This window comes from Mesorhizobium erdmanii USDA 3471 (assembly GCF_000472705.1).
Lineage (GTDB): Bacteria > Pseudomonadota > Alphaproteobacteria > Rhizobiales > Rhizobiaceae > Mesorhizobium > Mesorhizobium erdmanii.
The window spans coordinates 339,307-454,649 of record NZ_KI421453.1 but is presented as its reverse complement, the minus strand read 5'-3'; the positions used below and the strand labels follow the sequence as shown (position 1 = coordinate 454,649).

Below are 115,343 nucleotides of genomic sequence, written 5' to 3'. Positions count from 1 at the left end.
CACCGCGCCTTCGATATGGTCAGGCCCGAAGGCCCGGAGTTCGATCTCACCCTGCTGCATGGAGCATCCTTCCATCTGCACGCAAGTCTCGGGCATCGGCGCGCCGCAGATCGTCTGAAGGCTTCGGTCGCGGCGGTATCTTTCGCCTTTGCGCGGGGCGCGCGCCGCATCTTCTGCTGATCCCCTCCTCGGTGGGGGCAGTTCAGGTCGCGGGCGGGCGCTCCGATCGACGGCCAGATGCTACAGCGTGCCAAACCCGATGGCGGATACGGAACTTTCTGCTTTCGAGAGGGCGATTTCGGTCAGGTGGGTCGCTGCCTGCCGTCCTATGATGAGATACATGCCAACGCGGGTGTGCTTCCACCGGAGATCGACGGACATGGCTTCTTTCAGGCCCAAATACATCACCTTCGACTGCTACGGCACGCTGACCTTCTTCCAGATGGCGGAAGCGGCGCGCGACCTATACGGCAGCCGGCTTGATGAGGCGCGCATGCAGGAGTTCATCAAGAACTTCGCCGCCTATCGGCTCGATGAGATTCTCGGCGACTGGAAGCCCTATGCCGACGTCATCCACAATGCGCTTGAGCGCTCCTGCAAGCGCAATGGTGTCGCCTTCAGCCCCGATGACGCCAAAATGGTCTATGAGCGTGTCCCGACCTGGGGGCCGCACGCCGATGTTCCGGCGGGTCTGGCGAAGGTTGCCAAGGAAATCCCGCTGGTCATCCTGTCCAACGCTATGAACGCGCAGATCATGTCCAACGTCGAGAAGCTCGGCGCGCCGTTCCATGCCGTCTACACGGCCGAGCAGGCTCAGGCCTACAAGCCGCGCTTCAAAGCCTTTGAATATATGCTCGACATGCTGGGCTGCGGTCCGGAAGACGTCCTTCACTGTTCGTCGTCGTTCCGCTACGACCTGATGTCGGCGCATGATCTCGGTATCAAGAACAAGGTATGGGTCAACCGCGGCCACGAACCGGCCAACCCTTACTATGGCTATATCGAGATACCGGACATTTCGGGTCTTCCGGGCGTGGTCGGGCTTTGAAACGGGCGGATTCCCGATGAAGCTGGTTTCCTACTGGCACGACACCGCCCCGGTCTTTTCCGGCGGCGCGCAAGGCCCGGTCGAGGGGCACTACGATGCCGCGATCATCGGTGGCGGCTTCACCGGTCTTGCCGCCGCGCGCCAACTGGCCAAGGCCGGCTCCAAGGTGGCTGTGCTGGAAGCGGAGCGGGTGGGCTGGGGAGCATCCGGCCGCAATGGTGGGCACCTGAACAACGGCCTCGCCCACAGTTATCTCTCGGCCAAGGCGGAGCTCGGCAAGGAACGCGCGATCGCGCTCTACCGGGCGTTGGACGATTCTGTCGACACCATCGAGGCGCTGGTCGCCGAGGAAGGCATCGATTGCAATTTCCGCCGCGCCGGCAAGCTGAAGCTTGCCTCCAAGCCGCAGCATTTCGCGGCGATCGCGCGCAACTTCGAAGCCGTCCATGCCGAGGTGGATCAGGAGACGGCGCTGCTTTCGACGGCCGATCTCAAATCCGAGATCGGCTCACCCTTCCACGGCGCGATGCTGTCGAAGAAGAGCGCCATGATGCATATGGGCCGCTATGTGGCGGGTCTCGCCACGGCCGCCGCCCGCCATGGCGCCGTCATCCATGAGAACACCAGGGTGACGGACCGCAAGCAGGCCGGAAGCAGGCATGAGCTGGCCACTTCGCGAGGCCGGATCAGCGCCGACAACGTGCTGGTGGCGACCGGCGCCTACACGACGCCTGACTTCGGCTATTTCCGCCGCAGGCTCATCTCCGTCGGCAGCTTCATCATCGCCACGCGGCCCTTAAGCGACGCCGAGATCACTGCCACCATGCCGGGCAACCGGACATGCGTGACCTCGATGAACATCGGCAACTACTTCCGGCTTTCGCCCGACAGGCGTCTGATCTTCGGCGGTCGCGCACGTTTCTCGGCCACGTCCGACCAGCGCTCCGACGCCAAGAGCGGGCAAATCTTGCAGGCCGGCCTCGCGGCGATCTTCCCGCAGCTCGCCAAGGTCGAAATCGACTATTGCTGGGGCGGGCTGGTCGACATGACCAAGGACCGCTTCCCACGCGCCGGCTACCATGACGGTGTCTGGTACGCGATGGGCTATTCCGGCCATGGCGCGCAGCTTTCCACCCATCTCGGCATGATCATGGCCGATGCCATGCTCGGCCGCGAGGACCGCAATCCCGTGAAGGGTCTCGAGTGGCCTTCCATTCCCGGTTATTCGGGCAAGCCGTGGTTCCTGCCGATGGTCGGCCTCTACTACAAGGCGCTCGATCGGATCCAGTGATTGGGGGCGGCCTCAGCCCAGCCCGCCCATGTGAAAGCTCTTCATCTCGAGATATTCCTCGATACCGGCCTGGGCCCCTTCGCGCCCGAGGCCGGACTGCTTGACGCCGCCGAAGGGAGCCACTTCCATCGAGACGGAGCCGGTGTTGAGCCCCACCATGCCGAACTCCAGGGCCTCGCCGACGCGCCAGGCGCGCTTCAGATTCTCGGTATAGAAGTAGGAGGCAAGCCCGTAGGGCGTGCCGTTTGCCAGCGTGATCGCTTGCTCCTCCGTCTCGAACCGGAAAAGCGGCGCGACGGGACCAAACGTTTCCTCGCCGGCGAGCTGCATCTGCGCCGTGGCGCCGGTCAGCACCAGCGGCGCAACGTATTGAGGACCGTCGGGCAAGGCCGGCCTGTCGGTGATGATCTCGGCACCTTTGGCGAGCGCGTCCTCGACGTGGCGGTTGATCTTCTCGACCGCCGCCATGTTGATCATCGGCCCGATGGCGACGCCGGGCTGCGTGCCTGGCCCAACCGTCATGGCGTTGACTCGAGCCGTGAGCTTCGCTGCGAACGCGTCATAGACGCCGGCCTGGACGAGGATGCGGTTGGCGCAGACGCAGGTCTGGCCGCCATTGCGGAACTTAGAGACGAGCGCGCCCTCGATGGCGAGATCGAGATCGGCGTCGTCGAAGACGATGAAAGGCGCGTTGCCGCCGAGTTCGAGGCTGAGCCGCTTCACACTGTCGGCCGCGCCGCGCATCAGCAGCGAGCCGATCCGTGTCGAGCCGGTGAAGGAGATCTTGCGCACAGTTTCGTTGGCCATGATCTCGTTGCCGATCTCGGCCGGCATGCCGGTGACGATGTTGATGACGCCGGCGGGGATGCCCGCCCGCTCGGCAAGCACGCCCAGCGCCAGCGCCGAATAGGGCGTGAACTCGGATGGCTTGATCACCACCGTGCAGCCGGCGGCCAGAGCCGGCGCGACCTTGCGAGTGATCATCGCATTGGGAAAATTCCACGGCGTGATGATGCCGCAGACACCGACGGGTTCCTTCAGCACGATGATGCGGCGGTCGGATGTGGGCGAGGGGATGGTGTGACCGTTGATGCGCCGCGCTTCCTCGGCGAACCATTTGACGAAGGACGCGCCATAACGGATCTCGCCTCTGGCCTCGTCCAGCGGCTTGCCCTGTTCCGTGGTCAGGATCAGCGCTAGATCGTCCAGATGGGCGAGCATCAGGCCATGCCAGGTTTCCAGGAGGCTGGCACGCTCGGCGTTGGTCTTCTTCCTCCAATCCCCATAGGCGGACGCCGCGGCCTCTATGGCCGCACGGGTTTCCGGACCGGCCATATCAGGCACCGTGCCGATGGCGGCCTGGGTCGCCGGATCGATGACCTCGACCGTCTTGCCGGAGTCGGACACAACCCATTTGCCGCCGGTCAGGCCGGCCTCGCGGAACAGACTTTTGTCTTTCAGGTTTTTCATCGAAGACGACCTTGCAATCAGATGAGCGCCGCGACGACGGCGGCCGTGATGGCTTCCGTGCGATCCTTGCCGGCAATGGTTCCAATGCCGCGCGCGGTTGTCGCTTCGACGGCTTTCATGATGCGGTCGGCGACGGCTGTTTCGCCGAGATGATCGAGCATCATGGCGCCGGACCAGATGGTGGCGATCGGATTGGCGATGCCGAGATGAGCAATGTCCGGCGCGGAGCCGTGCACTGGCTCGAACATCGACGGCGCCGAGCGGTCCGGGTTGATGTTGGCGGAGGCGGCGTAGCCCAGTCCGCCCTGGATCGCCGCGCCGATGTCGGTCAGGATATCGCCGAAAAGGTTGGAGGCTACGACCACGTCGAGGCTTTCCGGCGCCATGATCATGCGCGCGGCGAGCGCGTCGACGTGATAGCTGGTCACGGCGACGTCGGGATAGTCCGCCGCCAGCTTGCCGGTGATCTCGTCCCAGAACACCATCGAGTATTTCTGCGCATTGGACTTGGTGACGGAGGCGAGCTTGCCCCGGCGCGCCCGCGCCTGCTCGAAACCGAAGCGCAGGATGCGCTCGACGCCGGCGCGGGTGAAGATCGAGGTCTCGACTGCGACCTCGTCCTGCGTGCCTTGGTGCACGCGCCCGCCGGCGCCCGAATACTCGCCCTCGGTGTTCTCGCGAATGCACAGGATGTCGAAGTTCTCCGCCCGCAGCGGCCCTGTCACGCCCGGCAGCAAGCGATGCGGCCGGATGTTGGCGTATTGCACGAACGCCTTGCGGATCGGCAGCAGCAGGCCGTGGAGCGAGACGGAATCCGGTACCTCTGTCGGCCAGCCGACCGCGCCGAGAAGGATGGCGTCGAAGGCGCGCAAGGTGTCGATGCCGTCCTGCGGCATCATGCGGCCGGTTTCCTTGAAGAACGTGCAGGACCAGGGGAACTCGGTTCCCGTCAGGACAAAGCCTGCGTGTTTGGCCGCCGTTTCCAGCACGGACCAGCCGGCGGCGGTCACATCGCGGCCGATGCCGTCACCGGGGATCAGGGCAATCGAGTAGGATCTCATCGGCATCTCTTCACAGGCTGATCAGGACGCTCTTGGTCCTGCGATTGGCGAGATAGGCTTCGCGGCCAAGGTCCTTGCCGATGCCGGAGCGCTTGTAGCCGCCGGTAGGCAGGATGTGGTCGCGAGAGCGACTGTAACGGTTGACCCAGACCGTGCCCGCCTCGAGCTTGCGCGCGAGACGGATGGTGCGGGAGAGATCTGATGTGAACAGGCCGGAGGCCAGCCCGTAGGTCGGATGGCTGGACAGCGCCAGCGCCTCTTCCTCGGTCTCGAAGGTCTGGACGGTCAGGACCGGGCCGAAGATCTCCTCGATGATCGCCGGATTGGACTGGTCGACATTGGCAATCAGCGTCGGCTGGTAGAAATAGCCCGGACTGTCCATGGCCGACCCGCCGGTCAGGCATTCGCCGCCGGCCTCGACCGCGGCCCGCACGATGCTGTCGATGCGCGATCGCTGTCGTTCCGAGATAACAGGCGAATACTGCGTGGTCTCGTCCCAGGTCGGGCCCGGCCGAGCCGCCTTCATCCGTTCGAGGATGGCGGACGTCAGCCTGTCGGCGACACCCCTCTCGACGATCAGACGCGTGCCGGCCACGCAGGCCTGGCCGGCATTGAAAGTGACGCTGCCAGCGATCGCCATTGCCGCCTTGTCGAGATCGGCATCGGCAAAGACGATTTGCGGGCTCTTGCCGCCGAGTTCCAGCGTCATCGGCTTGACGCCAGTGCGGGCGACATTCTCCATGATCGCTGAACCGGCGCGGGTCGAGCCGGTGAAGGAGACCTTGGCGATCTCGGGATGGCCGGTCAGCGCCGTGCCGGTCGTCGGACCGTCGCCGAGCACCACATTGATCAGCCCGGCCGGCAGGCCGGCCCTGACGGCGAGCTCTGCCATATAGACAGCCGAGAAGGGTGTCATTTCCGACGGCTTCAGCACGACAGCGTTGCCTGCGGCCAGCGCTGGACCGAGCTTCCAGCCGGCCATCGAGATTGGAAAATTCCAGGGCGTGATCGCGCCGACCACGCCATAGGGCTCGCTCATGATCATGCCAAGGGTGGCATCGTCCGTGGGCACAAGCTCGCTGCCCTCCTTGTCGGCGAACTCGGCAAAAAAGCGGATCTGCTCGGCGGTTATGGCAATGTCGCCGGCGACAAGCTGGCCGACGGGCCGCGTCGAGCACAGCGCCTCGATTTTCGCCAGCGTATCGGCTTCCGCGTCGATCAGGTCGGCCCAGGCCTGGAGCGCCCTGGTGCGTTCGCGCGGCCGAACCCCGCCCCAGTTGCTGGCCTTGAGCGCCGCCCTGGCGCTCGCTACCGCTCGGTCGACCATATCGGCGCCAGCCACCGGGCAGCCGGCATATGCCTTGCCATCCGAGGGGCGGCGCATCTCGATCGCGCCCTCGGCCACGATCACCTCACCGCCGATAAACTGGCCGATGGGGAGAGTGACCTTGTCTGGATTGAAGCTCAGGCTCATGGGTGACCACTCAGCAGCATTGACCATGACCCTAGCGTGGGCGGGCAAGCAGCATGCATCGTTCGGCGAACCGCCGCGGACGAATGTTGCGCGCCCGCCGCGCGGGACGGCAAAATCTGTTGCGGTGGCTGAAAAACTTCGAGCGGGCCGGTCAGCCGACGGTCACGTAGATCTTGCGCACCGTTTCGATGGTCTTCCAGACTCCGGTGAAGCCGGGCTTCATGACAAAACTGTCGCCGGCGCGGTAGGTCACCGGCTTGCCGCCGTCGGGCGTGATTTCGATCACGCCGGTGAGGATGTGGCAGAATTCGAAAGTCTCGCCCTTGATCGAGCGCGTCTCGCCCGGCGTCGCCTCCCAGACGCCGGTATGGACGAGGTCGTCCTTGGCCACGTCCTGCGCCCAGGTCTTGAAGGCGGGGTCGCCGGCTATCAGCCTTTCGGGCAGTGCCTTGGATTCGCGAGGCGAGAAGATTGGGTCGGTATCGACGGTCTTGAGCAGGGACAAGGGGATGGCCTTTCAGGTTGGACTTCAATAGCCGCGCGACCGGTCGACGAGCCCGATGGGGTCGAGCCCGGCGCGGTGGCGTCGGATGTCTTCGATGATCGCCCGCGCGGCGGTGGCGGGCTGGGTGACGCTGGCGACATGCGGGGTCAGGATGATCTTCGGATGCGACCAGAAAGGATGGCCCGCGGGAAGCGGTTCGGGATCGGTCACGTCAATGCTTGCGGCCGACAGATGGCCGCTATCGAGGGCGGCGATGAGGGCTTCATGAGCGAGCTGTGGCCCTCGGCCGGTGTGGACGAGCGCTGCGCCCTTGGGCAGTTTCGCAAACAGATCGGCATCGAGGAAACCGCGCGTCGCCTCGGTCAGCGGCAGCAGGCAGACCAGTATGTCGCTGGCCGCGAGTATCTTCTCCAGCCCGAACTCGCCGTGATGGCAAGTCACGCCGTCGATCTGCCGCGGCGAGCGGCTCCAGCCGGCGAGCGGAAAGCCGAAGGGCTTCAGCCGGTCGAGGACGGCCTGGCCGAGTTGCCCGAGGCCGAGCACGCCAATCCGGCACGACCTGGCCTGGAGCTGCGGGATATCACGCCATTCACCGGCGCGCTGCTGTGCCAGATAGGCGGGCAGGTTGCGATGCAGCGCAAGCACGGCCAGCGTCACATATTCCTGCATCATGCGCACGATGCCTTCCTCGACGGTGCGCACGATCTTCACTTGTTCCGGTAATGTATCGAGGCGGAACTGGTCGACGCCGGCGCCAATCGAAAACAGGATCTCCAGGTTTCTGTAACGCGCGACGTCTTCTGGCGAGGTCCAGGTGATGAGATAGCGTACGGCGTCGGGATCGACGGTCGTGGCGTCCATGGCGAAGGGGAGGTCGGGCAATTCCTTGGCGAAGGCCTCGGCGAAGACCGCGCCGCGCCGCGCATCGGAATTGAAAAGGAACGTCATTGCGGTTCCCTTCAGGCCGCGCAACGGGCGCCAAGCGCCTCGATCATCCGCTGGCAGGCGGTGAGCTCGCTGGCGAGAATGTATTCGTCCGGCTTGTGGGCGCGGCCGATGTCGCCGGGCCCGCAAATGATCGCGTCTAACCCGGCGGCCTGGTAAAGTCCGGCCTCGGTGCCGTAGCTGACGGCGGCAAGCGGCGCTTTGCCGGTCAACTCGCGCAGCAATGCCGCCAGTGCCGCGTCTTGTGGCAGCGACAGCGCCGGATAGGCGCTCATCGGCGTCCACTCGACCCGAAAACCTTCGGCTGCAAGCGCGTCGGCTCGCGCCTTTACCGGCGTGAGCAGGTTGGCCGGGTCGACGCCTGGAATGGCGCGAGCCTCCAGGTCCAGAGTGCAGGTGTCGGGAATTATGTTGACCGACTGTCCGCCCGCCACCACGCCGGCTTGCAGCGAGGAGTAGGATGGCTCGAACGAAAGGTCGAACGGACCGCGCGTCAGCCGCCCGGCTTCACCGACGGCCGTGCTCAGCACATCAGCCATGCCGTGGATGGCGTTCAGGCCGAGATCGGGCCGTGAGGAATGCCCGGTACGCCCGTGGACGGTCACGCGGGCGGCCGCCTTGCCCTTGTGGCCGCGCACCGCGCGCATGACGCTCGGCTCGCCGACGATGACGCCGAGCGGCTTGGCGCAAAGTTCGGGAAGGCGGGCGATCAGATGCGGCACCCCTCGGCATCCCACCTCCTCGTCATAAGAGAAGGCGAGGTGGATTGGCCTGGCAAGGCGAAGTCCCGCCAGCGCAGGCACGGCGGCGAGCGCTGCGGCCAGAAATCCCTTCATGTCGGTGGTGCCGCGTCCATAGAGCCGCTCGCCCTCCAGGTGCAGCGCGAAAGGAGCCGAACTCCATTGCGGCTCGCCGGCGGGAACGACGTCCATGTGGCCGGACAGGATGTAGCCGGGGACATCGGCGGGCCCGACCGTCGCGAAAAGATTGAAACGGTCGCCTTCCGGCCCTGGAAGCAGGGTGACCTTTATTCCGTGTCCCGCGAGGTAGGCCTCGATCCACCCTGCGATGTCGCCGTTCGGCTTGCCGGCAACCGATGGAAAGGCGACGAGACGGTCGAGAATGTCGAAGACGTCCATTCCAGCTCTCAAAACGTTTCGGGTTCGCCGGGGTTGGGTGCCGTCGACCATAGTTGCAACATTGCCGGGAAGGATGTGCGCGGTCTGACGCGATTGCGTGCCGAAAGCGGAAATGTTTCAGTTGAATCTTGCGTTGGCACGCGGCTTTCGAGCAAATCGTACGGGGCCAGTTTGTTTAGCGTTGGTGAGCAGAGGCGACTGTAGCGTGTCGTCCGTCAAGTTGCGGTAATCTTTCAGAGGCATGGAATTGAAGCCGTCCGAAAGCTTGAAAGTCGACACCTTCTCGATGCGCATCGGCGACATCGGAGGGGTCGAACTGGACCGGTTGCACGCTCTCTCGCTCTCCGTGGGATGGCCGCATCGGGCCGAGGACTGGCAGTTCCTGCGAGAATCCGGACAGGGGTTCGTGGCGCTTGATGAGATCGGCCGGGTTCTCGGTTCGGCTATGTGGTTCGCGCATGGCGCCGATTTCTCGACGGTCGGCATGGTCATTACCTCGCCGCGACTTCAGACGCTGGGGGCCGGCCAATGGCTGATGAAGCGGGTCTTTGAGAACGTCGTCGGCTGCGATCTGCGGCTCAATGCAACCCGGGCGGCAAGGCGGCTCTATCTCTCGCTCGACTTTCAACCGGAGAAGACCGTTTATCAATGTCAGGGCATTGCCCGCACACTGACGACGGGTAGGGTGACAAATACTCCAGGTGACGTTCGGACTTTGGGGGCAAACGATATTGCCGCGGCGATCGCCCTCGACGCGGCAGGATTTGGCGTGAGGCGGGCGGCCCTGATCGAAAAGCTTTTCGCGCACTCTGCGGGTTACGGTCTTTTCAAGGGCGACACATTGAACGCGTTTGCGCTCTGTCGGCCGTTCGGGCGGGGTCATGTTGTAGGGCCGGTCGTGGCGGAACGCGACGCGGACGCCATCGCGGTCGTCAAGCCGCACGTGACCGACCATTCGGGGTCTTTCCTGCGGATCGACACCCACATGCACAATGGCGAGTTCGCCGCCTTTCTGTCGCACAGCGGAATGCCGGTTTTCGACACTGTGCTCACCATGTCGATGGGCAAAAGCCTGACCGATTTTGCCGCCGGCGGTGCAATCACGCCGATGACTTATGCCCTTGCCAGTCAAACGCTCGGGTAGTTCAGCCAGGATGTCCGTCTTGCGGCTGTACCTGCCTTCGCAGGCAGTCCTCCGGCACCAACTGGCAGACCAGCGTCGACGTAAGCACGCTCGCGAAAACGATACGGGAAGAGTGCTGAACCCGGCCCCGCAATTTGCCGGCCGTTGCGGAGGCAGGCTCGAAAGGCCGTGCGTTTCGCAGGCAACCGCGATGACCCGAAGGCTCAGTTGATGGGGCGTATCGAGCAGAGATAGGCAAAGAGCCAGCAAATCAAGATGATCGGAATCGAACTCGCGGCGTCGAGGACAGAGCGCAACGTTGCGGTGTCGGTTCAGGCAGCGCACGACGCCTGAACTCAACGGAACCGCCAGCGAGATCTCCGCCGATCGCAGCATCGATAAGCGAAGTGGCGCTGGCTTCTAAACCGTGGGCGTCGTCTTGCCGCCCGGAACTCAGGCTCATTTCGCGGCGGCGTAGATGCCATAGGTGAGAACGCCGAGGTTCGAGACCCGCGCGATCGTCGAGGCCACGCCGAAATCGGACATCACCTTTGACGCTGCACCGCTCCAAGCACACGAAGTTCTGGTCGAGACGCGCTGGTGGTCCATACGCCAGCTGGTTCTGCTAGCGCTTTGCGCTGCGCCACTCTTCGTATTCTGCCCGGGCATCGTCATGCAGCGGATAGTAGCGTTGCAACGGCGCGCCTTGCATGAGCTTCTCTCGCGAAAAATCTTCCCAATCGTGATGCTTCTTCGATTCTTCAATCACTTTTGAGGCCATTGCGACTGGAACCACCACCACTCCGTCGTCGTCGGCCACGATAATGTCGCCGGGGATGACCGTGACGCCGCCGCAGGCAATCGGAACGTTGACGGCGTTTGGATAGATGCTGGTCTGCACATGGTAGTTGGGCGTCCAGCCGCGCAGCCACAACGGCAGATCGAGCTTCTCGACATTGGGCCGGTCGCGCATGCATCCGTCGATGACGATACCCGCGCCGCCCCTGCCTTTGAAATAGGTCGACATCATATCGCCGAAGACGCCCGAGCTCATGTCGCCGCGCGCGTCGACCACAACCACGTCGCCCTCCTGCGCATGATAGAGCACGTGCCGATGCAGTTGGGTCTCTGGATCGGCGTATTCTCCCTCGTTGAAAAGATCCGGCCGCTGCGGCAGGAACTGTAGCGTCAGCGCCGGCCCGACGATCGACTTCCCGTGGTTCTGCGCCACCGGTCCGACCATATGCGGATTGCGGAAGCCCATGTGGCCAAGCGTGCCGGCAACCGTTGCGGCGCCGATCTCCCTTAGCGCGTCGATCAGGTCTCTAGGTGGCCGCGTGATGTCGGGGGTATGCGTCATGATGGACTCCGGTTGAAATTGAACTACCAGTTGGTGACAGAACCATCGCGGCGCTTGAGGTGGGGCGCTTCCCAGAAACGGAAACTCCGCGCTCGGATCGCCTCTTCGTTGACCTCGACGCCGAGCCCCGGCAGGTCGCTAACCGGATAGTCCGGGCCGTCCAGCCGTGGTTGCACGGGAAAGAACTCGGAATTGTCGAAGCCCAGCTTCCTTTCCGGCGCTCTGGTCTCGAGCCACGCGAAATTCGGCACCGCGGCGCCGAGATGGATAGTCGCGGCGGTGCACACCGGACCAAGGGGGTTGTGCGGCATCAGGTCCACATAGTGCGCCTCGCTCCAGCCAGCGACTTTCATCGCCTCGGTGAATCCGCCGACATTGCATATGTCGAGCCGGTTGAACTGATGGATGCCGCGTTCGATGTAGGGCAGGAACTGCCACTTGCTGGCAAATTCCTCACCGATGGCGAACGGAATGTCAGTCATCTTGCGCAGCGATTCGTAGGCCTCCGGCGTCTCGTCGCGTATCGGCTCCTCGAGGAAATCCAGCACGCCGCGGCTGAGCTTGTTGCAAAAGCTCGCCGCCTCGGCCACCGACAGCCGATGATGATAATCGATGCCCAGCACGGCGTCGTCGCCCAGCGCCTCGCGGGCCTTGTTCATCGTCCTCGCGGTAGCGCCAATCGACTCGCGCGGCTCGAAGACGTCTCTGCTGCTTTGCCCGACGGGGAAGAAGCGGATCGCCTGCCAGCCCTGCGCGCGCAATTCGCGGGCGCGCTCGATGGCAGCATCGCCCTCGGCCTCGTCTCCGGTCGATGCAAAGGTAGGAATACGGTCTCGCTGCTTGCCGCCGAGCAACTCGTAGACCGGCACCCCCAGCGCCTTGCCCTTGATGTCGTGCAGGGCGATGTCGATGGCGGAAATCGCTGCCTGCAAAACGCGCCCGCCTTCGAAATACTGGCTGCGATAGACCTCCTGCCATATCCGCCCGATCTGCATAGGGTCGCGGCCGATAAGAAACTCACGATAGTGCTCGACAGCGCCGGTCACCGCCCTCTCGCGGCCGCTCAAGCCGCTCTCCCCCCAGCCGAAGATGCCTTGGTCGGTCTCGATCTTGACGAGCATTTGGTTGCGCGTTCCTACCCACACTGGGTAGGGCTTGATCGCGCTAATCTTAAGCTTCTCGGTCATCCGCCCCCACTCCAAATGCACCTGTCCTGTCTCAGTCAGCCTCGAGGGCCATTTCAGTTTCGCCGTCGAACAGGTGCATCCGCTCCTGGTCGAACTCGAGCCAGATCTGCTCGTCTGGCGCGACGGCAATCGCCGGCGGTACGCTGACATTGACGATAGCTCCGGACACGAACGCCTGCACGAAGGTGATGTCTCCGGTAGGCTCCACTGTGTAGGCCTTGGCAGGGACGCTGCCCGGCACCGCGCTCTTGTGGAGCTTGATCGTCGAGTGACGTGCGCCGAGCACGACTTTCCTGGTCGCTGCCCGAGCGACTTTCCGGGCGTTGCGCGGCGAGAGCTCGAGGCTCCAGCGCTCCGCGCCCGTCAGCACGATGTTGCCGTTTGTCGTCGATGCTTCCAGCGGAACAAGGCTCATCGCCGGGCTGCCGATGAAGCTGGCGACGAACATGTTCACAGGATGGGCAAAGACCTGCGCGGGTGAATCGTATTGTTGCAGGTAGCCGCCGTTCATCACGGCCATCCTGTCTGCCATGGTAACGGCTTCGAGCTGGTCGTGCGTCACATAGATGATCGTGGCCTTGAGGTCCTGGTGGAAGCGCTTTATCTCCGACCGCATTTGCACGCGCAGTTTTGCATCGAGATTGGAAAGCGGCTCGTCCATGAGGAACACAGCGGGATCGCGTACGAGGGCGCGGCCCAGCGCCACACGCTGCTGCTGCCCGCCCGAAAGCTCGCGCGGCTTACGCTCGAGCAACTCCGTCATATCGAGCACGCGCGCCGCTTCCTTGACCTTCCTTTCGATCTCGTCCTTGGGCAGTTTGCGCATCTGCAAGGGGAAGGCGAGATTCTTGTAGACCGACTTTTGCGGATAGAGTGCGTAGTTCTGGAACACCATTGCTATGTCCCGGTCCTTCGGGTCGAGGTCGTTGACCACCCGGTCTCCGATGACGATGTCGCCTGACGTGATCGGAATCAGACCAGCGACGAGATTGAGGGTTGTTGTCTTGCCGCAGCCTGACGGACCGACGAGCGCAACGAACTCGCCGTCATTGACGGTCAACGAAACCTCGTTGACGGCCTTGAAGCTGCCGTAGGTCTTGACGAGATCTTTGAGGACCACATGGGCCATCGGCAACTCCCTAGTGCTTGACCGCGCCTTCCGTGAGGGCGCGTACGAAGTATCGTTGCAGGACGAGGAAGAGGACCACGACGGGCACGCTCATGATGAAGCTGGCTGCCATCAGGCCTGGAAAGTCCGTCGTGTTTTCCGAGAAGAAGCGTTGGATGCCGACCGGCAACGTCAGCTGCTCGTTCTTGGAGAGGAAGGTGTAGGCGTAGATGTACTCGTTCCACGCACCGATAAAGGAATAGATCGCCGTGGCGATGATTCCTGGCGCCGAGAGCGGCATCACGATCAGGATAAAGGCCTGGAACCGCGTCGCACCGTCGATTCGCGCTGCCTGCTCGAGCTGCACCGGGATGTTGTCGTAGAAGCCCTTCAGCAGCCAGATCGCCAGCGGCAGGCCGAAAGTGAGATAGGTCAGGATCAACGAGCCATGCGTGTTCACCAGCCCGATCGCGCGCATCAGGATGAAGAGCGGCACGAGAAAGATCACCGCCGGGAACATGTTTCGAAGCAGAACCGCGAAGAACAGGAAGTTCCGGCCCGGGAAGGTGAAGCGCGAAAACGCATAAGCCGCGGGAACCGCCACGATGACGGAAAGCATGGTCGTGGCAGTGGAAACGAAGAGGCTGTTCCAGAAGAAGCGGAGAAAGTCCTGGCCGACGCTGTTCTGCGGATCGAGCAGCTTCTGGTAGCTGGCAAGTGTCGGTTGGTCAGGCCACCATTGCGGCGGGAATTGCATGGCCGCGAAGCCGGACTTGATCGAGGTGAGCAGCATCCAGATCATCGGCAACGCGGTGTAAAGCACCATGAAGACGAGGAAGATGCGCCCGCCCCACCGCCATCCATCGACGCGCATGCGGCGGCGGGGCTGGCCTCGAGCGGCGGTTTCAGCGGTCGTGCTCATGCGCTGCCATCCTTTCGCTCGTTGCCGCTTAGCGCACGGACATAGAAGTAACCGAACATCATCAGGATGAGGAACAGCAGCACCGAATAAGCCGACGCCACTCCCCAGCGCTGGCGGCCGAAGGCGAGCTCATAGATGTGGGTGATCCAGATATGCGAAGCGTTCGACGGGCCACCGCCCGTCATGATCCAGGGGATGATGAAGGAATTGAAGTTGGCGACTGCCAGCAGCAGGATCGTCACCGTCGAGACGTTTCTCAAATGCGGGAAGGTGACATGCCAAAAGCGCTGCCATGCATTGGCTCCGTCGACCTTTGCGGCGCGTAGCAACTGGTCGGGAACGGTCTGCAGGCCGGCCATCATCATGATCATGGCGAACGGGAACTCGCGCCAGATATTGACGACAATCAGCGATGGCAGCACCGTTGAGACGCTGTCGATGAAATTCGGCGGCCGGTCGGCCAATCCGAACTGGACCAGCACCGCGCCGATGATGCCAAAGTCCGAATGGTAGATCCACTTCCAGATATAGGAGGCGGCGACGGCGCTGATGACCCAGGGAATGATCAGGATGGCACGCAGGACACCACGGCCGACAAAGTCGCGATGGAGCGCCAGCGCGCAGGCAAACCCCAGGACAAAGGCGATGAAGGTGGATGCCAGCGTCCAGATCAGGGTGTTGGAGGTGACCTTCCAGAAAATCTCGCTGCTGAGGATCGCCGTATAATTGTCGACGCCGACGAAGATCTTGTCGCGAAGCTGCAGGCCAGGCGGTGTGTTGAAGAACGACAGCTCGACCGTGTAGTAGATCGGATAGGCGATCACGATCAGCATCACGGCGATCGCGGGAAGCACATACGCATAGTCGGCGCGATGTTCCCAGATCTTCCGCAACAGGGGTCGCAATCCTCCCCGAGTCCCGGTCTTGCCGGTCAGGATCGTCACTTTGGCGTGCCCTTATTTTTCGGAACGGGCCGGTTGCGCTCCAGGCGCAACCGGTAAGATCTCAAGTCAGGCTTCGGCTAGAGCCCGCCGCCCATCAGCTCTTTCACCCTCTTGGCCGCATCGTCCGCTGCCTGGTCGACAGTCATCGCTCCGGTCAGGGCATTCTGCAGCATGTCGGGGACGATGATGTTCATGATCTCAGGCGACTGGGGCAGCGCCGGAAACGGGATGCCATATGGCAGCATCGAAGTCGTGACATCGAGGAACTTGATGCTGTCCAGACGTTCCTTCATCCATTTGGTCTTGAAGCCGTTGAGATTGCCCGGATTCGAGCCGGCGTAAGCCATCTTCAGCGACCATTCCGGGCTGGTCCACATGCATATGATGGCCTTCGCGGCCGGCTCGTCCACCTTGCCGCCCTCGACATATTCGGGCTTCAGGATGTGAATGTTCGAACCGCCGAAAACGACGGCACGCTTGCCGTCGGGGCCGGTCGGAATCAGGCCATAGCGCATGTTGTTGATAACGGTCTGCGCCTTGTCCTTGTCGGTGCCCGTCGCCCTATTCTGCAGGTCAAGCATGACATTGTAGTCGGACGGATGCGAGATCATCATGCCGAGCTGGCCGGCGAGGAACAGCGGCTGGTTGTCGGCCTGCTGGTTGGTGAGTGCCGAAACCGGAACCGACTTGTCGCGAACATACATGTCGTAAGAGGCTTGCAGCGCGGCCTTGCTCTGCGGACTGTCGAGCTCGATCTGCTTGTAGGTCGGGTTCGCCGTGGCTTCGTCGAACACGCCGCCGCCATAGGCCCACAACTGAGGCATGAAGCGGTACGGGGTATTGCCGGCATTCTTACGGGCCACGAGGCCGTAGCCGGCAATGCCGAGCTTGTCGTGGATCTGCTTGGAATACTTGACGACATCGTCCCAGGTTGCCGGAGCCTTGTCCGGATCGAGGCCTGCGCGTTTGAAGATGTCGGCGTTCCAGATGAAGGCCATCGTTTCGTTGTTGGTCGGCACGCCGTAGGTGACGCCGTCCCAGGTCACGGCCTTCATGGCGCCGGGCCAGAAATCCTCGGTCGAATATCCCACGTCCTCGGGTTTGAGCGGCTGCAGATAGCCCTTTGAGGCGAACTCCGTACCGCCCAGGATTTGCAGGCGCACCGCCATCGGCGCGGCATTGCCAAGCAGCGCCGTGCGGAACTTGTCCAGGAGATCGTTGTAGGTGAGGGCTTGGTCCTCGAGCTGGATGTTCGGGTAGGTCTTGCGGAAGGTTTCGAAGAAGTCCTTGTAGTACTGGCGCAGCAGGTCGGGGTCGCCCTCGAACACGCCCTGGTACCAGAACGTCAGTCGCCCCTTGTAGTCCAGCGGGGTGACCTTGGCGCAATCGGCGGCCGTGTCAAAATCCTGTGTGCCTGCAATGGAGCGCACATATTCGGGCGACCATTTGCTCAAGTCGACCGGAGCCGCACCCAGCGCCGGTGCGGACATCAACGATGCCACTAACGCAGTGGAGACAGTGCCGCGCAGGACGGCACCGCCGAGTGTAATCCTCGTCATAGGTATCCTCCAGGTTTCTCTCCCATGCCGCTCTGCATCGAGGCGAGCGGCCTTACTCGTCGGCTGCGGGACATCTCCTCAAATGTATCCCTTCGAGCACTTTATACGTTTTCAGATCGAAGTTTGGCTGTCAACGCAACAAATCGTACATTGTTTATGGAAATCGTGCGTGATATCGAGAAAGATGTGTACTCATGGAAGGGGAGCCGGCCTTGGCCGAAACGCGGGAATTCAAAGCAGAGCCACCGGCGGGGATCGATCCTCTTGGGGCCTCGAGCGAGGGCGCCTCGCTTTATGAACTGATCCGGGATGACATCATCGAGGGGCGGCTCGCCGCCAACGAACGGCTGGTGGTCACTGATCTGGCCCGGCGTCACGGCACCTCGACCAATCCCGTGCGCGAGGCCCTGCAACTGTTACGCGGCGAAGGCTTTGTCACCTTTCTCCCCAATCGCGGGGCACGCGTGCGGCCCATAGATCAGGATTTTGTCCGGGATATCTACGAGATCGGTGTGCTGATCGAGCCAGCCTTGACGCGATGGTTTGTAAACATGGCTACCGACGAGGACATTGCAGAGCTCGAACGTCTTCAAGGTCTGATCGAAGAGAACAACTTCGCCGACACTTTCAGGCATAGCGAGCTGGATACGGCTTTCCACACCGTGATGTACCAGCGGCACTATAACCGCCATGCCGCCGAGCTTTGGTGGAAGCATCGCGAAGTGCTGCGCGCCGTAAGCCGGCGTTTCAATTTCACGCTCGCCCGCCGTGCGGCGATCATTCGCGAGCACCGCGAACTCATCGCTCATGTGAAAGCTGGAAATGCGAACGAGGCAGCCGAACTCATTGCGCGCCATGTCGAGGGCTCCGGCCGGCATGTCCTCGAACACATGCGCGCGCGCAGCGCGGCCCGGGCTGGATAACCGGCCCGGCGATCGTTTGCCCGGCCATTTCAGACAAAGGTTAGTGAAGATGAAAATCACAGGCATCCGGCCATGGCTGATCAAGTCCCCAGCCTCATACTGGGGAGAATACCTGTTCGTCGAAGTGACGACCGACGAGGGGGTGAGCGGCTGGGGCGAGATCACCACCACCACAAAGCTGGCCAACCGCGTGCTCTGCACGATCCTGCGGCAGATCGGCATCGCCGTGACTGGCGAGGATCCGGCGCGCATCGAGCATCTATGGCACAAGGTTTTCCGCAGCTTCACCTACATGGGCAGCCGCGGCGCCGCCGTTGAATGCGTGAGCGCCATCGACATAGCGCTGTGGGATATACGCGGCAAAGTTCTCGGCAAGCCGATCTACGAGTTGCTGGGCGGGCCGGTGCGCGATGAAATCGCCCTTTACACCCACCCCAACCAGGCCAAATTCACCAGCAAGGAGGCCGTGGTCCGCGAAATTCGCGACATCGTCGAGTCAGGACACACCGGGCTCAAATTCGATCCGTTCCCCCACCAGGGGCCCAGTGTCGATGGCGAGGCCCGCGAAAGGAGGGACGGCTATCTCGATGGCAGCATGACCCGCAAGGATGAACGCGAAGCGGCCGAACTCACGGCGCTGATCCGCGAAACGGCAGGCCCCGACGTCGACATCCTCATCGATGCGCATGGCCGCTTCGACGTTCCCACCGCCATTCGCCTCTGCCGGAGCCTCGAGGAAGCCGGCCAGATTGACTGGTTCGAGGAGCCCTGTCCTCCCGAAAGCCTTAACGCGCTCAAGCAGGTGCGTGAAAAGGTCAGTGCCGCCATCTCGTGGGGCGAGCGCGGCCACACGAAGTGGGATTTCGTGCCAGTGCTGGAGAACAAGCTCGCTGACTACATCATGCCGGACGTTACCTGGACCGGCGGCATTACCGAACTCAAGAAGATCTCAGCTCTGTGCGAAGCCTACTACATCCCGGTCTCGCCTCACGACGCCGCGGGGCCGATCAACGTGGTCGCCGGAGCGCAGGTGATGATGACCGTCCCGAACTTCTACAAGCTCGAAACGTCGGAATGGAACCTTGGCAAATATGATCACCTCATCGACAGGCCGCTCGACGTTTCGAACGGCAACCTCAAGCTGACGTCAAGGCCTGGCCTCGGGGTCGAGATGAACCGCGACTACCTGCAAGCCCACGAGATCGAGCTCGGCTAAAGGCGCCCTGGACCTCAAGGACAAGCCCCGCCGATCAGAACGAGGACAAGTCATGCCAGAGACGGGTGGAGCCGGCGAGGCTCTCAATCGGGTCAACACGAACTCCAAACCATCCGACCTTCGCATCACCGACATGCGGGTGGCCGAAATCGTCGGCGCCCCGTTCACCTCGGCGTTGCTCAAGATTTACACGAACCAGGGCGTCGTCGGGCTCGGCGAGGTGCGCGACGGCGCCAGCGCCACCTATGCGCTGATGCTCAAAAGCCGGCTGCTTGGCGAGAACCCTTGCGACATCGACCGCCTGTTTCGCCGCATCAAGCAGTTCGGTGGGCATGGCCGGCAAGGCGGTGGCGTCTCGGCGGTAGAGATCGCGCTCTGGGATCTCGCCGGCAAGGCCTATGGCGTCCCAATCTACCAGATGCTCGGCGGCAGGTTTCGCGATCATGTGCGCGTCTATTGCGATACCGATGCCGAAAAACCGAGCGGCACCGAAACCGGCAAACGTCTCAAGCAGCGCATGGACCGCGGTTTCACCTTCCTCAAGATGGACCTCGGTTTGATGCAGATCGCCCATGTCCCTGGCGCCGTGACGGCGCCCGCCGGCGTGCTCGAAGGGCTTTACGGCAATCCGCGCGGCCGCGGTGGTGCGCTCGATGAGCGCAAGGCCCGCAATCGTGCCTATGACGCGCAGAACGTGCGGCACCCTTTCACGGGCCTGCACTTCACCGAAAAGGGTATCGACCTGCTCGAGCAGTATATCCACGAGGTCCGCGAGGTGATCGGATACGAGATCCCGCTCGCCATTGACCATGTCGGTCACATCTCGCTGCAGGATGGCATACGACTGTCGCGCCGTATCGAGAAATACGTTCCCGCCTGGCTGGAGGACGTGATTCCCTGGCAATACACCGAACAGTACCGGCAGCTCCAGCAGGCTACCACGGTGCCGATTTGCACTGGCGAGGATATCTATCTCAAGGAGGCGTTCGAACCTCTGCTCAAGAGCGGCGGCCTCTCCGTTATCCACCCGGATCTGCTCACCAGCGGCGGCATCCTCGAGACCAAGAAGATCGGCGATATGGCGCAGGATCACGGCGTCGCCATGGCGATCCATATGGCCGAAAGTCCGATCGCCGCTATGGCCGCCGCACATGTCGCCATGGCGACCGAAAACTTCATGGCTCTCGAGTACCACTCCGCCGATGTCGACTGGTGGGACGACATCGTCACCGGCCTGCCCAAGCCGCTCGTCAAGGACGGCTGCATCACCGTGCCCGACAAGCCGGGGCTGGGCATAGACGATGTGGTCGACGAGGTGATCAGCCAGCATCTGCAGCCCGGTGTCACGGCAATATGGCAATCCACCGAGCAGTGGGACAATGAATATAGCTGGGACAGGACCTGGAGTTAGCCTAGAGCAATTCCAGGAAAAGTGTGTAACGGTTTTCCGTCCGGAATTGCGTAAAAACAAAGAGTTAGAGTGGTTCGGCGATTCTACCGATCGCTGAGCCGCTCTAGCCGCCCTGCCTTCGTTCCCCAGGGCTCACAGGGCCAACGACCGACCATTCGTGCCGACCTCTCCCAAGGCAGAGGCAAGGAAAGAAACGGACGAAACCATGATCTACGAACTGCGTATCTACGACTGCCTGCCGGGCAGGCTGCCGGCTTTGCTCAAGCGCTTTTCCGAGCGAACGCTGGCCATCTGGGAGAGGCATGGCATCCGCCAGGCCGGGTTTTTCACCACGGCGATCGGCGAAAACAACAATCGCCTCACCTATTTCCTCGCCTGGGAATCGCTGGCCGAGCGTGAGGCGAAATGGGCGGCTTTCGTCACCGATCCGGTATGGCACAAGGCCCGGGACGAGTCTGAACGCGACGGGCAGATCGTTGCCAATATCAGCAGCCAACTGCTCACGCCGACAGCTTTCTCGTCTGTGAAATAGGACTGCGCCATGAAGATCACCGACCTGCGCTGCGCCGTTATCGGCAAGCATCCGATCGTTCGCGTCGTCACCGATGAGGGCCTCTATGGCCTGGGCGAAGTCGAGTATACCAAAAGCTATCTCAAGCCCTTTGTGCTGCATTTCCGCGAGGCGCTGATCGGCGAGGATCCGACCGACGTCGAGCGGGTGATGCTGAAGATCCGGCAGCGTGGCTCCTTCAAGCCCTATGGCGCCGCAGTGAGCGCTATCGAGCATGCGCTGTGGGACATTGCCGGCAAGGCGGCGGGCGTGCCGGCCTATAAGCTGCTCGGCGGCAAGGTGCGTGACAAGGTGCGCGTCTACAATGGCTCGATCCGCCGGAAGCGCTCGGGCGATCGGCCGGAGGATTATGCCGCTGATGTCAGATGGATGATGGAACAGCCGCAGAACTTCTTCATGATCAAGCAGGGAATCTCATTCCACTCCAACATGAAGGACAGCATCGAGGACTTCCATTACGGCGTGACACAGAAGAAGGCCGGCTATCACGGTGCCATGGACCAGGGCGTGATCAGCGAGCGTGGTTTCAATCACATGCTGGACTGCGTGATCGCGATGAAGGAAGTGCTGGGCGACAAGGTCAGCCTGGCACTCGACTGCGGCCCGGGCTGGATGCTGCCAGACGCGATCAAGTTCGCTCGCGCGGTCGAGAAGTACAATTTGATGTGGCTCGAGGACATGCTGACCGGCGACTATGTGCCGTGGGTCAATCCGCAGGCCTATCGGGAGTTGACGACCTCTACCTCGACGCCGATTCATACTGGCGAGCAGATCTATCTCAGGCATAACTTCAAGGAGCTGATCGAGACGCAGGCGGTGCGCGTCATCGGTCCGGACCCGGCCGATATCGGCGGCATCGCCGAGCTCAAATGGGTCGCCGAGCACGCCTACATGCACTCGATCCTGATGGCGCCGCACGGCACCGCGAACGGCCTGCTCGGTCTCGGCGCGCTGATCAATGTATGCGCCACCTTGCCCGCCAACTACATCGCCTTCGAATATCCGAGCGCCTCGGACCCGTGGTGGGAGGATCTGGTGATCGGCTTGCCATCACAGATCGTGAAGGACAGCATGGTTGACCTGCTGGAAGCGCCGGGGCTGGGTCTCGATATCGACGCAGAAGCGGCCGGCAAATATCTCGGGGAAGAGGATGCGGGCTTCTTCGATCGCTGAAGTTCCCGTCGGGGCATCAACCGGGTCGTGGTGTGCGCCAGTCATACTCTTGCCGGAAGCCAAGGACGTCGCGCAGGATAGACAGGCGTCTCTGACGCACCCGCGCTGGATTGGAACCTGGCGGATGCATCGGATCCAGACAGCCACCCCGGGACAGGTCGACACTCATTGCGGATGGTTCGGCTCTGAGGTAGTTTACACATCGGGATGAGGAAGGTGCCTGCGGCCGGGGCGGTTTTTCAGTCTTTTTCTGTTGCTGTTTCGGCGGATTGTGAGTTCTTCAACAGACCTTGATACCGCAATCTGGGGAGCTTGTGGTCGTCAGGTCGCGGCGGTTGAGGCGGTTGCCATGCTCCGACTTTGCGGATTGATCGCGGTTTTCCTCGTGGCCGCCTTCACGACCTTCGAGGCGTCGGCCGATCGAAGGGTCGCCCTGGTGATCGGCAATTCCGAGTACCGGGAGATTCCCGTTCTCAAGAATCCCGACAAGGATGCCGAGGACGTGTCGAAGACGTTTCGGCTGGCCGGCTTCGAGGTATTCGTTGCCAAGGATCTCACCAAGCTGCAGTTCGAGGAGCAATTCCGCAACTATCTGGCGGCGGCGGACGGTGCCGATCTGTCCGTCGTCTACTATTCCGGCCATGGCTTTCAGATCGGCGGCGAGAATTTCCTGATCCCCGTGGATGCCTCGCTGAAGAATGCCGCGGACATAGAGGTGCAGGCGGTCAAGCTGGACGATGTCCTGCAGCAATTGCGCGCGAAATCGAAGATCCAGGTGATCATCCTCGATGCCTGTCGCAACAATCCCTTTCCGCGCAAGGATTATTGGTTGAGGGACCAACTGATCACGGCGGGCAACACCGGCCTCGCGCAGGTCAAAAGCTCGCTGAACACGCTGATTGCCTTTGCCACCGAGCCAGGGGCGGTCGCCTACGACGGGGCGGGAGACCTCAGCCCGTTTTCATCCGCATTCTCTCGTCGGGCGCTGGCGCCGAACCAGGAGATACGCACGGTCATGGCCGCGGTGCGCCGCGATGTGGTCGAGGCCACCGAAGGCAAGCAGGTTCCCTGGGAAAACTCCTCACTCATCGACGAAGTTGTCCTGATGCGCCGCGCCAACCGGCCCTCGTTGCCGCCGGTTCTTGAGAAGGTCGTGCCGTCAGGTGTGGGGCCGGTTGCCCTCGACTTGCCGGAACCGGTCGATGTCGATGGCGGATCGATCACCGTCAGCATCGAAAGGCCGCCGGCACTTGGGCGCCTGCTGCTGGACGGCAAGGCTGTGGCGGTTGGCGAACAGATCGACGGCAAGGACCTGCCGCGCCTGAAGATGGATGTGCCCAAGGGCGTCGCTGCGGCCGAGGAGGTCGACATGCTGGCCTACGCCACCCATGACAATTGGGGCGGCGAAGCCCAGGGCATCATGGTGTTCCGTGTCAAGAACGGCGAGGGCGCCCAGGGCGAGCAGATCGTCGCCTCGCTCGAGACCGAACAGAAACAGCAGGTGCTGGAGAGGGGCATCCATATCACCGGCGCCGCCGAGGCGATCGAAGACCGCGAGATCAGCGTTCCGGTCGGGGTCGGCCCGGTTCCGCTCAAGCTGGATTTCCCGACCAGGGACCCCGCGGTCAGCCTGAAACTCGCGAGCTATCCGGCAACGGGTACACTGTCCCTGCCGGATCGTGCCTTGTCGCCGGAATCGAGCCTGATGGCGGATGAGGTCGACCAACTGCGCTACGAACCCCAGATCGGTGCGGCCGCGCCGGTCGAGGTCGGCTTCGAGATCCGGGCCGACAGCAATTCGTCCAAGCCCGCCACCATGAAGCTGTCACCAAGCGTCGATCCCTGCGACCAGGCCGCCGGTGAGCCTCTCGACCTGCAAGGCGTCGTCCCCGGCCTGCTGCCGAATGAAATCGGCGCTGAAGCCGTGAAGGCCTGCGAGGCGGCGGTCACTGCCTATCCCGATGTCGCCCGCTTCCGCTACGAACTGGGCCGGGCGCTGCTTGCCGCCGGCAAGATCGAGGAAGCAAAAAAAGCCATCCAGGCGGCAGCCGACAAGGGCCACGTCCGCGCCGTGTTCGAACTCGGCTACCTAAACGCGACAGGAACGGGAATGGCTGTCGACCGCAAGCGGGGCAATGGCTTCTATGCGGCGGCGTCCGACAAGGGCGATCCCTATGGGATGACGTCGTGGGGACGTGCCTTGTTCAACGGCTATGGCGTCGAGCGCGACACCGGCAAAGGGCTTGACCTCCTGCTCAAGGCGGCGGCCATGGGCCATACCTACGCCATGAACGATCTTGCCGCGATCTTCACGGAAGGTCGCAATGGCGTGCCCGCCGATCCGGCTCGAGCCGTGGCCTTTCTGAAGGCAGGTGTCGAGCGGCAGGACATGTACTCAATGAACCTGCTCGGTCGCAACTATCTGGCCGGCGTGGGTATCGAGAAAGATCCTCGGCAGGCTCAAGCGCTTTTCCAGAAGGCCATGGATCTCGGCCAGCCTTACGCTCCGGCTAGCCTCGCCCGCATGTATCGCGACGGTGTCGGCATGGGACAAAACCTCGATGAAGCGCAAAGACTGTTCGAGCTGGCCACCGCACGCGGCGATCAGTCCGCCGCATATGATCGCGCGGCTCTGGAAATGCAGAAGGGCGACAAGGCCGACCAGGCGATAGCGGTGCGGTTCCTGGCCTTCGCGGTTGCTCTCGATCTTCGCAACGAGTTGCCGGGCGCCGAGGCGACGCTGACAAAATTCGGAGTCAAGGCGAAAACGGCGGCGCTGAAGCAGTTGCGCGGCGAACTCAAGTCGAAGATCGCGGCGAACGGCTCGCTCGACGACCAACTGGTCAAGACGGCCAGGGCGGTCTGGGAGCAAGCCAATCCCCGTCGGGACTTGTTTTGATCACAAGGAGGCAACAGTGGGCAGGGCAGTGAAACAGGCATTGATTGCGACAGTTCTATCCGGTGGCCTGGCGGCGCTGACGGGTTGCATATCCGTCGCACCCAAGCCCGAACCGATGGTGACGACGACGAAGCACAAGGCGAAGCTCGTTCGCACGACGTCCACGCCAAAGATCGACCAGCAGAAGAAGGTCACCGCCAAGAAGGTGATCAAGCCGGTTGAGGAAGCACCTGTCGTCGTTCCAGCTTTGGGTGGTGGTGGCGGCGGTGGCGGTGGCTGGGGATGAGCCCTTCAACAGACGGTCAATCCCCGATCCTGCCATTTGGGACCAATTCCGCGGCGCAGACCCTGACCGGAGACCGGCCGCAACTGCTCGCCAAGAGCATGCAAGTGCTTTATACTTCGCTCGCGTTCGCGCGGTGTCGGTGTCGATACGGTGGTCCTGGGCAGGGGCGTTCCATGTTCGAAGTCGTCGCATTCTGGTGGAAGACAATGTCGAGAGGCCATGCTGCAAGAGCTCTCGGCCTGATCGTTGCGTTGTTGCTGCTGCTCGGATCGCAAGCCGCCAGCGCCGCGCCGAGCTGGACGCTCGATCCCGCCGCTTCGGTGATCACCTATCAGTCGGTCAAGAAGAACACGATCGTCGAGACCAACAAGATCAGGAACATCACGGGCACGCTTAGCGCGGCGGGGGATGCCAAGGTCACGTTCGATCTCAATTCGGTCGATACCGGCGTCGACCTACGCAACGTTCGCATGCGGTTCCTGTTCTTCGAAACATTCAAGTACCCGACCGCCGAGCTGACGGCGAAAGTGGATCCCGCCGCATTCGCCGATCTCGCGACAAAGCGCAGGGTGAAGGCGACGCTGCCGTTCCGCCTCAATCTGCATGGTGTCGACAAGGATCTTGAGGCCAGCGTCGTCGTCACCATGATCAGCGACACAATGGTGTCGGTTGCTTCGGAGGCTCCGGTCGCTGTCCACGTCGAGGACTTCGGCCTGTTGCCGAACGTCGACAAGCTGCAGCAGGCCGCCAACGTCACCAACATCGTGCCCACCGCGTCGGTCTCGTTCGATTTCGTCTTCACCGCCGATGGCAGCAAGCCGGCCGCCACCCAGGCCGCCGCGGCGAGTTCGGCCGGTGTCGGCCCGGTTGCCACAGATGCGGCCAAGGCGAACTTCAGCGACGAGGAATGCCTGAACAGGTTCGCCGTGCTCTCGCGCACCGGCGCTATCTATTTCCGGCCCGCCAGCGCGCGGCTCGATGCGAAAAGCCGCCCCTTGCTGACCGAGGTCGAAGGTGTCGTCGGAAAATGCCCGAGCCTGAAAGTCGAAGTCTCCGGTTATACCGATTCAGACGGCTCGCCGGAGGCGAACAAGCAGTTGTCCGAGCGCCGGGCCCAGGCCGTTGCTGACGCTATTGTTGCCGCGGGCATCCCTCGCACGCAGATCACGGCAACCGGCTATGGCGAGGAGCGGCCGGTTGCCGCCAACGATACACCCAAGAACAAGGCGCTCAATCGGCGGATCGAGTTTTCCGCTACAAAGCTCTGAGGTTGCGGTGAGGCACGATCTGATCGCCCGTGGCAGTGGCCTGTTTCGCGCCGCTGGTCTGGCGGTGCTCGCCTTGTTGCTGACTTTGACCGCCGCCAGCGCCGAGCGCCGCGTCGCGCTGGTCCTCGGCAACGCCCAGTACCAGCACGCGGCGCCGCTGGCCAATCCGGTGCGCGACGCCCAGGCCATGGCTGAACGCCTGAAAAAACTCGACTTCGAGGTGGTTTCCGGTTTCGACCTGACCAAGCCGCAGACACAGGCAACGATCGCCCTGTTCGCAAAACAAGTACGCGGTGCCGATATCGCGCTGTTCTTCTACGCCGGCCACGGTCTGCAGGTTGCGGGCAAGAACTACCTGCTGCCGGTCGACGCCGCGCTGGAGGACGAGACCTCCCTCGACTTCGAGGCGGTGTCGGTCGATTTCATTTTGCGCCAGATGTCGCGCGAGACCAGTATCAGGCTGGTGTTTCTCGATGCTTGCCGCGACAATCCCCTTGCCAAGGCGCTGGCCAAGTCCTCTGGCGGCAACGGCGCGAGCAGCGGCCTGGCCGAAATCCCGATCGAGAATGGCGGCGCCGGCACGCTCGTCGCTTTTGCCGCCAGTCCCAATCAACTCGCCTATGACGGGTCGGGCGAATATTCGCCGTTCACCGCCGCACTGCTTCAGCACATCGGCGCCTCCAACGTCTCGATCACCGAGGCAATGAACAGGGTGACCGGTGACGTCTTCAAGGCAACCTCCGGCAAGCAACGCCCCTGGATCAACGTTTCGCTGACCACGGAGGTCGTCTTGCACAAGGTCGATCTCAATGCGCCATTGATCGTCGGCGAAGCGAGCGAACCTCAAGCCGAAGGCGGCTCGGACGCGCGCAACACCGCCGCGGCAAGTGCGACAGCCCAAAACGGCGACCAGCTTGCACTCGATGTGCTGCGCCAGAAAATCCCCAAACTGGCCTCGGATGCACCGATCCTTTTCGACCATCCGATCGAGTTCGGCGATGCGGCAATCGACGGCAAGAGCATCGCCGAACTGATCAAGAGTAAGCCCCTGTTCAGTCCCGTGGAGGGATTGGACAAGTCGGTCTGGGAGGGCAAGCACTGCGACGGCTGCCATGAATGGAACGAGGCCCGTCTGTGCGATCAGGCGAAAAATTTCGCCGCCAACGATGTCTCTGTCTTGCGCCTGCAACATCCGCTGGGAACACGCTTCAAGGTGGCGCTTGCGAAATGGGCGCAGGGCGGCTGCAAGTAGGGAGCCCGAATAGCGGCTCTAGAGCAATTCCAGGAAAAGTGTGTAATGGTTTTCCGTCCAGAATTGCGTAAAAACAAAGAGTTAGAGCGGTTCGGCAATTCCATCAAACGCTGAACCGCTCTAATATGCATCCGCGGATTGCTGCAGCGCTTCGATCTCGGCCATCTGGATGCCCATTTCGACAAATGCCGAAAGAACGGCAAACCGGTCAACCAGAGCGACACGGGCCAGTCCGGCCAGAATCCCGGCATTGACGGCATGCGCAGCAGGAAAGGGTTGCAAAGCCGGTGCCTTCGTCGTGGCCATGGCCGAACCGTTGTCGCGCCATCCGGCGGCCAGCGCAATCCAACCGACCGGCGTTGTCGGCGGTGTCGCCGCGGCTGTGCTGACCGCAGCCCGATGGCGAGGATTGTCCGGTTCGCCGACCCAGTCGCGAACATGCGCAAGCAGTTCCTGATCGCTCCCGTCGAACAGGTCGGTCAGATGGCTCAGGCATTCATGCGCCCACCAGACCGCGGCCCGCTCGGGCAGCAAATACGCACAGAAGGTGACGGCTTCTTCGGGAACGCGCCCGGCGAGGAGGTCGCGGCAGAACGCGATCGCGTTTTGTTCGGTAGGAAGGGTTCTCATGTCCCGGGCAATAGCGGGACAAGTCGCGAAAAGATCCCGTGCCGTTTTGAATCGGAGCCCATTGGCCATGACCGCCACGCCTTCATCGAGAAGCCTTAGGCCACTCAAGCCTCAGGCGCGGCTCGGGTCAAGTGACGTCGCACCACTCATCGCGCCTCCAGCGTTTATCGACAGACAATCGCCTTGGAGTTTGGTATGATGGCGATCATCGAAACGGATGCTCAAACAGGAGTAACCGCTATGCAGTGGGGCAGTTCAGCCTTTGTGTTGGCGGTCGTGTTTTTCTCGACCCACGCTTCCGCCGACCCCGTTCAGAAATCGGAAGACATCGTGAAGTTCTTTGCCGGCGCGGCCGATCTCGGCAAATCGCGCGGAATTTGTGTCGGCACCGAGGAGGAGTGCAAGAGCAAGACCAAGGCTAAGGACGCGCCGGCCGGAAAATCCAGCCTCGATATGCTGATCAATTTCGGCTTGGATTCGGCCGCCCTCGATACCACCGCGCGGGCTGAACTCGACGAGTTCGCCAAGGCGCTCAAGGACAGCCGGCTCAGCACCTTCAGCTTCGTCGTCGAAGGCTACACCGATGCCACCGGCACGGTGCACTACAATGAAGGCCTGTCGCAACGGCGGGCGCAATCGGTTGCAGCCTTCCTGACGGCCAACGGTATCGAGGCAGCCCGCATCGACGCGGTCGGCATGGGCGAAAAGAACCCGCGCAGCGCCAACCCGTACGATCCGCTCAACCGCCGCGTGGAAATGCGGATAAAGACGCAGTAGCGCGCGGCCGTCAGTGCTTGAGTATGCCTCCGACGGCCACACCGGCGCCGAAAATCAGCGCGCTTGTCAGGAAGTCGTTGCCGCGCCGGCTTGGCGGAGGATCATCCTGCCACGCCACCGTCTCGCGTGTGCGACGTTTCTGGACGATCTGCTGCTGTTTGCGAGGGTTTTGTGCAACGGGCCTCATTGCGCGGACCTTCTGCACCACCTGCTTCTTGGGTTGCGACGCATGGGCTTGATCGGCCGCGTACCTAGCACGCACGGCCTCCATCATCGGATCCGTCTGGATCACCAGCAACGCCAGCTGTTCGCGGGTCAGATAGGTGGTTTGCGGCAGACCGTTCCCGGCTTGCCAGACGCCGATCGCCTGACGGGTCTGCGAGCCCAGGTTTCCGTCGATACGCCCAAGTTCGTTGCCCAGCGCCTCGATGCGCAATTGAAGGTCGATGCGACCCTGGCGATCGAGGCCGATCGCATTTTCCGTCAACTGGCTGCCCGGCGTGTGCTTCACCTCATCCGGAATGCTGACCGAGGCCGGAATGGCAGAGCCCGAACTGGCATTCGCCTGGTTCGCATCGAGGGCCGCTACCTGCCGGTTTCGAGCCGTCGGGTCGTTCAATTCGTCGATGTTCAGCCGCGCCACGGTGGCGAAGCGGCCGTCCGGAAACTGGTCGAGATAGGCTTGGTAGAACGGGCCGGAATTGTGCTTTGAAGCCTCATCCCAAAGCCGTTGCTCGACTTCCCACGACGCAGGATCGCTGGTGACAGGGATAGGAGCGGATGTCGCTGCCACGTTCGATCCGCCCGCCGCCGAGGGTGCGGTCGGCGTCGCTGCGGCTACCGGCTTTCCGAGGAAGACCTCGCGTCCCAGCGATGCGTTATGCCATGGCCGCTGGCGACCTTGCGTGGTTTCGGTCACTTCGCCGCGCACGCGCGTCAGCGCGCTCTGGATTTCGACGCCGGGTTCGGTCAGGTGCCTGGCGAGCGCCGTCGAGTAAGGACTGTCGGCCCCTGTGCCGTCGAAAGCGATGGCGCCCGGATCCGTTGCATAAGCAATCAGCAGGCCGCCGGTACCGACGCCGTCCGATCTCGCTTCGACCGGCGCCAGGCCAGTACCCAATGCGGTGGAGCGGCTTTTCGGCAGTGAGGCCGCCAGCGTCCTCGCCAGCGGATTGTCGCCGCAGGCATCGAGGATGATGACGCCGATCGCCGGGTCGGGCGGCAGCGCAGCCATGAAATCGTCGATCTGAATGGTCCGGGTCTTGAGATAATGCATGTCGCCCAGAAGTGTGCAGCGGTCTTGGGATAACGACATGCATCAAAACAAAGACTTAAAGTGCGTCGCCTGAATCCGTTTCAGAGCGACGCGCTTTAGGCCGGCGACGTCAAATCGGCGTCGACCGGGATCAGGTAATTCTTGCCGTCGACCTGCATGCCGTGACCGGCATAGAAGATGACCGCGAGATCGGCGTCATAGGCTTGCTCGGTAAATCGGCTGATGAGGCCGTGCATGCCTGCATTGTCCTGATCGACGCCTTCGATCACTTCGAAGCCGGCATTGCGCAGCGTCGATGCGATGAGGCGGGCATCGTTGGCGGGGTTCGGCAAGGTAACCGCATGGACATAGTTGCTGTTGCCGATCACCAGAGCGACGCGTTTGGCGTCGGGCTCGGCGGCTTCGGCGCCGAAGCCGACAAGGAAAACCAGGACAACTCCGCTCAGAAAGACCGCGACCGCTTTCATGGACCAGCCCTCTACCATCAGATTGCACTGTCGATGTCTGCGGATGCCATGTTTCGTCGGCGACTGGGTCGCTTGTGCCAAAAACGGCTCCTGGGCATATGTGGTCCCGATCGCGGTTTTGGTTCACAAAGGCCTGAAAAATGGTGACGCCAAATGCCCGGGCGACGGATGCCGTGCCGGGCAGGGTCAAAGCGTATTCTGAATCGAGCTGACGAGGGCGGTAACGGCCTGCTTGTATTTTTCGAACTCCGGCGATGTCTGGCGGATCTCCGTGGTCGTCACCGGTGGGCTGGCGTCGGTGGCCACACGGCTCAGCTTCTGGCCCATCTTCCTTTCGGCCCAGTCTACCACGTAGCTGGCTGTCTTGCCGGTGAGAAACGGGTTGGCCTGGATGACGGCCGACCCCAGCACGGCGCTCAGTTGCGCCGACCCTGGCGCCGCCAGCACCTGATGCGCGCCTTCCATTCCCAGGAAATGACAGAGATAGAGCCGGCCGGCTGTGATCTGGTGACCGCGCGCCCGCAGATAGGCCTCGCCTTCGCGCGCCAGATTGCGCACCATCTCACGCGAAATGGTGGCGTCGTAGCGCAGAGCCAGCAGGTCGGCGGTCGACAGTGATCGTGCAAGGTCCGGGCGATAGGTATTCATCATCCGGATCCAGGTCTTGGTTATGAACTGGCCGGCGCCGGTCGCCGAAGAATTCGGGTTCTTGGCGCGAGCACTGCCACCGCTTTCGACATGAACGATACGTTCGGTGAGCGTTTCGACGGCAACATCGCCGGAATTACCGGAATTGCCGGTATCATAGGTGGCGACCGTGGTGACGGTCCCCAACGGATCGATCGCCTCGCCGTTCTGGTAGAGTTCGAAATGCAGGTGCGGGCCGGTCGAAAGCCCGGTGGTGCCGATATAGCCGATGACGTCGCCGGCCTTCACCTTGGTGCCGACGCCGCTCGCAATGGCGAATTTTTGCATATGCGCGTAGCGCGTCTCGCGCCCGTTCGCATGCGAAATCTTCACCAGATTGCCATAGCTGCCGCCATCGCCCTGGAAGCTGATTTCGCCGTCGAAAGCCGCCATGATCGGCGTGCCGACAGGGGCTGCCCAATCGACGCCCTTGTGGATACGGACGACGCCGAGGATCGGGTGCTTGCGCGGGCCGAAGGTCGAGGTCATGACCCCGTTCACCGGCGTGACCATGCCGTTGGCTGCTGTCAGCGAGTGCACCTCGTCATTGCCGGTGACGCAGGCGAACTGGCCGTCGCTCTGCTGGAAGACGAAACAGTCGATGGTCTTTTCACCGCCCTGGACGCCGACATAAAGCACCCGCCCGGATGTCTCGTCCTTGCCGCGCGGCGTCTGTGAGTAGATCAGCACCAGGCGCTGGTCCTCGCTGGCGAAAGCGTCGAGGTCCTGTCCTCGCGACAGGTACATGATCGCCTCGCCAATGACGCCGGTCGGAACCTTGTTACGCGCAGCCGTCGAATAAATCGCGTCGAGCAGCCGGTATTGCCGTTTGAGCCCTCCTTGATCGGCACCGGAATAGTTGAACAGATCCTCGCGCACCCAAGGGTCGACGCCTGACACGAAGGCGCCCGCTGTATTGCGCGTCAGCGTGCCGACAAAGACATTCTTGGCGTAAATCGAAACCTGCATGAGCGACATCGTCGTCGTCTCGCGGTTCGGCCGGAATCCGCGCATGGCAACGACATAACCCGGCTCCAGGCCGTCGAGGTTGAACAGGCTCTTGAGCGCCTCGCTCGCAAGCTTGGCGTCATCGGCCGAGAAATGCGCGTCGACGGCGACGCTCTCCAGGCTGCGGTCGTTGAGGATCTTGACGAAAGTGTCCCCGGTCGCCTCGAAGCGCTGGTACTCGCTGGTCACGGTTGCGACGGTCGTATTGTTCTCGATCTGGGTTTTCTTGAAGGTGGGCAGCGCTGCCTCGCCCTGATCGATGGTCTCCCCCCAGCCGGCCTCCGGGTCGTCGGCATCCGGCTTCGGCGCCGAACCGGCCGGACCCTCGCTCGCATCGGGCGCCGCCTGAAGGTCATTATTCAAGTCGCCCTGCTGGTCGTCCGGTGCCGCCGCCGGGGCAGGCGGAGAGGCCTGCTCGTTGGGTACGGCAGCCGCGGAAGTCGGAGCGGTCCGCCGCTGTGCCTGGAAGAACGCGAAGTCCTCCTGCGTCGACGGGATCGTCGTCATGAACTTTTCGCTGGCACTCAGCATTACGTCGGAGAGAATCTCGATCTGCGGCGAGGCGCCGGAACTGTCGAGCTCGGCCGGGCGCGCTACCGAATGGCCCTTGCTTGCCGTGTCCGCATCGGGGGCAAGCGTGATCCACATCGGATCCCCCGCCAGGTCGATAATGGCAGGCACATAGACGGATGCATCGGCCGGCATATCGTCCGCGCCTTCGACCGCGTGCAAGTCCTGGTCTTCGTCACCGAACGACCAATAGTCCGCGGTGAGGTAGAAGCCCGCGGCGATGGAAAGCAGGACCATGAAAGCGAAACCGGCAATGAGCCTGCGCCAAAGCGTTCGCCGGCGCAGCGCGGCGCGCGCCTGCTTCTTCTGCTTGAAGCTCGTGTCGATGCTGTGCGTCACGGGTTGCTTCCGGTCAGGAAGAAGGTCCACCGCACCTGTTCAAGCGTATCGACTTCGAGGAATTGCGCCGCGATATGGCCACGCTGCCAGCACTCGTCGATGCCGCGGATCGAAAAACGCCGCCGCTCGATGCACATCTCGGTCGCGCCTGTCAGGATCGCATGGCCAAACACGTCCGTCGCATAGATGTAGATGTAGCGGTTCGTCAGTTCCTCGCGGATGACGTTCACGCATTGATTTGCGCCGATTGTCCACCAGCCATCGGTCTGGTCCGCATTGTCGACCTTCTGGCCGACGGCCAGGTTGACGACGTCGAGCGTCTGGTTGCAGACCGTGAATTCGGCGCGCGCTTGGCCGCACGACAGTACGGACAGCACTGCCGCTCCCGCCATGACCGCAAGCTTCATACGGCCCGTCAGGGTAAGCAGGGCTCGAGCCGGACCACGCTGCTCGATAGGCAGGTCTGCGGACGAGTGGGGCAAACATGCACAGCGGAGTTCCATCGGGCGCCCATGCTATCCGCCGAGCCGGAAATACTTGGCGGTGGCTGAAAATTGAGAGCCGTCGGTCTCGATTTCTTCGAGAATTTTGGGCAGCAGCACTGAGGCAGGCGTTGGCGTCGAGAAGGCGGCCGACTGAATATCCTGAGGACCCGTGATCACCATGATGAGCTGCGGCACCGCCTTTCCGGCGGCCTTGTCGGCGGCGCCGAGGCCAATCGGAATGCTGAAGGTGGCCTTGTTGGGTTGTACGACGATGCGGTCGTCGAGATTGAACACCATGCCTTTGTGATCGATCAGCAGCACGCTGGACATGAGCCCGCCACGCGTCACCAGCGTGCCGCTGATCGGCGTGCCGTTCGGCACCGATGTCCGGTCGAGAACAAGCTGTGGCTTGTCGGCCGCGCTCTGCCCCAGAAAGCGCAGGAAGTTGGTGACTTCGCATTGGCTCGGCTCGATGAGGCGGACGCTGATGTCCGGCTCGACATGGAATTTTGCCTGGAAATCGCCGAGCATCCGTTCGAATGGCTGGACCGCTGTGCCAAACCCTTCGATCGCGGCGGCCGTGTCGGTCGCCGACGTCATGGTCGCATAGAAACAATCGCCGCCGCCGAAGTCGCGAACCCAGGAGACACGTTGCGCGACGTCGTCGACGACCGGTGGGATCGCTGGTTTGGGCACGTTCAAGGCTACGACGGGTTGGTCCGGCTGCTTCGCCGGCGCTGACGAGGCGTTTTGGCCCTCGGCACTGGCGGCATTCGTCGGGCTGGCAGTGGGTTTGGGCGCCGGCGGGGTCGCCTTGGGCGCCGCCGGCGGGCTGATCCGAGGCTCGGGCTTTTGGCTCTCCACAGTCTTCGGCTGGGCCGGCGGCGTCGAGACCTTCTCGGCTGGCGTGGTCGGAGCGCCCGCGTCGGGCGGCGAAGCCGACATTTGACTGTTGCTGGCCATCGCATTCGGCTGGGGTGCCGGCGATGTTTTTTCAGACGACTGAGTGGCCGTTGTCGATGGCTTCAGCGGTTCCACGGTTTGCGGTGGAAGGATGGGTTTCGCCGGCTCCGGTGTCTGCACGGTCTTGACATCCGGCTGGCTTCTGGCCGGTGGCGCGCTCGCCTCTGTTTGCGGCTGCGCTGCCGTTGCTGGCGGCTTCGGCGGTTCCTCGGCCTGCGGTTCGGCAGGCTTGGCCGCCGGCGGCTTTTGAACCGCCGTGGCATCTGGCTGTTCTTCAGCCGGCGGGACGCTGGGCTCCGGCTGCACGGGCGGAACTGGTTTTGCCGGCTCGGAGGCGCTCGCGACTTTGTCCGTTGAGACCGGATTTGATTTCTCCACTACCGGCTTCGATGGCTCGGGCGCGGAAAGCGATGTCTTGCCGGCAGTCGGCGTCGCAGGCGTCATCAAGCCGCTCAAATACAGGCCCGCGCCCGAGGCGACAGCCAGCGTCGCCAAGGCAGCAATCGCGATGGTTCGGGTCTTTGCGGGTTTTCCGGGGACATTACGGGTGGCCGTGGGCGGCGGGCCGGGGCGGGCCTGAGGCAGCGGTTCGGACAGATGCGCGGGTCGGACATGCGGGACGAAGCGTTGTTCGCCGGGGCCGGTTGCCGGCGGCGCGCCGTGTCCCGCGACATTGGAGGGCTGGGGCTGGGCCCTGGGATCCGGGACAAGGGTGTGCCCGGCTCGCGGCAAACCCGGCCGGTCGCGGGGGGTGATCGACGTCGGCGGCGTTGTTCCTTCCTCTTCGTCGCGCGTCATCCTGGCGATATCCGCCATGCTGGCTGGCCGGTCTCGCGGATCCGGTTGCAGCATGGCTTCGACAATGTCACGAAAATCGTCGTCGATGTCGGACAGATCAGGCACCGTCCGGCGCTTTTCGATGATCTCGAACTGTGATCCGCTCATGTCGATCGGCTTGCCGCGCAGGGCGGCGGCCAACACCAGCCCAAGGCTGTAGATATCGGACTGTTCACTGACGTCGCCGCTGTACAGTCCGAGCTGTTCGGGTGAAACGTAGTTGTATTTGCCCGCGAACTTTCCGCCGATCAGCGTCTCCCCGCCCACGGTCGCCGATCGTGCGATGCCGAAATCGATGATCTTTGCGCGGTCGACCCGGCCTCCCGGCAGGATGATGTTGTCGGGCGAGAGGTCGCGATGGATCGCGCCCGCCTGATGCACGGCACTCAGGCCGGATGCCAGGCGATGGCAGAGCCTGCGCACCGCTTCCGCCGGCATCGGGCCACGTCGCATGATGTCGAACAGCGACTCGCCGTCGACGAATTCCATGGCGAGATAGGGACGGCCGATCCCGGGATCGATGGTGAACACGTGGTAGCGCACGACCGCGTCATGGGACAAATGGTTGAGGATCGAGGCTTCCTTGCGGAACAGGGACAGGATCGTCTGGTCGCGGGCAAATTCGGGCAGCACGATCTTGATCGCGACATGGTCTCCGGTCTGGATGTTGTGGCCACGGTAGACCTCACCCATGCCGCCGAACGCGATCCGCTCGTCGAGCTCGTAGATGCCGCTGAGCTGCGTGCCGACCGCGGTGTTGGCCACTTGCGGCGATATTCGCGTCTTGTCGTCGGCGCTCATCAGCCTCGGCCCTCCGCCCTGGACAGATCAGGGTGGGGCGATTGTCCATTGCGCCCGTTTCCGATCTTCACCAGCACGATGGTGACATTGTCCGTTCCGCCTCGTGCCAGCACCGTCTCCAAAAGATTTTCACAGGCCGCCTGAGGCGTTGCCGACATCACCGCCGCCTCGATTTCGGCATCGGTGACATGCGCAGTCAGCCCATCGGTGCTCAAGACGAAAATGTCACCCGGCATCAGCTCGCCTTGCTGGAAGTCGATGACGAATTCGTCGCTGACGCCGACCGCATGCGTGATGACATTGCGGCGTGGCCAGGTGAGCGCCTCGGCCGCGCTGATCATGCCTCGATCCAGCAGTTCCTGCACTTCGGTGTGGTCTTTCGAAATCTGCGAGATCGAGGCATTCCGGATCAGGTAGACCCGGCTGTCGCCAGCCCACAGGCAGGCAAATCGCCCATCCATCGCCAACAGTGCGGCGACCGTGGAGCCGATGGTGATGCCGCGAGATTCCGATATCCTGCGGATTTCGGCATTGGCCCGGCTCAGCCTGTCCTCGAAGCGCGCCCGCAGATCCGGAGCAGAGCTTGCGATGCCGATCGTGGCCAGATGGTCGACAATGCTGGCAGAGGCGACCTCTCCGGCATCATGCCCCCCCATTCCGTCGGCCACCACCCAAAGCCCGGTTCGTGGCTCGAGCAGGTAATTGTCTTCGTTGACCTCGCGGACACAGCCTCTGTGGCTCACGCCGAAGCTGTCAAAGGGAAGGGCGACATCGTTCAATTTGCCACCAAACGCTTCTCAAGCGTCCTCTGCGGCGCACTCCCGGGCGCCGGCTCACGGCAGTCTGCCACAGGCTCGACCATTAGAGTATCGAAATTAAGGTCCGGGCGGCTGAGGCCCACGCCTGGCGCCACCGCTAGGGGAAGCTCGAAGCCCATCTCAAAACGCCTTCGGACAACTGAAACCGGACAATGCCGGAAGCAGGAAGGGGCTGGGACCGGAACCCGTCTGGATCGTATAGGCGACGTCGCGCCCACCGATCACGAAGCGCGCTTCGACATTGCCGTCGGTGCCGGTGATGGCAGCCTTGTCCATGAGCCGCTTCAGCGCCCACGGCCCTTCGAACTTGATGGTGGATTCGCGGCCTGGCATCTCCGGCGTCAGGCTCAGACTGGCGGATCCGGAGGTCGCTCCGCTCGGCCAGGTCACGATGCTTGGTGCGTTGCCTGCCTGGTTGCTCTGGACGGTCTGGCCATCCACATCGAGTATCGCCGCATCGGCATCGCCATGCAATGAGAACGGCGTGAAGGTAATGCTCACCGAAGGCGTCGAACCGCCCTGGGGAAAAAAGGCGCTGCGGATTTCGGCCGCGAGCTGGAAGTCTTTCAGTGTCGATTTCGACAGGTCGCGCCCGAAGCGCGCATCCTGCTTCCAGCTCCAGTCCTGGCCGGTCATGTCGATCAGCGACGCGAGGTTCTGCGCGAAGAACCGATCCATCAGTCCGCCCGGTGCGAACAGTCTCGCGAAATCCGCCATCGCCATGTCCTCGGCACTAGTGCCGGCGAAAGGATAACGGCCGTTGACCGCCGCTTCGCAAGGAGCCGTGACCGCCTGGTCGAGCATCTGGTTCAAATTCGCCACCGAGGTTTCCGTGACGTTGCCTTCGAACTCGTCCGCCGTCGCATTGACCATTCTGGCGAGCTGCTTCGGCAGACGCGAGACGTTGGCCCGAAGGGTGGCTATCTGCAGCTGCAGATTGGCATTGACCCGTTCCGTCTGCGAAGGCACGTCGGTCGCCATTTGCAGGCTCTGGTAGATATCGCGAAAATTCTGGGTCAAGGCATCGATCGGGCGATGTCCGGCAGGACCGCCCACCAAGGCCCGGAATGATCTGAACTGCGCTTCGATGTTGGCCCCGGGATTCTGGTTTTGCGCTGCTGCTGTCCCTGTGCCCGCACGGCTTTGCGATTTCCCGGTGGCGATTTGAATGCCGATGCGAGCCAGGCCCTTGGCCATGCTCGCGGCGTCGGGTGACTGGCCTTGAGCCGGGCCTCCTTCAACCCCGGTGCCTGAGTCCTTGCTGGACGCAGCGTTTTGCGTCAGGGCTGTTTCGTCGGCGATCGCGCTAAACAGCTGTTCGATCGGAGAGGTCGGCGAGGCGACGGCGGAAAGCGCGATATAGTGCGGCTTGTCCTTCAGCATCGGCTTGAATTTCAACGCGTCGAGAACGCTGTTCCAAGCCGGAGCGAATTCTTTCCCATAGCGGTCGAGAAGTTCGGGGCCGAGCTTCGGCAACTCCTGATCGATGCCGCCCTGCTCGCCGCCGCCGCCAACTACCCACTGGTCGTCGACGAGCGTCTGCGCAATGCGAGACAGCTGTCCGAGATAGAAATGGTTGAAGCCGGCCCAGGTATAAAGGCCGGGAACACGAAGGCCCGACAGGTCGCCACCATCGACACGCTCGAACAACAGTTGCGCTTCCGGTCCGCCTTTCACGGACACGGAAAAATCCTCCAGCGCTGCCGCATAGACCGCCGACTTGATCGATGCGGAGGCGCGATCGGCAAGGCTCATCCGCCCAAGCGTCCGCTGGGCGGCTTGGATCAGCGGCTGGTTCAGTTCGAAAACCGGATCATAGGCATCGTCCAGGGCAAGCATGGCGCGCAGGTGCTTTTCGAGCTGCTCGCGTCCTGCGCGGTTGTTTTCGCCTGGATAGCGGTTTTGTTCCCAATCCTGCTTCATCCAGGAAACGATCAACGCGTCGTCGACCTTCGGCGCCTTGCCGCCGAGCATCAGGTAGATTTTCAACGGCTCGTAGAGCGCGCCGGGATCGGCCATCTTGGCCTGGATGGTCCGCTCGGCCTGGATCAGCAGGCGCGATCGCAACATCCGTTCCAGCGCCTGCCGGTAAGCCGCCTTGGACGCCGAAAGCAGTCTCTCCCGCTGGCTGAGGCCGAACGTCTCCTCGATTGGTGTCGGCACGCCGCCGGTCTCGAATCCGGCCGGCAGATCGCGCAACTGGTCAAGTGGGCCAATGACGTTTTCGAGGTCGACATCGGTGACCTCGGTACTCCCGAGCAGCGCGTCCGCCGTCGTTCGATACTGGCCCATGGCCTGCGTGGTGGAGGCTATCAGCGACCTGTTGGCCGTGAAGCTCAGGGCCAGGGTGCCAAGGGCCGCCGCCGCGATCAACGCGATGGCGCAAAGTCCTGCAAATCTGGCGATCGCCGCACGTCTTACAGCCGATTTGTCGTAGGAGACCCATCCGGATTCGGCAAAAATGACGCCCGTCAGCAGATCATGCAAGAAGAAGCTTTTGCCGGTTCGGGACATATGGGCCCGGGAATTGCCGCCGAAGCTTCGGCCGATCGCACCCAACACCTGATCTATTGGGGTTCCCTCTTGCGTGCCTGAGGAGAAATAGAGTCCGCGCAGGCTGACATTCACCTGGCTGCGGGCTGGATCGAACAGGCCGGCGATAAAATGCGCAACGCGGCCCCTCAACGCGCTAAACTGCGCCGGAAAGCCAAAGACGGATATGCGCGCGGCCGGGTCGGCCTCTTCCTGAAGCCGGTCGGGCAACTCCTCGACCAGGCGTCTTGCCAGCGCATCGAATTCGGCCGGAGCCTCGGCCGCCATGTTCTTGGTGCGATCGCTGGTCTGGAATGTCGCGCCCCAGACCTTGCGCCGGCGCGGCTCGTCGAAAGCGCCGAAATAGTCCATGAACCCGGAAACAAGATCGGCCTTGGTGAAGAGCAGATACACCGGAAACTGGATTTTCAGCGTCTCGTGGATTTCCCGCAGGCGACTGCGGATATCGACGACATGAGCGTCAAGCTGCTGATCGTCGAGCCCGATGAGATCGGCAAGGCTGATGGCCAGGATGACGCCGTTTATCGGTTGGCGTGTGCGGTATGTCTTGAGCAGCGACAGGAAGGCGAGCCAGCTCTTCTTGTCGCTCTCGGCATTGGAATCCTGCGTCGTGTAGCGTCCGGCGGTGTCGATCATCACGGCCTGGTCGGTAAACCACCAGTCGCAGGCGCGCGTTCCGCCGACGCCGGCGACTGGCTGGGCATCGCCCGAACCGGCCAGCGGAAAATTCAGGCCCGAATTGACCAGTGCTGTCGTCTTACCCGCGCCGGGCGGACCGATGATGATGTACCAGGGAATCTCATAGAGGAAGTTGCGTTTGCCGCTCGACCGTTTGAGCGCGGCGATCGCCTCGTTCATGCGCGCCTCGAGCACCTGCGAGTCCTCATTCCTGTCGTCGTTGCGGGCGACGGCGGTCTCCAGCGCCTGCTGCGCCTTGTGCATCCGCCAGAAACGCAATCCGTAGAAGAGCGCCACGGCGGCCACGATCACGCAGATGATTGCGGCACGCAGCCAGGCAGGCCCGAGCGGACGGCTATCGGCGAAACGGATCAGAGGTCCGGCAAACCACACTGCCGCCGAAAAACCGGCCAGCGCGATCATGCTGAATATCCGCAGCAGCCAACGCGTCATCGGCGCTTCCACTCGGCCCTGCTCACAATGTTTCCTCCCGGGCGATCATCACATCGACACGGCGGTTCTTGGCGCGGCCTTCCGCCGTCGCATTGTCGGCGATCGGCTCGTCCTCGCCCTTGCCGTCCACCGTCAGCCGCGAAGGATCGCTGAACTTCGCCGCCATCATTGTTTCGACGGCCTTCGCCCGGGCGACGGAAAGATCGAAGTTGGACTTGAACGGGCTCGATTTTCGCGGCTTCACATTGTCCGTATGCCCCACGATCCTGATTGGTCCGCGCTCGGCTTCCAGCGCCGCTGCGATGTCAGCGGCAATGGGCTGGAATTCTGGTTTGGCGTCGGCTTTGCCGGACTGGAACAGCAGAAGATTGTTGATTTCCACGACGATGAAGTTGCCCTTCGTGCTGATGGCCAGCCCGCCGCCTTCGACGTCCTTGGCCAACGCCGAACGGATGCGATCGATCTGCGTGGTTGTAGCTTGGGGTGGGGCAACTTTCACCGGCTCCGCCAACGGCGCCACGCTGGCGCGCTCGATGGCGATCGGCGTCGAAGGGTTGAGTGCCAGCAATTCACCAGCGGCGGCGTCGCCTTCATTGGTGATGAAGATCCGCAACGCGAAGAACGCCGCTGTCAGCAGTGCCGACGCCGCTGCCGCAACGACCCAGAGCGGAAGCCGTGTCGACGATTGAGCCACCGTCGCCGCCAGGCCCTGCCAGCGGGGCGAGATGTCTTCGGCCGCGCGGGGTCTGAAATAGCGAAGCGTTTCATAGACGTCTCGTCGAACGCGCTCGAGACTGGTGTCGTCGCGTATCAGGCCTCGATACTGGCCCTCATACCCGAGCGACAGGCAGACATGCATGAGTTCGAGCAGGTCGTAATGCGCCTCCGGGCTGGCCAGGATTTTGTTCAGCGCTTCGAAAAAGCCCGTGCCGTTGGGCTCGACGTGGAAGAACTGCGACAGCATGCTGTGCTGCGCCCAGGCGTCTTTGCGCGGCCAGGGCAGGTTGCCGATGAGATCGTCGGCGGTTTCGCAAAGGACAAATTTCGCGATCCGCGCATCCTCCTCGGCAGCGCATGATTTCTCCAGTACCCTGTCGAATTTATCGATCGCCTCGGCGACATGTTCGGCCAATGGGTCCGCCTGTCTCTCGACGGGGACAAGCCTGAACTGGCCGAACAGCATCAGCAACGGTGCCGCCGCCGCAAGGATCGGGTTTTCCGCGCAATAGCGGACATTGTCGGTGAGATTGAACAGGGCCTCCTGCCGCAGGGCCGGCGTGGGTGTTGTCGCGGAAGCGCCGCCTCCTGCCGGCACGGAAGCCTGATAAATCACCGTCCCGGATGTCCAGCCCGGCGGTGTATGCCGACCGATGCCGGGATCGAACACGGTCCGCGAGCCGCCATCCGCGACGGGTACCTCAGGGGCCGGCGCTGGTTTTCGCTCACGTCGTGGCGTGGCGCGAATAACGGTCTTGCCCGCCGGAGTGGAAGGATCGTCCTTCGAGCTCATCGCCGATCGTCCGTTTTCTGCTTGTCGGCCTTGGCATAGGCTTCGCTGAAATAGGCCAGGAATATGTCCAGCATGCCGTTCTCGTGCGCTTCCTCCATGGTTCGCCACGTCGCGACGGAAGCGTCCCAGGCCTGGCTCTTCTTCGACGAGAATGACGTCGGCGGGAGCTTTCTTCCGATCGCTTCGGGGGACAGGTCGTCGAGCAGCCGCGACAGCGCCGCCTGCATGGCGGCATAGGTGGCGAATTCGTGCGTCTTGAGATCGCGGAACGCATCCTCGATGCTGCGCCTGGCATCGAGATAGCCGGCCCGGCGCCGTGCGAACATGATTTCGAGGATGTCGTCGGTTCCCGGAACGAACTTCAGCGGATTGTTGTCGGCGGCGCTGATCATCGTTCGCTGCGTGCTCTTGGCCAGCATTTTGGCGGCCGCGCGCGCCTTCAGCAGCACGGCGAGTTCCTCCACGACCGTCCTCAGCACAGCGCCGATTTCGGCGGCAACTTCATGCGGGTCGCGCGATTGCAGCAATTCCGGCGAGATGCCGGCTCCGATCGCGATTTCCCGCAGCACTTCGTCCCTGGTCGAGGGCAAAGGCGGTTGCGATGGGAACGTCGATGGTGGAACCCGCTGCCCGGACCGTTGCTCCGTGGCATCGAAGAATGGCCCCTGTCCGAATTCCAGCGGCCGACCTTCCGCGACCGGCATTTCGCGCTGCGTCGAACCGTGGCTGGGATGACCGGTCGCGGCGCGCTCCTCGTCGATCGACACGAAGATGACATAGCGGCCAATCAGCATCCGGTCGCCGTTGGCCATCCGATGCGGGCCGATCATGCGCTGGTTTGATCCGTTGATGTAGGTTCCGTTGCGCGAGACGTCATGCAGCCAGAACGCGCCTGCCTCGTAGCGGACCTCGCAATGCCGGCCGGAGATGAACTTGTCGGGGTCCGACAAGGTCCAGTCGCAAGCATCGCGCCCGATTTCGAAGCTGCGATCCCGCGCCGCGTAGCCGGTCGGGATGCCCGCAGGCAAGGCGTCGACATTGTTGATTTGCAAACTGATGTACATCCAGGGTCGCCGTCGAGCACTGACCGATACTCCACATTCTAGCAGTTTGCACATCCAACAGGACAGCAGCGTTTCGAGGCGATGCGTCGACATGGTAAGGTTTTTCCGCCGTGCCTCCTCTTTGGCCGGCGCGACAACATGTGGTAGGCTCAACATGGCCTGATGCGGCGGGCCTGAAAAGTTCCTGGGTAGATGGCGGGAACTTCAAACCCACCGCGTCGGCGGCCGCGTCCAGGAGGGGCACGACCCATGCCGAACGAACGTGCCACGGTTGTGCAGACACCGGTCGGCGCCGAGCTGACCTTCACGCATCTTGTCGGCCGCGACGAGATCAGCCGTTGCTTTGCCTATACCGTCGGGTTTGTCGGCCCCAGCTCCGACATCGATCCGCTGAAGATGCTGGGGGGTATGGTTTCGGTCGAAGGTGAATCCGACCCGAAACGGTGGTTCAGCGGCCTGGTGTCGGAATTTCGCCTGACCCGCATCGAAGACCGCCTGGCCTACTACGAAGCGGTCGTCAGGCCGTGGCTCTGGTTCCTCGGCAACACCACTGATTGCCGCATCTTTCAGAACATGACCGCTGTCGAGATCGTCGAGAAGATCTTCTCGAAATACGGTACGGCGAAATTCGAGAAGCGACTGCAAGGGTCGTACCCTTCGCGCGAATACTGCGTGCAGTTCGACGAGAGCGATCTGGATTTCGTACAGCGCCTGCTCGAGCACGAAGGCATCTTCTATTTCTTCGAGCATGACGAGGGCAAGCACACGCTCGTGCTGTGCGATGCGATGAGCAAGCTGAAGCCGGCGCCGGGTTACGAGAAGATACCTTATAACTTCGAGGGACACGCTTCGCGGCGCGATGTTGAATACATCACCGAATGGATTCCAGGGAGTTCGGTACGGCCGGGGGCCTATGCCCATACCGACTATGATTTCAAGAAGCCCGGCGCCGACCTGATGGCGAAGTCCGCCCAGCCGTTCAGCCACAAGGAAGCCTCCGGCGAGAATTATCGCCAGCCCGGCGCCCATCTCGATGTGGGGCGCGGCGACACCCTGGCCGGCATCCGGCGCGAGGAACTCCAGGCCGTGCACCAGCGCATCACGGCCGTCGGCACCGTTCGCGGCCTCCATTCGGGCTGTACTTTCAAGCTGGAAAGCTTTCCGCGCGACGACCAGAACCAGGAGTACCTGGTTGTTAGCGCCGAATACAGGCTGTTCGATCCGGGCTACAGAACCCAGAACGAAGCCCACAGCGAGAATTTCAAGGTCGTGCTGGGCGTCGCGCCGACAGCCTTGCCCTATCGTGCTCCGCGGATCACGGCGCGGCCGATCATGCGCGGCCCGCAGACGGCGACGGTGGTCGGCCCTTCGGGCGAAGAGATATTCACCGACAAATACGCTCGGGTGAAAGTGCAGTTCCACTGGGACCGCCTGGGCAAGAAGAACGAAAACAGTTCCTGCTTCGTCCGTGTCTCGCAGACCTGGGCCGGCAGCGGCTGGGGTTTCGTCCAGATACCGCGTATCGGCCAGGAGGTGATCGTCGACTTCCTCGAAGGCGATCCCGATCTGCCGATCATCACCGGCAGGGTCTACAACGCCTCGCAGATGCCGCCCTACGGCTTGCCGGGCAACGCAACGCAATCGGGCTGGAAATCCAATTCCTCGAAAGGCGGCGGCGGTTACAACGAGCTGATGTTCGAGGACAAGGCCGGCTCCGAGTTGGTCAACTTCCAGGCGCAGAAGGACCACAACCTTCTGATCAAGCACGACCGCACCAAGCTCGTCCAGCACGACCAGTCCGACCGCATCGACCACGACGCCAAGCATTCCGTCGGCCACAACCTCGACGAGGACGTCGGCAACAACAAGACGGTCAAGGTCGGCGTCGACCAGACCACGAATATCGGCTCGAACGATACCGAGACGGTGGGCAAGAACCGCTCGCTGACGGTGGGGGCGAATGAGACGATCAGCATCGGTTCGAACTCGACGGAGACGATCGGCTCCAACCACTCGCAGACGGTGGGGATTGTCCAGACAGTGACTGTTGGCGCGGCTCGCATCGATACGGTCGGGGCCTCCGAGACACGAAGCGTTGGCGGGCCGCAGACAAACACCATCGGCGCGACACGGTCGGTCACGGTTGGCGCGGCGCAAAGTCACGATATTGGGGCAGCGGACAGCTGGAACATTGCGGCGGCGCAGTCCGTCAATGTCGGCGCAGATCAGAGTTTCGCTGTCGGCGGGGCGCAGACTTCGGAGATCGGGAAGGGCCGCAGCGCTAAGATTGCCGAAGATGATGCGACAGAGGTCGGCGGCTCCCGCGCACTTAAGATCGCAAAAGGCAGCTTGCTAGAGGTCGGCGAAGATGGCGCCATCAAGATTGGCAAGGATTTGTTGATCGAGGCTGGCGACTCAATTGTGATCAAGTGCGGCTCGGCGGCGATCTCGATGAAGAAGGACGGCACCATTAATATCGAAGGCAAGGATATTACTATCAAGGGGTCCGGCAAGATCGATGTCAAAGCGTCGAGCGACATTACGATGAAGGGCTCGAAGATAAATCAGAATTGAGGCTCACATGGCTGACATAAAGGACCGGGTTGATGGGGTGGTTATCGGCATTTTCCTCGGCTTCGACGACAGCGCCCCGCTGGTGGTGTTTCCGGGCAACCCTGAGGAAACGGCCCTGCCTGCTCGCAGCCTGGCCGAATTGTCTTCAGAGATGATCGGTTCGGAAGTCGCGTTGTTGTTTGAGAACGGCGATCTGCGAAAACCGCTGATCGTCGGCAGGATCGTTGATCCAGTTAGGAAGCCGACAGACACTCATATCATCCGTGACGGCGAGACAGTGAAGATAACTGCCAGCGAGCGACTGGAGTTGCGCTGCGGCAAATCGGTTATCATTATGGAAAAAGACGGCCATTTGACCGTTCGTGGAACATATGTTGTCAGCCATGCCACTGCCACAAACCGCATCCGCGGCGGCTCGGTGAATCTGAACTGATGCCGGCGCCGGTTCTTCCCGATATTTTGCGGCAGCATGCAGAACAGGCGGCGTTCCTGTGGACGGTTTACGACCGCGCGCTGCTTTTCCCCGAGGAAAACCCGGAACTTGACGCGTTGCGCCTATCGCGCCTGCTCGAGCGGCTGGAGGCGCACCTGGACGGGTTGCGTGTTGCAGGGCCCGATGGCTTGAGTATCGCGAGGGAACGGTATGGGGAATACCCCGAAGCGGGGGAACTGTTCGTTCTGCGGATGCTAACGCCGGGGTCGGAACGGCTCCGGGTGGCCAATTTGGACCTGGTCAGGGTCAGGGCCTATCTGGCTGAGACGCTTCAAGGCGGTCGCTAGCCGCCGTACCGGGTCATGTCGAGGCGGCTCAGGAAGATGTTGCCGTCATAGCCGAATTGAAATCCCGACCATTCCGTGCCGTCGAAGACGAAGATTTCCTTCCAGCCCGCTACCACCAACTTTTCGGGTGAAGTATGCATGGCGAAGGCGTGCCGAAGCTCGCGGAAAGGCACGACATTGTCGCCGTCCTGGATGTTCAGGCCCCAATTGGCGTCGCTCCAATAGCGGCGGCCCTTGAAGCTGCGGATGCAAAAAAAGTCGCGCTCGGGCGCCGCAAGCTCGATCAGTTCCCCGTCGCGAAGCGCCAGTGCGAGGCCATCCGTGCCGCCGAGGTGGACTAGTCCTTCATTGGTGACTTCAAGCGTGGTGAAAGAGCGCTGGTCGGGCAGTTCAATCTGTTCCCAGGCGCGGCCTCGCAAGCGCAACACAGTGCCTTCATCGCCGCAAGCGTGAATCAGGTCAGGGCTTGGGCCGTGGATATCGCTCAAGGCCAAATCGTTTAACGGTGGAACCAACTCCCACGCGCCCCCGTCGCGCAGGTAGCAGACGCCCTCATCGCCTACTACATATTGCGGACCGCCATCGATATGGTAGATCCGTCGCAAGACGCCTTCAGGCAGATTGGTGATGCTGTCGCCGTCCGGCGTCAGATCATGCATCTTTCCGCCGATCTGCAGCGCGAGGTGACGGTCCACGGCAAGGCTGGCATGCGACATGAACGTTTTTTCGATCTGCTTGCGGATCGTGAACGTCAGCGTCTTGCCGAAGTCGATCTCGAGCAGGTAGGACCGGAAGTATTCTTCGTCATGGTCGGACAGCTCGAAACTGGCGGAATACCGCGTGCCGCCGAGATGAAAACCCTCGATTGCCTCGATATGGATTTCTTCCGGCGAAAGTTCGTCGATCGGATTGCTCGTTTCCATGCTTCTGTCTCCCTAGTACGAATTGACCCGGAGTTTCGTGGCCCTCATTTCGGTCTTGGTGGGCTGCCGTTTTCCGCCCGGTGCCTTTGGATCCTTAACCGGTTCAGCCACCGCCTGCAGGTAGGCCATCAGAATGGTTTCCATACAGTCCAGCGCCTCATCCTGCTTCTCGTTCGGCTTCAGCTTTTTTATCCGTGGATCGTGGGCGCGGTAGGCTGCTTTTGTCTTGTCGACCGCAGTGCCCAGCGTCGGAGTATCGTTCTTCTCCAGGAAATCCCGCATCGCGGTGGTCTTCTTGTTGTGCGGCGTTCCCCTCTTCGGCCCATCTGCGCCTGCTGGCTTAGAATGATCGTCCTCGTGCCAGGATTGCATGCAAACGCACGGCGCGCCGGCTGTGGTGTAATTCTTCCATGGCTTGTAGTTCGTGCCATCCTTCCGTTTGGTCTGCATCATCTGGTTTTCGAAATAGTGCTCGGACTCGTCCGGACTTTCACAGGGCGACTCGCCGTGGACGTGGATCTGCATCCCGATCTTGTTCAGTATCTTGGCGCATACCATGACCGCCGGGTTCGCCTTGCAGATTTCCGGCCAGGGTCCTGTATTCCCGATCGGCGACGCGTGGTTGTGCGTCGCCAGGTCGCTGAACCGGATCACTGGCTCGCCGTCGAATTTCACGTCATTCGACCAGGAATTGAAATATTTCTTGCCGGTGTTCTTCGAAGTGATGACGCCCTTCTTTGCTGCGCACCCAGCCTCGGTACCGGAAGTCTTCGACTCGTCGGACTTGTTCTTGATATTGACAGTCTCGCCGCCGATAAAAACGGTGCCTGTGCCGCTTTCGGTGTCCGAAGCCATGCCGAAGCTCGGATAGGGGACCGGCACGCCGGGCGGCGTCGCGGGATTTTCCGGCGGCGTGAAGCAGACGTCGGGCATGGCGGCGATCGTCTGCGCCTGCACCGCCTTGCCGGATATTTCCAGCCCGTTAGCGAAGACGCCCGACATCAGGCGGCCCTCCTCGCAACGGAGGGCTGGACATCGTGCAGGACTGCTGCCCCGCAAGCGCCGTCGTCGCCCGACGCCTCTATCAGTACCGGGGTGCCTGGGGCATAGCCTTTGACCGCCGCGGTCAGCGCCATGCCGAGCATCGCCGGCACAACCGCCGCGCCGACATTGCCGAGGTTCTCGCCTGGGCTCCAGAAGTCCTGAAACGCGGTCCGTCCGCGTTCCAGGCGGAGGCTCGCGAGCGTCGATTGCTTGAAGAAGAATTGCTCACCGATAAGGTCGCCGATCCGGTATTCGACATGCGCCAGATCGACATTGGCCGCATCCATCGCCGCCTTGTAGGCCGCCGTCATCCCGTCGCCGCGCAGAGGCAGGTGCGTACCCTCTTCGCCGAGACCGTTATAGATGAAGGCTGGTTCGCGGGCGAGGCCGAGCCCAGTCAGGCGCAACGCGCCACTTCGGCCGACCAGAACAGCCGCCGCCGCTTCGCCGGGGATGAACCCATTGGGGTTCTCGGCGCCGAGCAACCGCTGCGCGTCTAGATAGTGAGTGATGCCCGCAATGGTCAGGTAGCTGTCGACACCAAGGATCAGGACATGGCCCGCCGTGCCATCGGTCAGCAATTTGCGGGCGCGATCGAGCGCCACAAAACCTGACGGGCGCCCATGGGCGATCATTTGGGTTCGGGTGCGAACTGGCAAGTCGACGATGGCGGCAAGGTCACGCAGGAAGGCTTCCGGATCGGTCACCGGACGACCGGGGCGGGTGTCTTCGGCGAGGCAAAGAAGGAGGACCAGGTCGTCCTCCGCGCCCGGTGCGGCGGCGAGCGCGTCCAGCATCGCCCCTGCAGCAAGACGCACCATCCGCTTCTGACCGATCCACAGGCGGGGCAGCGGCACCGGGGCGCCGATCAGCCAATTGCTGTCGAGGCCGAGGAAGCGGGTTTCCCGAAATCCATCCAGCCTTGCCCGCATCGCCGCACAGCTAGACGGTGCGTCGAGACCGACCGCCGTCACCATGCCAGTCGAGACGATGTGGAGGTTCATGCCGACTCCGTCTCAGCGTCTTTGAACGGCACTGCGTGTGTACGGATATACTCCTTGCCCGTTGCCCGCGCGCGTTCCATGCCGCGTGTCGGCGGGCCGACCCAGCAGTCGGCAAAATCGAGAATGGTTCGGTCTAGGCGTTGAGAGATACGCCACACGAGAGAGAAGCGGCGGTGTTCCGGGTCGAACAGGATCGTGTCGGGCAGCGCATTGGTTTCGTAAGCTTTTTCGCGCCCCTTGAACAAGGTCATTGGCAGGGCGGTCATTGGCAGGCGAAAGGAAACGCGGCCTTCCGGCGTTAGGTTGATAAGCGTGACCTCCTCGCCGCCGCGCGGCAGGTCGATCTGCTGGTCCGGGGGCGCCATCTGATAATAGCGCTCGTCGAAATCCGCCGGCAGGAACGGGAAGACATTGTCGATCCAGTTCTGGTCGTAGGTGCCGCCATATTCGATCCGTCCAGGCCAACCACGACCCATCGGGCCAAAACTCATCGGCTTGTAGTCGCCGAAGGGCGAGCGGATCTCTTCGCCGACCGCCTGGGTGTTCGGCAGACGGAGGCCAGGGATCAGGCGCTGGTTCCTGGTGCGCGACCAGCCGGTTCCGACCGGATTGTACTTGTAGCTGGCCGGCAGCTTGTCCTCCGGGTCCAGCCTGTCGACACCGCCCCACGCGACGTCATAGGAGATGGGCAGCTTCAGGAAGGGTTGCGGCGCTGTGGCGGTAAAAACCGGGCCGATGGAGCGCCATTCCCGGTGGCCGACGACCTCGAACAGTTTCGACCAATTGCCAACCTTGATGCCGACCGGCACGCGCTCGGCCGGGCGCCCGCCCGGCGCGTAGGCGCAGCCATTGGCGATCACATCGCAGCGCGGTTTGCGGAAGGCGAAGTCGGTCTCCCAGAGCGTGGCCGAGTAGCCGGGCACGCCGGTCTGTGTGTCGGCCATGACCAATGGAACCTGCTCGGCCGATTTCTGCACCCGTGCGCTCGGCGTCGCCGGAAAATCAAAGGTGCCTTTGACAACCACGACGATCCACTCATGGCCAGCCTTGTCCATGCCCATGGTGAATTGGTGCGGATAGCCCATCTGATTCCAGATCTGCATCAGTTGGTCTCCCAACTGGCGGTGAGGATCTGTTCCAGCGTCGTTTGCGGCGATTGCGGATCGATGTCGAAAATGTCCGAACGAGCTGTCCACATCACCATGTCGCCAATGACCTCGTCGCCCGGCTCGACTGATGGCACCGGCAGTCCGGCCAGCGCGGCATCCAGTTCGTCTGGCGTCAGCTCGCCGTTCTGGGCGGCGAAGGCCGCCTCTTCGATCCCGGAGAACCACGCGTCGGCGTCGGCTAGTTGAACGGAAGCCTCGGCAAGCTGCGCGACGACGCTCAAAGGAAATTTCCTCCCGACCCTGTCCGCGCTTTGAACGATGATGCCTGCCGATGCGCCGAAGGAAGACGGGCCAGCCAGAAAGCGCAGCGCCGTTGTGCTTGGCCAGAATTCCGAGCCAAACAGCGGAACGATATGCTGCGCCAGCCAGCGGTCCCAGCCGCGGACAAATTCGCCCGACAGCCGCCGCGTCACGAAATCGCCGGTGGCCGGTATTTTGCCGTAGAAGCCGGGCAAGGTCATATCTGCGGCGGACATGAGAATTTCTTGAACATTTCCAGATTGTAGGGGTTCTCGACGCTGGCGGCCTTGAGCTCGAAATCGGCCCACATGCCTTTCGTGCCCAGGCGCAGGCTGTAGACATCGGACAGCGACGTGGCGGCGAAACGACCGGCGCGCAGCATCCTCAGCCAGGCCCAGCTGCCGGTTTCGTTGAGCATGATTTCGGGTGATCCGTCGATCGGCTGGAAGGCGAGCGAGATGACCCCGGTGCCGTCCTTGCCGGGCCATGTCATCGGCTGCGGCCGCGTCGCGTTGTTGAAATAGACGAGCGTCTGGCCATCGAGATTGAGCGTCACGCGCGTAACGTTGGGAGAAAGGTCCTTCGGTTCGAGCGTGAAGCTCATCACCGGTCCGGTACCACCGGGAAAGAGATCGTCGCGGATATGCCTGGCCTGCTCGAACGCCGCCAGCGCCGAAGGATCGAGGCCGAAATCGGCCCGCCATTTCCATGGCTGGCTGGTGGTGTCGACATAGTTGATGAGGTGGTCGTTGATGAAACCGTCGATCAGCCCGGCCGGTCCGAACAGGCGGGCGAAATCACGCACATTGACGTCCACCGCGCTGTCGGGGCTGAATGGGTAGCGGTCGTTCAGCGCTGCCTGGCAGAAAGGCAGTATGTCGGCGCGCCAGATTGCGTTGAGCTCCGAAGTGACCGCCTTCTGCGTCAAATTGCTGGTGTCCCCGGCAATTCCGCTGAGCCAGACGTTTATGGGGTCGGGCAGGATCTGCGCCTGCCTGGCGACCGCGCCCGTCAGCTCGGCAAGGCCACCCTGCTTCTTGATGGCATCCTGCGGATTGGGGTTCGCGGTGACCGTCTGCAGGACATTCGAAAGCGCGGTCAGCGCGACAACGGCGGCATCAAGCGCCGGTGGCTGGCCGTCGACCTCGGCAATGGTACTCTTCAGCGGCTTGAAATGTACGGCCACCAGGTTGCCGGTCAGGTCCACCTCCGTGGCTGACCCGGCGCGGGGAAGCAGTTTCGCACCTGATGTCGCCAGCTTGCCGAGTTTGCCAAGCTTGCCGAGCAGTTTCGAAGCGCCCTTGGCTGCCGCCTTGTCGTCGGCGGGCGCCTCGTCGGATCGCGTCAGTTCGGTCTCTTGGACAACCGCCGTCAGCAGCCGCTTCAGCGCTGAATCGGCGCTCGAGAGATCCTTCAGATTTTCACTGGCGACATTGAGATCGGTCAATGGCGCAAGCCGCATATCGCGCAGGAAGCTGTCCCATTGCGCGATGTAGTCGTCATAGTAAAGCTTCAGAATATCCTCGGATAGCGCCGAGACGGAGGTCTCGGAATTCTCCGAGCAGCCGCCGGCAAAGACCGCACGATCGAGGGCCGCCTGGGCGGCGACATCGTCGATGCGGTCGAGAATGGCATCGTGGAAGCCGGCATAGGTGAAGGCTCCGGAAATGCCGACGCGCAGCGTCTTGTCGGAACGCCGTGCAAAGACCTTGCCGCCATTGGGGCCGGCGAAATTGGCCGGGATCCACTCCTTGAGCCCGGCCACAGCCGGATCGGCCAGCAACTGCTTGTAGGCCCGCGCCGGCAACGAGATCGTGCACACCGTTTTCAGCGCTTCGGCGACCAGCGCCTGGTCGGGCGCGACATAGCTTTCGTCGACCGCCATGCGGCGGATGGCGGCAAGCTGATGCTCTTCGGCATCGGCGGTGGGAAATGGTGCCGCGGCCGCGAATTCGGGCAGGCTGTTCACCCACCAATTCTGGGCGAAATCGGGGTCCATCTGCGACAGGCCCGTCATCATGCGGTAGGTCTTCAGCGCGCCGAGCATGAAATCCGGATCGCGGATCTGCCGCCACATGGTCGCCTCGAGCAGCGCGACCATGCGTGGCTCGAGCACGTTGCGCAAAGCGTGGTGGTAGGTGTCGGTCTGCGCCCGCACCATTTCGGCCGAGGCGGATGGGCCTAACAGATCCTGGGGCGCGCCCGGCGGTGGCGTCCGGGCGCTTGCGACCGCGGCCATGGCTTCGAGCGCGCCGTCGATGGCAGGCTGTTGCACCGATGCCGGGCTTGCGGCGGCGGAGGTCAGCGGCGTTTGCAGCGCTTCGAACTGGCTTGCCTGAGCCGTGATCGCGTTGCGGTTATCAAAATAGGACCAGGTGAACAAGCCGCCGGCCAGCAACGCCGCAGCCGCGCATGCGGCCGCGGCACCGCGCCATATCCAGGCGCGCCGGCGTTGCGCCAGCGGATCGAACGTGCCGAGACCGGCTTCCTTGAAGATGACTTCGGTGAGCAGGTTCTTCAGGAAGAAGCTGCGTTTCTCGACCCTTGGCGCGGGCAAGGCCCGCCGTGGCGGCAGGCCGAAGGACGACGACAGCGCCGCGGTCAGCCGGTCGATGGGCGCCCCTTCCTGCGTCGCCGAAGTCAGATAGAGGCCGCGCAGCCAGGCGGCCTCTTCGTACCGGCTTTCGCCGAACATCGCCTCGACCAGCACCTGGATCGGCTCGGACAGGCTGGACAGCTGGGCTGGAAACCTGAAGATCTCGGCGCGGGCGGCGAGCTTGTCCTCGTCTTCCAGCCGCGGCACCAGCCGCCGCTCCAGTTCCGTCGCCAGCGTTGAAATTTCCCGTTCGATGGTCTTGGCGTCGACGCGCGCATCCAGCGCGAAGGTCGTTCCCCAGACCTGTTCGCGCGAAGCGGTCGACAGGCCGCCGAAGAAAGCCTCGAAACCCTTGATCAGATCGGCCTTGGTCAGCATCAGATAGACCGGAAGGCGGATTTCGAGCCGGTCATTGAGTTCGGCCAGCCGGCGGCGAATCTTGCGGCCATGCGCCTTGATGGCTTCGTCGCCCTCCGAAAGCACGTCGATCGACAGCGCGACGATCACGCCGTTGAGCGCACGGCGGCCGCGATGCTTCTTCAGAAGATCGAGAAAGCCCAGCCATTCGGCCGCATCGACGTCGGGCTGGCTCTCCTGCTGGACATAGCGGCCGGCGGTGTCGATCAGGACCGCGTTCTCGGAAAAGAACCAGTCGCAGTTGCGCGTGCCGCCGACCCCTTGCAGATCATCCGTGAGGTCGATCGGAAAATTCAGTCCGGACTGGCGCAAGGCCGTGGTCTTGCCGGTGGCCGGTGGCCCGACGATCACGTACCACGGCATCTCGCGCAGGAATTTGCGTCCGCCGAGCTTGCGGCGCTTCAGTTCGGCCATCACCTCGGCGAATTTGGCACCCACGGCGGCGACGTTCTCTTCGCCGGGGCTGAGCGGCTTTTCGGCCACGGGCGCCGCGATCTCGGCGACGAACATGCGGTTGGCGCGGATCGCCCGGCGCTGGGCGACGATCAGCCAGATCAGCCAGAAGATGACCAGCAGCGCGATGATGACGATGCGCACATTCTCGGAGGTGAATGGCTCGTAGGGACCGACCCTGACGATCGGACCGAACACCCAGATGACCAGGGAAAGCAGTGTGATGCCGATCAGCGTCCACAGCCAGCGCGATGTCAAAACCGCCCAGAGGAAGCGCAGTATGAACATCTCACAGCCTCTTTTCGACGAGCACCTCGACGCGGCGATTCAAGGCTCGCCCCTCGCGCGTGCTGTCGCTGGCCACCGGGTCGGTGGCCGCACGGCCCTCGGAATGCACGCGGTCCTGCGGCACCCCGTTCTGGACCAGCATGTCGGCAATCGTCTGGGCGCGTGCCTCCGACAGCCGCTGGTTGGTCGACAGCGGATTGGTCTTCTGCAGCGGAACGCCGTCCGTATGGCCGATCACCGTTACGTTCCCGATCAATTCCTGATTGGCGAGGATCACCTTGGCGATCGAACCGATCAGCGGCTCGAAGCCGTCGGTCAATTCTGGCCGCGACGACTGGAACAGTTCGGGGTTGGAGGCCTGGATGATCAGCTTGGCCAGCGAAACGCTCTCGGTGCCGCTGAGGGCGGATTTGAGGTCGGCCGGCGCCCCGGCCTGGAATTCCGGCAACAGGGCAAAATCCACTTTCTCCGGAGGCGGGGCGTCCACCTTGGGCGACGTTCGGCTGATGTCGCCGCGTTCAGGCGGCGGCAATGCACGAACAAGGGCGGAAAGCTCGACCGCCTGGCTGCTCAATCCCATAGAGAGCCCGATATGGATGGCCGTGGCAACAACCGCCGCACCGAGCGCCATGACCCAGATCGGCACGATGAAGCGCTGTGGTTCATCGGAGGCGATCACACCCTTCCAGTTCGGCGACAGTGGCGCGCCTTCGGCGTCGGCATCGCGCAGGAAGCGTGCCGCCGCCACGCGAACGGCGTTGAGCGACCGATCGCCCGAGCGGCCGGGCACGCGGTATTTGCCGCGGAAGCCGAGCGCCATGCAATCGTACTGCAGCTCCAGCAATTCGCGGTCGCGGTTGGGATGGCGTTCCAGTTCGTCGAGGCGCGTGAAGAACTGCGTGCCGGCATCGACATCGCCGCGCAGCATGACCACGAGCGGCTGGCGCGGCCAGGCGCTGGCGCCGCCCCATGGCGTGTTCAGGGCGAGATCGTCGAGCAAGGCCGCCACCACCCAGGCTGCCTGATCGGCCCGCTCCAGCGAGGACCCCGTCGCCATTGCAGTGTCGCGTGCCCGAACCAGTTCTTCGAGCAATCGGGTGCGCAACGCTTCCGGGTTCTCCGGCGCCAGCGCGCTTTCAAGCTCGGGCGCGAATTCGAGCAAGGGTGCGAATGCGTTGACAAGCGCGTTCGGGTGGGTGCGAGACCGCTTCATCGCCGCGCCCGGCAGGAGCGGCGCCATCGGCCGCGGCATCGGCGCGCCGGTCAGCCGTATGCGGGTGCGTTCGCGATCCTCCGACAGTCCGAAAGGATCATCGCGGCTCATCATCTCACCTGTTCACCGAATAGCAGTCCACCTGCGGCTCGCTTGGCAATACGCCCGAAACGCCGATGACGAACCCGGGAGCATCGAGCAGCGATGCCCAATGCTCGCTTTTCTGGTCCAGCTCGAGGCAAAGCCGATCGCCGTCGTAAGGGATTTCGCGCGGCTGGGAGTGAAGCGGCTTCAGCGGAATGCCGGGCAAACGCGATTTCCACAGGCCTTCGAACTGGTCGGCCGAGCCGACCGTCGCCTGATTGACGAATATCTTGCGCAGTGCGTCTTCAGAGAGCTCCGAACCGACCCGGATGACGATGCGGCTGGCGACCAGCAGCTTCGGATTGTCGATGCGGATTTTCCAGACATTGGTCGAATGCCGCATGACCGGCAGCGCACGCGATTTCGGCTCGATGTAGCGCAGGCTGAGGATGAGCGAGCGCAGCGCATCCGCCAGTGCCATGTATGCGGGGCCCGGCGCCATATGATCGTACGCCGGCAGCTCGCCCAGCCGCCGCGCGCTCGATCCGTAGGTCGCCATCGAACCGGCGAGCCCGGCAAGCTCCAGGTAAAGCTCGGCCGGATGGAAGACATCCTGCGCCAGCATGTGTGCCAGCCGCGGACGCGCCGCATTGGCAAGATTGAGCATCAGCAGGTCTTCGACGCTGCGCCCCGGCCCGCCCATGACCATCTTGCCATGCGCCTCCGCGATCTGGTCGAGCCCGGTGACGACTTCCAGCAGCAATTGCCGATACCAGGCCACCGCGCCGGTAACCAGTGTCGGCGGCAGGAAGCTCTCATCCAGTGAGACGCCGCCATCGGCGCGAACCCCCTTGAGGTCGGCAATCGGCAAGGCCGTGTAGCCGCCGACCGATTTGCCGGGTGCGAGCAGCAGCGCCTGCGGACGGGCGATTTCGATTTCTTCAGGATCCGAACCGCCCTGGACGGCGTCGCGTACCGAAACGATCCGCCCATGATAGCGTGCTCCCGAGGCTGCGGCGTGCGCCGGATCGAAGCCGACACCACCGGCGGGCTCTAGCGGCAGGGCGACCAGCACCGGTCCGGCCCCCGTGTCTGGGGAAACCGGCAACGGTCGCGGTGCGTCCATCATGTCTGGGATGGAGAAAGGCGTGCCGTCCGGGAAGATGCCGCGAGCGGACAGGATCGCGACCTGGCCGGCATCGAGCAACGCCTGGTCCAGCGTCAGCTGTTGAAAGCCGAACGTATGCAGTTGCCCGGCCTGCAACGCGCCGCGCACAGTCGCCTCGAAAAAGCGATCCTGCTGCTGGAAATGCTGGGTCCGCAGAAAAAGCCCTTCGGACCACAGCACCCTGTTTGCATCGCTCATGCCGCTACTCTCTGCATTGAGCTCCCCTTGCCCTGGCCGCTAAGCGGAAATACCGCCGCTGCCAAGCGTGACATTGATCGTGAATTTGGACCCCGACGACACCGACTTGGTGGTGCGCCAATTCTTACCGGTGGGCTCGCGAATCAGGGCAACGAAGCCCAGCGCCGCGGCATCCGGCTCGACGGTGATGGTCTTGGAAGCGGATTTTCCGGGCCCGACGGCGATCTGGTCTGATCCGATGAGATCGCCTGCCAGCGCCGAGCCGGCATCACCCTGCAGGGCAAAGTAGTCGGCGGAATTGAATTTGCCGGTGCTGCGCAGCCGCATGACGAGGACCGTCACCGGCCGGTCGCCACCGCCAGGTCCTGGGTTCATGCCGGCCCCGCCGGTCACGTTGATCGTAATCACCGAAGGTTTTGGCGGGCCGCTCTGGCAAGCCGTAAGCAGGCCTGTCGCGCCCAGGGCAACGATAAATTCGCGTCGGTCGATCATGTCTCACTCCTCCTCATATGCGTCCCGAAAATCAGCGCCGATTTCGCCAAGGAAGCTTTTCTCGGCGCTCTCGGCGATCTCACGATGGCGTTTCTGGTAGAGTTCCCACAGCTTGGCGCCGCGCCCGCCCGAAAGCAGCGTGCCGATCGCCGAATTCGATTTCAGCTCTTCCTCTATCGCTGCCGGATCAAAACGGTCGACCATCCGACGCAAGGCGGCCTGCACGCCGCGCCAGGCGCGCACGTGATGTTGCGCAAGATCGCGCACCGCGTCGGCGATAGCTGGCTCGCCGGCGAGAAATCCTGGGCTGCGCTCGGCGATAAGCGTGACGATGGCGTCGTCGACCGAGGGCAGGAACTTGAGCGGATTGACTTCGGAAGCCCCGACCATGGTCTGGGCGACGCGAGCATTTCCCTTTTCCTCGGCCCGCTTGCGCAGAAGCTGCATGAGGCCTTCCATCATCAGCCGGTATTCGCGGCCGAACTTCTCCATTTCCGCGATGCTGTCGCGCCCGGGAAAATCGGCTTCCTCGACGCCCATGCCGCGCAGGAATGCGGAGCGAAGCGCCATGTCCCCCGGCTGCGCCGCTGCCGGCGGGCGGGCCGGTGTGGCAGCGGCACCCGTGCGCGCTGGAGACGGGCCATCAGCCGCTTGCACTGGCAAATCCCAGGGATTGCCGGGACGCTGGGCGATACGCTCGCGCTGTCCGGCCTGGCCGACCCCGTTTGCCGAACCAGTCGCCGCGGCGGGTCCGAAACCAAAATCATCACTGAAGTCGGACGGCTTTGCAGGAGCAAGTTGGGCTCCGCGGCCGAGCGACGGCGTGGGGTCGAGGCTGAACGGCTCTGCCTGGCTCGCCGCGCCGCCGGGTTCGGGGTAAGGGGCGGCTTCTTTCGACACGGGCGTCGAAACCGGATCGAGGCTGAACGGGTCATCGAAAGCCGGCGAACTGCGCTGGCTGGAGGCGGCACGCTCGAACGCGCCCGCAATCGGCTGCTCGAACGGGTTGGGCAGATCGGCCGGACGTGGCCGCCGCGGCTCTTCCTCGACCTTGGCGGAAAAGAAGTCGTCACGGCCGATGCTGATCGGTGCCCGCGATGCTGGTGGTGAGCGGTCCGGGATCGGCTGGCTGGCCGTTTGTGCCTGGGCGATTGGCGCCTGCAGGTCGACATAGACGACGTAGTCGCCAAGTCTCAGCCGCATGCCACTTTGAAGGCGCGTCGACTGGCCGGCCCCGAGCGGGCTGTCGGAATCGTTTATGAACAGGCCGCTGCTCGACGTGTCGGTGACGAAATATCCGTCTCGCCCCCCCGAAATCTTGCAATGAGCGCGGGAGACGAACATGTCGGGATCGTTTATCTGCCAGCCAGCGTCCGCGCTTCGGCCGATCACCAACTCGCCCTCGTCCAGCCGGGTCTGCCGTACCGCTTGGGTGCGTGGTCCTTGCTCCAGCGTCAGCAGCAGGCTCATGCCGCGACCCCCGCCATTTCCGGCCGCCATCCGACAATTGTCCGCAGCCGCAGATCGTCAGCATCTCCCCTTTCGGCGGGCCGCGCAAGCCAGGCGGTCCGGCCGAGCTGGACCGTTCCGATACGGGGCGGCGGCACGGCTTCACGCGCCAGCACGATGCGCAAGTCGACGTCGAGCGATTCCCCGACCATGTCGCGAACGGCCTGCTTGAACAGTCTAAGGCGCGGACCTCCCGGCAGGAATGCCTTGAATTCCTCAAGACCGAGAGGGCCGACGCGCAGCTCGATCCTGCTTTGGCGGTTGAAAACGCGCGGGCCGATGGTCGCCCCCCGGCCGAGCCCCGCATAGGCTTTTGCGAGGCGGGTCTGGAGCCCGGCTGGGATTGTTATCCAGGCGGCGATGAATTCCTTGATCTGAACCGGCACCCTGAATGCCTCCGTCAGGAACAGCGTCAGCCGTTCCGGACCGTCGACCTGGTTGGCGAGCGACGCGGCCTGGCGAAGCTTGACGGTGTCGAGATCAGGGTTCCGGGTGCCGGGAAGCCCGATCCCGGCCATCGCTTCAAGCATGGCGCGGACGCGACCACCGACCGCGCGCTCGACCTGGACGGCCGGATGCGCGTCCGCCCAGGCGCGGTAGTAGAGGGCGATCATGCGGTGCTGGAGGATGTTGACGAAGTCGACGAACGTCGTGTCGCTGGTCTGCTGTGCGTCGGCGCCGGCGAACCAGCGCTGCGACAGGCGGTCGAGCACCCAGCGCGTCAGATGCAGCGGCATCGGGCCCTCGGGTCCGAGCAGGCCGAGATTTGCAACCGTGACCCGGGCCGGCGCCTTGTCGTTGGCCTCGCGGAATTGCACCAGGTCGCGCGCGGAAAAGGCGAGGCGCACATGCTGGCCGAGCCTTGCCGGCTCGCGGTCGGGGCGTCCGGAATGGCCGAACAGGCCGCTGCGCTGTTCGAGACGGCGCAGCAGTTCGAAAAAGTCGAACGCCTCGGACGGACCTTCGGTCCGCTCGGAGTTTGGTTTGTCTAGATCAGGTAGCGATTGCCGGGCGTCATCGGCCATGGCACATCCTCCTGCTTCTGCAGCAGCCGCGTGCGCGTTCGCACGAAGCCGTTTATTCCGGCATGACGGGCAAACAGCCGCGCCAGCAAGGCCGAAAGCAGCAAGGTGCTTTGACCTGCCAGCACCGACTGGTCGACATGCAACGTCACCTCAGTGCCACGCCCGAAGCACATCGGCCCGTCGATCTGCAGCCGTTCGATCACCGGTCGCGAGTCGATGCGCACAATCGAATGCACGTTGCGGGCAAGGCTCGGATCGCCGCGGTCGGCATAAAGATCGAGCAGCGCATGCAGCGGATCGACGCCGCGGCCTTCCTTGGCGAGGCTGAGGAAGTTGAGCGCCAGTTGTGCCACCAGCCGCCAGGCGAGATCATCGGCGCGGGATTCGCCGTCGGCCCCGGTAGGCAGTGCCGCGGGGATGGCCGGCTGCGGCGGACGCAACGCACCGAGCAGCCGAACGGATTCGACCGGATCACCAGCTTCCAGCGTCAAGGTCGGATTGTCATCGAGGATCGGCAGATCGCGGTTGGTGCAAAGTGCCATGATGTCGAGACGTTTCAACTGCCGGTTGGTGGCACTTGCAAGCGGCCGGGACACGGCCAGGAAAACATCGTCCCCGGTGTATGATGTGCGGGTCAGACCGTCGCGGCGTTCATCCTCCGTTGCCCGCCTTGGCCGCCGCTCCGTCGAATAGACCCAGCCACTGCCGCGGTTTTGCCCGAGGCTGAACAACTCCGGTATCTCGGCATCGCTGCCTTCACTGTCGGCGTCCTCGACGCGCAGGACACGATAGATCTCGAAGTCGCGTGCTCGCGTGCGGTCGGCATGCAGCACCTGCCGCGTCTTGCGCTGATCGAGCTCGACGACGTTGCATTCGCGCTCGAACAGATTGATGATCGGCGTCGCGAAGAGTTCGAAATCCGCCGGCGTCAGGTCGGCGAGTTCGGGGGCCGGGCGGCGGAACAGGAAGATTATTTCGAGTCCGCCCTCGCATGTACGCACCACCGGCTGCAGCCCCGAGACCCGCGCATAGTGAAAGCGCTCCGGCATGACGAAATATTCGCGCAGCAGGCGGTAGCCTTCGAATGTCGGGCGGGTACGCGGCATCAAGGCCTCGTCGTCGCTGATGCCGACCATTTCGGGTCCCGGCAGGCGCGATAGCCGGTTGGTCTTGCCTTCCGGGCGTGCGCCAATGGCCACGCAGGCGCCGAAAATCGCGTCGAACAGAAGCGGCGCCTTGGTGCGTCCGGCAAAATAGAGGTCAAGCTGGTCGAGCGCCAGTTCGTCGAGTTTTCCCTTTCCGGTCCGCGTCAGCGCCAGACGCAGCGCCGCCTCGCCGGCGGTACCGCCGATCGGTCCTATGCCGGCCGCCGCCAGCGCGCTGCGATCCTGAAAATAGCTGACCGAAGTGATCGCTATGGGCCACAGGGTCATGTCCTGCGCAGTGGAGAAAGTGCAGCGCGTCGACAGGCCGGGCTGCAGGCTGGAGACCAGCCGCGTGTTGCGCTTGACAACGTGGCCGGCCGGCATGGTCTGCACCTGCTGGCCGGGTTTCAGCACGGCCATCGCCGTCGCCGGCGCCGGCGTCACCAGATCGGGATAGAGGACATCGAGCACGCTGCGCGAAAATCGCGAGCGCTCGGCGTCGACCTTCAGCCGGGTACGCGCGGCGAGGAAGGCGACGCCGTCCAGCAGTCGTTCGACATAAGGGTCCGGGCAGGGCACCGTATCGAGGGAAAGGTTGCGCGCCACCGCCGGATGCATGTCGGCGAATTCCGCCGCAAGGCCGCGGATATGGGTCAGTTCCTCCTCGTAATATTCGACGAAAACCCGATCCATCTCAGGCGTCCCTAATTTCGGTCCGCGCCAAGCCGTTATCGAGATTGATCGTGGTGCGCAGGCGCATGCGTTCCGGCGTGGGCGTCATGATCAGCACCGCATCTATCTCGATCTTCAGGCCCACGGTCTTGTCGCCCAGCGTAACCGTAACTTTCGTCGCGCTTTCCTTGAGGCGGGGCTCGAAGGTGGCGAGCACCGAGCGGATTTCGCGCGCCAGCACGTCGCGGTCGAAGTCGCGCGACGACCGGCCCGAAAACGAAGGCACGCCGTAATTGACCACGCTTCGGCGCACCTCCGGAAAGTCGGCGAGCGACGGTGGATTGTCGGCCACTTGCTCGTTTTCCAGGTCGGAAAGCAGCGGCGTGGCCTCGAAGCGCTCGGTGTTGAACAGCGCCTCGATGTCGCGCCGCACCGCCTCCCTGAGCACGCGGGCCGACACCACCACACCACGGCTTTCGATCTCGGTGCGATGCTGGGCCTGAAAGGCCAGGCGATGCAGACGCCGTTTCTGGTCGGGCGTCAGCTCCGCATCGGCGTCGATGGTCCGCGCACTGCCGGCAACGAGGGTTTCGAGACGGTCCGCGCCAAGCTCGTCCACCAGGACATGGCGCAGCCCGTCTATCTCCGAGGTCAGGCCCGGCAGGTCATTGACGAGGCGGTCCCATAGCGATGGCTGCACCGCCTCGCTTTTTGCGCGCAGGCCGCCCGCGATCTGCTGCTTGCCCGCGCCGGGCCGCCGAACCTCACTTGCCGACATAGACATCCATTTCGGCTTCATCATTGCCGTCATAGACGAACTTGATCTTCTTGTAGGCGAAGCTGACCTCTTCCTGGATCAGGTCTTCCTCATCCTCGGCCTGCGACATGTCGTATTCCATGATCGAGGCGTCGGTGAGCGTGACGACCAGATAATCCTTGGTCTCGCCATCGATGGTCCGCCGTGCGGAGAACACCACTTCATCCAGCGCCTTGTTCTCGAACAACGCCTTTGCCAGGTAGGGCGAGGATTTGTCGTAGTGTTTGGTGAACTTGATCATGCCCATGGACACGCGGCCACGGCGTGAGAGCGAATTCGGATCAAACGGCGCGACCATCTTGTAGTCGACGCCATGGATTTCGATCTCGTCCGAGTGGCCGTCGCGGGTGCTTGGGCCCTTGATATCGGGAACCTTCAGAAAACCATCAATCTTGACAGGCATTGTCTTTCTCCACCGCTTTCAAACAAAACAAAGTCTGGTTGCTGCAAATCAAGTCTTCACGGACGGCAATTCCGATACCAGCCGCAGCGAGGCGTTGATGCCCTCCAGCTGGTAATGCGGACGCAGGTAGAAGCGGGCGTTGTAGTAGCCCGGCCGTCCTTCCACGCTGTCGACCTGGACTTCGGCCGCCGCAAGCGGGCGCTTGGCGCGCGCTTTGTCGTCGGCGAAGGCTGGGTTGGCCAGCACGTAGCGGTTGATCCACTCGGTCAGCCAGATCTGCATGTCTGAGCGCTCCTTGAACGAGCCGACCTTGTCGCGCGCGATCGCCTTGAGGTAGTGCGCGAAGCGCGAGACCGGGAAGAGATAGGGCAGGTTGGCGCTCAGCCGTTCGTTCGACTGTGCATCGGGGTCGACCAGCCGACCGGCGCGCGTTTCGTCGTCCTGCAGCGAATGGGCGCCGATGAAGGCCGCGAGGTCGGTGTTCTTTCGATGCAGGATCGGCATCAGGCCGAGCTTGGCCAGTTCGGCCTCGCGCCGGTCGTCGATGGCGACTTCGGTCGGACATTTCATCGCGATCGAGCCATCGTCGGTCGGGAAGCTGTGCACCGGCAGGTTGAGCACCGTGCCGCCATTCTCGACGCCGCGGATCTGCGTGCCCCAGCCGAACAGCTTGTGGCTACGGTTGATATTGACGCCCATCGGGAAGGCGGCGTTCATCCAGACATATTTGTTGTGATCGCCCTGCACCTCTTCCTCGAAGGTGAAGCCCTTCACCGGAACGGTATCGGTGCCATAGGGCAGCCTGGCCAGAACGCGAGGCATGGTCAGGCCGATATAGCGGGCGTCCTCGCTCTCACGCAGCGACTGCCACGAGGCATAGGCGGGGTTGGAGACGATCTGCTGCAAGTCTTGCGGGTTCGGCAATTCCTGCCAGCTGTCCATGCGGAACAGGCGCGGCGAGGCGGCCGCGATAAACGGCGTGTGCGCCGATGCGCAGATGCCGGAAATGTTGCGCAACAGGCCGACGTCGCGCGGGTGGTTCGAGAATTCGTAGGCGCCGATCACACAGCCAATCGGCTCGCCGCCCAGCATCGAATACTCGTCCGTATAGACTTTCTTGAAGATCGGGCTCTGGTCCCACATCTGGCCTTCATAGTCTTCGAGCGTGTCGGCCAGTTGCTCCTTGGAGATGTTCATCACCCGGATCTTCAGCTTCTGATCCGTCTCGGTGTTGTTGACGAGATACCAGAGGCCGCGCCATGTGCCTTCCATCTCGCGCACTTCCGGCGCGTGCAGGATCTCGTTGACCTGTGTCGTCAGCATCTTGTCGATGCCCGCGATCAGCGACTTGATCGACTTGATCGCATTGGACGAAATGGTCGTGGTGTCGGAACGCGACTGTGCCGCGAGGGCGAGATTGCGCACGAGTTGCTGCAGCTTCTCGCTGTCGTCCTTCTTGACCTTGAAATCCTTCTCGAGGAGCCCGCTGAATTCTCCAAGGTCGATGGCTTCGGCCTCGGCGGTGACGGCGGCGGTCTTTTGCTGTTCGGCCATGGTTTACTCCCCTGCCTTGTCGTCGTCGGCCAGTGCCTGGCTGGCGATCTTGCCAAGAAGCGGCTCGTTGTTCAGAAGCTGCGCGATGCGTTTTTCGGCGTCGACGCGGCCATCCATGAAGCCGAGCAGTTCCTCGAGCTGGCGCCGCATCTTGAGGATTTCGGCCAGTTGCGGCACCTGCTCGGCAACCTTGTCCGGAGCGAAATCACCCATCTTGGTGAAGGTGAGATCGAGCGCCAGTTCCTCGTCACGCTCCTGGCCTTCGGCTTGCGGCAGCGTGTTCTTCACTCGGGCTTTGACGCGCGGCCCGAGCGCCTCCATGAATTTGGGAAAGCGGTTAGCGTCGGTCTCGACGAAGGACCGGTCCAGCACCGATTTGGATGCTTCCTTGGTCTGCGAAGCGCCGGAAAGGTCGGCCATCACGGCCATTACAAACGGCAATTCGATCGTCGTCGGGCTACCGTAGGTTTCCACGTCATAGGCGATCTGCACCCGCGGCGCACGATTTCGTTCGATGACCTTCGCTTTGCTTTCGGCTGGCATGTGCTGTTACCTTTCATCCTTCTGAGCCGTCTTCTTGACATCCGGAACGCCGGCAAGGAGCCGGAATTCCTTCAGCCCCGACGGGGCGAGATCTTCCATCAGTTCAACGAAATCCATGTGCACCATGCGGCGTACGCGCCGCGCCAGATGCGGTATCGGGCTCGATGGTTCGGTGCGGTCATAGAAGGCGACGACCAGGTCGAGGCACTTCACCACGTCGTCGCGCGAGGAGATCCGGTCGGGAAGCCCGGTGCTGGTCTCCGTGTAGCTTGCCGCACTTGCCATAGTCTCGGCTCCATGACCGTTTCGAGCAGGCGTTGCCGGTTCTGCCGGGTTGGGCGGCTTGGCCGCGCCGTTGGCCACCGCACCCGCCGCCGAATTCCGTTCGAGGGTCGTCAGCAAACGCTGCAGAAACCGCTTTAAGTCCGGAACGGGAGCGCCGCCGCCTTCGAGGCGGGCGTTCAGCGCTGTTTCCACCGCGTCGAGGGCTGCGATCGCTGCCCGGGCGTCGGCGACCAGCGAAACCATCTCCGCACCGGCCTGATCAATCTGTGCCGCACATCCGGCGCGCACCCGGTTCAACAATTGCCCGTGCGCGCTGACCAGCGCGGCCTTTTCCGCAGTGTTCAATCCCGAGGCGGCTTCCTGGAGCATGACACGGTCGTCGAGCGCGCTCTGTTCCAGGTCGCGTCCGCTGATCGGCCCGATCGAGCGTGGCGTTAAGAAAATCATCTGGCGCAGGTTCGCCAACAGCCCGTCCTGACCATTCTGCAGGTCGAGTAGCGCGTTGATACGGCGCAAGGCGGCATCGCGAGGCGAGGCGCCGGGCCGCAGGGCCGGATGCATGGTTTCCCAATGCTGATCGAAGGTCTGCGCGATCAGGGTCAGACCTTGCGCGAGCCCGGCCAGCCCTTCTTCATTGGCCAGCGCACGCGTGACGATGACGAGGAGGCGCAGGTCGCGGCCATGCGCGCGCAAGTCCGCCGCTTTTGCCAGCACAGCGGACCAGTCGACAGGAATGGTGCTTTGCGACGTGGGCTTGTTGTTGCCGTCGTGGACGACCTTGACCTCGGGCTCCGTCAGGCGCTCCAACTCATGGAAAGCCGGGTCGTTGCGCAAATCCTCCCCTGACGGGTTTCCACCGTCGAGCGGGCTAAGCCAGAGCGCGGCATCAATCACTCAAACCCCCAGCGACCGACCTCAAACCGTACGTGACGCCACGTTAGCACACGGTTGCACTTTACCACAATTCAATGGCTGTCCAAAAATTTAACAGAAGCTAAACGAAACCGCTTCCCAGTCGTTGAAATCGGTGGCTTGCTTGCCTAAGCCGTATGCGAATCGCATCTCGCAGGGGCGCCCGGGCACGTGGCTGTTCGCAGACAGGGATGCGGGACTTTCCACAAGTGAAAAGGGCCGGCTGAACCGGACGTCGCGCCATCGATCCGTCCCGCGCTTTGTCAAGTGACGGCTTATGTGGCAGTTTATCGGCTGGCAGATCGCAGGAGCACGTTCGATGGAACAGCGCCGGTCATCGCAGACCTTCAAGCGCAAGGAACTGGTCGGCAAGCTCAATGCCGTGGGTGTCCGCGCCTTCAAGGCCGCCGCCGACACCGCCAAACTACGCGGCAATCCTTACGTCGAGCTCGTCCATTTTATCCAGCAACTGGTGCTGTCCGAGCGCTCGGACGTGCAGATGATCGTTGCGGACGCCGGGCTGGATGCCAGCCGGCTGACGGCGGACATGACGCGAGCCATCGACAAGCTGCCCTATGGCGCAACATCGGTGGAGGAGTTTTCCGACCACATCTTCCACGCCATCCAGGAGGGCTGGAACCTCGCGACGCTGGAGTTCGGCGTCGAAGAGGTGCGCAGCGCCCACATCCTGCTCGCCTGCCTGAAGCTGCCGGTGCTGGAAGGCCTGGTGTCGAAAATCAGCGCCGAATTCGACAAGATCGACGCCGACGGCGTCATTTCCCGCTTCGCCGATGTGACCGAAGGCTCGCTCGAAGCCGGCTCGCCGCCTGCCGCTGGCCCTGCCGAGACGCCGCAGAAGCGCGGTCCGGGCGGGGATTCGGCGCTGGCGAAATACGCGACAGACCTCACCCAGCGCGCCCGCGACGGCAAGATCGATCCGGTCGTTGGCCGCGATCCCGAGATCCGGCAGATCGTCGACATCCTGATGCGGCGCCGGCAGAACAATCCCATCCTGACCGGCGAGGCCGGGGTCGGCAAGACCGCTGTCGTCGAGGGCTTTGCCTTGCGTGTCGCAGCGGAGGACGTGCCGCCCGCGCTGCAAGGCATCAGCGTGCGTATGCTCGACGTCGGATTGATGCAGGCGGGCGCAAGCGTGAAGGGTGAGTTCGAAAAACGGCTGAAGGCCGTCATCGATGAGGTTCAATCATCGGAAACGCCGGTCATCCTGTTCATCGACGAAGCCCACACCTTGATCGGCGCCGGCGGCGCCGCCGGAACCGGCGATGCCGCCAATTTGCTGAAACCAGCGCTGGCACGGGGCGAGCTTCGCACCATAGCGGCAACGACCTGGGCCGAATACAAGCAGCACATCGAGAAGGACCCGGCGCTGACGCGCCGTTTCCAGGTGGTAAAGATCGACGAGCCGTCGGAGGCGGTGGCCGTTCTCATGTTGCGCGGCGTGGCCGGCGTGCTGGAGCAGCACCACGAGGTGCAGATACTCGATGAGGCGATAGAGGCGGCGGTCGGCCTGTCGCATCGCTACATCCCGGCACGGCAATTGCCGGACAAGGCGGTCAGCCTTCTCGACACCGCTTGCGCCCGTGTCGCCATCTCGCAGCACGCCACGCCGGCGGAGGTCGAGGACATCCTGCGCCGCCGCCAGGCGCTGGAGGTGGAGCGCGGCATCATCGGCCGCGAGGCCGCGATCGGCATCGAGGTGGCTGACCGGCAGGCGCGCGTCGAGACCGGGCTTGCCGAAACCGAGGTCACGCTTGCCGCCGCGCAGCAGCGTTGGGATCGCGAAAAGGCCCTTGTCGCCGAGATCCTCGAATTGCGCGCCAGGCTGCGCGGCGAAGGCGTGCCGCTCGATCAGGCGGCGACCGCTGAGGCCTATACGGAGACTACAGCAACGGACGCGGAAAAGACCAAGGTGCCCAAGACCGAGCCGCTCAAGACGGAACCGCTCAGGACTGAAACGACGAAGGCTGAACTGGCGAAGGCCGTAAAGCCGAAGGCCAAGGCGGCCAAAGTGAAGGCCGAAATGGTTGCCGAGCCTGCGCCATCCGATCCGCCCCCTGACCTCGCCCGGCTACGCGACCTCATGGCCGAACTCGCCGCCGCGCAAGGCGAGACGCCGTTGATCCTGCCATCGGTCGACCGTAACGCGGTGGCTGCCGTCGTTCAGGACTGGACGGGAATTCCGACCGGGCGGATGCTGTCGAGCCAGACCGAAAAGGCACTGCGGCTCGCGGCCACCCTGTCCGAACGCGTGGTCGGACAGGATCATGCCATGGAGATGATCGCCAGGCGCGTGCAGACCAGTCGCGCCGGGCTGGGCGCGCCGGAAAAGCCGGTGGGCGTGTTCCTGCTGTGCGGCCCCTCGGGTGTCGGCAAGACCGAAACCGCACTGGCCTTGGCCGAGACGCTCTATGGCGGCGAGCAGAACCTGATCTCGATCAACATGTCCGAGTTCCAGGAGGCGCATACTGTCTCCACCTTGAAGGGTGCTCCGCCGGGATATGTCGGCTATGGCAAGGGCGGCATCCTGACCGAGGCGGTTCGCCGCAAACCCTATTCGGTGATCCTGCTCGACGAGGTCGAGAAGGCGCATCCGGACGTGCACGAGATCTTCTTCCAGGTCTTTGACAAGGGGATGATGGACGACAGCGAAGGTCGACGGATCGATTTCAAGAACACGCTGATCCTGCTCACCTCGAATGTGGGTTCCGAAGTCATCATGGACCGGACCAGGAACGGCACGGTGCGGGCCGGGCTGGACGATCTCGACACTGCCTTGCGCAGCCCGCTGCTGAAGGTCTTTCCGGCGGCCTTCCTCGGTCGAGTGGTCACGATACCGTATTATCCGCTCTCGGATTCGATGATCGAAGCGATCACCCGCCACCAGTTTGCCAAGATCGCTCGGCGGCTGCGCGCAACCAACGACGCGGAACTGGTGATCGGCGACGGTGTCATGGATATGGTCAAGGCCCGCTGCACGGAGATCGAATCCGGCGGGCGGATGATCGATGCCATCCTGACCAACACGCTTCTGCCGGAATTGAGCCGCGGCGTGCTCAACCGGTCGCTAGCGGGTGAAAAGATGACAAAGGTGACCGTAGGGGCCTCCAAGGACGGTTTCACCTATTCCTTCGAATAGCGTCAGGCGCGGCTGCGCTGCCAGCGCCCGGGCTAGCCTGATCCAGGCTAAGCCAACCTTGCCCTGGTCGTCCGCGGCGTTGCCAGAAGAAGGCTCGTCTCGCTGCCGGTAATGCCGGGGATCAGCCGTATCCGCCGCAGCACCGCGTCGAAATCGGTCAGCGATGCCGTGCCAAGTTCGACCACCAGGTCCCAGCGGCCATTCGTGGTGTGGATGGTCGAGACCTCGGCAAGACCGCCGAGCGCCCTGACCACGCGATCGGCGGCATGGCCTTCGATCTCGATCATCATGACGCCGCGTATCCTCTGGTCGACGGCGTCGGCGCGGAGCACCACAGTGTAGCCGATGATCTCTCCCGACTTTTCCAGCCGCTCCATGCGCGCCCGCACCGTGGCGCGCGAGACGCCGAGATCGATCGCGAGATCGGAGATGCTGCGCCGCGCCTCGTGCCTGAGCAGCGTGATCAGCCTTTCGTCGAGCGCGTCCATGATTGCCATCCATTTTGATCAGAATGATTGCCCAGAATGATAAATCAATTTTTTCGAAATGCCAATTTCGCCTGTTCAAACTGCCAGGCGAGGATGGTTCATTCCACGCATCAATCGCGAGGGCAGAAGAATCATGCGCTGCAGGATCGTTGGCGCGCCGGTGCAGGACGGCGCGGGCAGGATGGGATGCGAGATGGGGCCGAGCGCACTGCGCACGGCAGGGCTTGTCTCGGTGCTGTCGGAACTTGGCCATGAGGTCGAGGACTGGGGCGCGGTGCAAGCCGCTCCTGCGCGCGCTGTCGTCCACGGCAATCTCGCGCTGAAGGCCTTGCCGGAGATTTCCGCATGGACCGCGGCGATCGCCGAGACCGCCTATGCGGTTTCGCGGGACGCCATGCCGATCTTCCTTGGCGGTGACCATGTGATTTCGGCCGGCACGGTATCCGGCATAGCGCGCCGGGCCGCCGAGCGCGGCCGGCCGCTCTTCGTGCTGTGGCTCGACGCGCATCCGGATTTTCACACGCTCGACACCACCGTCAGCGGCAATCTGCACGGCGTGCCACTCGCCTATGCCAGCGGGCGGCCGGGCTTCGACGGCTATTTCCCGGACCTGCCCGTCGCCGTCGATCCGTCCCGCATCTGCGTCATGGGCCTGCGCAGTGTCGATCCGGCCGAGCGCCGGGCGCTGAACGAGGCGGGCGTGACCGTGCATGACATGCGCACCATCGACGAGCACGGCATTGCCCCTTTGCTTCGCGCCTTCCTGGCCTTGGTCGAAAAGGCCAACGGCCTGCTGCATGTCAGCCTCGATGTGGATTTCCTCGACCCCTCGATCGCGCCGGCCGTCGGCACCACGGTGCCCGGCGGCGCCACCTTCCGCGAGGCGCATCTGGTGATGGAAATGCTGTCCGACAGCGGCCTCGTCTCGAGCCTCGATCTGGTCGAGCTGAACCCGTTCCTCGACGAGCGCGGCCGCACCGCCACGCTCATGGTCGACCTTACCGCCAGCCTGATGGGCCGCCGCATCATGGACCGCCCGACCCGCAGCCATTCCGGAAGCATCTCATGACCCAGCCTTCCCGCCTTGCCATCGTCCCCTTCGTCAGCGTCGACCGCATGATGAAACTGGTGCTGGCCATCGGCGTCGAGCGGTTCCTCACCGAACTCGCCGCCTATATCGAGGAGGATTTCCGCCGCTGGGAGCTGTTCGACAAGACGCCGCGCATTGCCTCGCACAGCCATGACGGCGTCATCGAACTGATGCCGACCAGCGACGGCCGCCTCTACGGCTTCAAATATGTCAACGGCCATCCGAAGAACATGCGCGAAGGCCGCCAGACGGTCACCGCCTTTGGCGTGCTCGCCGATGTCGGTTCCGGCTATCCGATGCTGCTCACCGAAATGACGATCCTGACAGCATTGCGCACCGCGGCTACGTCCGCTGTCGCCGCCAAATACCTGGCGCCCAAGGGTTCGCGCTCCATGGCCATCATCGGCAACGGCGCCCAGTCCGAGTTCCAGGCCGTCGCCTTCAAGGCGCTGCTTGGCGTCGACCGGTTGCGGCTCTACGACATCGACCGCCAGGCCTCGGAAAAATGTGCCCGCAACCTCGCCGGCAAGGGCTTTGAGATCACCATATGCACCACCGGGCAGGATGCGGTGGAGGGCGTCGACATCATCACCACGGTGACCGCCGACAAGCAGTATGCCACCATCCTGACCGATAACATGGTGGGCTCCGGCGTTCACATCAACGCGGTCGGCGGCGACTGCCCCGGCAAGACGGAGCTCCACCGCGACATCCTGCTGCGCTCCGACATCTTCGTCGAGTTTCCGCCGCAGACGCGCATCGAGGGCGAAATCCAGCAGCTCGATGCCGACCATCCGGTCACCGAGCTGTGGCAGGTGATGACCGGCCAGGCAGAAGGCCGCAAGGCTCCGGAGCAGATCACGCTGTTTGATTCCGTCGGCTTCGCCACCGAGGATTTTTCAGCACTGCGGTATGTCCGCGACCAGCTCCAGGCCACCGGCCTGTATGAGGAACTCGACCTGCTCGCCGATCCCGACGAGCCGCGCGACCTCTTCGGCATGCTGCTCAGGGCAGCACCGCAGCCGGCCGCCTGAGCTTCACCCACATGTCCCGCCGCGCCTCTGCGAATTGCGGATCGATTACTGCTCCTTCTTGAACAGGTCCTGGAAGATGAGCGGGCCCCAAATGCGACCGCGTGCGTGCACCAGCGCGCCACCCTCGTTGAGCCTTCCCAGCTTGACGGGTGCGAACCCGAGTTGTCTGGCCAAGGCCGCCACGGGAACGGTCGCGTCTTCGTCGTCGCTCGACAGAAAGACGACCCGGTGGCCGCCCTCGACGATCGGATCGGTGGCCAGGGTGGCCGCGATCAGGTGATTGAAACCTTTGACGAACTTGGCGCCGGTAAACGCCTTCGCGACGAAGGCGGAGGACACGAGACCGTCCAGTTCCTCAGGTGGAACCAACGCATTCGTCGCGTCGACGACCGTCTTGCCTTTCCAGCTCGGCAGTGCCTTCGCCACCTCGCTATGCTCCCCGAACGGCACCGCCAGGATGATCGTATCGGCCTCGAGTGCTTCCCGCAGCGACTTGGCGACGACCGTGGGTCCAATCGCCCGTGCCTGCTGCGCCAACGCCTCAGGCGGCCGGCGGCTCGCGACGGTCACGTCGATGTTCCTGCGGGCGAAGGCGTGGGCGAGGGCCTGGCCAATCTTCCCGAATCCCACAATTGCATAGCTCATCGTATTTCTCCGATCTGTGTTGGTATTGATTCCCCGGCCTTCAACGGCGCTGGGTTATCCGTTTCGCTGCGTGGCGACCTTCGCGTCGGCTTCCCGCCGTACCGCCATGGACACGCTAGTTTCCGCCGGTTAGCCGCTTCCAGTGACCGGCGCGATTTCAGATGGCCGAGAAGCCGCCATCGACAGACAATTCCACCCCATTCACGAAGCTCGACTCGTCGGAAGCAAGAAACAGGGCGACCGCCGCAATTTCCTCAGGGCGTCCCATCGTTCCCCGCGGGATCAGGGATTCGAACATCCGCCTCGCCTCCTGGGTGAGAACTTGGTCCTGCATCGGTGTGGCGATCGGCCCCGGGCTCAGCACGTTCACGCGGATATTCCTGCCCTTCAGTTCGTTGAGCCAAGTGCGTGCGAATGAGCGTAGCGCCGCCTTGCTCGCCGCATACACGCCGTAACCGGGAAAACCTTTCACCGAAGCAACTGACCCGGTCATGAAGATGGATCCGCCATCGCTGAACAGCGGCAACGCCTTCTGAACCGTAAACAGCGTGCCGCGCGTATTCAGGTTGAAGGCCGCATCGAAGTGCTGCTCGGTAATCTCGCCCAGTGGGACGGCTTCGCCCGTGCCGGCGCTCGCATACAGGACGTCGATCTTGCCCTTTGCCCGCTTGACCGTGTCGAACAGGCGATCGAGGTCGTCGAGATTGGCCACGTCGCCACGCACGCCGGTCACGTTCCGGCCAATCAGCTTGACCGCCTCGTCCAGCGCCCCCTGTCTCCGGCCGGCGATGAAAACATAGGCGCCTTCTTCAACGAACCGCTTGGCGCTCGCCAGCGCCATCCCGCTCGATCCACCCGTGATGACTGCAACCTTACCGTCTAGCTTTCCCATGACTTTTCCTTTCAGGCTCTGCCTTTGGTCGTTCGGGAAGAACCCCGAGAGCCTGGAAATAAGTCTGCCGACGTCAGGCGTTCAGTGCGGAAGCGCGCACATCGGTGGTGCGAAATCGATCCGGCTGGACCACTGGCGCCAGGAGCGACGATCAGCATCGGCGTTCGGGATTGGGCCGCACTTGTCGGCTTGCGCTACGAGGACCACTGTGCTGCCCACGTACGAGATATGGTTCAATGTGTTAGATTTGGGATTTGGAAGGCGCACCGCGCGGTGCGAGATTGCACCATGATCGATTGGGATGACGTTCGCTACTTTCTTGCCGTTGCGCGCCGAGGCTCGGTGCGGGCCGCCGCCGAAGGCCTCGGGGTGAATCACTCGACCGTGCTGCGACGCATCGCCCAGCTCGAGGAACGCCTCGGAGCGCAGATGTTCGAGAAGCTGCCTTCAGGTTACCGGCTGACGGCGGCGGGCGAGGAGGTCCTCGAACTCGCGAACCAGATGGAAGCGTCGTCGCATCAGCTGGAGACGCGCGTCTTCGGGCGCGACCAAAGCGTGCGCGGGCTTCTGCGGGTGACGTTGGCCCCGACCCTCGCGACACACCTCTTCATGCCGGACTTCGCCGATTTCGCGCGTCTGCACCCGGACATCGAGATGGAGATCTTGTCGTCCGGGGAGCTGGCAAATCTGACCAACCGGGAGGCCGACGTGGCGATCCGCGTCGTCTACGACCGCAAAACCCTGCCGCTCAATCTTCACGGACTGAAGGGACCGGAGCTGTTCGGCGCCGTCTACATATCCCGCGATCGGCTAGCCGCATGGCGTGCGGGCGCGGCTGATCCCATCCGGTGGATCGTCATAAGCATGCATGGAATTCCGGACTGGGTCCGCCAGGGCGAGGTTCGCACGACGGGGGTTCCGTTCAGGACCACGGACGGCGAAGCGCAGATCGTTGCTGTGCGGCAGGGGCTCGGGATCACGACACTGCCGTGCTTCGTCGGAGACGCCGACCCCCTGCTGATGAGGGTGCCGGGCACCGAGCTGCACATGTACGGAACGCTATGGCTGCTCACGCAGGGGGAGACACGCAAGACGAAGCGCGTGCGGCTGTTCACGGAGTTCGTATCCCGCAGGCTCGCCGCGTACGCTCCGCTCCTCGCGGGTCTGTCCCTACCGTACGACTGAAGCCCGGCAGCGCGGCCGCCGCGATGAATCGCGCCCGTGCAGACGTGATGCCTCTTTCAGACAGCCTCGCCGTCGGTCCGTTTAACCGGACGGCTCTGGCGTCAGCGAGATATACGCATTGCATCGGTCGGTGATGTAGAGTGACGTGCAATTCGGCGGACGCGCGGTCCGCCGGTAGCCCGTGAACGACAGGGAGAATTTGATGCGGAATAGGATGCTGGGCTTGATGGCGCTTGCCTTGGCTGCGTGCCAATCGGCTCCTGCAGAGCGGCAACCCGCCGCTGTCGAACCCGCGCCAGGTCCCGTTGCCCCTCAACCCGGTTTGGCTCCCGCGGGTTCGGCAATCATGGATCAATCCGTGACGATCACTCCCCCGGCGAAAGGCGTTCCGGCCAAGTATGCCGCATTTTCGGGCATTTGGGCTGGACGATTGGAGGGCACTTCTGAAGCCGAGGTCGCAGTGCAGACGATTTCTCCGAATGGCCAGGTGACAGTCACCTTTGCCTGGAGCAATCTGGGCGACAACAATCCGGGAGAGGCAGCCGGCGCGGGAAGAATTGTCGGGACGACGTTGAAGCTCGGGCGTCTGCCGAATGGCGCCGACATCAGTCTGACGATGCTGCCTGGCGGAACCCTGGCCGGAACCTATGTGCTCGCCGGCCAGACCTACACCGGCACGTTCAGCAGGCAATGACGGAAACCCAACCTGGCGCATCGCAGGCAGACAGCATTAGTCAGCCTGCCATCCAGCCGCCGTCCACCATAAGGTTGATGCCGGTGACGTAGCTTGCCATGTCGCTGGCAAGGAACAGTGCGGCTCCTGCCACATCGTTCGGATGCCCGAGCCGCGGCCAGGGCGTGCGCCGGCGTGAATAGTCGATGGCGTCGGGGTCGTTGGCCACGCCCGGCTTGCCGGTGATGATCTTGCCGGGTGCGATGGCGTTGCAGACGATCAGATCGTCGGCGTGGTCGACCGCGATCTGCCGCGTCATCTGCACGATGCCCCCCTTACTCACCGAATAGGGAAGGTCGCCGGGACAGGCCACCATGCCGTGCTGCGAGGAAATATTGATGACACGGCCGCGCACGTCGTTGACCGGCGCCTGGGCGAGCATCTGCATCACCGCCCGTTTCGAGCAGTAGAAGAAACCGGTCAGGTTGACGCCTATGACCCGCTGCCATTGTTCCGGCGTGGTGTCGATCAGATTGGTGCTGGTGTAGATCGCGGCGTTGTTGACCATCACGTCGAGCCGTCTGAACTGGTCGACCGTCGCATTGACCAGCGCATCGACGGCGTTCCAGTCGGCGATGTCGGTCCGGATGTAGACGGCGGCTCCGCCGGCCGAGCGGATCAACTCCACGGTGCTCTGACCGCCCTCGATCGGCTGCTCGACCGTGTCGGCGACGACGACGCTCGCGCCCTCCGCCGCGAATTTCAGCGCGATCGCGCGGCCGATACCGGAACTGCCTCCGGTGACGATGGCGGTCTTGTTGGCGAGCAGGGGCATGTTTCCTCAGCTTTCCCGGGTGACGATGGTTCCGATTTTCGGCCCGATCCGTTTTCCCTCGCGCACGATCTCGCGGCCGCGCAGGAAGACGCTTGTCAGCCGCGCCTGGACGGTCCAGCCGTCGAAGGGCGTATAGCCCGCTCGCGACACCTGATCGGCATTGGCGATCATGCTGGAGTGGCGCGGATCGAGGATGAGCATATCGGCGTCGTAACCGGTTGCGATCCGGCCCTTGCGCCGAGCCAGGCCGAAGCGTTCGGCCGGATTACGCGCGCACAGGCGCACCAGATCGGGCAGCGTGATCAGATTTTCGTCGACCAGTTTCAGCATCGTCTGCAGCAATGTCTGCAGTCCCGGCATGCCGCCCGGAATGTCGGCGAAAGCCGCATAGGGTGCCGCCTTTTCGGCCGGCGTATGCGGCGCGTGGTCGGTGGCGACGATGTCGATCAGTCCCGCGCGCAGCGCGGCACGCAGCGCATCCACGTCATGCGGCGAGCGCAGGGGTGGCGAGGCCTTGAGATTGGCGCCCTGCATTCCATAGTCGTTGGCGTTGAAGAAGAGGTTCTGCGGCGTGGTTTCGACGCTGGCGTCGGCCATGCCGCGCAGCCGGCTCCAGGCCTCGACGCCGAGTTCGGAATTGATCTGGCGGACATGAATTCTGGCCTCGGCCGAGGCGGCGGCCACAAGCGCCCGGGCGATGCCGTTGGCTTCGGCCAGCGGCGGACGGCTGGCCTGGAAGGCGGCGATGGTGCCGGAGCGGTCGCGCATGGTGCTGCCGGTCAGGATCGATTGATCGCCGGGCGAGATGCCGATCAAGGTGTCGCTGCCGGCAAAAGCCTTCAACGCCTCGGCCACGGCGTCGAGCGTGGCGAAGAGGAAGTCATCGGGCACATCGGCGGTGAACAGCTCGAACGAGACCGGCCTGAGATCGAGCAGGCGCGGGATGAGCGACAGGTCGCGGCTGAGCACGGCCTGCAGGCCGACGTCGACGTGGAGGCGGCCTGCGGCCGTCGCCATCTTGTTGGCAAGCTGTTCGCCCGTCGCTGTCCACGGTTCGTCGGTCGGCATGTCGAGCACCGTCGTCACGCCACCAAGGGCCGCGGCATGCGTGCCGGAGGAAAAGTCCTCCTTGTGCGTCAGTCCGGGGTCGCGCAGATGCGCGTGCGCGTCGACCAGGCCGGGCAGCAGATAGGCGCCAGCCGCGTCGACAACGGCCCTCGCAGAAGCCGTCTCGCCGGGTGGGAGAAGCGCTGCGATGCTGCCGTCGCTGACGCCCACATCGCACCGCTCGAACCCTTCGGCGTTGACGATGGTGGCTCCCCGGATCAGCGTCTCGAACATGCCGTCTTGCTTCCGTTAGACCGCTCTAGCCGCGCCGCTCGAAGCCGGCATGATTGTCCAGCCAGAACCGGGCGATGTCTTCGCGGCGCATGAAGGCAGCGGCAGGGTTCTGCTTCAAATGTTCGATCACTTCGCGCAGGCCGGACGCCCGGTTTGGCTGGCCCATCCAGCGCGCATGGATGCCGATCGTCAGCATGCGACCGCCGGTCTCGCCGGCTTCGTCGAGCATGTAGTCGATTGCCGAGCGGCAGTCCTCGGCGAAGTCTCGCGGATTGCTGTAGCCCGGCGCCACCAGATAGCGGCTGTCATTGAGCGTCTTGGAATAGGGCACGACCAGGATCTCGGTGCCCCGATGGTCGAGGAAATAGGGCAGGTCGTCGTTGCAGGGGTCGGAGTGGTAGAGGAAGCCGCCTTCGCGCACCAAAAGGTCGCGCGTGTTGACGCTGGGCAGCGAGCGGCAATTCCAGCCCAACGGGCGCCTGCCCAGCAGCTTCTCGTAAAGCGCGATCGCTTCATGCAGCTGGCGTTCTTCCTCGTTGCGCCCGATGGTCGTGTAGTCGATCCAGCGCAGGCCGTGGCCGAGCAGGTCGTGACGTCGCGTCTTCATCCATTCGACCAAGGGCGGGTTGCGCTCCAGCGCCACCGCGCAAGCTGAGATGGTGATCGGGATGTCGTGGCGATCGAACAGCCGTGCCAGGCGCCAGACACCGGCGCGGCTGCCATATTCGAAATGCGTTTCGGTGCCGAGATCGCGCACCGGCGGGCTCGAGGTGAGATTGTATTCGCCCCAATTGTCGTTGCGGCCGTCTTCGAGCCAGGAATACTCCGAGCCTTCCTCGTAGTTGAGCACGAGGTTGATGGCGAGCTTGACGCCGCCCGGCCAGGTCATGAAGGGCGGGCGCGGACCATAGCCGACGAAGTCGCGCGGCTGTGGCGGTTGCGAGGCAGCACTCGGCGTCATGGCAGATTCCTCTCAGCTCGTTTCGTTGGCTTCTATCCAGTCCATGTAAGCGTGGAAGGCTTCCTTGCCAGGACGCGGCCGCCATGTGGTGTCGCGTAGGATGCGGGCGATGTCATACGCGCCCCACATGCCGCCTTTCAGTCTCACATCCTGGACGATGTTGGCGTCTTCTCCCGATGTCACCTCGACTTTCAGTCCGGGCACGCGTTCCCTTGCCCAGCCTATGATCTCGCCGATGGTCTGGCTGGAGCCGGAGCCGATATTGTAGTGGCGGTAATTGAGGCGCGGTGCATCGATCAGCGCGATAATCGCGTCGGCAACGTCGGTCGAGACGGTGTAGTCACCGACCGGCTCCAGGCTGTTCGGCCTGATCGTCTCGCCGGCCAGAGCCATATGCGCGACGCGGTTGGGAACATGGCGAAAGTTGCGGCTCTCGGTGGCGCGGTCCATCGGGCCGTAGACGGAAGCAAGCCGCACCGAGACCGCCGACAGGCCGAACAGGTCGGCATAGCGGTTGGTGACCATCTCGGAGGCGAATTTCGAGATGCCGTACAGCGTCAGCGGTGCGACATAGCCGTCTTCCGGCAGCGGTTCGCCGCCCCAGTCGGGTCCGTTATGGCGGTAGACGGAGCCGGAGCTGACATAGATGAAGCGTTTCACGTTCGGCCTCGTACGCGCCCAGTCCAGCATCCGCACCGTGCCCATGAGATTGACGTCGACGATGCGGGCCGGGTCCTCGGCCTCCGGCTGGCGCTTTGCCTCCGAGGCGCTGCCGCGCGAGATCGGCGTGATCGTCGCGCCATGCACGATCGCCGTGATGCCTTGCTCGTCGAGCGTCGAGGACCAGGTCATCGGGTCGAGGACATCGGCGGCGATCACTGTGAGCCGGTCGCGCACCGGGGCGAAATGCTTTTCGGCCGCGGCGTCGAGGCCGGACCGGTCGAGGATCACGGCGCGGGCTTGCGGGTCGCGGTCGAGCCATGCGCGCGCGACCACGCTCATGACAAAGCCGGTGCCTCCGGTGACGAGCAGGGTCATGCGAACTCCTTTGAAGTTGAACGAAGCGGGTCAGCGCGTCGCATAGCCGCCATCCACGAGCATGTCCGAGCCGGTGACGAAGGATGCGTCCGATGACAAAAGGAATGCAGCCGCCGCGGCGATTTCCTCCGGCTCCGCGATGCGGCCGAGCAGATGGGCCGGTCCAAGACCTGCGTTGGCGGCGTCGAAGTCCGGAAATCTGCGCAGCAGGCGCGTCGTCGCCACCGCGCCCGGCGATAGGCTGTTGACGCGCACCTTGTCCGGCGCGTGGTCGACAGCCATCGCCTTGGCGAGATGGATCAGCCCCGCCTTGGCGGCGCAATAGGCGACGGCCCTGGTGGTCGCGACCCGCCCGAATTGCGAGCCGATGAACACCACCGAGCCGCCGCCGCCCGCGGCGATCAACGGCACCGCATATTTGCTCATGAGGAACGCGCCGGTCAGGCTGACGTCGAGCTCATGTCGCCAGGATTTTTCGTCGAGATCGACGACGCTGGCGTTCGTCGATGGCGCGGCGGCATTGTGCACCAGTCCGTCCAGCCGGCCGAAGCGCTGCTTTGCCATGTCGACGGCGCTTCTGGCGGAGTCGGCATCGGTCACGTCGCATTGGCAACCGGCCGCCGACGAGCCGAGTTCGTCGGCAAGCGCCTGCGCCACCGCGAGGTCATGGTCGGCGCAGACCACGCTGGCGCCTTCCGCGACGCAGCGCCGGGCAATGGCGGCGCCAATGCCGCTTGCGGCGCCCGCGATCAGCACAACGCTTCCTTGCAGTCGGTTCATCGCGGCGACCTCAAACCCGTTCCTCGACACGTTGCAGGACCGGCGCCGTCACCGGCCGGCGCAGCAGATTGTAGCAGGCCGCGAGCGTAACCAGGGCAGCGCCGCCGCCGAGCAGCAGGAACATGGCCGGAGGCCCAAGATGCGCCATCAAGCCCGCGGCGACACCCGGCGTCGCCACATTGCCGATCGAATAGAGCAGCAGCAGCGTGCCGGAGGCGGCGACCATGTGCCGGCTATGAAGCTGCGACGCGCCGAAGGCCATCGCCACCGGATAGATCGTCAGCGCCGTGGCGCCATAGACGAAGAACAGCACGAACAGCAGCGGCACCGACAGCGTGCCGACCCATGCGATCGTGGCGCAGGCCGTCACCGCCATCAGTCCTTGCACCAGCAGCATCAGGCGGCGGTCGAACCGGTCCGACAGCCAGCCGACCGGGGTCTGTGCGAGCATGCCGGCGATGCTGATCGTCGTCACCAGCCAGACCGTGGCCGCCGCCGACAGCCCGATCTGCGTCCCGTAAAGAGGCGTCAGCACGAAGATGTTCATGTTGGTGATGCCGGCCTGGAAAATGGCAACGACCGTCACCGGCGCCAGCCTGAAAAGCGCCAGCGGCCCGAGCCGCCTGTCGGCCTTCGCTCCGGGTGCCGGATCGGCCGGCGCCGAAGGCAATGTCGGCCAGCGCAACCCCGCGAACTTCGGCGCGAACGCCAGAAGCACCGTCGCCGCCGCAACCAAAAACAGATGCGGAGATTTCGGACCGACTAGCGCGACCAGGATCTGGCCGAGCAGCACGGCGATCGCCGTCGTCAGCATGTAGATCGAGAACATCGCGCCGCGATTGTGCTGTTCGGCATAGAGATTGATCCAGCTTTCGCAGACGACGAACATCGAGGCCATGGACATGCCACCGAGCAGCCGGAAGCAGAACCACCCCGGCATGAAGTCGGTGAACACGAAGCCCAGGGCCGATAGCAGCGCGGTTGTCAGGATCAGCAGGAAGGTTCGCTCATGGCCATGGCGGGCGACCAATGGGCGCGTCATCAGGCATCCGATCAGGAAGCCCAATGGATAGGCCGTCAGCACGATCTGAACGACGTCGGGGTCGACGCCGGGTTTGCCGAGGTGGAACGACACCTCGGTCGTCAGCATGGCGCTGCCGATGCAGGCGAGACAGACGCTTGCCATGATCGGCAGCATGGCACGGGAGCGCTCGGCGTTCCGCCACAAGCGCATCGCGGATTGAGAGATTGACCTCATTTATGCCGCTGTCAGCCGGCTAGGACGGGCGGCGTCGTTCGCAAACGGGATCAATCACCGGCGCTGGACTCTTATGCATTGCGACGGCTCCCCTTGGCAGTCCCGCTGTCCGGCGGCTGCTCTCCCACACAGAAGCTACACCTCGCCATGCCTGTCACAAGCGAAGATTGACACGGCTATGGCGTCATTTTTTTTGGCCATCCCGGCAGCGGAAAACCGGGTTGTGCCGTGCGACAGGCTTTACAGGCCTTTTGCACGCTCCCTACGATAGGTCGCCTGCCAAAGATCGAGAGGGAGACCAGGAGATGACGATCGAACGCCTTGAGAACGGGCAACGCTTCTGCAGGGTGCTGCGCTACAACGGCACCGTCTATGTTTCTGGCCTGACGGCGGAGGACCTTTCCGGCGATACTACCGCGCAGACGAAGCAGATCTTCGCCAAGATCGATGCGCTTCTGGCCAAGGCCGGCACCGACAAGTCGAAGCTTCTCAGCGCCCAGATCTGGCTGCGCGACATCGCCGACTTCGAGATGATGAATGCGGCTTGGGACGCCTGGATCGATCGCAGCGCCATGCCGGTGCGCGCGACGGTGGAGGCACGGCTTGCCGGCGACCAGTATCGCGTCGAGATCATGGTCACTGCGGCGGTCGGCTGACGCCGGTTGGGGTGGGCAAATCGAATGCATGAGCTGGTGATCAAAGGCGGACGGGTTGCGCTCGACGACGGGTGGGCCGAATGCGACATCGCCATCGATGAGGGCCGCATCGGCGCCATCGGCACCGGGCTTGCCGGCAGATCCGTGATCGCCGCCGGCGGCCGCTGGGTCATGCCCGGCGGCATCGACGCTCATTGCCATCTCGACCAGCCGGTCTGGGGCGGAGCCGGCAATGCGGACGATTTCGAGTCCGGCACCATCTCGGCGGCGTTCGGTGGCACGACTTGCATCGTCCCGTTCGGCATGCCGGGTCCGGAGATGAGCACTGTCGGCGCCATCGATCGAGCGCTCGATCGCGCCACAGGGCGCTCGGTGATCGACTACGGGCTGCACGCGGTCGTGACCATGGGCACCGGCCCGGATGTCGAGGAACAGCTGTCGCAGCTCGCCAGCCGCGGCATCGCTTCCGTCAAGCTGTTCATGACCTATCAGGGTTTTGCGGTCGATGACGACCTCTTCTTCCGGGTGCTCGATACCGCCCGCAGGCTCGGCTGGATCGTCATGGTCCATGCCGAGAACGACGCTGCCATAAGGCGTACACGCCAGCGGCTCATCGATCTCGGCCGCACCGATATCCGCTACCACGTCGTTGCCCACAGCGAGACCATGGAGCGCGAGGCCACGCACCGCGCGCTGGCCTTCGCCGAAATGACCGGCGCGCGCATGACCATCGTCCACGTCTCCTCCTGGCAGTCGGCGGAAGAGGTGGCGCGGGCGAAGACGCGCGGCGTCGACGCCATCGCCGAGACCTGTCCGCAATATCTGTTCATCGGCGCCGCAGACCTCGACCGGCCGGCGCTCGATGCGGCGCGCTTCGTCTTTTCGCCGCCGCCGCGTTCGCCGCGCAGCCATGACCATCTGTGGCAGGCGCTCATCGATGGCGGCATCGATCTCTGGTCCTCCGACCATTCGCCCTATTTCTTCGCCGACAAGATCGCGCGATCGCAAACACCCGGCTTCACCACCACGCTGAGCGGTATTCCCGGCATCGAGACGCGTCTGCTGCTGCTCTTCTCGGAAGGCTTGTTGACCGGCCGGCTGACACTCGACCGCTATCTCGATCTCACCTCACGCAATGCCGCCGCGATCTATGGTCTGGCCCATGCCAAGGGCCGGATAGCTGTCGGCCTCGATGCGGATCTGGCGCTGTGGGATCCCGAGGCGACCTGGACGCTCGGCCATGCCGCCTTGCATTCGCGCGTCGACTTCACGCCCTACGAGGGCCGGAGCGTAACCGGCAAGCCGACAACCGTGCTGGTGCGCGGCGTGCCTGTGGTCGCCGACGGCAAGCTGCGGGTGCAGCCTGGGTTCGGAAAATTCGTAGAGCGCACGGCGGCCGATCCGGCCCGCGCGGGAAAACCAGTCGAGGAGACGACGTCATGGCTCGATGCCTGACCATAGCGGTGGCCCAGACCGGACCCATCCAGCGCAGCGCCTCGCGCGCCGAAACGGTCGATCGCCTTGTCCACCTGCTGGAGCGGTCCGCTGCCGCTGGTGCGGAGATTGCGGTGTTCCCCGAGATGGCGCTCACCACTTTCTTCCCGCGCTGGCGCATCGACGATCAGGCGGAGATCGACGCCTTCTTCGAGCAGTCGATGCCGGGGCCGGACACGCAGCGCCTCTACGATGCCGCCGCCCGCCTCAAGATCGGCTTCGCGCTCGGCTATTGCGAGATCGCGCAGGAGGAGGGCCGAACGCGCCATTTCAACACCATGGACCTTGTCGGCCCGGACGGGGGCTTCATCGGCCGCTACCGCAAGATGCATGTACCGGGCTCCGCCGAGCCGGAAGAAGGCACCACCACGCATCTCGAACGGCGCTATTTCGAGCCGGGCAATCTCGGCTTTCCGGTCTTCGACTATCGCGGCGTCCGCGTCGGCATGGCGATCTGCAACGACCGCCGCTGGCCGGAGACCTATCGCATGCTTTGTCTCAACGGCGCCGAGGTGGCGCTGCTCGGCTACAACACGCCACTGCTGCTCGACGAGGCGCCGGCGCTGGCGCACCTCAGGATGTTCCACAACCATTTGCCGATGCAGGCCGGCGCCTACCAGAACACGCTGTGGGTGGCGGCCGCCGCCAAGGCCGGGCTGGAAGACGGCCAGGCGCTGATCGGTGGCTCCTGCATCATCGCACCGACAGGGGAGATCGCCGCGCTGGCGATGTCGCTCGGCGACGAGATCATCGTACATCGTGCCGATCTGGACCTGATCGAGACCTGCCGGAAGGTCAATTTCAACTTCGCGCTCTATCGCCGCCCCGATCAGTACCGGCTTATCGCCGAATCGGTCTGAGAGCGAAGAACCAGATGAGCCTCATCGAAGCCAATCGAAGACAAGGTACAATGGCGCCTCCGGCCGATCCGCTGTCTTTGAGCGAGATCGTCGAGAACGGGCTCTGTATCGGCTGCGGCCTCTGCCGTTCGATCGCCGCGCCAGATGCCATCGAGATGGTGATGACCCCGGAGGGGCGCGCGCGGCCGGTGGCGCGGCAGGCGTTGGGCAGACCGACGCTGCGGCGGATCAATGCCGTCTGTCCGGGAACGCGCATCGCCGGTCCGCCACCGGCGCAATCAAGCGAAGCCGCCTCGATGGACACTGTCTGGGGACCTGTCGAGCGGCTCGTGCTCGGCCGCGCGAAAAACCCGACCGTGCGGTTTGTCGGTTCCGGCGGCGGAGTGCTGACGGCGCTCGGCCAGTTCCTGCTGAGCTCCGGGCGCGTCAAATTCGTGCTGCATGTCGCCGCATCGCATTCCCGGCCGATGCGCAGCGAAAGGCGGCTGAGCTTCGACGCCGCTTCGATGCTCGAAGGCGCGGGCTCGCGCTATGGCCCGGCCGCGACCTTGGTCGATTTCGGCGACATCCTCGATCGCGGCGAGCCCTTCGCGCTGATCGCCAAGCCATGCGACGTCACCGCGGTGCGCAAGCTGGCGCGACTCGATCCGCGCGTCGACCGGTACATGCGCTACGCCTTGGCCTTCATCTGCGGCGGCGCATCGGACCTGTCGAAATCGGAGCAGGTGCTGCAGCGCTTTGGCCTCAGCGAGGAGGAACTCACGCTGTTCCGCTATCGCGGCCATGGCAATCCCGGCCTCAACCGGATCGAGACCGGGGATGGGCGCGCCTTCGAACTGACCTATCGGCAGCTGTGGGAGGACGAGGACAAATGGATGATCCAGCCGCGCTGCAAGATCTGTCCCGACGCCATCGGCCAGGTGGCGGATATCGCGGTTCATGACACCTGGTTGAACGGTGGGCCGGCAGCCGAGGACGAGGCGCTCAACGGCATCATCGTGCGCACCAGGCACGGCCTCGAGCTGTTCGACGCGGCGGTCGAAGCCGGCGCACTGGAGATCAAGCGCGAGACCAGTGTAGCCGAAATCAGTGAGTTACAGTCACACCAGGTGCGCAAGCGCCGCGCCGTCTGGGCGCGGCTGAAAGGCATGGCGATCGCCGGCAAGCCGGTGCCCGTGGTGAGCGACCTGGCACTGGAGGATTGTGCGCGCCAGAATTCGCTGGCGGAGAACCTGGCCGAAGGGCGTGGCGCCCGCGAGCGTGCCCGGCGCGGGCGCCTGGGTGAACCGCCTGCCGTGCCGCGCGAAGATAAGGCTACGCAATCATGTTGAAGGATGGGTTGATATGAGTGCCGCCGAGGAAACCGAAATCATCATCATTGGCGGCGGCATTGCCGGCGCCGGCGCCGCCTTCGAGATTTCCCGCACCTCCAAGGTGGTGCTGTTGGAGCGTGAAAGCCATTGCGGCTACCACACCACCGGCCGCTCGGCGGCGAGCTTCACCGAAAATTACGGCAATGGCATCATCCGCCGTATCGTGCTGGCGAGCCGGTCTTTCCTGACCGAGCCACCGGCCGGCTTCTGTGATTATCCGCTGCTCAGCAAGCGCGGCATGATCACCGTGGCGCGCGCCGATCAGCTCGACCTCTTGCGTGAGGATATGGAGGCCGCGCAGGCGCTGGTGCCCTCCATCGTCGCCATGACATCAGCCGAGGCGATCGCGCGCGTGCCGGTGCTGCGCGCGGATTATCTCGCCGGCGCCTATATCGAACCGCATTCGATGGATATCGACGTCAATGGCCTGCACCAGGGCTATCTGCGCGGCGCCCGCGCGCGCGGCGCGCGCATCGTCACCAATGCCGGCATCAAGGCGATCGACCGGCAAGGCGGCCAATGGCGGGTCGAAACCCTGGCGGGAGCGTTCGTCGCGCCAACGCTCGTCAATGCCGCCGGTGCCTGGGGCGACGAGATCGCCGTCATGGCTGGCGTGCGCCCGATCGGCCTGCGGCCGAAGCGCCGCACCGCCTTCAACATCCCGGCACCCGCCGGTGTCGACATATCAGACTGGCCGCTGGTCAACGATGTCGGCGCCGAGTTCTACTTCAAACCCGATGCCGGCCAGCTGTTCGTCTCGCCGGCGGATGCGACGCCCTCGGCGCCGATGGATGCCTATGCCGAGGATATCGATGTCGCGATCGGTGCCGAGCGCCTCGGCCAGGCGACGACGATAGAGGTGCAGCGCGTATCGCGCTCATGGGCCGGTCTCAGAACCTTCGTCGCCGACGGCTCGCCGGTGGTCGGACCGGATGACGCGGTGTCGGATTTCGTCTGGCTGGTCGGGCAGGGCGGCTACGGCATCAAGACCTCGCCGGCGCTGTCGCGTGTCTGCGCCAGCCTGATCGCGGGCAAGGGCTTTCCAGACGATGTCACAGGGCAAGGCGTGTCGATGGACGATCTCGCGCCGCACCGGTTGCGCGGCGTCAAGTCTGGAGCCAGGCAGGTTGCTTCATGAGCAATGCCGCACTCACGGCCGGCGGCAGGCTGGCCGGGCATCTGCTGGAGAGGCTTGCGCATGCCACCACCGATGCGCCGGGGATCACGCGCGTCGCCTACGGACCCGGTGAGCGCTTCGCCCATGATCTCGTGCGCGACGAAGCGGAAAAGCTCGGCGCCACGGTGCGCACCGATGCCGCCGGCAATCTCTACCTGACGCTGAAAGGCCGCGACCCCGACCTGCCGGCGATCGTCATCGGCTCGCATCTCGACAGCGTGCCGCATGGCGGTAATTTTGATGGAGCCGCGGGTGTCATGGCGGGGCTGGCCGTAATGGCCGAGCTGGTCGGGCAAGGCCTCCAATTGCCGCGCGACCTGATCGTGCTGGCGACCCGCGCCGAAGAGGCTGTCTGGTTTCCGCTATCCTATCCCGGCAGCCAGGCAGCACTTGGCCTGCTGGAACCGGCAGCGCTGGATGCGAAGCGGTCGGACAGCGGCCGCACGCTGGCTGACCACATGTTGGAGGAGGGTTTCGACCCTGATGCCGTGCGGCGCGGCATGCCGGGCATCGATGCCGGCCGGATCGCGGCTTTCGTCGAAGTGCATATCGAGCAGGGACCGCGCCTTGTCGCATCTGGCGCGCCGGTCGGCATCGTCACCGGCATCACTGGCGGCTTCCGCTATGTCGACGCGAAATGTTTTGGCGCCTACGCGCATTCCGGCGCCGAGCCGCGTTTCGCCCGCCATGACAGCGTGCTCGGCTTTGCCGATTTGGTCGCCGGCCTCGAGGCGGAATGGGACGCGCTCGAGCGTGAAGGGCATGAGGCCACCATCACCTTCGGCCGGGTGGAATCCGATCCGAGCCAGCACGGCGGCAGCCGCGTCCTCGGCGAGCTCCGCTTCACGCTCGATGTGCGCAGTGCCGAGGCCGCCGTGCTGGAACGGATCGAGGCAAGACTGCACGCGCTCTTCGCCGAAGTCGGCCCGAAACGCGGCGTCAGCTTCGAGGCCGGGCCGCGCTTCATCTGGGAGCCGGCGACCATGTCGCCGGCTCTGATCGCGAGGCTGGACCGCGCTGCCACCACGCTGGAAATGCGGGCGCCGCATGTGCCGAGCGGGGCGGGGCACGACGCGGCCACCTTTGCCGGGGCCGACATTGCGACCGCCATGATCTTCGTGCGCAACGAGAACGGCAGCCACAACCCGCATGAAGCTATGGAACTCGCCGATCTCGATCAGGCGATCCGCCTGCTTCTTCGTTTCGTCACCGACTTCGACAATCCCCTGGGACAGCCATGAACCTTGCCGCGACCGCCTTGCTCGTCATCGACCTGCAGAACGAATACCGCCCCAATGCGGCCTGGCCGGTCGTCGGCTATGACGCCGTGCTCGCCAACGCCGCCGCGCTGATCGAAGCCGCCCGCGCTGCGGGTGCGCCTGTCATCCATGCGCAGGCCTGGGTGAAGCCGGAAGAACGCGACGGCTATGCGCGGCAGGAGGAAATCCTGACCGAGGAATTCCGCTCCGCCATCGCCGGCAGCACTGGCGCGGCGATCTGCGCCGAAGTGGCGGCTCAGGCCGGAGACATCGTCATCCACAAGCACTGGCCGAGCGCCTTTCGCCGTACCGATCTTTCAAGACGGCTTGCGGACCTCAAGGTCGAGAACCTGATCGTCACTGGCGTGCTGACCGACAGCTGTGTGACCGAGAGCGTGTTCGACGCGGTGTACCAGGGGTTCAGGGTCTGGCTGGTCAAGGACGCCTGTGGCAGCATGAGCGAGGCCATGCATCGCACCGGCATGCTCGACATGGCCAATCGGCTCTACGGCGGCGGCATCCTGCGCTTGCCCCAGGCGCTAAAGGCGCTCGCCGGCCAACCCTTCGACGGCTGGCGCTGCACGCGGCCGGTGGAATTCGTCTACACGCTCGAAACGGTGGACCGGATTTACGACGCTCTGTGATCGGCGCCGCAGCCGCATGCGCCCCTGACGACCTTTGAGGCCGTGGGCTTTAGAACCGCGCCCGGCAGTGCTCCGGTCGCCCTGCCGCCACGCCAGACGGATACGCCGTTGACGAAGACATGCTCGATGCCGGCGGCGGGCCGGCGCGGCTCCTCGAACGTGGCGGTATCGATGATCGTCTCGGGATCGAAGACGACGAGGTCGGCGAAATTGCCTTCGGCCAGCAGCCCGCGTTGGGCGATACCGAATTCGCGCGCCGGCAGGCCGGTCATGCGGAACACGGCCTCCTCCAGGCTGAACAGGCCGACATCCCTGGCATAGTGGCCGAGCACACGCGGAAAGGTGCCCCAGAGACGCGGGTGCGGATGGATGTCGTGTGGCAGGCCGTCGGAACCGATCATGGTTCGCGGATGAGCGATGATGGTACGCACATCGGTCTCGTCGAGCTGGAAATAGACGGCACCAGCCGGCAGCAGCCGCTCGCCGGCTTCACGCTCGCTGCAGTTCCATTCGCGCGCGATGTCGGCGATCTCGCGCCTGGCCATCTCCGGATGCGGATCGGACCAGGTGACGAGGATCTTCAGGCCGGTGTCGCAGCGCTCCAGACGCAGCACCGTCGAGCTCGCGGCATAGGGATAGACATCCATGCCGATGTCCATCGTCTCGCGCGCCCGGTCGATCCGGTCGAGTGATGGCCTGCTCTTGCCGAAATTGGCGCGGCCGGTGCACTGGTGGTGTGAAATGAACAGCTTGCCACCGGCATGATCGGCAATGTCGATCGCTTCCTCGATCGCCTCGTCCATCGTCTCGAAATAATTGCGCGTGTGGGTGACATAGGGGCCGCCGAGGGCGGCCGCCGTGGCCGCGAGCGCCTTGACCTCTTCGGTCGAGGACTTCACGGCCGGCGGATAATCGAGCCCGGTGCTGAGGCCGAAGGCGCCTTCGGCCATGGCCTCGGCGACCGCCTCCTGCATCGCCGCCGTTTCCGCTTCGTTGGCCGGACGGTCGGTCACTGGCATGCAGCGTTGGCGCAGCGTGGTGTGGCCGACCAACAAGCCCGCGTTGGTGGCGATGCCGCGCCGCTCGAGCTCGGCGACGTAGTCGGCAAAGCGATCGAAGCGGAAATTCTCGCGGCCGCCGACCAGCGTGAAGGGTGGCGGTGGTGTCCTGTCGAGAAGCAGCGGCGCCAAGCTGACGCCGCAATTGCCGGCGATCACCGTCGTCACGCCCTGGCTGATCTTCGGGTCCATGCCGCGGGGCGCGAGCAGTGCGCCATCGTCATGGGTGTGGACGTCGATGAAGCCGGGTGCGACCACCTTACCCCTGGCATCGATCTCCTCGATCCCAGTCGCGTCGTCCAGCCGACCGATGGCGGCGATCCTGTCGCCAGTTACGGCGATATCGGCCTCGAAAGGTTTCGAGCCATCGCCGGAAATCAACGTCGCGTGACGGATGACGAGATCGTATGGCATGGGCGCTGATTTTCAACTCTGTTGTTGGAGCATGATCTCTGGACAAACGGAAACCGTTTTGTCCGAGAAAACCGGTTCCCACTTTTCGGGATCATGCTCTAACCTTCCGGATTGGCGGCAATCTCCTCGCGGCGGCGCGCGACATAGGCGTCGAGTTCCTCGCGGATCGTCGGGTCCATCACCGGCTCTTCATAGTCGTGCAGGGCTTGCTGCCAGAGCTCCGTCGCCCGCTCCAGAGCATCCTTGCCGCCGGCTTCCTCCCAGGCGCCATGGTTCTGCCAGTTGGAGAGCATGGGCTGGTAGAAGGCGGTGGTGTAGCGCGACATGGTGTGCTCGGCACCGAAGAAATGGCCGCCAGCCGGCACAGATTTGATCGCCTCGAAGCCGAGGTCGTCTTCCTGGAACGGCAGCGGCCGCAGGAATTCCATCATGTTCTGCAGGATCTCGACATCGAGCACGAGCTTCTCATAAGACGCCGTCAATCCGCCCTCCAGCCAGCCTGCCGCATGGTAGATCAGATTGGCGCCGCCGAGCACCGCGCCCCAGGTCGCCATTTCGGTCTCATAGGCGGCCTGCAGATCAACCACGTTCGAGGCATTTGCATTTGAGGTGCGGTAGGGGAGATTGTAACGCCGCGCCAACTGGCCGGCGATGATGTTGGCCTTGGCATTCTCCGGCGTGCCGAAAGCCGGCGCGCCCGACTTCATGTCGACGTTCGAGGTAAAGGCGCCGTACATCACCGGCGTGCCTGGATTGACAAGCTGGGTCAGCATCACGCCGAACAGCGCCTCCGCGTTCTGCTGGCAGAGTGCGGCGGCAAGCGTCACCGGCGTCATCGCACCCATCAGGGTGAAGGGGGTGACGGTCACCGGCTGGCCGTGCTCGGCCATGGCGATCAGCCCTTCCGCCATCGCGTCGTCGAACAGGCGCGGCGAGTTGATCGAGATGATCGTTGTCACGCCAGGCGAGGCGCGCATCTCCTCGACGGAGATGCCGCGCGCGATCGCCATCATGTTGATCCCGTCCATGGCCCGGGCGCGGCCGATCGCGGTGCAGTGGAAGGAGAGATCGCTCAGCGTCAGATTGGCATGGTAGGTATCGAGATGGCGCGCATTGGCCGGCAGCTCCATCGGCGCCACTACCTGGTTGCCGATGATATGGATGGCGTTGAAGTGGTGCGCCAGCCGGATGAAGTTCTGGTAGTCGGGCAGATTGCCCTGGCGGCGGCCATTGATGCGATCATGCACATTGGGCGGACCGGCGACTAGGCCGAAGACCAGAGAATTGCCGCCGAGATGCACCTGCTTCTCGGGATTGCGGCTGGTCAGCGTGAAAGAGGACGGCACCGCCCGCAGCGCCTCGTTCACCAGGCTTTCGTCGATGCGGATGGTCTTGTCCTCGCGGTCGACGATGGCGCCCGCTGCCGCGAACAGATCCATCACTCGCTCGCTCATGACGCGGATGCCGAGTTCCGACAGGATGCGCATCGATGTGTCGTGCAGCCGCTGCATCCGCTCTTCGTCGAGCATCTGCATAGGCGGGTAGGGGTTCTTCACGTGTTGCCAGGGCAGCTGCGCGATGCCGCCGCCGCCGCGTCCGACCTTCGCCCTGCGGCCGCCGCCGCGCCTGTCCTGTGTCATGAGACTGCTTTCCTCTCGGTTTTAGTAACCGCGTTCCGGACTGACGACATTCTCCAGCGGCTCGCCGCGGCGGTAGCGCGTCAGATTGTCGGTGAACATGCGCACCGACTTGATGTCCCAGCCGTCATGGACAGCCGCGCAATGCGGCGTGATGGCTACGCTGCCGTAGCCCCACAGGGGATGGTCGGCCGGCAGTGGTTCGGTTGCAAACACGTCGAGCGCCGCGCCCTTGATTTTGTTGCCGTCGAGGGCTTGGAGCAGCGCGGTCTCATCGACCACGCCGCCACGCGAGATATCGATGAGCACGGCGGACGGCTTCATTGCGGCAAAGGCCGCTTCGTCGAGCAGCCCGCGCGTGGTCGGCAGCAAAGGCACACAGCAGATAATGAAATCGGCACGGTTGACCAGTGGCAACAGCGCGTCAACGCCATGAACCTCGTCCAGACTTGGTGTCGGTTTGGGGCGCGCGCGGATGCCCAGCGTGAGCATACCCATCGCCCGCGCCCGTTTGGCGACGGCCTCGCCGGTCTTGCCGAGGCCGATGATGAGGACCGTCTTGCCCTCGATCGGCTCGACACGGCCGCCGCCCCAGATGCGTGCCTGCTGCCTGCGCTCAAATCCGCGCAGGTCGAGCGAAAAGGACAGCATGGCGCCGAGCGCGTATTCCGCCAGCATGCCGGCGGCGACGCCGGCAGAATTCGTCACCGTCAACCGTGCCGGATCCCAGCGTCCGAGATGATCGGTGCCGGAGCCGCCGATCGAGACCCATTTCACGGTTGGGCTTTCGACCAGGGCCAGGCGGGGGTATCGCGGCGTGCCGTCGAAGCGGACGGAATAAACCACTTCCGCCGCCACGCGTCCGATGAGCTCGGGCAGGGCGGCGTAACTGTCGCAAGCATGGACTGCGAGGTCCGGATGCGTCTCCATGAGCACGGCCAGCGCCGCGGCCGGCCGGTCGGTGTGCAGGATGACGGATGGGCGACGGGACATGGCGCCGGTCTCAGTTCCGGCCAATGTGATCGGCCGAAGAGCCGAGCGCGGCGAGCAACGCTTCCCCATTGGCCAGGGTTGCATTCTCGTGCGGAGCGCGCAAGTTCAGCCAGCGTTTGTCGCCGGAGCGCACCGCAAGCACGGCCTTCATCGCCGGGATCAGGCCGGCATCCTGGATGATCTTGCGGAATTCCTTGATCGCCGCATCCGCTTCGGCAACGTCCTCTCCGGCCAGCGTGCGATCGTAAAGCGAGCGGATGGCCGCGGCGTTGAGGTTGACGGTGGCCGAGATGCAGCCTGCCGCTCCGTTGGCCAAGCCCTTGGTCAGTTGCGCTTCCGAACTCGGGAACACCGCAACGCTGGGTGCGGCCGCAATCACCGCTGCGGTGTTGTCCCAGTCGCCGGCGCTGTCCTTGTAGGCGACGACGGTGCCGGGAAACGCCGCGCTCAGCCGGGCGGTCAAGGCCGGACTCACCGGCACGCCGGAGTTCTGCGGGATATGGTAGAGGATCATCCTCATTGCCGGGTTTGCAACCCGCTCGATCAGTTCGCCGTAGTAGCGCGCCTGGCCGTTGTCGCCGGCGCCGGTGTAGAAGAACGACGGCAGCACCATCACGCCGGCGCAGCCAAGCCCGACCGCGTGCGCCGACAGTTCCACGGTTTCCGGCAAAGCGGTGACGCCGGTGCCGGGCATCAGACGGCTGGGTGAAATGCCGGCTTCGATCAGCCATTCCAGCGCTTGCATGCGCTCACCGAGCGACAGCGACAGCGCCTCGCCGGTGGTGCCGAAAGGGGACAGGAAATGCGCGCCCTGATCCAGCACCCATTTGGCATGCGACACAAAGAGATCGCGTGCGATGCTGCCGTCATCCGCGAACGGTGTCAGGATCGGTGCGATGGTTCCTTGCGGGCGGGTCATGCGTGTCCTCTGTGCGTGATGGGTTCCGTGCAGTGTGTTGACCGTCGCTGCCGCCGTCCGGCCGCTACCACGCTGGGCGTTGGAGCATCGTGGTGATCAGGGGAGGATCGTAGAGCAATGCCGAGAGGTCGCTGAAGAGGCTGTCGCGGTCATTGAGCGACAACACCGCGTCGCGGATCGCCTCGGCGCGGCCTTGTCCGAGCACCGGCGCGGCGAACTCCATGTACTTGGCCACGATCTCGGTTTGCGTCAGCGGCGCTTCCGGTCCGCCGCGCGCATGGACGTCGCCCGAGACGAGGATCCGCCCATCCGATGTCGTGATCGCCACGTCGGCCCAGCGGCCCGCCGGAAAACGGGCGCTGTGGCGCTCCGACTCGAGGACCGTGATGCGGCTCAGCATATCCGCGACCGCAGCATCTTCCAATCCGCTGCCGGAAATGTGCTCCAGTCCGATCCGGCCATGGACGATGAAGGTCGCGACGGCGAAGCGCAGGCTGTACTGCGCCTTGGAGGTCGTGTCCGGCATGCCGTCGAACAGCGTTGCGGCGTAGTGGAAGCTGTTCACTTCGACGTGGCTGATGTCGGCGGGTTCCAGATTATGCGCCTGGCAGAGCCCGCGCGTCGCGTCGATCGCGGCATGCGCCCAGCGGCAGATCGGGTATGGCTTCACATACTGATGCAGCACCTGCCAGAAGGCGCCGAGATCCTGCCAATGATCGGCGACTTCGGGCTCCTCGATCGTGATCGCCGGCGCACCGGTAAAGCCGCGTTCGGCGAGCACGGCGGCGGACAGGCCGATCAGCGTGCCGACGCCCGAGCCGTCATGCAGCATCGTCGGGTTCGCGATCTCGCGCATCATCTGGCTGCGTGGGCCGTGATACTCGGCAATGCCAAGCGCCTGGCGCAGCTGATTATCGTTGAGCCGTCGCAACCGCGCCGCCACCGCGACCACGCCCAGCGCGTTCCAGGCGCCCGATGTATGGTAGTCCGATACGGTTGCGTGCAGCGCGATGCCCGCCCGGCCGGCAATTTCGTAGCCGACGATCAGGGATGCCAGGGCCTCCGGCCCGCTAAGGTCGGGGCGTGCCTCGGCAAGCGCTGCCAGTGCCGGCACGACGGCGACGCCGATATGGCCCTTGGTCGGGCTGTACCCGTCATGGCCGTCGAGATTGTCGATCTGTGTCGCGGCCGCATAAGCAGCTCCCGCGATGCTGGCGCGGCGGCCGTCGAAAAGCATCCGTGCCGAATGCCGCGGGTCGGTCGAGCCGTAGAGAAGCGTTGCGGTGTCGCGGGCAATCCGGCCGGCTTCCATTGGACCCGCGGCAATGGCGATACCGATTGTGTCCAGCAGGAGATAGCGTGCCTGCTCGAGGACAGAGGCGGGGAATGCGGCCGCCGGCCGCCGTAACACGAAATCGGTGAGACGAACGGCAACGCTGGTACTCGCGTCAGGCCCTTCACGCCGATGCGACGGCATAGCCACTGGCAATACTCCCCTCTGCGTCACGACATCATTAATTTGGGTTCATCGTGCTTTCACGCAATTAGTTCGGCGGCATTGGCCAAAAAAAATGACGCCTTGCGATCCGGCACGATTGAACGCCGGCCCGTCTGTGGGATAGCTATTCCTACGTCTTGCAGGAGTTAGCGATGAAGCCGCCACCCCCGTTGAACTATATCAGATCCTTCGAGAGTTCGGCCCGGCATCTCTCCTTCACCGCCGCCGCGAACGAACTCGGATACACGCAGGCCGCGGTCAGTACGCATGTACGCGCGCTCGAACATTACATCGGACGGCAATTGTTCATCCGCTATCCGCGCAGTCTCAAGCTCACCGAAATGGGGGAGGCCTTCCTGCCGACCTTGCGCCAGGCCCTCGATCAGATCGACCAGGCGACGGAGGCGATCGTGACCTCCTCGCGCAACCGCACCGTCGTCGTCTCCTGTCCGATGAGCCTGGCGGAGAACTGGCTGGCCGGCTGCATGGCCGCGTTTCGCAAGAAACATCCCGAGATCGAAATCGTGCTGCACGGCACGATCTGGGAGGATATCAGCGAACAGATCGCCGACATCACGATTTCGACGCGGCGTTTCGACGACCGCCCGCCGGCGGGCATCCCGCTATGGAACGATGAGCTGTTGCTGCTGTGTGCACCTTCGCTGCTCGAAGGCGAGCATGCCGTGAAGGTCCCGGCAGATATCCTCAAGGTGGACTGGATCTTCGTGCACGGCCGCCAGGAATACTGGCAGGTCGTTGCCACCGCGCTCGGCGTCGACATGGACGACCACGACAAGGGGCTGTCGACGAACGCCTCCAACATCGCGCTCGAACTCGCTGCCATGGGGGCCGGATTGGTCGCCACCCAGCGATCGCTTGCCCACGCCTATCTGCGTCGCGGACTGCTCGTCGAACCCTTTCCGGTTCGGCCGCCAAGCCCCTGGAATTACTATCTCACCGAGAGCCAGCTGTCGAAAGGCAACATCGCGCGCATCGTGCGCGAATGGATCCTGTCACGGGCGCGCGAAGACGGCGCCTGACAGCGATCGGCGAGCCCGCACTCAAAAAATTGACACGCCAATGGCGTCGTTTTTTTAGGTCTTTAGGGCCGGTTTTTGGCGGTTCTTCAAGGTTCGAGCCCTTCCGGGATTTTTGCATCGCCCCTAACATGGATATCGCAAGGGGAATGTAACGGGCGGAAAGCCCTGAACCGGAGAACAACGATGACAATGTTCAAGAGCAACGGTGATCGCCTCCCGGCGGTTATCGAAAGCTACGCAGCCGAAGTCAAAAGCGGCAGGATGGATCGCCGCGAATTCCTGGCCATGGCAAGCGCGATGGGCGCTTCCACGGCGTTCGCCTATTCGATGGCCGGTATCGAGCCGGCCAAGGCCACGACGATCGTGCCCGGCAAGAAGGGCGGCATCCTCAAGATGCAAATGATCATCAAGGACATGAAGGATCCGCGCTCCTGGGACTGGTCCGAGATCGCCAACGTCATGCGCCAGTGCAACGACTACATGATCCGTTACACCACCGACTTCACCTTCGAGGGTCATCTGGTCGAGACCTGGGAGGTGAGCGACGACGCAACGGAATACACGCTGCATCTGCGCAAGGGCGTGAAGTGGTCGAACGGCGACGAGTTCAACGCCGACGACATCGTCCATAACATCGAGCGGTGGTGCGACAAGGCGGCCGAAGGCAATTCGATGGCCGGGCGCATGAACTCCCTGATCGATCCCGCCACCAAGAGAGCCGCAGCCGGCGCTATCACCAAAGTCGACGACCACACGGTGAAGCTGAAATGCCATCAGTCCGACGTCACCATCATTCCGGGCTTTTCCGATTATCCGGCGGTCATCGTCCATCGCGACTTCGACAAGAACGGCGCCGACATGCTCAAGACACCCGGCACCGGTCCCTATGAGCTGATTTCGTACAAGGTCGGCGAGTCGGCTTCGGTGCGGCGGCGCAAGGACTTCACCTGGTTCGGCGGTGAGCCCTATCTCGATGGCGTCGACTGGACCGACTACGGATCGGACGCCTCCAACCCCGCCATCGGCAGCGCCTTCGAGGCCGGTGAGATCGACTGCAACTACCAGACGGTTGGCGGCACCGTCGACCTCTACGACAGCATGGGGCTGGTCAAGGAGCAGGTGGTCACCGCCGGCACCATCGTGCTGCGCACCAACGTGACCAACAAGCCCTATGACGACAAACGCGTGCGCAACGCCATCCAGCTCGCTGTCGACAATGAGACGGTGCTGAAGCTTGGCTACAGCGGCCTCGGGCAGGTCGCGGAGAACCACCATGTCTGCCCGATTCATCCGGAATACTACGCGCTGCCGAAAGTGCCGCGTGACATTGCCAAGGCCAAGGCGCTGATGGCCGAGGCCGGCCAGACGGATCACGAGTTCGAGCTGATCTCCTACGATGCGGACTACGTCAAGGACCCGGCCGACGTCGTCGCCGCGCAGATGCGCGAGGCCGGCTTCAAGGTCAAGCGCACCATCATTCCGGGCTCGTCGTTCTGGAACGATTGGACGAAATATCCGTGGTCGACCACCGACTGGGGCATGCGGCCGCTCGGCGTCCAGGTACTGGCGATCGCCTATCGCAGCGGAGAAGCTTGGAACGAGTCGGGTTACGCCAATCCGGAGTTCGACAAGAAGCTCAATGCGGCGCTCGCCGTGGCGGACGTCGACAAGCGCAAGGAACTGATGAAGGATGTCGAGCTCACTCTGCAGGACTCCGGTATCCTCGTCCAGGCGTTCTGGCGTTCGCTCTACCGGCACCACGCGACCTATGTGAAGAACCTCGGCATGCACCAGACATTCGAACTGCAGCTGGACAAGGTCTGGCTCGACAAGGCCTAGGGCCGGCCGCAGCAAACATCTCAGGGGCGCATGTTGCGCCCCTGAACTCGCCGGGCGGCTGCGATTGACCCGTAAGCCAGATCAAACGCCAAGATAAAGTCGCCGAACAAAGGGAAGAAACATGCGTACTCATGCACAAGCCGTCGTCATCGGCGGTGGTCTGATCGGCTGCTCGATCCTCTATCACCTTGCCAAGTTCGGCTGGACGGATGTCGTCCTCCTGGAGCGTAGCGAACTGACCTCCGGTTCCACCTGGCATGCGGCGGCCAACATTCACGGCCTGCATGATTCCACCAACATCAGCCGCCTCCAGCACTACACCATGGCGCTCTACAAGGAGTTGGAAGCCGAGACCGGCCAGGGCTGCGGCATCTTCCAGCCGGGCTCCCTCTATCTCGCCCAGACCGAGGCGCGCGAGCATCAGCTGAGGCTGCAGGAAGCCAAGGCGCGGCGTTACAAGATGAATTTCTACGAAGTCGCGCGTGACGAGGCCGAGCGGCTGCACCCGCTGGTCGACTTCGACGGCATACGCTGCATCATGTACGAGCCGGAAGGCGGCAACGTCGATCCGTCCGGCGTCACCGCTGCCTACGCTGCGGGCGCGCGCCAGCGCGGCGCCGAAATCCATCGCTTCACGCCGGTCACCGCGACCGAGGCGCAAGCAGACGGCAGTTGGATCGTGCGCACGCCAAAGGGCGACATCCATACGCAATGGGTGATCAACGCCGCCGGCCTGTGGGGGAGGGAGGTGGCCGCGATGGCTGGCCTGCAACTGCCGCTGATCCCGACCGAGCACCAGTATTTCGTCACCGAGACCATCCCGGAAATCGCCGCCATGGGCCGCCGCTTGCCCTCCGTCGCCGATCGTGACGGCGAGTACTATCTGCGCCAGGAAGGGCTCGGCCTGCTCATCGGCGCCTACGAGCGCAAGATGAAGTTCTGGGCCGAGGACGGCACGCCGCTGGACTTTGGCCACGAACTGTTTCCCGACGATCTCGATCGTATAGAGGAGAACATGCTGCGCGCGATCGCCCGTGTCCCTGCCGTCGGCACCGCTGGCGTCAAAAAAGTGATCAACGGACCGATGATCTGGTCGCCGGACAGCGCGGTGCTGTTCGGGCCGGTGCCCGAACTCAGCAATTACTTCTGTTGCAATGGCATCATTCCCGGTTTCTCGCAGTCAGGCGGCATGGGCAAGCTGGCGGCCGAGTGGATGATCGAGGGCGAGCCTTCGCTCGACATGTTTGCCTGGGACATGGCGCGCTTCGGCCACTGGGCCGGCAAGGCCTTCACCAAGGCTCGCGTCCACGACCAGTACAGCCATCGCTTCAAGATCCATTTCCCCAACGAGGAACGCGCCGCCGGCCGGCCGGTGCGGACCAGGCCTGCCTATGAAATGCAGAAGCGGATCGGCGCCGTTTTCGGCCTCAATTTCGGCTGGGAGCACCCACTGTGGTTCGCTGCCGAGGGCGAGCCGCGAGAGGAGACGATCGGCTTCACGCGCCAGAACTGGTGGGGGCCGGTGGGCCGCGAGGCACGCATGCTGCGCGAACGCGCCGGCATCATCGACATCTCCAATTTCGCCAAATACGAGGTCAAGGGCACAGGTGCCGAGGCCTGGCTCAACGCACTGTTCGCCAACCGCATGCCGAAGAAGATCGGCCGCTCCTGCCTGACGCCGCTGATCGGCAAGCGCGGCGGCATTGCCGGCGACTTCACCGTGACCAGGCTCGCGGATGACGAATTCATGGTCATCGGCTCCGGCATGGCCGAGCGCTTCCACCAAAGGTTTTTCAAGGCCGTCCCCTTGCCCGAGGGTACGACCTTCCGCTCGCGCACCGAGGACCTCTGCGGCTTCAATGTGGCCGGACCGGGCTCGCGCGACCTGCTGCAGCGCCTGACCAACGAGGATCTGTCGAACGAGGCATTCCCCTTCATGCAGTCGCGCCGGATCACCGTCGCGGGCATCGATGTGGTGGCGCTCAGAGTGTCCTTCACCGGCGACCTTGGCTGGGAACTGCATTGCAAGGCCACCGACCAGGTCGCGCTTTACGGCGCACTGCTCAAGGCCGGCAACGAAGTGGGCGCCGGACCGGTCGGATCGCGCGCGCTGATGTCGCTGCGCGTCGAAAAGGGTTACGGCAGCTGGAGCCGCGAATACTCGCCCGAATATTGGCCGCAGGAGGTCAAGTTCGATGGCCTTGTCAAACTGGACAAGGGCGAATTCCTCAACCGCGATGCCTATGCCGCTATCGCCGAAAAGCCGGCCCGCGATGAGCTCATCATGCTGTCGATCGACGCCAGGGATGCCGACGCGACCGGCGGCGAGCCGATCTTCCTCACCGACGGCACGCCGATCGGCCAGGTCTCATCAGGCGCCTACGGCTACTTCGTCGAGCAGTCTCTGGCGCTCGGTTATGTCAAGGCGGGTTCCGCCAGGGCCGGCGACAAGGTCTCGGTCGCCATACTCGGAAGGCCGCATGAGGCGATCCTGCTGCCGCATCCGCCCTTCGACCCCGAGGGCAAGCGGCTGCGCTCGTAGAAGCTCGGCATTCGGGCGAAGCAATCGACGAAAACCGTAGCCGGCCGGAAACGCCGGCGAAGCCGAACGAGGAAGATTTCGACCGCCTGAAAACAAAGGGGAATCGCATGATCAAACGGCATCTGCTCGGCACCATGTTTGCCCTGGCCCTGACATGCTTCGCGCACGCCGGAGACGTCAAGGTCATCAATGAAGACGCATGGTTCGCCGAAGGTCCGATCTGGTACCAGGACAAGCTCTTCTACGTCGAATATGGCCGAGGCACGGTGACCGTCTGGGACGGCAAGAAGAACAAAATATTCTGGAAGATGGATGGTTGTGGCCCTTCAGCGGTGTTGCCGACGACCACTGGCGAGTTTCTTGTCACTTGCTACGACAGCAACTCGATCGGCCGTATCTCAGCCGACGGCAAGACGCTGCCGGCCTATGACAAGGACACGGACGGCAATCCGTTCAGCGGACCGAACGACTTCGCGCCCGACAAGGATGGCGGCATCTATTTCACCGGGTCCGGCAAGGGCGGGCCGCTCATCGACGCCTCGGCCTATTACATCGGCAAGGACGGCAGCGTGAGGAAGGTTGCCGGCGACCTGCACAATGCCAATGGCCTCGTCATGTCGAACGACGGAAAAGTTCTCTACCTGGTCGAGACCGAGGATAACAGGATCATCGAGTTCGACGTCCAGCTCGACCACACCTTGAGCAATCGTCGCGTCTTCCTGCGCCTTGACGATCTGTTCCCGAACCAACCGCATATCTGGCCTGACGGCATCAAGATGGACAAGGCCGGCGAGATGTATATCGGCCAGAGCCCGCGCTCGCTCGACGCGCCAGGCAAGATCATCGTCGTCGACAAGGATGCAAAGCTGCTGCGCACGCTTTCGGTGCCGTCGCCCTCCATGCCGAACTTCGCCTTCGGGCCCGACGAGAAGGAGCTCTACGTCATGGCGCTCGACCAGATCGATGCGGCGCCCTGGCACGGCAAGGTCTACGAGGTTCCGAACAAGTAGAGGCATCGCCGGCGGCCGGACCAATTCCAGGAAAAGTGTGAAACGGTTTTCCGCCCGGGACTGCGTCAAAACAATGCCGCCGGCCTCAGCCGCCGAACCGATCCAGCCAATGCTGGGCGAGGTCGGAGCGGCGGCAGATCCAGATGTCTGGATTGGCCTTGATCTTGTCGAGAAAGCGGGCGAGGCCGATCATGCGGCCCGGCCGGGCGGCCAGCCGGCAGTGCAGCGACACCGTCATCATGCGCGGTGTCTTCTCGCCTTCGGCCAGCAGCCAGTCCACGCCATCGCTGACATATTCGAAGAACTGGCTGCCAGTCTCCAGGCCGGAGCCGCGCGAGAACCGGCTGTCATTGTTGTCGAAGCTGTGCGGCACGACCAGATGCCGCTTGGCATCGACGTCGACAAAATAGGGCAGGTCGTCATTGTAGTCGTCGCAATCGTAGAGGAAGCCGCCATGTTCCGCCACCAGCCGCCGTGTGTTGAGGCTGGGCCGGCCGGTGTACCAGCCAAGCGGCCGAATGCCGGTCAGGCGCTGGACGGTGTCCACGGTCATCGCGATGTGATCGCGTTCCTCGGCCTCGCTCAGCGGCGCGTAATCGATCCAGCGCCAGCCATGGCAGACGATGTCGCTGCCGAGCGCCGCGATCGCCTTGCCGGCGGCCGGATTGAGTTCCAGCGCCCTGCCGACGACGTAGAACGTCGGAATGATGTTCTTTTCCTTGAACAGCGACACCAGACGCCAGACGCCGACGCGTGAGCCGTATTCGTAGAGCGATTCCATGTTGCGATTGCGCAGGCCCGGCACCGCCGGTGACACGGCAAGGTCCGACAGGATCGCCTCGGAGACACCGTCGCCCTCGCCGATACTGTATTCGGCGCCTTCCTCATAGTTGACGACGATGTTGAGTGCGAGCTTGGCGCCGCCGGGCCACAGCGCGGCTGGCGGCTCATCGCCATAGCCGATGAAGTCTCGGACGGGCAGGTACATCTCTCAAATCTCCCAAGGATGCAGTCTCGAAACAGGCGGTCGCCGGATCTATTCACCGCGCATGTCGATCAGTATGCGCAGCGCCCAATCCATCATCTCTTGCGGGCCGACGGTCGCGCGCAAACAATCGGTGAGGCCGTAGCCGCCCAGGCCCCGCACGATGAGATCGGCGCCGCGCAAGGCTCGCTCGGCCGCCTCCGTGGCGGCTGCGCCGGAGAAGCGGATCAGCGCGAAGTTCGTCCGGCTCTCGGGAACATCGTACCCGGCAGACCGCAGATCACGCACGAACCGGTCGCGAATTCCGGCTGTGCGGGCCACCGTCTCGCGCATATAGGCTTGGTCTCCCACGGCTGCGACAGCCATTGCCAGGCTTGGCGTCGTGACCTGGTTCGAATTCTGCATCTTGCGCACTTCGGCCGCGACCGAAGGCGCGAACACGCCCCAGCCGACGCGCGCCCCGGCCAGGCCATAGGCCTTGGAGAGGGTGCGCAACACCACGGTGTCGTCGCGCCCGGCAAGCGCAAAGATCGGCCCGGGGTCTTGGTCGTCGAATTCGCCGTAGGCCTGATCGATCACCAGGAGCACGTCCGGCCGCAACGCCGCGCGCAGCCGCAGCAATTCGCTGTTGCCGATACGGGTGCCGGTCGGATTACCGGGATTGCAGACGAATACGATGCGCGTTGCGGGCGTGACGGCAGCCAGGATGCTGTCGATCGAAACAGTGAAGTCGTGCTCTGTCGCCTTGACGTAGGTCGCACCGACACGCGCGGCTGCGGATGCCACGAAATTATAGGCATAGGCGGTGCCCAGCACCTCCTCGCCTGGCCCCGCAAACGTCGCGACGGTGCAACTGATCAGGTCCATCGAACCGGCGCCGCACAAGATCAGGTCTCGTTCGATCCCATAGGCGTGCGCGATCGCCTCGCGCAGTGCCGTCCAGTCCGGGTCGGGATAGAGATGGCTGCGGGCAATCGCCTCCTGTCCAGCGGCGATCGCCTTGGGGCTAGGCGGAAACGCGCTTTCATTCTGGGCAAGGGTTGGCCCGTCATAGCCACCGAAGTTCGCAAGCGCGAAGGCGGACATGGCCTCGATATGAGCGGCTGCTTTCAGCGGCACGCTGCATCCATCGGAATTCGGATGTCGATCATCGCGCGCACCCTTTTATTGGACCGGCTCTTGGGCAGGCTACAATCCGCCAGCATGTTCACAAGCAAAAACTTACCGCGCAATGGCTCCGGAATTCTGGCCCTTCGGGGAACCGCAAAACGAGTGATCGAGATGGCGGTCGCTGATGTCGTCCGACCCAGGACCTCGGCGCTAAAGGCGCCGTTGCTGTTTCTGGTATCGTTTGACAAGTCGCTCCCGCTTCAGGCGGGAGAGCCGCTCGATCCAGAAGAGGCCGTCGAGCTGGTCGATCTCGTGCTGGTGGCAGACAGCGAGCAGCCCCTCGGCTTCCTCGACGGCTTCGTCGCCGTCGAGTGTCTGGTAGCCGATACGGACGCGCGCATGCCGCTCGATCTCTTCCGTGACACCAGGCATGGACACGCTGCCTTCGACATGGCGGATCATTTCGTCCGATGCCCAAAGGATGGTCGGGTTGACGTAGCAACGCGGGCCAATCGTCGGCGACACTTCGATGACCACCAGCCTCTTCAGCATGCCGATATGAGGCGCGGTGATGCCGATGCCTGGAGCCGCGTGCATTGTCTCGGTGAGGTCGTCGGCAACCCGGCGCAGCTCGTCGTCAAAGACCGATATGGGCTCGGCGACGGAGCGTATACGAAGGTCGGGAAATCTCACGATCGGCCGTATCGTCACCTGTCACTCCCGCGTCTGACGATTGCTGACGCCAGGCAATCGAAGAGGCCCGGCTCCTTTGGACTTTGATCCATTGACAAGGGTCGGGTAACCGCACAAGTCCACGCTTCCATGGCCTCCGGTCTGGTTAGGCCCAGCCTAAGCAGAATTATCGAAAATCATTATTTGTGCATCGCACACAGCGTGCTTTTCTGCCGTCGCCGGCTGAAAGAGAAACATAAAGAACCTCAGGCGGCAGCCTTCGGCGATCCGTCCGAAGCGGGTTTTTCGGCGCCGCCAGCGCCTGACCTCAGAAAAAAGACAGGGGAACGTGATGACGACAATAATCTCGAAGTTCCGCCGTGCCGTGCTTGCGGCCGGCATTGCCCTGAGCGCCCTTTCGGTGAGCCTCCACGCCGAAGCCGGCAGCTTGAAATTGGGCATGACGACCTGGGTCGGATACGGCCCGCTCTTCCTTGCGCGCGACATGGGCTACTTCAAGGAAGGCGGTCTCGATGTCTCGCTCGAAATCATCGAGGAAGCATCGATGTACATGGCGGCCGTCGCCGCCGGCGAGCTCGACGGTAACGCTTCGACCATCGACGAAATCATGAAGTACCGCTCGAAGGATTTCTGCTTCAAATCGGTCTATGCGCTGGACGACAGCCATGGCGGCGATGGCGTCCTGGCACCCAGCGGGATCAAGAGCATCGCCGATCTAAAGGGCATGGAGGTCGGCCTGAACGAAGGCTCGGTGTCGCAGTTCTGGTTCAACATCCTGCTGAAGCAGGCCGGCCTGAGCCAGTCCGACGTGAAGATCACCAACATGACGGCGGATGATGCCGCCGCCGCCTTCATGGCCGACCGCATTCCCGTCGCCGTGACCTGGGAACCGCATCTGACGCTGGCCAAGAAGGAAAACAAGGGTCAGGTCCTGATCGATTCCTCGAAGACACCCGGACTGATCGTCGATGTGGTGGCGCTGAACTGCGACTATATCAAGAAGAACCCCGCGGATGTCGAGGCGCTGGTGAAGGGCCTCTACAAGGCCAACGAGTTCATCAAGGAAAATCCGGAGAAGGCCTATGAAGTGATGGCCAAGGGTGTCGGCGGCTGGCTGAAGGATCCGAAGGACTTCGCCTCCTCCGCCGCCGGCGTGAACTTCTACGGCAAGGCGCGCAATGCTGAATTCTTCGCCGGGGGCGAGGGTGGGGAGGCGGGCAAGCTGATCAAGCTTGGCGGCGACATCTGGGGCGGCTTCGGCAAGCTGAAGATGGATGTCAAATACGACGACCTCGTCGATACGTCCTTCCTGGCAAAGTGACCTCGCCTTTTGATGCGACTTGGCCTTCTGAAGTGATCAGGCCTTGCGCCTTGTAACGTGAGCTCGCCGGACCGCAGGCCGAACCTCTCGCCTGCGGTCTGTCCAGCCCAAAGGGTTTCCCTGTGACACTGGCACCGAATGCAACGTCTCCCATCAGCCATATCGTGACCACGAACGTGGATAAAAATCAGCCCGGTCGATCCGCCTGGAAAGCTGTCACCACGCCTTTTCGGGCCGTGTCGCGCCCGCTCTCCATCTCACTCAGCGTTCTGGTCTGGGTCGCGGTCATCGGCGGCTGGTTCGCCTTGACCTATTCCGGAGCGGTCAAGGAAATGTTCCTGCCGCGCCCCGAATCGGTCTTGATAACCACCATCAACATGGCGCTCGATGGCTCTCTATGGGAGCACGTGCTTGCCAGTGTCCAGGTGGTGTTGATCGGCTTCGTCATTTCGAGCGTCGTGGCGGTGCCGCTCGGCTTGACGATGGGCACCTACCGCATCGTCCAGGCCGCGCTCGATCCGCTCGTCAATTTCATCCGTTATCTGCCGGTGACGTCCTTCGTGCCGCTTTTCATCCTGTGGATCGGCATCGGCATCGAACAGCGCGTGGCCGTCATCATCTTCGGCATCTTTTTCCAGCAATTGGTGATGATCGCCGACAGCGCTCGCGGCGTTCAGCGCGACCTTGTCAACGCGGCCTATACGCTCGGCACCAAACGCGGCGACACGGTCTTCCACATCGTCTTTCCAGCCACGCTTCCCAACGTGCTCGACGTGCTTCGCGTCACCATGGGCTGGGCCTGGACCTATCTGGTCGTCGCCGAACTCGTCGCCGCGCGCAGCGGGCTAGGCTACATCTCGCTCAAGGCGATGCGCGGCTTCCAGGTCGACGTCATTTTCATGGCCATCGCCCTGATCGGCATCCTCGGTCTCTGCACCGACCAATTGTTCCGGGGCATCCGCCGCCTCGTCGCTCCCTGGGCCAATTGAGGAGGTCGCCGACATGGACGCCATGACACTCGCGACGAAACCGAAGAGCGCCGACATCGGCATCGACAATGTGGTCCTGCGCTACGGCAAGGGCGACAACGCCGTGCTGGCGCTGGACGGCATCTCGTTCCATGTCGTGCCCAACGAGTTCTGCGTGATCGTCGGTCCATCCGGCTGCGGCAAGTCGAGCCTGCTCTATCTCATCGCCGGCCTCGAGGAGCGTACCGGCGGGATGATCTCGGTCGGCGGCAAGCCGGTTACCGAACCGGGCCCTGATCGCGGCATGGTGTTTCAGGCCTATACGCTGTTTCCCTGGCTGACGGTGGCGCAGAACGTCGAATACGGCCCGAAGCGGCAAGGCATGCCGGCGGCCGAACGCAGGACCATCGTCGAGCATTTTCTGCAAGAGGTTGGCCTGGCGAAATTCGCCAACCATTATCCCTCGCAACTGTCGGGCGGCATGAAGCAGCGCGTGGCGATTGCGCGTGCGCTCGCCAACGATCCGCAGGTGCTGCTGATGGACGAGCCCTTCGGGGCGCTCGACAGCCAGACGCGCCACTCGATGCAGAAGCTTCTCCTGAGGATCTGGGATCATTCCAAGAAAACGGTCCTCTTCGTCACCCACGACATTGACGAGGCGATCCTGCTGGCGGACCGGGTGCTCGTCATGTCGGGCCGGCCCGGCCAGATCAAGAAGGAAATCCGCGTCGGCTTCTCGCGCCCGCGCAGCATGGACCTGGTCATGGAGCCCAACTTCATCGCCATGAAGCGGGAAATCCTCGAGCTCCTGAAGAACGACGAAGACGACGAGCATTAGGCGGCGTCGGCGGTCCTCGGGTGGATCACGAAACAGGCATGGCATGAGCATCCCAACCGCGGATTTCGACTATATCGTCATTGGCGCGGGCTCGGCCGGTTGTGTCTTGGCCAACCGGCTGAGCGCCGATCCCGCCAGCCGCGTCTGCCTGGTCGAGGCCGGCGGCAGCGATGACCGAACAAGGGTGCGCGTGCCGGCCGGCATTCTCTCGCTCTACGGCAATCCGAACTTCGACTATGGCTACAAGGGCGTGCCACAGCCGCAACTCGACAATCGCCGCATACCCGTCAACCGCGGCAAGCTTCTCGGCGGGTCGAGCTCGATCAATTCGATGGTTTATATCAGAGGTGCCGCGCAGGACTACGATGAGTGGGCGGCACTTGGCTGCGCGGGCTGGTCCTATGCCGACGTGCTGCCGGTCTTCAAGGCGCTGGAGCGGAACCGTCTGTCGCAAGACCCGGCCTATCACGGCTTCGAGGGCGAATTGCTGGTCGACAGTCCGCGTGATCCCAACGCTGTATCCCATCTGTGGGTGGAGGCGGGTCGTAACATCGGCCTGCCCGAAAACCGCGACTTCAACGCCGATGGCCAGCTCGGTCTCGGCATCTACAACGTCACCCAGGACAAGGGCGAGCGCTTCTCGGCTTATTCTGCCTTCGTCCGCCCGGTTCTCGGCCGCTCGAACCTCCAGGTCCTGTCGGGCGCCGAGGTGCTCGATCTGGCGGTCGAAAGCGGGCGCGTCACCGGCGTCAATGTGATCAAGGATGGGGAGAGCCAGCGGCTGGGATGCCGCGCCGAGATTGTCCTCAGCGCCGGCGCGATCGGCTCGCCGCGCATCCTGCTTGCCTCCGGCATCGGTCCGGCCGACGAACTGAAGGCGGCGGGCATGGAACCGGTGATGAATGTGCCCGGCGTCGGCAAGAACCTGCGCGACCATGTCGACGGCATGATCACCGTGCGATCGAAGAGCGCCAGCACGCTCGGCCTGTCGCTCGCCAATCTGCCGGCGATGATGGCTGCACCCTTTCAGTATTTCGTCCGGCGCAAGGGCATGCTGACGACCAACTATGTCGAGGCCGGCGGCTTCGCCAAGACCAAATATGCCGGCGATGTTCCCGATGTCCAATTCCACTTTGTTCCGGGCTACCGAAGCCATCGGGGCCGGCTCGTCGAATACGGCCACGGCTATGCCGTGCACACCTGCGTGCTGCGCCCCGGAAGCGTCGGCGAAATCACGCTCGAGCGCGACGGCACCCGCCGCAACGTGCTGATCGATCACCGCTTCTTCAGCGACGGGCAGGATGCCCTGACCCTCGTCGAGGGCATCAAGCTGGCCCGCTCGATCCTGGCTGCGCCGGTCTTTGCCGGTATTCGCGGACCGAAAATCCTGCCGGGACCCGATGTCGTCACCGACGGCGAAATCCTCGCCTATCTGCGTGCCGAGGCGCTTACCGTCTATCACCCGGTCGGCACGGCCAAGATGGGCAACGACGCGATGGCGGTGGTCGATCCCGCCGGCCTCAAGGTGCGCGGCTTCGACAATCTGCGCGTAGCCGACGCCTCGATCATGCCGACCCTGATCGGTGGCAACACCAATGCGCCATCCATGATGATCGGCGAGAGGGCGGCCGCGGCTATATTGTCGTAGGCTTCAGCGTTTAGGGACAAGCTAACCACTGCCACGTGAAATCGTAATTTTCGCTAATCGGCCGCTCCAGTACACCAGCGATCTGACCTCCTCGCATCCGCAGAAACTCTTGGGGGGAAAGGACGCAGAAATGTCGGTCGAAAAAATAGACACACTTGTCGTCGGCGGTGGCCAGGCCGGGGTGGCTATGTCTGAGCACCTGAGCAAATGCGCGGTGCCGCATCTCGTTCTCGAACGTGGCCGGATCGCCGAGCGCTGGCGATCGCAAAGATGGGACTCGCTGGTTGCCAATGGACCGGCCTGGCATGACCGTTTCCCTGGCATGGAATTTCCCGTGACCGGCCCCGACGGTTTTCCCCCCAAGGAGGAGGTTGCGGACTACTTCGCAGCCTATGCAAGGCAGATCAGCGCCCCGATCCGCTGCGGCGTCGAGGTCATGCGCGCGCAAAGAAATGTCGGTCGGCCCGGGTTCCGCGTCGAGACGTCGGATGGAGTGATCGAAGCCAACAACATCGTCGCGGCGACCGGACCTTTCCAGGTCCCTGTCATCCCCGCCCTTGTCCCCGGAGATGCCGGCATTCAGCAGCTTCATTCCAGCGCCTACCGCAACCCCGGGCAGTTGCCAAAGGGCGCGCTGCTGGTGGTCGGGGCGGGGTCGTCAGGTGTGCAGATCGCCGATGAGCTGCAGCGCTCGGGGCGGCGCGTCTACCTCTCGGTCGGCCCGCACGACCGCCCGCCGCGGGCCTATCGCGGGCGCGATTTCTGCTGGTGGCTTGGCGTTCTCGGCAAATGGGACCTCGAGACCCCGGGGCCCGGGACGGAACATGTGACGATCGCGGTGAGCGGCGCGCGTGGCGGCGAAACGATTGATTTCCGCCGACTGGCCGCGCAGGGGCTCACCCTGGTCGGCATGACCAAAACCTATCAGGACGGCATAATGACCTTCGCGCCCGATCTGGCGAGGAACATTGCCCGCGGTGACGCCAACCTGATGTCGCTGCTGGACGAGGCCGACGCCTATGTCGCGCGCAACGGTCTCGACCTCCCGGAGGAGCCCGCGGCCCGCCGGATCGACCCGGATCCCGACTGCCTGATCAACCCGATCGGCGAACTCGATCTGGCCGAAGCCGGAATTGCGGCGATCATCTGGGCGACCGGCTTTGCCGTCGACTACAGCTGGTTGAAGGTCGATGCTTTTGACGAGAAGGGGCGGCCAAGGCATCAGCGCGGCGTCTCGACCGAGCCTGGACTCTACTTTCTCGGCCTGCCCTGGCAGTCGCGAAGAGGATCGAGTTTCATCTGGGGTGTCTGGCATGATGCCAAGCATGTGGCGGACCGGATTTCGACGCAGCGCAAGTATCTGGCCTACCATGCCGCCGCACGGCGCGAGACGGTGGACGCTTGATCGACGCCGACAACAGCCACGAGCCCGATCTGATGGAGACCAGGATGGCGCATACGAGAATCCGCAAATTCAATACCAAGGACACCTATCCCGAGCAGAAACTCGACAATGATCTGTGCCAGGCGGTGGTCACGCGCGGCGGCCGAACGATCTATCTGCGCGGCCAGTGTCCGCAGGATCTCGACACCGCCAAGAATATCGATAGCCACGATCCGGCCGAGCAGACGCACAAGGTGATGCAGAACATCAGGCAGCTCATCGAGGAGTGCGGCGGCACCATGGAGCATCTGGTCAAGGTGGTCGTCTACATCACCGACGTGCGCCATCGCGAGGCGGTCTACCGCACCATGGGCGAGTACATCAAAGGCGTGCATCCCGTTTCGACCGGCCTCGTCGTGCAGGCCCTGGCGCGGCCTGACTGGCTGGTCGAGATCGACGGTACCGCCGTAATTCCGGATTGATGCGATGACCTTCTCCATTGTCGCGCGATGCGGCCGCACGGGCATGTTTGGCGTTGCGGTCTCGTCTTCCTCTCCGGCGGTGGCGGCGCGCTGCGCCTATGCGCAGGCGGGCGTGGGCGCGGTCGCCAGCCAGAACGTCACCGATCCGACGCTGGGCACGAGGGGGCTCGAACTCATGGCACGCGGTGCCTCGGCGGCCGAGGCGGTCGCCGTACTGAAGCGCACCGGGGCCTGGAGCGACTACCGGCAGGTGCTGGCTGTCGATGCCGCTGGCACCAGTGCTATCCATTCCGGGCCGAAGGCGCTTGGCATCTGGGCGGAAGCGCGCGCGGACAATGTCGCCTGCGGCGGCAACATGCTGGCCCATGGCGGCGTGCCGCAAGCCATGGTCGAGGCTTTCCTGGCCTCGGAAGGGCCTCTCGGCGACCGCCTGATCGCGACCATGCGCGCCGCGCTGAAGGCCGGTGGCGAGGCAGGCCCCGTCCATTCCGCTGGCATGAAGCTGGTGCGCGAGGTCGCCTGGCCGGTCGCGGACCTGCGCTGCGACTGGAGCGAAGGCAACCCTATCGAGGAATTGTCGGCGCTGTGGGACCGCTACAAGCCGCAGCTCGATGCCTATGTCACCCGCGCCATCAATCCGTCCGACGCGCCGAGCTACGGCGTCCCTGGCGACGAGTAGCCAGCAGGGGGCAACGGCATTGAGCGAACTCAGCCACAAGGACTGGATCGGCAAGGCGTCCGCGATCCGGTTTCGTGACAAGGCGTTCATCGACGGCAAGCCGGTCGCGGCGCGTTCGGGCCGAACCTTCGCCAGCATCAATCCGGCCACCGGCGAAACGCTGGCCGAGGTGGCGTCATGCGGCGAGGAGGATATCGATCTGGCGGTTGCCGCAGCCAGACGCAGTTTCGAGGCCGGTGTCTGGTCGCGCACCAGCCCCGCGCACCGCAAAGAGGTGCTGCTGCGGCTGGCCTGGCTGGTACGAGAGAACCTGCAGGAGCTCGCGTTGCTCGAGTCGCTCGATATGGGCAAGCTGGTCATGGAAGCGGCGACTGTCGATGTTCCGGGTTCCGCGGCGATCTTCCAGTGGTATGGCGAGGCCATCGACAAAATCTACGACGAAGTGGCGCCGACCGGCGGGAGCGATCTGGTGCTGGTGCGGCGCGAACCGCTCGGCGTGGTCGGTGCCGTGGTGCCATGGAATTTCCCGCTCGACATGGCGACCTGGAAATGCGCGCCCGCGCTGGCGGCGGGCAATTCGGTGGTGCTGAAGCCGGCGGAGCAGTCGCCTTTCTCGGCGCTCAGGCTGGCGGAACTCGCCATGGAGGCGGGACTGCCCCCCGGCGTGCTCAATGTCGTGCCTGGCCTCGGCGAGACGGCCGGCCAGGCGCTCGGCCGCCACATGGATGTCGACTGCCTTGCCTTCACCGGATCGACCTCCGTCGGCAAGATGTTCCTGCAGTATTCGGGCCAGTCGAACATGAAACAGGTATGGCTCGAAACCGGCGGCAAAAGCCCGAACCTTGTCTTTTCCGACTGCGGCGATCTCGATGCGGCGGCCGACATGGCGGCGTTCGGCATCTTCTTCAACCAGGGCGAGGTGTGTTCGGCCAATTCGCGCCTGTTGGTGGAACGCACCATCAAGGATGCCTTCGTCGAGAAATTGGTCGAGCGCGCGGCGGCCACTCAGCCGGGCGATCCGCTCGACCCGGCTTCGAAAATGGGCGCCATGGTTGATGCTCGCCACGCCGCCAACGTCATGCGCTTCGTCGAGGCCGGCAAGAAGACCGCGTGCCTGGTTGCCGGCGGCGATCGCGTCACGGTCAACGGCCGCGGCAGCTTCATACAACCCACCATCTTCGACAATGTCGCTCATGACGACCCAATTGCCAGGGATGAGATATTCGGGCCGGTGCTTTCGGTCATTGCCTTCGACGATGAAGAGGAGGCTATCCGCCTCGCCAATGACAGCCCGTACGGGCTGGCGGCATCGCTGTGGACCGACAGTCTGTCGCGCGCCCACCGCGTCGCCGCTCGGCTCCGCGCCGGCACGGTTTCCGTCAACACGGTAGATGCGCTGAACCCGATGACACCGTTCGGCGGCGTCAAACAATCCGGCTTCGGCCGCGACCTGTCGTTGCATGCGCTGGACAAGTACACCGCGCTGAAGACGACATGGATCAAGTACTGAAACGGTACGGGCGCTTGCTCGAAGTCGCTAAAACGGCAACATAGCTATCCATGCCGCTACGCTTCACGCTGAGACAACTGGAATATTTCGTCGCCGTCGGCGAAGCCGGCTCCATTACCAAGGCCGCCGAACAGGTCAATGTTTCGCCGCCTTCGATCTCGGCGTCGATCGCGCAACTGGAGGCCGAATTCGGCGTCCAGCTTTTTGTCCGCAAGCATTCGCATGGCCTGTCGCTCACGGCTGGCGGGCGCGTCTTCCTCAAGGAGGCGGCCAGGCTGCTTGCCGACGCCGATGCCTTACACGATATCGCCGGCGACATCGCCGAGAAGGTGCGCGGGCCGCTGGCGGTCGGATGCCTGCTGACCTTCGCGCAGAT

General features: G+C 63.6%; 98 protein-coding genes (2 of these 98 only partly in view). 41 read left to right on the top strand and 57 right to left on the bottom strand.

Annotated features, from left to right (window positions below):
• Positions 1-60: the 5' end (the start) of a GNAT family N-acetyltransferase gene (locus tag A3AU_RS0129535; RefSeq protein WP_027056111.1), read on the bottom strand. It extends 780 nt beyond the left edge of the window; 60 of the gene's 840 nt are visible here — the first part of the coding sequence; it begins with the start codon at positions 58-60; the stop codon falls past the left edge of the window.
• Positions 61-379: 319 nt separating this feature from the next.
• Between A3AU_RS0129535 and A3AU_RS0129525 the strand changes: the two genes are divergently transcribed.
• Positions 380-1,048, top strand: coding sequence for a haloacid dehalogenase type II (locus tag A3AU_RS0129525; protein WP_027056110.1), 669 nt, complete (start codon positions 380-382; stop codon positions 1,046-1,048).
• 16 nt (positions 1,049-1,064) lie between these two features.
• On the top strand, positions 1,065-2,339 hold the full coding sequence (locus A3AU_RS0129520; RefSeq protein WP_027056109.1) for an NAD(P)/FAD-dependent oxidoreductase: 1,275 nt from the start codon (positions 1,065-1,067) through the stop codon (positions 2,337-2,339).
• Between the two features lie 12 nt (positions 2,340-2,351).
• On the opposite strand, the gene A3AU_RS0129515 is transcribed toward A3AU_RS0129520, so the two are convergent.
• From A3AU_RS0129515 to argE, 6 genes are all read right to left on the bottom strand, one after another.
• Positions 2,352-3,809: an NAD-dependent succinate-semialdehyde dehydrogenase gene (locus A3AU_RS0129515; protein ID WP_027056108.1), complete on the bottom strand. Its 1,458-nt coding sequence runs from the start codon at positions 3,807-3,809 to the stop codon at positions 2,352-2,354.
• 17 nt (positions 3,810-3,826) lie between these two features.
• Positions 3,827-4,870, bottom strand: coding sequence for a tartrate dehydrogenase (locus A3AU_RS0129510; RefSeq protein WP_027056107.1), 1,044 nt, complete (start codon positions 4,868-4,870; stop codon positions 3,827-3,829).
• A 10-nt stretch (positions 4,871-4,880) separates the two neighbouring features.
• Entirely contained in the window at positions 4,881-6,344 is a 1,464-nt protein-coding gene (locus tag A3AU_RS0129505) for an aldehyde dehydrogenase family protein (RefSeq protein ID WP_027056106.1), read from the bottom strand.
• Positions 6,345-6,495: 151 nt separating this feature from the next.
• Positions 6,496-6,849 (bottom strand): cupin domain-containing protein, encoded by a 354-nt coding sequence (locus A3AU_RS0129500; protein ID WP_027056105.1) that lies wholly within the window; start codon positions 6,847-6,849, stop codon positions 6,496-6,498.
• A 24-nt stretch (positions 6,850-6,873) separates the two neighbouring features.
• Positions 6,874-7,797 carry a 2-hydroxyacid dehydrogenase gene (locus A3AU_RS0129495; RefSeq protein ID WP_027056104.1) on the bottom strand — a complete coding sequence of 308 codons (924 nt, stop codon included), beginning with the start codon at positions 7,795-7,797 and terminating at the stop codon, positions 6,874-6,876.
• A gap of 11 nt (positions 7,798-7,808) precedes the next feature.
• Complete coding sequence (gene argE / locus A3AU_RS0129490; protein ID WP_027056103.1) at positions 7,809-8,933, bottom strand: acetylornithine deacetylase; 1,125 nt, start codon at positions 8,931-8,933, stop codon at positions 7,809-7,811.
• A 241-nt stretch (positions 8,934-9,174) separates the two neighbouring features.
• Between argE and A3AU_RS0129485 the strand changes: the two genes are divergently transcribed.
• Positions 9,175-10,077: a GNAT family N-acetyltransferase gene (locus A3AU_RS0129485; protein ID WP_027056102.1), complete on the top strand. Its 903-nt coding sequence runs from the start codon at positions 9,175-9,177 to the stop codon at positions 10,075-10,077.
• Between the two features lie 604 nt (positions 10,078-10,681).
• On the opposite strand, the gene A3AU_RS0129475 is transcribed toward A3AU_RS0129485, so the two are convergent.
• The 6 genes from A3AU_RS0129475 to A3AU_RS0129450 form a co-directional block, all read right to left on the bottom strand.
• On the bottom strand, positions 10,682-11,416 hold the full coding sequence (locus A3AU_RS0129475) for a ribonuclease activity regulator RraA (protein ID WP_027056101.1): 735 nt from the start codon (positions 11,414-11,416) through the stop codon (positions 10,682-10,684).
• A gap of 23 nt (positions 11,417-11,439) precedes the next feature.
• Positions 11,440-12,603: a mandelate racemase/muconate lactonizing enzyme family protein gene (locus A3AU_RS0129470; protein ID WP_027056100.1), complete on the bottom strand. Its 1,164-nt coding sequence runs from the start codon at positions 12,601-12,603 to the stop codon at positions 11,440-11,442.
• Positions 12,604-12,634: 31 nt separating this feature from the next.
• The gene (locus A3AU_RS0129465; RefSeq protein WP_027056099.1) at positions 12,635-13,732 is read right to left on the bottom strand and encodes an ABC transporter ATP-binding protein; all 1,098 of its coding nucleotides are present in this window, start codon (positions 13,730-13,732) and stop codon (positions 12,635-12,637) included.
• A gap of 10 nt (positions 13,733-13,742) precedes the next feature.
• Positions 13,743-14,633 carry a carbohydrate ABC transporter permease gene (locus tag A3AU_RS0129460; RefSeq protein WP_027056098.1) on the bottom strand — a complete coding sequence of 297 codons (891 nt, stop codon included), beginning with the start codon at positions 14,631-14,633 and terminating at the stop codon, positions 13,743-13,745.
• On the bottom strand, positions 14,630-15,577 hold the full coding sequence (locus tag A3AU_RS0129455) for a carbohydrate ABC transporter permease (RefSeq protein ID WP_027056097.1): 948 nt from the start codon (positions 15,575-15,577) through the stop codon (positions 14,630-14,632). The genes A3AU_RS0129460 and A3AU_RS0129455 overlap by 4 nt, the downstream gene beginning before the upstream one ends.
• 77 nt (positions 15,578-15,654) lie before the next feature.
• Positions 15,655-17,136 carry an ABC transporter substrate-binding protein gene (locus A3AU_RS0129450; RefSeq protein WP_027056096.1) on the bottom strand — a complete coding sequence of 494 codons (1,482 nt, stop codon included), beginning with the start codon at positions 17,134-17,136 and terminating at the stop codon, positions 15,655-15,657.
• 212 nt (positions 17,137-17,348) lie between these two features.
• On the opposite strand from A3AU_RS0129450, the gene A3AU_RS0129445 reads away from it, so the two are divergent.
• From A3AU_RS0129445 to A3AU_RS1000000137390, 9 genes are all read left to right on the top strand, one after another.
• The gene (locus A3AU_RS0129445; RefSeq protein WP_027056095.1) at positions 17,349-18,059 is read left to right on the top strand and encodes a GntR family transcriptional regulator; all 711 of its coding nucleotides are present in this window, start codon (positions 17,349-17,351) and stop codon (positions 18,057-18,059) included.
• 49 nt (positions 18,060-18,108) lie between these two features.
• Entirely contained in the window at positions 18,109-19,275 is a 1,167-nt protein-coding gene (locus A3AU_RS0129440) for a mandelate racemase/muconate lactonizing enzyme family protein (RefSeq protein WP_027056094.1), read from the top strand.
• Between the two features lie 52 nt (positions 19,276-19,327).
• On the top strand, positions 19,328-20,686 hold the full coding sequence (locus tag A3AU_RS0129435) for a mandelate racemase/muconate lactonizing enzyme family protein (RefSeq protein WP_027056093.1): 1,359 nt from the start codon (positions 19,328-19,330) through the stop codon (positions 20,684-20,686).
• Positions 20,687-20,891: 205 nt separating this feature from the next.
• Complete coding sequence (locus A3AU_RS0129430) at positions 20,892-21,218, top strand: NIPSNAP family protein (protein ID WP_027056092.1); 327 nt, start codon at positions 20,892-20,894, stop codon at positions 21,216-21,218.
• A 9-nt stretch (positions 21,219-21,227) separates the two neighbouring features.
• Complete coding sequence (locus tag A3AU_RS0129425) at positions 21,228-22,430, top strand: mandelate racemase/muconate lactonizing enzyme family protein (protein ID WP_027056091.1); 1,203 nt, start codon at positions 21,228-21,230, stop codon at positions 22,428-22,430.
• A gap of 349 nt (positions 22,431-22,779) precedes the next feature.
• Positions 22,780-25,329, top strand: a complete 2,550-nt coding sequence (locus A3AU_RS0129420; RefSeq protein ID WP_027056090.1) for a caspase family protein — start codon at positions 22,780-22,782, stop codon at positions 25,327-25,329.
• 16 nt (positions 25,330-25,345) lie between these two features.
• Entirely contained in the window at positions 25,346-25,615 is a 270-nt protein-coding gene (locus tag A3AU_RS0129415) for a hypothetical protein (protein WP_027056089.1), read from the top strand.
• A gap of 173 nt (positions 25,616-25,788) precedes the next feature.
• Positions 25,789-26,883, top strand: coding sequence for an OmpA family protein (locus A3AU_RS0129410; protein WP_027056088.1), 1,095 nt, complete (start codon positions 25,789-25,791; stop codon positions 26,881-26,883).
• 7 nt (positions 26,884-26,890) lie between these two features.
• Complete coding sequence (locus A3AU_RS1000000137390; RefSeq protein WP_245235596.1) at positions 26,891-28,135, top strand: caspase family protein; 1,245 nt, start codon at positions 26,891-26,893, stop codon at positions 28,133-28,135.
• A 120-nt stretch (positions 28,136-28,255) separates the two neighbouring features.
• Here the strand turns inward: A3AU_RS1000000137390 and A3AU_RS0129400 are convergent, their stop codons facing one another.
• Positions 28,256-28,834: a DUF6931 family protein gene (locus A3AU_RS0129400; protein WP_209444677.1), complete on the bottom strand. Its 579-nt coding sequence runs from the start codon at positions 28,832-28,834 to the stop codon at positions 28,256-28,258.
• A 171-nt stretch (positions 28,835-29,005) separates the two neighbouring features.
• Between A3AU_RS0129400 and A3AU_RS0129395 the strand changes: the two genes are divergently transcribed.
• Positions 29,006-29,542, top strand: coding sequence for an OmpA family protein (locus tag A3AU_RS0129395; protein ID WP_027056085.1), 537 nt, complete (start codon positions 29,006-29,008; stop codon positions 29,540-29,542).
• Between the two features lie 10 nt (positions 29,543-29,552).
• Here the strand turns inward: A3AU_RS0129395 and A3AU_RS1000000140825 are convergent, their stop codons facing one another.
• From A3AU_RS1000000140825 to tagH (A3AU_RS0129350), 9 genes are all read right to left on the bottom strand, one after another.
• Positions 29,553-30,857 (bottom strand): caspase family protein, encoded by a 1,305-nt coding sequence (locus A3AU_RS1000000140825; RefSeq protein WP_081709704.1) that lies wholly within the window; start codon positions 30,855-30,857, stop codon positions 29,553-29,555.
• Positions 30,858-30,913: 56 nt separating this feature from the next.
• Positions 30,914-31,285, bottom strand: a complete 372-nt coding sequence (locus A3AU_RS1000000140820; protein WP_032918336.1) for a caspase family protein — start codon at positions 31,283-31,285, stop codon at positions 30,914-30,916.
• A gap of 186 nt (positions 31,286-31,471) precedes the next feature.
• Complete coding sequence (locus tag A3AU_RS0129385; protein ID WP_027056084.1) at positions 31,472-33,889, bottom strand: M23 family metallopeptidase; 2,418 nt, start codon at positions 33,887-33,889, stop codon at positions 31,472-31,474.
• The gene (locus A3AU_RS0129380) at positions 33,886-34,281 is read right to left on the bottom strand and encodes a DUF1036 domain-containing protein (protein WP_081709719.1); all 396 of its coding nucleotides are present in this window, start codon (positions 34,279-34,281) and stop codon (positions 33,886-33,888) included. The genes A3AU_RS0129385 and A3AU_RS0129380 overlap by 4 nt, the downstream gene beginning before the upstream one ends.
• A gap of 123 nt (positions 34,282-34,404) precedes the next feature.
• Positions 34,405-36,975: a serine/threonine-protein kinase gene (locus tag A3AU_RS0129375; protein WP_027056082.1), complete on the bottom strand. Its 2,571-nt coding sequence runs from the start codon at positions 36,973-36,975 to the stop codon at positions 34,405-34,407.
• The gene (locus A3AU_RS0129370) at positions 36,975-37,754 is read right to left on the bottom strand and encodes a PP2C family protein-serine/threonine phosphatase (protein ID WP_027056081.1); all 780 of its coding nucleotides are present in this window, start codon (positions 37,752-37,754) and stop codon (positions 36,975-36,977) included. The genes A3AU_RS0129375 and A3AU_RS0129370 overlap by 1 nt, the downstream gene beginning before the upstream one ends.
• A gap of 159 nt (positions 37,755-37,913) precedes the next feature.
• Positions 37,914-41,477, bottom strand: a complete 3,564-nt coding sequence (tssM, locus tag A3AU_RS0129360; RefSeq protein ID WP_027056080.1) for a type VI secretion system membrane subunit TssM — start codon at positions 41,475-41,477, stop codon at positions 37,914-37,916.
• A gap of 22 nt (positions 41,478-41,499) precedes the next feature.
• Entirely contained in the window at positions 41,500-42,987 is a 1,488-nt protein-coding gene (tssL, locus tag A3AU_RS0129355) for a type VI secretion system protein TssL, long form (RefSeq protein ID WP_027056079.1), read from the bottom strand.
• Positions 42,984-44,051 carry a type VI secretion system-associated FHA domain protein TagH gene (tagH, locus tag A3AU_RS0129350; protein ID WP_027056078.1) on the bottom strand — a complete coding sequence of 356 codons (1,068 nt, stop codon included), beginning with the start codon at positions 44,049-44,051 and terminating at the stop codon, positions 42,984-42,986. The genes tssL and tagH (A3AU_RS0129350) overlap by 4 nt, the downstream gene beginning before the upstream one ends.
• 249 nt (positions 44,052-44,300) lie before the next feature.
• On the opposite strand from tagH (A3AU_RS0129350), the gene A3AU_RS0129345 reads away from it, so the two are divergent.
• The 3 genes from A3AU_RS0129345 to A3AU_RS0129335 are packed head-to-tail and all read left to right on the top strand — an operon-like array spanning position 44,301 to position 47,405.
• The gene (locus A3AU_RS0129345) at positions 44,301-46,625 is read left to right on the top strand and encodes a type VI secretion system Vgr family protein (RefSeq protein WP_027056077.1); all 2,325 of its coding nucleotides are present in this window, start codon (positions 44,301-44,303) and stop codon (positions 46,623-46,625) included.
• 7 nt (positions 46,626-46,632) lie between these two features.
• Positions 46,633-47,058 (top strand): DUF6484 domain-containing protein, encoded by a 426-nt coding sequence (locus A3AU_RS0129340; RefSeq protein WP_027056076.1) that lies wholly within the window; start codon positions 46,633-46,635, stop codon positions 47,056-47,058.
• Positions 47,058-47,405, top strand: a complete 348-nt coding sequence (locus tag A3AU_RS0129335) for a hypothetical protein (RefSeq protein ID WP_027056075.1) — start codon at positions 47,058-47,060, stop codon at positions 47,403-47,405. The genes A3AU_RS0129340 and A3AU_RS0129335 overlap by 1 nt, the downstream gene beginning before the upstream one ends.
• Here A3AU_RS0129335 and A3AU_RS0129330 read toward each other — a convergent pair.
• The 17 genes from A3AU_RS0129330 to tssA are packed head-to-tail and all read right to left on the bottom strand — an operon-like array spanning position 47,402 to position 67,541.
• Positions 47,402-48,328: a beta propeller repeat protein gene (locus A3AU_RS0129330; protein ID WP_027056074.1), complete on the bottom strand. Its 927-nt coding sequence runs from the start codon at positions 48,326-48,328 to the stop codon at positions 47,402-47,404. The genes A3AU_RS0129335 and A3AU_RS0129330 overlap by 4 nt on opposite strands.
• 12 nt (positions 48,329-48,340) lie before the next feature.
• Positions 48,341-49,330, bottom strand: coding sequence for a DUF4150 domain-containing protein (locus A3AU_RS01000000136275; protein ID WP_032918332.1), 990 nt, complete (start codon positions 49,328-49,330; stop codon positions 48,341-48,343).
• Positions 49,330-50,349 (bottom strand): 3-oxoacyl-ACP synthase, encoded by a 1,020-nt coding sequence (locus tag A3AU_RS01000000136270; RefSeq protein ID WP_245235595.1) that lies wholly within the window; start codon positions 50,347-50,349, stop codon positions 49,330-49,332. Before A3AU_RS01000000136270 ends, A3AU_RS01000000136275 begins: the two co-directional genes overlap by 1 nt.
• A 23-nt stretch (positions 50,350-50,372) precedes the next feature.
• A complete protein-coding gene (locus tag A3AU_RS0129315) occupies positions 50,373-51,479 on the bottom strand; it encodes a DUF2169 family type VI secretion system accessory protein (RefSeq protein ID WP_027056073.1) in 1,107 nt (368 codons plus the stop codon).
• Positions 51,479-52,021: a type VI secretion system-associated protein TagF gene (gene tagF / locus A3AU_RS0129310; protein WP_027056072.1), complete on the bottom strand. Its 543-nt coding sequence runs from the start codon at positions 52,019-52,021 to the stop codon at positions 51,479-51,481. Before tagF ends, A3AU_RS0129315 begins: the two co-directional genes overlap by 1 nt.
• Complete coding sequence (tssM, locus tag A3AU_RS0129305) at positions 52,003-55,539, bottom strand: type VI secretion system membrane subunit TssM (protein WP_027056071.1); 3,537 nt, start codon at positions 55,537-55,539, stop codon at positions 52,003-52,005. The genes tagF and tssM (A3AU_RS0129305) overlap by 19 nt, the downstream gene beginning before the upstream one ends.
• A 1-nt stretch (position 55,540) precedes the next feature.
• Complete coding sequence (gene icmH / locus A3AU_RS0129300) at positions 55,541-56,863, bottom strand: type IVB secretion system protein IcmH/DotU (RefSeq protein WP_027056070.1); 1,323 nt, start codon at positions 56,861-56,863, stop codon at positions 55,541-55,543.
• 4 nt (positions 56,864-56,867) lie between these two features.
• Complete coding sequence (gene tssK, locus A3AU_RS0129295) at positions 56,868-58,202, bottom strand: type VI secretion system baseplate subunit TssK (protein ID WP_027056069.1); 1,335 nt, start codon at positions 58,200-58,202, stop codon at positions 56,868-56,870.
• Positions 58,203-58,241: 39 nt separating this feature from the next.
• Entirely contained in the window at positions 58,242-58,694 is a 453-nt protein-coding gene (tssJ, locus tag A3AU_RS0129290) for a type VI secretion system lipoprotein TssJ (RefSeq protein WP_027056068.1), read from the bottom strand.
• Between the two features lie 3 nt (positions 58,695-58,697).
• Positions 58,698-60,164, bottom strand: coding sequence for a type VI secretion system-associated FHA domain protein TagH (tagH, locus tag A3AU_RS0129285; protein WP_027056067.1), 1,467 nt, complete (start codon positions 60,162-60,164; stop codon positions 58,698-58,700).
• Entirely contained in the window at positions 60,161-61,228 is a 1,068-nt protein-coding gene (gene tssG / locus A3AU_RS0129280) for a type VI secretion system baseplate subunit TssG (protein WP_027056066.1), read from the bottom strand. The genes tagH (A3AU_RS0129285) and tssG overlap by 4 nt, the downstream gene beginning before the upstream one ends.
• Positions 61,192-63,066 carry a type VI secretion system baseplate subunit TssF gene (gene tssF, locus A3AU_RS0129275; protein ID WP_027056065.1) on the bottom strand — a complete coding sequence of 625 codons (1,875 nt, stop codon included), beginning with the start codon at positions 63,064-63,066 and terminating at the stop codon, positions 61,192-61,194. The genes tssG and tssF overlap by 37 nt, the downstream gene beginning before the upstream one ends.
• A 1-nt stretch (position 63,067) precedes the next feature.
• A complete protein-coding gene (gene tssE / locus A3AU_RS0129270; RefSeq protein ID WP_027056064.1) occupies positions 63,068-63,823 on the bottom strand; it encodes a type VI secretion system baseplate subunit TssE in 756 nt (251 codons plus the stop codon).
• Entirely contained in the window at positions 63,810-64,265 is a 456-nt protein-coding gene (locus A3AU_RS0129265) for an Hcp family type VI secretion system effector (protein WP_027056063.1), read from the bottom strand. The genes tssE and A3AU_RS0129265 overlap by 14 nt, the downstream gene beginning before the upstream one ends.
• A 48-nt stretch (positions 64,266-64,313) precedes the next feature.
• On the bottom strand, positions 64,314-65,819 hold the full coding sequence (tssC, locus tag A3AU_RS0129260) for a type VI secretion system contractile sheath large subunit (RefSeq protein WP_027056062.1): 1,506 nt from the start codon (positions 65,817-65,819) through the stop codon (positions 64,314-64,316).
• A 3-nt stretch (positions 65,820-65,822) separates the two neighbouring features.
• Entirely contained in the window at positions 65,823-66,362 is a 540-nt protein-coding gene (tssB, locus tag A3AU_RS0129255; RefSeq protein WP_023767752.1) for a type VI secretion system contractile sheath small subunit, read from the bottom strand.
• Positions 66,363-66,368: 6 nt separating this feature from the next.
• Positions 66,369-67,541: a type VI secretion system protein TssA gene (tssA, locus tag A3AU_RS0129250; protein ID WP_027056061.1), complete on the bottom strand. Its 1,173-nt coding sequence runs from the start codon at positions 67,539-67,541 to the stop codon at positions 66,369-66,371.
• A gap of 337 nt (positions 67,542-67,878) precedes the next feature.
• Between tssA and tssH the strand changes: the two genes are divergently transcribed.
• Positions 67,879-70,716 (top strand): type VI secretion system ATPase TssH, encoded by a 2,838-nt coding sequence (gene tssH / locus A3AU_RS0129245; RefSeq protein ID WP_027056060.1) that lies wholly within the window; start codon positions 67,879-67,881, stop codon positions 70,714-70,716.
• A 47-nt stretch (positions 70,717-70,763) separates the two neighbouring features.
• On the opposite strand, the gene A3AU_RS0129240 is transcribed toward tssH, so the two are convergent.
• Positions 70,764-71,204 (bottom strand): Lrp/AsnC family transcriptional regulator, encoded by a 441-nt coding sequence (locus A3AU_RS0129240; protein WP_027056059.1) that lies wholly within the window; start codon positions 71,202-71,204, stop codon positions 70,764-70,766.
• A gap of 133 nt (positions 71,205-71,337) precedes the next feature.
• Here A3AU_RS0129240 and rocF point away from each other — a divergent pair, with 133 nt between their 5' ends.
• Both rocF and A3AU_RS0129230 read left to right on the top strand, forming a co-directional pair.
• Positions 71,338-72,273, top strand: coding sequence for an arginase (gene rocF / locus A3AU_RS0129235; protein WP_027056058.1), 936 nt, complete (start codon positions 71,338-71,340; stop codon positions 72,271-72,273).
• A complete protein-coding gene (locus A3AU_RS0129230) occupies positions 72,270-73,328 on the top strand; it encodes an ornithine cyclodeaminase (protein ID WP_027056057.1) in 1,059 nt (352 codons plus the stop codon). The genes rocF and A3AU_RS0129230 overlap by 4 nt, the downstream gene beginning before the upstream one ends.
• Positions 73,329-73,373: 45 nt before the next feature.
• On the opposite strand, the gene A3AU_RS0129225 is transcribed toward A3AU_RS0129230, so the two are convergent.
• On the bottom strand, positions 73,374-73,973 hold the full coding sequence (locus A3AU_RS0129225) for an NADPH-dependent F420 reductase (protein ID WP_027056056.1): 600 nt from the start codon (positions 73,971-73,973) through the stop codon (positions 73,374-73,376).
• A 157-nt stretch (positions 73,974-74,130) separates the two neighbouring features.
• Positions 74,131-74,865 carry an SDR family NAD(P)-dependent oxidoreductase gene (locus tag A3AU_RS0129220; RefSeq protein ID WP_027056055.1) on the bottom strand — a complete coding sequence of 245 codons (735 nt, stop codon included), beginning with the start codon at positions 74,863-74,865 and terminating at the stop codon, positions 74,131-74,133.
• 288 nt (positions 74,866-75,153) lie between these two features.
• Here A3AU_RS0129220 and A3AU_RS0129215 point away from each other — a divergent pair, with 288 nt between their 5' ends.
• Positions 75,154-76,050 (top strand): LysR family transcriptional regulator, encoded by an 897-nt coding sequence (locus A3AU_RS0129215; protein ID WP_027056054.1) that lies wholly within the window; start codon positions 75,154-75,156, stop codon positions 76,048-76,050.
• Between the two features lie 226 nt (positions 76,051-76,276).
• Positions 76,277-76,744, top strand: a complete 468-nt coding sequence (locus A3AU_RS1000000140550; protein WP_245235607.1) for a hypothetical protein — start codon at positions 76,277-76,279, stop codon at positions 76,742-76,744.
• Between the two features lie 40 nt (positions 76,745-76,784).
• Here A3AU_RS1000000140550 and A3AU_RS0129205 read toward each other — a convergent pair whose 3' ends face one another.
• Genes A3AU_RS0129205 through A3AU_RS0129180 form a run of 6 tightly spaced genes read right to left on the bottom strand, consistent with a single transcriptional unit; the run spans position 76,785 to position 82,876 of the window.
• Positions 76,785-77,558 carry an SDR family NAD(P)-dependent oxidoreductase gene (locus A3AU_RS0129205; protein WP_027056052.1) on the bottom strand — a complete coding sequence of 258 codons (774 nt, stop codon included), beginning with the start codon at positions 77,556-77,558 and terminating at the stop codon, positions 76,785-76,787.
• A 6-nt stretch (positions 77,559-77,564) separates the two neighbouring features.
• Positions 77,565-78,899 carry a dihydroorotase gene (locus A3AU_RS0129200; protein ID WP_027056051.1) on the bottom strand — a complete coding sequence of 445 codons (1,335 nt, stop codon included), beginning with the start codon at positions 78,897-78,899 and terminating at the stop codon, positions 77,565-77,567.
• A gap of 25 nt (positions 78,900-78,924) precedes the next feature.
• Entirely contained in the window at positions 78,925-79,860 is a 936-nt protein-coding gene (locus tag A3AU_RS0129195) for a polysaccharide deacetylase family protein (protein ID WP_027056050.1), read from the bottom strand.
• A gap of 12 nt (positions 79,861-79,872) precedes the next feature.
• Positions 79,873-80,898: an NAD-dependent epimerase/dehydratase family protein gene (locus A3AU_RS0129190; protein WP_027056049.1), complete on the bottom strand. Its 1,026-nt coding sequence runs from the start codon at positions 80,896-80,898 to the stop codon at positions 79,873-79,875.
• Between the two features lie 30 nt (positions 80,899-80,928).
• Positions 80,929-81,678: an SDR family NAD(P)-dependent oxidoreductase gene (locus A3AU_RS0129185; protein ID WP_027056048.1), complete on the bottom strand. Its 750-nt coding sequence runs from the start codon at positions 81,676-81,678 to the stop codon at positions 80,929-80,931.
• Positions 81,679-81,688: 10 nt separating this feature from the next.
• Positions 81,689-82,876, bottom strand: coding sequence for an MFS transporter (locus tag A3AU_RS0129180; protein WP_245235594.1), 1,188 nt, complete (start codon positions 82,874-82,876; stop codon positions 81,689-81,691).
• A 365-nt stretch (positions 82,877-83,241) separates the two neighbouring features.
• Between A3AU_RS0129180 and A3AU_RS0129175 the strand changes: the two genes are divergently transcribed.
• From A3AU_RS0129175 to A3AU_RS0129145, 7 genes are read left to right on the top strand one after another with little or no spacing between them, the layout of a single operon-like run.
• The gene (locus tag A3AU_RS0129175) at positions 83,242-83,592 is read left to right on the top strand and encodes a RidA family protein (protein WP_027056046.1); all 351 of its coding nucleotides are present in this window, start codon (positions 83,242-83,244) and stop codon (positions 83,590-83,592) included.
• Positions 83,593-83,616: 24 nt separating this feature from the next.
• Complete coding sequence (gene hydA, locus A3AU_RS0129170; RefSeq protein ID WP_027056045.1) at positions 83,617-85,047, top strand: dihydropyrimidinase; 1,431 nt, start codon at positions 83,617-83,619, stop codon at positions 85,045-85,047.
• Positions 85,032-85,946, top strand: coding sequence for a nitrilase-related carbon-nitrogen hydrolase (locus A3AU_RS0129165; RefSeq protein WP_027056044.1), 915 nt, complete (start codon positions 85,032-85,034; stop codon positions 85,944-85,946). Before hydA ends, A3AU_RS0129165 begins: the two co-directional genes overlap by 16 nt.
• Before the next feature lie 14 nt (positions 85,947-85,960).
• Entirely contained in the window at positions 85,961-87,277 is a 1,317-nt protein-coding gene (locus tag A3AU_RS0129160; RefSeq protein ID WP_027056043.1) for a Coenzyme F420 hydrogenase/dehydrogenase, beta subunit C-terminal domain, read from the top strand.
• A gap of 13 nt (positions 87,278-87,290) precedes the next feature.
• Entirely contained in the window at positions 87,291-88,457 is a 1,167-nt protein-coding gene (locus A3AU_RS0129155; protein ID WP_027056042.1) for an NAD(P)/FAD-dependent oxidoreductase, read from the top strand.
• Positions 88,454-89,737, top strand: coding sequence for a Zn-dependent hydrolase (locus A3AU_RS0129150; RefSeq protein ID WP_027056041.1), 1,284 nt, complete (start codon positions 88,454-88,456; stop codon positions 89,735-89,737). Before A3AU_RS0129155 ends, A3AU_RS0129150 begins: the two co-directional genes overlap by 4 nt.
• Entirely contained in the window at positions 89,734-90,399 is a 666-nt protein-coding gene (locus A3AU_RS0129145; RefSeq protein WP_027056040.1) for a cysteine hydrolase family protein, read from the top strand. The genes A3AU_RS0129150 and A3AU_RS0129145 overlap by 4 nt, the downstream gene beginning before the upstream one ends.
• Here A3AU_RS0129145 and A3AU_RS01000000136265 read toward each other — a convergent pair.
• From A3AU_RS01000000136265 to A3AU_RS0129120, 5 genes are all read right to left on the bottom strand, one after another.
• Complete coding sequence (locus A3AU_RS01000000136265; RefSeq protein WP_032918324.1) at positions 90,384-91,871, bottom strand: N-acyl-D-amino-acid deacylase family protein; 1,488 nt, start codon at positions 91,869-91,871, stop codon at positions 90,384-90,386. The two genes, A3AU_RS0129145 and A3AU_RS01000000136265, sit on opposite strands and share 16 nt — an antisense overlap.
• Before the next feature lie 98 nt (positions 91,872-91,969).
• Positions 91,970-93,511, bottom strand: a complete 1,542-nt coding sequence (locus A3AU_RS0129135; protein WP_027056039.1) for a trimethylamine methyltransferase family protein — start codon at positions 93,509-93,511, stop codon at positions 91,970-91,972.
• A gap of 21 nt (positions 93,512-93,532) precedes the next feature.
• Positions 93,533-94,501: a D-2-hydroxyacid dehydrogenase gene (locus A3AU_RS0129130; protein ID WP_027056038.1), complete on the bottom strand. Its 969-nt coding sequence runs from the start codon at positions 94,499-94,501 to the stop codon at positions 93,533-93,535.
• A 10-nt stretch (positions 94,502-94,511) separates the two neighbouring features.
• Positions 94,512-95,420 carry a dihydrodipicolinate synthase family protein gene (locus A3AU_RS01000000136260; protein WP_032918322.1) on the bottom strand — a complete coding sequence of 303 codons (909 nt, stop codon included), beginning with the start codon at positions 95,418-95,420 and terminating at the stop codon, positions 94,512-94,514.
• A 64-nt stretch (positions 95,421-95,484) separates the two neighbouring features.
• On the bottom strand, positions 95,485-96,897 hold the full coding sequence (locus tag A3AU_RS0129120) for an MmgE/PrpD family protein (RefSeq protein ID WP_027056037.1): 1,413 nt from the start codon (positions 96,895-96,897) through the stop codon (positions 95,485-95,487).
• Positions 96,898-97,070: 173 nt separating this feature from the next.
• Here A3AU_RS0129120 and A3AU_RS0129115 point away from each other — a divergent pair, with 173 nt between their 5' ends.
• The 4 genes from A3AU_RS0129115 to A3AU_RS0129100 all read left to right on the top strand — a co-directional run bounded on the left by A3AU_RS0129115 (position 97,071) and on the right by A3AU_RS0129100 (position 103,349).
• Entirely contained in the window at positions 97,071-97,958 is an 888-nt protein-coding gene (locus tag A3AU_RS0129115) for a LysR substrate-binding domain-containing protein (RefSeq protein ID WP_027056036.1), read from the top strand.
• A 183-nt stretch (positions 97,959-98,141) separates the two neighbouring features.
• Positions 98,142-99,797: an ABC transporter substrate-binding protein gene (locus tag A3AU_RS0129110; protein WP_027056035.1), complete on the top strand. Its 1,656-nt coding sequence runs from the start codon at positions 98,142-98,144 to the stop codon at positions 99,795-99,797.
• A 121-nt stretch (positions 99,798-99,918) separates the two neighbouring features.
• Positions 99,919-102,339 (top strand): GcvT family protein, encoded by a 2,421-nt coding sequence (locus A3AU_RS0129105; protein WP_027056034.1) that lies wholly within the window; start codon positions 99,919-99,921, stop codon positions 102,337-102,339.
• Positions 102,340-102,446: 107 nt separating this feature from the next.
• The gene (locus A3AU_RS0129100) at positions 102,447-103,349 is read left to right on the top strand and encodes an SMP-30/gluconolactonase/LRE family protein (protein ID WP_027056033.1); all 903 of its coding nucleotides are present in this window, start codon (positions 102,447-102,449) and stop codon (positions 103,347-103,349) included.
• An 85-nt stretch (positions 103,350-103,434) separates the two neighbouring features.
• On the opposite strand, the gene A3AU_RS0129095 is transcribed toward A3AU_RS0129100, so the two are convergent.
• The 3 genes from A3AU_RS0129095 to A3AU_RS0129085 all read right to left on the bottom strand — a co-directional run bounded on the left by A3AU_RS0129095 (position 103,435) and on the right by A3AU_RS0129085 (position 106,155).
• Positions 103,435-104,337 carry an allantoinase PuuE gene (locus tag A3AU_RS0129095; protein WP_027056032.1) on the bottom strand — a complete coding sequence of 301 codons (903 nt, stop codon included), beginning with the start codon at positions 104,335-104,337 and terminating at the stop codon, positions 103,435-103,437.
• A 48-nt stretch (positions 104,338-104,385) separates the two neighbouring features.
• Complete coding sequence (locus A3AU_RS0129090) at positions 104,386-105,453, bottom strand: pyridoxal phosphate-dependent aminotransferase (RefSeq protein WP_027056031.1); 1,068 nt, start codon at positions 105,451-105,453, stop codon at positions 104,386-104,388.
• A gap of 201 nt (positions 105,454-105,654) precedes the next feature.
• Complete coding sequence (locus A3AU_RS0129085; RefSeq protein WP_027056030.1) at positions 105,655-106,155, bottom strand: peptide deformylase; 501 nt, start codon at positions 106,153-106,155, stop codon at positions 105,655-105,657.
• A gap of 313 nt (positions 106,156-106,468) precedes the next feature.
• Between A3AU_RS0129085 and A3AU_RS0129080 the strand changes: the two genes are divergently transcribed.
• The 9 genes from A3AU_RS0129080 to A3AU_RS0129040 form a co-directional block, all read left to right on the top strand.
• Positions 106,469-107,458, top strand: coding sequence for an ABC transporter substrate-binding protein (locus tag A3AU_RS0129080; RefSeq protein ID WP_027056029.1), 990 nt, complete (start codon positions 106,469-106,471; stop codon positions 107,456-107,458).
• Positions 107,459-107,634: 176 nt separating this feature from the next.
• A complete protein-coding gene (locus A3AU_RS0129075; protein WP_244277575.1) occupies positions 107,635-108,447 on the top strand; it encodes an ABC transporter permease in 813 nt (270 codons plus the stop codon).
• Between the two features lie 13 nt (positions 108,448-108,460).
• Entirely contained in the window at positions 108,461-109,264 is an 804-nt protein-coding gene (locus A3AU_RS0129070; RefSeq protein ID WP_027056027.1) for an ABC transporter ATP-binding protein, read from the top strand.
• Positions 109,265-109,307: 43 nt separating this feature from the next.
• Entirely contained in the window at positions 109,308-110,912 is a 1,605-nt protein-coding gene (locus A3AU_RS0129065) for a GMC family oxidoreductase (protein ID WP_027056026.1), read from the top strand.
• Positions 110,913-111,042: 130 nt separating this feature from the next.
• Positions 111,043-112,317, top strand: a complete 1,275-nt coding sequence (locus tag A3AU_RS0129060) for a flavin-containing monooxygenase (protein WP_032918318.1) — start codon at positions 111,043-111,045, stop codon at positions 112,315-112,317.
• 44 nt (positions 112,318-112,361) lie between these two features.
• Entirely contained in the window at positions 112,362-112,778 is a 417-nt protein-coding gene (locus tag A3AU_RS0129055) for a RidA family protein (RefSeq protein WP_027056024.1), read from the top strand.
• A gap of 4 nt (positions 112,779-112,782) precedes the next feature.
• Complete coding sequence (locus tag A3AU_RS0129050; RefSeq protein WP_027056023.1) at positions 112,783-113,457, top strand: DUF1028 domain-containing protein; 675 nt, start codon at positions 112,783-112,785, stop codon at positions 113,455-113,457.
• 19 nt (positions 113,458-113,476) lie between these two features.
• Positions 113,477-114,967 carry an aldehyde dehydrogenase gene (locus A3AU_RS0129045; RefSeq protein WP_027056022.1) on the top strand — a complete coding sequence of 497 codons (1,491 nt, stop codon included), beginning with the start codon at positions 113,477-113,479 and terminating at the stop codon, positions 114,965-114,967.
• 50 nt (positions 114,968-115,017) lie between these two features.
• On the top strand, positions 115,018-115,343 hold the beginning of the coding sequence (locus A3AU_RS0129040) for a LysR substrate-binding domain-containing protein (protein ID WP_027056021.1). The gene runs 610 nt beyond the window's last position; only the first 326 of its 936 coding nucleotides appear in the window; the start codon lies at positions 115,018-115,020; its stop codon lies off the right edge, out of view.

Coding starts and splice junctions, on each gene's coding strand:
- A3AU_RS0129525 (WP_027056110.1), top strand. CDS start 380: ATGGCTTCTTTCAGGCCCAAATACATCACCTTCGACTGCTACGGCACG.
- A3AU_RS0129520 (WP_027056109.1), top strand. CDS start 1,065: ATGAAGCTGGTTTCCTACTGGCACGACACCGCCCCGGTCTTTTCCGGC.
- A3AU_RS0129515 (WP_027056108.1), bottom strand. CDS start 3,809: ATGAAAAACCTGAAAGACAAAAGTCTGTTCCGCGAGGCCGGCCTGACC.
- A3AU_RS0129510 (WP_027056107.1), bottom strand. CDS start 4,870: ATGAGATCCTACTCGATTGCCCTGATCCCCGGTGACGGCATCGGCCGC.
- A3AU_RS0129505 (WP_027056106.1), bottom strand. CDS start 6,344: ATGAGCCTGAGCTTCAATCCAGACAAGGTCACTCTCCCCATCGGCCAG.
- A3AU_RS0129495 (WP_027056104.1), bottom strand. CDS start 7,797: ATGACGTTCCTTTTCAATTCCGATGCGCGGCGCGGCGCGGTCTTCGCC.
- argE (WP_027056103.1), bottom strand. CDS start 8,933: ATGGACGTCTTCGACATTCTCGACCGTCTCGTCGCCTTTCCATCGGTT.
- A3AU_RS0129485 (WP_027056102.1), top strand. CDS start 9,175: ATGGAATTGAAGCCGTCCGAAAGCTTGAAAGTCGACACCTTCTCGATG.
- A3AU_RS0129475 (WP_027056101.1), bottom strand. CDS start 11,416: ATGACGCATACCCCCGACATCACGCGGCCACCTAGAGACCTGATCGAC.
- A3AU_RS0129470 (WP_027056100.1), bottom strand. CDS start 12,603: ATGACCGAGAAGCTTAAGATTAGCGCGATCAAGCCCTACCCAGTGTGG.
- A3AU_RS0129465 (WP_027056099.1), bottom strand. CDS start 13,732: ATGGCCCATGTGGTCCTCAAAGATCTCGTCAAGACCTACGGCAGCTTC.
- A3AU_RS0129460 (WP_027056098.1), bottom strand. CDS start 14,633: ATGAGCACGACCGCTGAAACCGCCGCTCGAGGCCAGCCCCGCCGCCGC.
- A3AU_RS0129450 (WP_027056096.1), bottom strand. CDS start 17,136: ATGACGAGGATTACACTCGGCGGTGCCGTCCTGCGCGGCACTGTCTCC.
- A3AU_RS0129440 (WP_027056094.1), top strand. CDS start 18,109: ATGAAAATCACAGGCATCCGGCCATGGCTGATCAAGTCCCCAGCCTCA.
- A3AU_RS0129435 (WP_027056093.1), top strand. CDS start 19,328: ATGCCAGAGACGGGTGGAGCCGGCGAGGCTCTCAATCGGGTCAACACG.
- A3AU_RS0129430 (WP_027056092.1), top strand. CDS start 20,892: ATGATCTACGAACTGCGTATCTACGACTGCCTGCCGGGCAGGCTGCCG.
- A3AU_RS0129425 (WP_027056091.1), top strand. CDS start 21,228: ATGAAGATCACCGACCTGCGCTGCGCCGTTATCGGCAAGCATCCGATC.
- A3AU_RS0129420 (WP_027056090.1), top strand. CDS start 22,780: ATGCTCCGACTTTGCGGATTGATCGCGGTTTTCCTCGTGGCCGCCTTC.
- A3AU_RS0129410 (WP_027056088.1), top strand. CDS start 25,789: ATGTTCGAAGTCGTCGCATTCTGGTGGAAGACAATGTCGAGAGGCCAT.
- A3AU_RS0129400 (WP_209444677.1), bottom strand. CDS start 28,834: ATGGCCAATGGGCTCCGATTCAAAACGGCACGGGATCTTTTCGCGACT.
- A3AU_RS0129395 (WP_027056085.1), top strand. CDS start 29,006: ATGCAGTGGGGCAGTTCAGCCTTTGTGTTGGCGGTCGTGTTTTTCTCG.
- A3AU_RS1000000140825 (WP_081709704.1), bottom strand. CDS start 30,857: ATGTCGTTATCCCAAGACCGCTGCACACTTCTGGGCGACATGCATTAT.
- A3AU_RS1000000140820 (WP_032918336.1), bottom strand. CDS start 31,285: ATGAAAGCGGTCGCGGTCTTTCTGAGCGGAGTTGTCCTGGTTTTCCTT.
- A3AU_RS0129380 (WP_081709719.1), bottom strand. CDS start 34,281: ATGGCGGGAGCGGCAGTGCTGTCCGTACTGTCGTGCGGCCAAGCGCGC.
- A3AU_RS0129375 (WP_027056082.1), bottom strand. CDS start 36,975: ATGAGCGCCGACGACAAGACGCGAATATCGCCGCAAGTGGCCAACACC.
- tssM (WP_027056080.1), bottom strand. CDS start 41,477: ATGACGCGTTGGCTGCTGCGGATATTCAGCATGATCGCGCTGGCCGGT.
- tssL (WP_027056079.1), bottom strand. CDS start 42,987: ATGAGCTCGAAGGACGATCCTTCCACTCCGGCGGGCAAGACCGTTATT.
- tagH (WP_027056078.1), bottom strand. CDS start 44,051: ATGTACATCAGTTTGCAAATCAACAATGTCGACGCCTTGCCTGCGGGC.
- A3AU_RS0129345 (WP_027056077.1), top strand. CDS start 44,301: ATGCCGAACGAACGTGCCACGGTTGTGCAGACACCGGTCGGCGCCGAG.
- A3AU_RS0129340 (WP_027056076.1), top strand. CDS start 46,633: ATGGCTGACATAAAGGACCGGGTTGATGGGGTGGTTATCGGCATTTTC.
- A3AU_RS0129335 (WP_027056075.1), top strand. CDS start 47,058: ATGCCGGCGCCGGTTCTTCCCGATATTTTGCGGCAGCATGCAGAACAG.
- A3AU_RS0129330 (WP_027056074.1), bottom strand. CDS start 48,328: ATGGAAACGAGCAATCCGATCGACGAACTTTCGCCGGAAGAAATCCAT.
- A3AU_RS01000000136275 (WP_032918332.1), bottom strand. CDS start 49,330: ATGTCGGGCGTCTTCGCTAACGGGCTGGAAATATCCGGCAAGGCGGTG.
- A3AU_RS01000000136270 (WP_245235595.1), bottom strand. CDS start 50,349: ATGGTGACGGCGGTCGGTCTCGACGCACCGTCTAGCTGTGCGGCGATG.
- A3AU_RS0129315 (WP_027056073.1), bottom strand. CDS start 51,479: ATGCAGATCTGGAATCAGATGGGCTATCCGCACCAATTCACCATGGGC.
- tagF (WP_027056072.1), bottom strand. CDS start 52,021: ATGTCCGCCGCAGATATGACCTTGCCCGGCTTCTACGGCAAAATACCG.
- tssM (WP_027056071.1), bottom strand. CDS start 55,539: ATGTTCATACTGCGCTTCCTCTGGGCGGTTTTGACATCGCGCTGGCTG.
- icmH (WP_027056070.1), bottom strand. CDS start 56,863: ATGAGCCGCGATGATCCTTTCGGACTGTCGGAGGATCGCGAACGCACC.
- tssK (WP_027056069.1), bottom strand. CDS start 58,202: ATGAGCGATGCAAACAGGGTGCTGTGGTCCGAAGGGCTTTTTCTGCGG.
- tssJ (WP_027056068.1), bottom strand. CDS start 58,694: ATGATCGACCGACGCGAATTTATCGTTGCCCTGGGCGCGACAGGCCTG.
- tagH (WP_027056067.1), bottom strand. CDS start 60,164: ATGAGCCTGCTGCTGACGCTGGAGCAAGGACCACGCACCCAAGCGGTA.
- tssG (WP_027056066.1), bottom strand. CDS start 61,228: ATGGCCGATGACGCCCGGCAATCGCTACCTGATCTAGACAAACCAAAC.
- tssF (WP_027056065.1), bottom strand. CDS start 63,066: ATGGATCGGGTTTTCGTCGAATATTACGAGGAGGAACTGACCCATATC.
- tssE (WP_027056064.1), bottom strand. CDS start 63,823: ATGTCGGCAAGTGAGGTTCGGCGGCCCGGCGCGGGCAAGCAGCAGATC.
- A3AU_RS0129265 (WP_027056063.1), bottom strand. CDS start 64,265: ATGCCTGTCAAGATTGATGGTTTTCTGAAGGTTCCCGATATCAAGGGC.
- tssC (WP_027056062.1), bottom strand. CDS start 65,819: ATGGCCGAACAGCAAAAGACCGCCGCCGTCACCGCCGAGGCCGAAGCC.
- tssB (WP_023767752.1), bottom strand. CDS start 66,362: ATGCCAGCCGAAAGCAAAGCGAAGGTCATCGAACGAAATCGTGCGCCG.
- tssH (WP_027056060.1), top strand. CDS start 67,879: ATGGAACAGCGCCGGTCATCGCAGACCTTCAAGCGCAAGGAACTGGTC.
- A3AU_RS0129240 (WP_027056059.1), bottom strand. CDS start 71,204: ATGGACGCGCTCGACGAAAGGCTGATCACGCTGCTCAGGCACGAGGCG.
- rocF (WP_027056058.1), top strand. CDS start 71,338: ATGCGCTGCAGGATCGTTGGCGCGCCGGTGCAGGACGGCGCGGGCAGG.
- A3AU_RS0129230 (WP_027056057.1), top strand. CDS start 72,270: ATGACCCAGCCTTCCCGCCTTGCCATCGTCCCCTTCGTCAGCGTCGAC.
- A3AU_RS0129225 (WP_027056056.1), bottom strand. CDS start 73,973: ATGAGCTATGCAATTGTGGGATTCGGGAAGATTGGCCAGGCCCTCGCC.
- A3AU_RS0129220 (WP_027056055.1), bottom strand. CDS start 74,865: ATGGGAAAGCTAGACGGTAAGGTTGCAGTCATCACGGGTGGATCGAGC.
- A3AU_RS0129215 (WP_027056054.1), top strand. CDS start 75,154: ATGATCGATTGGGATGACGTTCGCTACTTTCTTGCCGTTGCGCGCCGA.
- A3AU_RS1000000140550 (WP_245235607.1), top strand. CDS start 76,277: ATGGCGCTTGCCTTGGCTGCGTGCCAATCGGCTCCTGCAGAGCGGCAA.
- A3AU_RS0129205 (WP_027056052.1), bottom strand. CDS start 77,558: ATGCCCCTGCTCGCCAACAAGACCGCCATCGTCACCGGAGGCAGTTCC.
- A3AU_RS0129200 (WP_027056051.1), bottom strand. CDS start 78,899: ATGTTCGAGACGCTGATCCGGGGAGCCACCATCGTCAACGCCGAAGGG.
- A3AU_RS0129195 (WP_027056050.1), bottom strand. CDS start 79,860: ATGACGCCGAGTGCTGCCTCGCAACCGCCACAGCCGCGCGACTTCGTC.
- A3AU_RS0129190 (WP_027056049.1), bottom strand. CDS start 80,898: ATGACCCTGCTCGTCACCGGAGGCACCGGCTTTGTCATGAGCGTGGTC.
- A3AU_RS0129185 (WP_027056048.1), bottom strand. CDS start 81,678: ATGAACCGACTGCAAGGAAGCGTTGTGCTGATCGCGGGCGCCGCAAGC.
- A3AU_RS0129180 (WP_245235594.1), bottom strand. CDS start 82,876: ATGCTGCCGATCATGGCAAGCGTCTGTCTCGCCTGCATCGGCAGCGCC.
- A3AU_RS0129175 (WP_027056046.1), top strand. CDS start 83,242: ATGACGATCGAACGCCTTGAGAACGGGCAACGCTTCTGCAGGGTGCTG.
- hydA (WP_027056045.1), top strand. CDS start 83,617: ATGCATGAGCTGGTGATCAAAGGCGGACGGGTTGCGCTCGACGACGGG.
- A3AU_RS0129165 (WP_027056044.1), top strand. CDS start 85,032: ATGGCTCGATGCCTGACCATAGCGGTGGCCCAGACCGGACCCATCCAG.
- A3AU_RS0129160 (WP_027056043.1), top strand. CDS start 85,961: ATGAGCCTCATCGAAGCCAATCGAAGACAAGGTACAATGGCGCCTCCG.
- A3AU_RS0129155 (WP_027056042.1), top strand. CDS start 87,291: ATGAGTGCCGCCGAGGAAACCGAAATCATCATCATTGGCGGCGGCATT.
- A3AU_RS0129150 (WP_027056041.1), top strand. CDS start 88,454: ATGAGCAATGCCGCACTCACGGCCGGCGGCAGGCTGGCCGGGCATCTG.
- A3AU_RS0129145 (WP_027056040.1), top strand. CDS start 89,734: ATGAACCTTGCCGCGACCGCCTTGCTCGTCATCGACCTGCAGAACGAA.
- A3AU_RS01000000136265 (WP_032918324.1), bottom strand. CDS start 91,871: ATGCCATACGATCTCGTCATCCGTCACGCGACGTTGATTTCCGGCGAT.
- A3AU_RS0129135 (WP_027056039.1), bottom strand. CDS start 93,511: ATGACACAGGACAGGCGCGGCGGCGGCCGCAGGGCGAAGGTCGGACGC.
- A3AU_RS0129130 (WP_027056038.1), bottom strand. CDS start 94,501: ATGTCCCGTCGCCCATCCGTCATCCTGCACACCGACCGGCCGGCCGCG.
- A3AU_RS01000000136260 (WP_032918322.1), bottom strand. CDS start 95,420: ATGACCCGCCCGCAAGGAACCATCGCACCGATCCTGACACCGTTCGCG.
- A3AU_RS0129120 (WP_027056037.1), bottom strand. CDS start 96,897: ATGCCGTCGCATCGGCGTGAAGGGCCTGACGCGAGTACCAGCGTTGCC.
- A3AU_RS0129115 (WP_027056036.1), top strand. CDS start 97,071: ATGAAGCCGCCACCCCCGTTGAACTATATCAGATCCTTCGAGAGTTCG.
- A3AU_RS0129110 (WP_027056035.1), top strand. CDS start 98,142: ATGACAATGTTCAAGAGCAACGGTGATCGCCTCCCGGCGGTTATCGAA.
- A3AU_RS0129105 (WP_027056034.1), top strand. CDS start 99,919: ATGCGTACTCATGCACAAGCCGTCGTCATCGGCGGTGGTCTGATCGGC.
- A3AU_RS0129100 (WP_027056033.1), top strand. CDS start 102,447: ATGATCAAACGGCATCTGCTCGGCACCATGTTTGCCCTGGCCCTGACA.
- A3AU_RS0129095 (WP_027056032.1), bottom strand. CDS start 104,337: ATGTACCTGCCCGTCCGAGACTTCATCGGCTATGGCGATGAGCCGCCA.
- A3AU_RS0129080 (WP_027056029.1), top strand. CDS start 106,469: ATGACGACAATAATCTCGAAGTTCCGCCGTGCCGTGCTTGCGGCCGGC.
- A3AU_RS0129070 (WP_027056027.1), top strand. CDS start 108,461: ATGGACGCCATGACACTCGCGACGAAACCGAAGAGCGCCGACATCGGC.
- A3AU_RS0129065 (WP_027056026.1), top strand. CDS start 109,308: ATGAGCATCCCAACCGCGGATTTCGACTATATCGTCATTGGCGCGGGC.
- A3AU_RS0129060 (WP_032918318.1), top strand. CDS start 111,043: ATGTCGGTCGAAAAAATAGACACACTTGTCGTCGGCGGTGGCCAGGCC.
- A3AU_RS0129055 (WP_027056024.1), top strand. CDS start 112,362: ATGGCGCATACGAGAATCCGCAAATTCAATACCAAGGACACCTATCCC.
- A3AU_RS0129050 (WP_027056023.1), top strand. CDS start 112,783: ATGACCTTCTCCATTGTCGCGCGATGCGGCCGCACGGGCATGTTTGGC.